General features: G+C 68.7%; 108 protein-coding genes and 5 pseudogenes (2 of these 113 cut by a window edge). 33 read left to right on the forward strand and 80 right to left on the reverse strand.

Features of this window, described 5'->3' with window-relative positions; translation table 11 throughout:
* On the forward strand, positions 1-761 hold the 3' portion of the coding sequence (locus tag ACFPJ1_RS12855) for a hypothetical protein (protein WP_380103814.1). The gene continues 103 nt to the left of window position 1, outside the view; only the last 761 of its 864 coding nucleotides appear in the window; its start codon lies beyond the left edge, outside the window; the stop codon is at positions 759-761.
* 14 nt (positions 762-775) lie between these two features.
* Here ACFPJ1_RS12855 and fxlM read toward each other — a convergent pair whose 3' ends face one another.
* Positions 776-1,990, reverse strand: a complete 1,215-nt coding sequence (gene fxlM / locus ACFPJ1_RS12860) for a methyltransferase, FxLD system (RefSeq protein ID WP_380103815.1) — start codon at positions 1,988-1,990, stop codon at positions 776-778.
* Positions 1,991-1,994: 4 nt separating this feature from the next.
* Complete coding sequence (locus tag ACFPJ1_RS12865) at positions 1,995-2,492, reverse strand: MarR family winged helix-turn-helix transcriptional regulator (RefSeq protein ID WP_380103816.1); 498 nt, start codon at positions 2,490-2,492, stop codon at positions 1,995-1,997.
* A gap of 76 nt (positions 2,493-2,568) precedes the next feature.
* Here ACFPJ1_RS12865 and ACFPJ1_RS12870 point away from each other — a divergent pair, with 76 nt between their 5' ends.
* Positions 2,569-3,597, forward strand: a complete 1,029-nt coding sequence (locus tag ACFPJ1_RS12870; protein ID WP_380103817.1) for a DMT family transporter — start codon at positions 2,569-2,571, stop codon at positions 3,595-3,597.
* Positions 3,598-4,122: 525 nt separating this feature from the next.
* Here the strand turns inward: ACFPJ1_RS12870 and ACFPJ1_RS12875 are convergent.
* The 3 genes from ACFPJ1_RS12875 to ACFPJ1_RS12885 form a co-directional block, all read right to left on the reverse strand.
* Positions 4,123-4,788 (reverse strand): LuxR C-terminal-related transcriptional regulator, encoded by a 666-nt coding sequence (locus tag ACFPJ1_RS12875; protein WP_380103818.1) that lies wholly within the window; start codon positions 4,786-4,788, stop codon positions 4,123-4,125.
* Positions 4,789-4,975: 187 nt separating this feature from the next.
* Positions 4,976-5,416 carry a type II 3-dehydroquinate dehydratase gene (gene aroQ, locus ACFPJ1_RS12880; protein WP_380104021.1) on the reverse strand — a complete coding sequence of 147 codons (441 nt, stop codon included), beginning with the start codon at positions 5,414-5,416 and terminating at the stop codon, positions 4,976-4,978.
* A 5-nt stretch (positions 5,417-5,421) separates the two neighbouring features.
* Positions 5,422-6,030, reverse strand: a complete 609-nt coding sequence (locus ACFPJ1_RS12885) for a TetR family transcriptional regulator (RefSeq protein WP_380103819.1) — start codon at positions 6,028-6,030, stop codon at positions 5,422-5,424.
* A 200-nt stretch (positions 6,031-6,230) separates the two neighbouring features.
* Between ACFPJ1_RS12885 and ACFPJ1_RS12890 the strand changes: the two genes are divergently transcribed.
* On the forward strand, positions 6,231-6,872 hold the full coding sequence (locus ACFPJ1_RS12890; RefSeq protein ID WP_380103820.1) for an RNA polymerase sigma factor: 642 nt from the start codon (positions 6,231-6,233) through the stop codon (positions 6,870-6,872).
* Positions 6,869-7,825 carry a hypothetical protein gene (locus ACFPJ1_RS12895; protein WP_380103821.1) on the forward strand — a complete coding sequence of 319 codons (957 nt, stop codon included), beginning with the start codon at positions 6,869-6,871 and terminating at the stop codon, positions 7,823-7,825. Before ACFPJ1_RS12890 ends, ACFPJ1_RS12895 begins: the two co-directional genes overlap by 4 nt.
* Positions 7,826-7,828: 3 nt before the next feature.
* Here the strand turns inward: ACFPJ1_RS12895 and aroB are convergent, their stop codons facing one another.
* From aroB to aroC, 3 genes are read right to left on the reverse strand one after another with little or no spacing between them, the layout of a single operon-like run.
* The gene (aroB, locus tag ACFPJ1_RS12900) at positions 7,829-8,956 is read right to left on the reverse strand and encodes a 3-dehydroquinate synthase (protein WP_380103822.1); all 1,128 of its coding nucleotides are present in this window, start codon (positions 8,954-8,956) and stop codon (positions 7,829-7,831) included.
* Positions 8,953-9,453: a shikimate kinase gene (locus tag ACFPJ1_RS12905; protein WP_380103823.1), complete on the reverse strand. Its 501-nt coding sequence runs from the start codon at positions 9,451-9,453 to the stop codon at positions 8,953-8,955. Before ACFPJ1_RS12905 ends, aroB begins: the two co-directional genes overlap by 4 nt.
* On the reverse strand, positions 9,450-10,652 hold the full coding sequence (aroC, locus tag ACFPJ1_RS12910) for a chorismate synthase (RefSeq protein ID WP_380103824.1): 1,203 nt from the start codon (positions 10,650-10,652) through the stop codon (positions 9,450-9,452). The genes ACFPJ1_RS12905 and aroC overlap by 4 nt, the downstream gene beginning before the upstream one ends.
* A gap of 127 nt (positions 10,653-10,779) precedes the next feature.
* Here aroC and ACFPJ1_RS12915 point away from each other — a divergent pair, with 127 nt between their 5' ends.
* Together ACFPJ1_RS12915 and ACFPJ1_RS12920 are read left to right on the forward strand one after the other, a co-directional pair.
* Positions 10,780-11,895, forward strand: a complete 1,116-nt coding sequence (locus tag ACFPJ1_RS12915) for an ADP-ribosylglycohydrolase family protein (RefSeq protein WP_380104022.1) — start codon at positions 10,780-10,782, stop codon at positions 11,893-11,895.
* A gap of 45 nt (positions 11,896-11,940) precedes the next feature.
* On the forward strand, positions 11,941-12,111 hold the full coding sequence (locus tag ACFPJ1_RS12920; protein WP_380103825.1) for a hypothetical protein: 171 nt from the start codon (positions 11,941-11,943) through the stop codon (positions 12,109-12,111).
* 71 nt (positions 12,112-12,182) lie between these two features.
* On the opposite strand, the pseudogene ACFPJ1_RS12925 reads toward ACFPJ1_RS12920, so the two are convergent.
* From ACFPJ1_RS12925 to ACFPJ1_RS13000, 16 genes and pseudogenes are all read right to left on the reverse strand, one after another.
* A pseudogene (locus ACFPJ1_RS12925) lies at positions 12,183-12,251 on the reverse strand (BBE domain-containing protein); the annotation flags it as partial.
* Between the two features lie 11 nt (positions 12,252-12,262).
* On the reverse strand, positions 12,263-12,970 hold the full coding sequence (locus ACFPJ1_RS12930; RefSeq protein WP_380103826.1) for a prepilin peptidase: 708 nt from the start codon (positions 12,968-12,970) through the stop codon (positions 12,263-12,265).
* 11 nt (positions 12,971-12,981) lie between these two features.
* Positions 12,982-13,185: a twin-arginine translocation signal domain-containing protein gene (locus ACFPJ1_RS12935; protein WP_380103827.1), complete on the reverse strand. Its 204-nt coding sequence runs from the start codon at positions 13,183-13,185 to the stop codon at positions 12,982-12,984.
* Complete coding sequence (locus ACFPJ1_RS12940) at positions 13,166-14,017, reverse strand: shikimate dehydrogenase (RefSeq protein ID WP_380103828.1); 852 nt, start codon at positions 14,015-14,017, stop codon at positions 13,166-13,168. Before ACFPJ1_RS12940 ends, ACFPJ1_RS12935 begins: the two co-directional genes overlap by 20 nt.
* The gene (gene mltG / locus ACFPJ1_RS12945; RefSeq protein ID WP_380103829.1) at positions 13,990-15,162 is read right to left on the reverse strand and encodes an endolytic transglycosylase MltG; all 1,173 of its coding nucleotides are present in this window, start codon (positions 15,160-15,162) and stop codon (positions 13,990-13,992) included. The genes ACFPJ1_RS12940 and mltG overlap by 28 nt, the downstream gene beginning before the upstream one ends.
* Positions 15,163-15,173: 11 nt before the next feature.
* The gene (gene ruvX, locus ACFPJ1_RS12950) at positions 15,174-15,620 is read right to left on the reverse strand and encodes a Holliday junction resolvase RuvX (protein ID WP_465261070.1); all 447 of its coding nucleotides are present in this window, start codon (positions 15,618-15,620) and stop codon (positions 15,174-15,176) included.
* A 103-nt stretch (positions 15,621-15,723) separates the two neighbouring features.
* Positions 15,724-18,393 (reverse strand): alanine--tRNA ligase, encoded by a 2,670-nt coding sequence (gene alaS / locus ACFPJ1_RS12955; RefSeq protein WP_380103830.1) that lies wholly within the window; start codon positions 18,391-18,393, stop codon positions 15,724-15,726.
* Between the two features lie 4 nt (positions 18,394-18,397).
* On the reverse strand, positions 18,398-18,637 hold the full coding sequence (locus tag ACFPJ1_RS12960) for a DUF6167 family protein (protein WP_380103831.1): 240 nt from the start codon (positions 18,635-18,637) through the stop codon (positions 18,398-18,400).
* Positions 18,634-19,056, reverse strand: a complete 423-nt coding sequence (locus tag ACFPJ1_RS12965) for a DUF948 domain-containing protein (RefSeq protein ID WP_380103832.1) — start codon at positions 19,054-19,056, stop codon at positions 18,634-18,636. The genes ACFPJ1_RS12960 and ACFPJ1_RS12965 overlap by 4 nt, the downstream gene beginning before the upstream one ends.
* A gap of 192 nt (positions 19,057-19,248) precedes the next feature.
* Positions 19,249-20,367: a PD-(D/E)XK nuclease family protein gene (locus ACFPJ1_RS12970; RefSeq protein ID WP_380103833.1), complete on the reverse strand. Its 1,119-nt coding sequence runs from the start codon at positions 20,365-20,367 to the stop codon at positions 19,249-19,251.
* Entirely contained in the window at positions 20,364-20,834 is a 471-nt protein-coding gene (locus tag ACFPJ1_RS12975) for a hypothetical protein (RefSeq protein WP_380103834.1), read from the reverse strand. The genes ACFPJ1_RS12970 and ACFPJ1_RS12975 overlap by 4 nt, the downstream gene beginning before the upstream one ends.
* Positions 20,835-20,936: 102 nt before the next feature.
* Positions 20,937-21,254 (reverse strand): nuclear transport factor 2 family protein, encoded by a 318-nt coding sequence (locus tag ACFPJ1_RS12980; RefSeq protein ID WP_380103835.1) that lies wholly within the window; start codon positions 21,252-21,254, stop codon positions 20,937-20,939.
* Between the two features lie 4 nt (positions 21,255-21,258).
* A complete protein-coding gene (locus tag ACFPJ1_RS12985; protein ID WP_380103836.1) occupies positions 21,259-22,623 on the reverse strand; it encodes a replication-associated recombination protein A in 1,365 nt (454 codons plus the stop codon).
* 96 nt (positions 22,624-22,719) lie between these two features.
* Positions 22,720-25,185 (reverse strand): accessory Sec system translocase SecA2, encoded by a 2,466-nt coding sequence (gene secA2 / locus ACFPJ1_RS12990; RefSeq protein ID WP_380103837.1) that lies wholly within the window; start codon positions 25,183-25,185, stop codon positions 22,720-22,722.
* 60 nt (positions 25,186-25,245) lie between these two features.
* Entirely contained in the window at positions 25,246-25,401 is a 156-nt protein-coding gene (locus ACFPJ1_RS12995; protein WP_380103838.1) for a hypothetical protein, read from the reverse strand.
* A gap of 3 nt (positions 25,402-25,404) precedes the next feature.
* Positions 25,405-26,043, reverse strand: a complete 639-nt coding sequence (locus ACFPJ1_RS13000) for a GNAT family N-acetyltransferase (RefSeq protein ID WP_380103839.1) — start codon at positions 26,041-26,043, stop codon at positions 25,405-25,407.
* A gap of 122 nt (positions 26,044-26,165) precedes the next feature.
* Between ACFPJ1_RS13000 and ACFPJ1_RS13005 the strand changes: the two genes are divergently transcribed.
* The 3 genes from ACFPJ1_RS13005 (at position 26,166) to ACFPJ1_RS13015 (ending at position 28,814) form a co-directional block, all read left to right on the forward strand.
* Complete coding sequence (locus ACFPJ1_RS13005) at positions 26,166-26,924, forward strand: DeoR/GlpR family DNA-binding transcription regulator (RefSeq protein WP_380103840.1); 759 nt, start codon at positions 26,166-26,168, stop codon at positions 26,922-26,924.
* Entirely contained in the window at positions 26,924-28,090 is a 1,167-nt protein-coding gene (locus ACFPJ1_RS13010; protein WP_380103841.1) for an MFS transporter, read from the forward strand. Before ACFPJ1_RS13005 ends, ACFPJ1_RS13010 begins: the two co-directional genes overlap by 1 nt.
* 100 nt (positions 28,091-28,190) lie before the next feature.
* Complete coding sequence (locus ACFPJ1_RS13015; protein WP_380103842.1) at positions 28,191-28,814, forward strand: AMIN-like domain-containing (lipo)protein; 624 nt, start codon at positions 28,191-28,193, stop codon at positions 28,812-28,814.
* A 56-nt stretch (positions 28,815-28,870) separates the two neighbouring features.
* Here the strand turns inward: ACFPJ1_RS13015 and ACFPJ1_RS13020 are convergent, their stop codons facing one another.
* The 12 genes from ACFPJ1_RS13020 to ACFPJ1_RS13075 form a co-directional block, all read right to left on the reverse strand.
* A complete protein-coding gene (locus tag ACFPJ1_RS13020) occupies positions 28,871-30,892 on the reverse strand; it encodes a GxGYxYP domain-containing protein (RefSeq protein ID WP_380103843.1) in 2,022 nt (673 codons plus the stop codon).
* A gap of 139 nt (positions 30,893-31,031) precedes the next feature.
* Positions 31,032-31,385, reverse strand: coding sequence for a GntR family transcriptional regulator (locus ACFPJ1_RS13025; protein ID WP_380103844.1), 354 nt, complete (start codon positions 31,383-31,385; stop codon positions 31,032-31,034).
* Complete coding sequence (locus ACFPJ1_RS13030; RefSeq protein WP_380103845.1) at positions 31,382-32,233, reverse strand: hypothetical protein; 852 nt, start codon at positions 32,231-32,233, stop codon at positions 31,382-31,384. Before ACFPJ1_RS13030 ends, ACFPJ1_RS13025 begins: the two co-directional genes overlap by 4 nt.
* Before the next feature lie 72 nt (positions 32,234-32,305).
* Entirely contained in the window at positions 32,306-32,731 is a 426-nt protein-coding gene (locus ACFPJ1_RS13035; protein ID WP_380103846.1) for a VOC family protein, read from the reverse strand.
* Positions 32,728-33,195, reverse strand: coding sequence for a helix-turn-helix transcriptional regulator (locus tag ACFPJ1_RS13040; RefSeq protein ID WP_380103847.1), 468 nt, complete (start codon positions 33,193-33,195; stop codon positions 32,728-32,730). The genes ACFPJ1_RS13035 and ACFPJ1_RS13040 overlap by 4 nt, the downstream gene beginning before the upstream one ends.
* A gap of 19 nt (positions 33,196-33,214) precedes the next feature.
* Positions 33,215-34,024 (reverse strand): alpha/beta fold hydrolase, encoded by an 810-nt coding sequence (locus ACFPJ1_RS13045; protein ID WP_380103848.1) that lies wholly within the window; start codon positions 34,022-34,024, stop codon positions 33,215-33,217.
* 45 nt (positions 34,025-34,069) lie between these two features.
* Complete coding sequence (locus ACFPJ1_RS13050; protein ID WP_380103849.1) at positions 34,070-35,002, reverse strand: acetamidase/formamidase family protein; 933 nt, start codon at positions 35,000-35,002, stop codon at positions 34,070-34,072.
* Positions 35,003-35,005: 3 nt separating this feature from the next.
* Positions 35,006-37,051, reverse strand: coding sequence for a dipeptide ABC transporter ATP-binding protein (locus tag ACFPJ1_RS13055; RefSeq protein WP_380103850.1), 2,046 nt, complete (start codon positions 37,049-37,051; stop codon positions 35,006-35,008).
* The gene (locus tag ACFPJ1_RS13060; RefSeq protein ID WP_380103851.1) at positions 37,048-37,995 is read right to left on the reverse strand and encodes an ABC transporter permease; all 948 of its coding nucleotides are present in this window, start codon (positions 37,993-37,995) and stop codon (positions 37,048-37,050) included. The genes ACFPJ1_RS13055 and ACFPJ1_RS13060 overlap by 4 nt, the downstream gene beginning before the upstream one ends.
* A complete protein-coding gene (locus ACFPJ1_RS13065; RefSeq protein WP_380103852.1) occupies positions 37,992-38,924 on the reverse strand; it encodes an ABC transporter permease in 933 nt (310 codons plus the stop codon). Before ACFPJ1_RS13065 ends, ACFPJ1_RS13060 begins: the two co-directional genes overlap by 4 nt.
* Entirely contained in the window at positions 38,924-40,612 is a 1,689-nt protein-coding gene (locus ACFPJ1_RS13070; protein WP_380103853.1) for an ABC transporter substrate-binding protein, read from the reverse strand. The genes ACFPJ1_RS13065 and ACFPJ1_RS13070 overlap by 1 nt, the downstream gene beginning before the upstream one ends.
* A gap of 278 nt (positions 40,613-40,890) precedes the next feature.
* Entirely contained in the window at positions 40,891-41,562 is a 672-nt protein-coding gene (locus ACFPJ1_RS13075; protein ID WP_380103854.1) for a GntR family transcriptional regulator, read from the reverse strand.
* Between the two features lie 105 nt (positions 41,563-41,667).
* Here ACFPJ1_RS13075 and ACFPJ1_RS13080 point away from each other — a divergent pair, with 105 nt between their 5' ends.
* The 3 genes from ACFPJ1_RS13080 to ACFPJ1_RS13090 are packed head-to-tail and all read left to right on the forward strand — an operon-like array spanning position 41,668 to position 43,923.
* Positions 41,668-42,363: a class I SAM-dependent methyltransferase gene (locus ACFPJ1_RS13080; protein ID WP_380103855.1), complete on the forward strand. Its 696-nt coding sequence runs from the start codon at positions 41,668-41,670 to the stop codon at positions 42,361-42,363.
* A 25-nt stretch (positions 42,364-42,388) separates the two neighbouring features.
* The gene (locus tag ACFPJ1_RS13085; RefSeq protein ID WP_380103856.1) at positions 42,389-43,021 is read left to right on the forward strand and encodes an RNA polymerase sigma factor; all 633 of its coding nucleotides are present in this window, start codon (positions 42,389-42,391) and stop codon (positions 43,019-43,021) included.
* A complete protein-coding gene (locus tag ACFPJ1_RS13090; protein ID WP_380103857.1) occupies positions 43,018-43,923 on the forward strand; it encodes a hypothetical protein in 906 nt (301 codons plus the stop codon). Before ACFPJ1_RS13085 ends, ACFPJ1_RS13090 begins: the two co-directional genes overlap by 4 nt.
* A 59-nt stretch (positions 43,924-43,982) precedes the next feature.
* Here the strand turns inward: ACFPJ1_RS13090 and aspS are convergent, their stop codons facing one another.
* The 3 genes from aspS to ACFPJ1_RS13105 are packed head-to-tail and all read right to left on the reverse strand — an operon-like array spanning position 43,983 to position 47,827.
* Positions 43,983-45,776 carry an aspartate--tRNA ligase gene (gene aspS, locus ACFPJ1_RS13095; protein ID WP_380103858.1) on the reverse strand — a complete coding sequence of 598 codons (1,794 nt, stop codon included), beginning with the start codon at positions 45,774-45,776 and terminating at the stop codon, positions 43,983-43,985.
* The gene (gene hisS / locus ACFPJ1_RS13100) at positions 45,773-47,116 is read right to left on the reverse strand and encodes a histidine--tRNA ligase (RefSeq protein ID WP_380103860.1); all 1,344 of its coding nucleotides are present in this window, start codon (positions 47,114-47,116) and stop codon (positions 45,773-45,775) included. The genes aspS and hisS overlap by 4 nt, the downstream gene beginning before the upstream one ends.
* A 21-nt stretch (positions 47,117-47,137) precedes the next feature.
* Complete coding sequence (locus ACFPJ1_RS13105) at positions 47,138-47,827, reverse strand: MBL fold metallo-hydrolase (protein WP_380103862.1); 690 nt, start codon at positions 47,825-47,827, stop codon at positions 47,138-47,140.
* A 253-nt stretch (positions 47,828-48,080) separates the two neighbouring features.
* On the opposite strand from ACFPJ1_RS13105, the gene ACFPJ1_RS13110 reads away from it, so the two are divergent.
* Entirely contained in the window at positions 48,081-49,307 is a 1,227-nt protein-coding gene (locus ACFPJ1_RS13110) for a DUF349 domain-containing protein (RefSeq protein ID WP_380103864.1), read from the forward strand.
* Between the two features lie 10 nt (positions 49,308-49,317).
* Complete coding sequence (locus tag ACFPJ1_RS13115; protein WP_380103865.1) at positions 49,318-49,830, forward strand: hypothetical protein; 513 nt, start codon at positions 49,318-49,320, stop codon at positions 49,828-49,830.
* 38 nt (positions 49,831-49,868) lie between these two features.
* Here the strand turns inward: ACFPJ1_RS13115 and ACFPJ1_RS13120 are convergent, their stop codons facing one another.
* The 15 genes from ACFPJ1_RS13120 to ACFPJ1_RS13190 all read right to left on the reverse strand — a co-directional run bounded on the left by ACFPJ1_RS13120 (position 49,869) and on the right by ACFPJ1_RS13190 (position 65,092).
* On the reverse strand, positions 49,869-52,259 hold the full coding sequence (locus ACFPJ1_RS13120) for a RelA/SpoT family protein (RefSeq protein WP_380103867.1): 2,391 nt from the start codon (positions 52,257-52,259) through the stop codon (positions 49,869-49,871).
* Between the two features lie 118 nt (positions 52,260-52,377).
* The gene (locus tag ACFPJ1_RS13125) at positions 52,378-52,917 is read right to left on the reverse strand and encodes an adenine phosphoribosyltransferase (protein WP_380103868.1); all 540 of its coding nucleotides are present in this window, start codon (positions 52,915-52,917) and stop codon (positions 52,378-52,380) included.
* The gene (gene secF, locus ACFPJ1_RS13130; RefSeq protein WP_380103870.1) at positions 52,917-54,125 is read right to left on the reverse strand and encodes a protein translocase subunit SecF; all 1,209 of its coding nucleotides are present in this window, start codon (positions 54,123-54,125) and stop codon (positions 52,917-52,919) included. Before secF ends, ACFPJ1_RS13125 begins: the two co-directional genes overlap by 1 nt.
* Complete coding sequence (gene secD, locus ACFPJ1_RS13135; RefSeq protein ID WP_380104023.1) at positions 54,125-55,819, reverse strand: protein translocase subunit SecD; 1,695 nt, start codon at positions 55,817-55,819, stop codon at positions 54,125-54,127. Before secD ends, secF begins: the two co-directional genes overlap by 1 nt.
* Positions 55,820-55,939: 120 nt before the next feature.
* Positions 55,940-56,404: a preprotein translocase subunit YajC gene (gene yajC, locus ACFPJ1_RS13140; RefSeq protein ID WP_380103871.1), complete on the reverse strand. Its 465-nt coding sequence runs from the start codon at positions 56,402-56,404 to the stop codon at positions 55,940-55,942.
* Positions 56,405-56,648: 244 nt separating this feature from the next.
* Positions 56,649-57,701, reverse strand: coding sequence for a Holliday junction branch migration DNA helicase RuvB (gene ruvB / locus ACFPJ1_RS13145; RefSeq protein ID WP_380103872.1), 1,053 nt, complete (start codon positions 57,699-57,701; stop codon positions 56,649-56,651).
* A 3-nt stretch (positions 57,702-57,704) separates the two neighbouring features.
* Entirely contained in the window at positions 57,705-58,307 is a 603-nt protein-coding gene (ruvA, locus tag ACFPJ1_RS13150; protein WP_380103873.1) for a Holliday junction branch migration protein RuvA, read from the reverse strand.
* Positions 58,308-58,350: 43 nt separating this feature from the next.
* Complete coding sequence (ruvC, locus tag ACFPJ1_RS13155; RefSeq protein ID WP_380103874.1) at positions 58,351-58,947, reverse strand: crossover junction endodeoxyribonuclease RuvC; 597 nt, start codon at positions 58,945-58,947, stop codon at positions 58,351-58,353.
* Positions 58,948-59,077: 130 nt separating this feature from the next.
* Positions 59,078-60,247: a GNAT family N-acetyltransferase gene (locus tag ACFPJ1_RS13160; RefSeq protein WP_380103875.1), complete on the reverse strand. Its 1,170-nt coding sequence runs from the start codon at positions 60,245-60,247 to the stop codon at positions 59,078-59,080.
* A gap of 62 nt (positions 60,248-60,309) precedes the next feature.
* Positions 60,310-60,771, reverse strand: a complete 462-nt coding sequence (locus ACFPJ1_RS13165) for a hotdog fold domain-containing protein (RefSeq protein ID WP_380103876.1) — start codon at positions 60,769-60,771, stop codon at positions 60,310-60,312.
* Between the two features lie 33 nt (positions 60,772-60,804).
* Positions 60,805-61,566, reverse strand: a complete 762-nt coding sequence (locus ACFPJ1_RS13170) for a YebC/PmpR family DNA-binding transcriptional regulator (protein WP_380103877.1) — start codon at positions 61,564-61,566, stop codon at positions 60,805-60,807.
* A gap of 32 nt (positions 61,567-61,598) precedes the next feature.
* The gene (gene pdxT / locus ACFPJ1_RS13175) at positions 61,599-62,192 is read right to left on the reverse strand and encodes a pyridoxal 5'-phosphate synthase glutaminase subunit PdxT (RefSeq protein ID WP_380103878.1); all 594 of its coding nucleotides are present in this window, start codon (positions 62,190-62,192) and stop codon (positions 61,599-61,601) included.
* Positions 62,189-62,746: a DUF6891 domain-containing protein gene (locus ACFPJ1_RS13180; protein ID WP_380103879.1), complete on the reverse strand. Its 558-nt coding sequence runs from the start codon at positions 62,744-62,746 to the stop codon at positions 62,189-62,191. Before ACFPJ1_RS13180 ends, pdxT begins: the two co-directional genes overlap by 4 nt.
* Positions 62,743-63,645, reverse strand: coding sequence for a pyridoxal 5'-phosphate synthase lyase subunit PdxS (pdxS, locus tag ACFPJ1_RS13185; RefSeq protein ID WP_132296102.1), 903 nt, complete (start codon positions 63,643-63,645; stop codon positions 62,743-62,745). Before pdxS ends, ACFPJ1_RS13180 begins: the two co-directional genes overlap by 4 nt.
* A gap of 91 nt (positions 63,646-63,736) precedes the next feature.
* Positions 63,737-65,092, reverse strand: coding sequence for an aminotransferase-like domain-containing protein (locus ACFPJ1_RS13190; protein ID WP_380103880.1), 1,356 nt, complete (start codon positions 65,090-65,092; stop codon positions 63,737-63,739).
* 734 nt (positions 65,093-65,826) lie between these two features.
* Between ACFPJ1_RS13190 and ACFPJ1_RS13195 the strand changes: the two genes are divergently transcribed.
* Positions 65,827-67,479: a bifunctional 3'-5' exonuclease/DNA polymerase gene (locus ACFPJ1_RS13195; protein ID WP_380103881.1), complete on the forward strand. Its 1,653-nt coding sequence runs from the start codon at positions 65,827-65,829 to the stop codon at positions 67,477-67,479.
* On the opposite strand, the gene ACFPJ1_RS13200 is transcribed toward ACFPJ1_RS13195, so the two are convergent.
* Positions 67,461-68,450, reverse strand: coding sequence for a sigma-70 family RNA polymerase sigma factor (locus ACFPJ1_RS13200; protein WP_380103882.1), 990 nt, complete (start codon positions 68,448-68,450; stop codon positions 67,461-67,463). The two genes, ACFPJ1_RS13195 and ACFPJ1_RS13200, sit on opposite strands and share 19 nt — an antisense overlap.
* Positions 68,450-68,935: a hypothetical protein gene (locus ACFPJ1_RS13205; protein WP_380103883.1), complete on the reverse strand. Its 486-nt coding sequence runs from the start codon at positions 68,933-68,935 to the stop codon at positions 68,450-68,452. The genes ACFPJ1_RS13200 and ACFPJ1_RS13205 overlap by 1 nt, the downstream gene beginning before the upstream one ends.
* An 86-nt stretch (positions 68,936-69,021) precedes the next feature.
* On the opposite strand from ACFPJ1_RS13205, the gene ACFPJ1_RS13210 reads away from it, so the two are divergent.
* Positions 69,022-69,831, forward strand: coding sequence for an S-methyl-5'-thioadenosine phosphorylase (locus tag ACFPJ1_RS13210; protein WP_380103884.1), 810 nt, complete (start codon positions 69,022-69,024; stop codon positions 69,829-69,831).
* The gene (locus ACFPJ1_RS13215) at positions 69,828-70,844 is read left to right on the forward strand and encodes an NAD-dependent epimerase/dehydratase family protein (RefSeq protein ID WP_380103885.1); all 1,017 of its coding nucleotides are present in this window, start codon (positions 69,828-69,830) and stop codon (positions 70,842-70,844) included. Before ACFPJ1_RS13210 ends, ACFPJ1_RS13215 begins: the two co-directional genes overlap by 4 nt.
* 3 nt (positions 70,845-70,847) lie before the next feature.
* On the opposite strand, the gene ACFPJ1_RS13220 is transcribed toward ACFPJ1_RS13215, so the two are convergent.
* Positions 70,848-72,014, reverse strand: coding sequence for a sensor histidine kinase (locus ACFPJ1_RS13220; protein WP_380103886.1), 1,167 nt, complete (start codon positions 72,012-72,014; stop codon positions 70,848-70,850).
* Positions 72,011-72,709, reverse strand: a complete 699-nt coding sequence (locus ACFPJ1_RS13225; RefSeq protein ID WP_380103887.1) for a response regulator transcription factor — start codon at positions 72,707-72,709, stop codon at positions 72,011-72,013. Before ACFPJ1_RS13225 ends, ACFPJ1_RS13220 begins: the two co-directional genes overlap by 4 nt.
* 122 nt (positions 72,710-72,831) lie before the next feature.
* On the opposite strand from ACFPJ1_RS13225, the gene ACFPJ1_RS13230 reads away from it, so the two are divergent.
* Genes ACFPJ1_RS13230 through ACFPJ1_RS13245 form a run of 4 tightly spaced genes read left to right on the forward strand, consistent with a single transcriptional unit; the run spans position 72,832 to position 77,024 of the window.
* The gene (locus ACFPJ1_RS13230; RefSeq protein WP_380103888.1) at positions 72,832-73,491 is read left to right on the forward strand and encodes a glycosyltransferase family 2 protein; all 660 of its coding nucleotides are present in this window, start codon (positions 72,832-72,834) and stop codon (positions 73,489-73,491) included.
* Positions 73,488-74,768: a DUF2064 domain-containing protein gene (locus tag ACFPJ1_RS13235; protein ID WP_380103889.1), complete on the forward strand. Its 1,281-nt coding sequence runs from the start codon at positions 73,488-73,490 to the stop codon at positions 74,766-74,768. Before ACFPJ1_RS13230 ends, ACFPJ1_RS13235 begins: the two co-directional genes overlap by 4 nt.
* 23 nt (positions 74,769-74,791) lie before the next feature.
* The gene (locus tag ACFPJ1_RS13240; RefSeq protein ID WP_380103890.1) at positions 74,792-76,201 is read left to right on the forward strand and encodes a glycosyltransferase 87 family protein; all 1,410 of its coding nucleotides are present in this window, start codon (positions 74,792-74,794) and stop codon (positions 76,199-76,201) included.
* Positions 76,167-77,024 (forward strand): ATP-grasp domain-containing protein, encoded by an 858-nt coding sequence (locus ACFPJ1_RS13245; RefSeq protein WP_380103891.1) that lies wholly within the window; start codon positions 76,167-76,169, stop codon positions 77,022-77,024. Before ACFPJ1_RS13240 ends, ACFPJ1_RS13245 begins: the two co-directional genes overlap by 35 nt.
* Here ACFPJ1_RS13245 and ACFPJ1_RS13250 read toward each other — a convergent pair.
* Positions 76,952-77,602 (reverse strand): DUF998 domain-containing protein, encoded by a 651-nt coding sequence (locus tag ACFPJ1_RS13250; protein ID WP_380103892.1) that lies wholly within the window; start codon positions 77,600-77,602, stop codon positions 76,952-76,954. The two genes, ACFPJ1_RS13245 and ACFPJ1_RS13250, sit on opposite strands and share 73 nt — an antisense overlap.
* A gap of 159 nt (positions 77,603-77,761) precedes the next feature.
* Here ACFPJ1_RS13250 and ACFPJ1_RS13255 point away from each other — a divergent pair, with 159 nt between their 5' ends.
* The gene (locus tag ACFPJ1_RS13255) at positions 77,762-78,022 is read left to right on the forward strand and encodes a WhiB family transcriptional regulator (RefSeq protein WP_380103893.1); all 261 of its coding nucleotides are present in this window, start codon (positions 77,762-77,764) and stop codon (positions 78,020-78,022) included.
* Between the two features lie 26 nt (positions 78,023-78,048).
* Here the strand turns inward: ACFPJ1_RS13255 and ACFPJ1_RS13260 are convergent, their stop codons facing one another.
* Positions 78,049-78,498: a hypothetical protein gene (locus ACFPJ1_RS13260; RefSeq protein ID WP_380103894.1), complete on the reverse strand. Its 450-nt coding sequence runs from the start codon at positions 78,496-78,498 to the stop codon at positions 78,049-78,051.
* Positions 78,499-78,628: 130 nt separating this feature from the next.
* On the opposite strand from ACFPJ1_RS13260, the gene ACFPJ1_RS13265 reads away from it, so the two are divergent.
* Positions 78,629-79,558, forward strand: coding sequence for a threonine ammonia-lyase (locus tag ACFPJ1_RS13265; RefSeq protein WP_380103895.1), 930 nt, complete (start codon positions 78,629-78,631; stop codon positions 79,556-79,558).
* A 43-nt stretch (positions 79,559-79,601) separates the two neighbouring features.
* Here ACFPJ1_RS13265 and ACFPJ1_RS13270 read toward each other — a convergent pair whose 3' ends face one another.
* The 4 genes and pseudogenes from ACFPJ1_RS13270 to ACFPJ1_RS13285 all read right to left on the reverse strand — a co-directional run bounded on the left by ACFPJ1_RS13270 (position 79,602) and on the right by ACFPJ1_RS13285 (position 83,926).
* Entirely contained in the window at positions 79,602-81,602 is a 2,001-nt protein-coding gene (locus ACFPJ1_RS13270; RefSeq protein ID WP_380103896.1) for an HNH endonuclease signature motif containing protein, read from the reverse strand.
* An 89-nt stretch (positions 81,603-81,691) separates the two neighbouring features.
* Positions 81,692-81,940, reverse strand: a complete 249-nt coding sequence (locus ACFPJ1_RS13275; protein WP_380104026.1) for a hypothetical protein — start codon at positions 81,938-81,940, stop codon at positions 81,692-81,694.
* Between the two features lie 54 nt (positions 81,941-81,994).
* Positions 81,995-82,935 (reverse strand): annotated as a pseudogene (locus ACFPJ1_RS13280) (integrase core domain-containing protein); the annotation flags it as partial.
* Between the two features lie 88 nt (positions 82,936-83,023).
* Positions 83,024-83,926 carry a LysR family transcriptional regulator gene (locus ACFPJ1_RS13285; RefSeq protein WP_380103897.1) on the reverse strand — a complete coding sequence of 301 codons (903 nt, stop codon included), beginning with the start codon at positions 83,924-83,926 and terminating at the stop codon, positions 83,024-83,026.
* Positions 83,927-84,002: 76 nt separating this feature from the next.
* Here ACFPJ1_RS13285 and ACFPJ1_RS13290 point away from each other — a divergent pair, with 76 nt between their 5' ends.
* From ACFPJ1_RS13290 to ACFPJ1_RS13300, 3 genes and pseudogenes are all read left to right on the forward strand, one after another.
* Positions 84,003-85,079, forward strand: coding sequence for a 1-aminocyclopropane-1-carboxylate deaminase/D-cysteine desulfhydrase (locus tag ACFPJ1_RS13290; RefSeq protein ID WP_380103898.1), 1,077 nt, complete (start codon positions 84,003-84,005; stop codon positions 85,077-85,079).
* 67 nt (positions 85,080-85,146) lie between these two features.
* A complete protein-coding gene (locus tag ACFPJ1_RS13295) occupies positions 85,147-86,295 on the forward strand; it encodes an NADP-dependent oxidoreductase (protein WP_380103899.1) in 1,149 nt (382 codons plus the stop codon).
* 336 nt (positions 86,296-86,631) lie between these two features.
* Positions 86,632-86,954: pseudogene (locus ACFPJ1_RS13300) on the forward strand (leucine zipper domain-containing protein); the annotation flags it as partial.
* A 63-nt stretch (positions 86,955-87,017) separates the two neighbouring features.
* On the opposite strand, the gene ACFPJ1_RS13305 reads toward ACFPJ1_RS13300, so the two are convergent.
* The 8 genes and pseudogenes from ACFPJ1_RS13305 to ACFPJ1_RS13340 form a co-directional block, all read right to left on the reverse strand.
* On the reverse strand, positions 87,018-88,475 hold the full coding sequence (locus ACFPJ1_RS13305; protein WP_380103900.1) for a glycosyltransferase family 87 protein: 1,458 nt from the start codon (positions 88,473-88,475) through the stop codon (positions 87,018-87,020).
* A 118-nt stretch (positions 88,476-88,593) separates the two neighbouring features.
* The gene (locus ACFPJ1_RS13310; RefSeq protein ID WP_380104024.1) at positions 88,594-89,220 is read right to left on the reverse strand and encodes a beta-xylosidase family glycoside hydrolase; all 627 of its coding nucleotides are present in this window, start codon (positions 89,218-89,220) and stop codon (positions 88,594-88,596) included.
* 42 nt (positions 89,221-89,262) lie between these two features.
* A pseudogene (locus ACFPJ1_RS13315) lies at positions 89,263-89,745 on the reverse strand (family 43 glycosylhydrolase); the annotation flags it as partial.
* 67 nt (positions 89,746-89,812) lie between these two features.
* Positions 89,813-90,106 (reverse strand): annotated as a pseudogene (locus ACFPJ1_RS13320) (family 43 glycosylhydrolase); the annotation flags it as partial.
* A complete protein-coding gene (locus ACFPJ1_RS13325; protein WP_380103901.1) occupies positions 90,016-91,701 on the reverse strand; it encodes a type 2 periplasmic-binding domain-containing protein in 1,686 nt (561 codons plus the stop codon). The gene ACFPJ1_RS13325 and the pseudogene ACFPJ1_RS13320, both read right to left, overlap by 91 nt.
* Positions 91,702-91,744: 43 nt before the next feature.
* Positions 91,745-92,659 (reverse strand): carbohydrate ABC transporter permease, encoded by a 915-nt coding sequence (locus tag ACFPJ1_RS13330; RefSeq protein ID WP_380103902.1) that lies wholly within the window; start codon positions 92,657-92,659, stop codon positions 91,745-91,747.
* Entirely contained in the window at positions 92,656-93,636 is a 981-nt protein-coding gene (locus ACFPJ1_RS13335; protein ID WP_380103903.1) for an ABC transporter permease, read from the reverse strand. The genes ACFPJ1_RS13330 and ACFPJ1_RS13335 overlap by 4 nt, the downstream gene beginning before the upstream one ends.
* Positions 93,637-93,690: 54 nt before the next feature.
* On the reverse strand, positions 93,691-96,054 hold the full coding sequence (locus ACFPJ1_RS13340; protein ID WP_380103904.1) for a glycoside hydrolase family 95 protein: 2,364 nt from the start codon (positions 96,052-96,054) through the stop codon (positions 93,691-93,693).
* A 143-nt stretch (positions 96,055-96,197) separates the two neighbouring features.
* On the opposite strand from ACFPJ1_RS13340, the gene ACFPJ1_RS13345 reads away from it, so the two are divergent.
* From ACFPJ1_RS13345 to ACFPJ1_RS13355, 3 genes are read left to right on the forward strand one after another with little or no spacing between them, the layout of a single operon-like run.
* The gene (locus ACFPJ1_RS13345; RefSeq protein WP_380103905.1) at positions 96,198-97,517 is read left to right on the forward strand and encodes an L-fuconate dehydratase; all 1,320 of its coding nucleotides are present in this window, start codon (positions 96,198-96,200) and stop codon (positions 97,515-97,517) included.
* Positions 97,518-97,567: 50 nt separating this feature from the next.
* Positions 97,568-98,302 carry a FadR/GntR family transcriptional regulator gene (locus ACFPJ1_RS13350; protein ID WP_380103906.1) on the forward strand — a complete coding sequence of 245 codons (735 nt, stop codon included), beginning with the start codon at positions 97,568-97,570 and terminating at the stop codon, positions 98,300-98,302.
* 15 nt (positions 98,303-98,317) lie between these two features.
* Complete coding sequence (locus ACFPJ1_RS13355) at positions 98,318-100,327, forward strand: glycoside hydrolase family 36 protein (RefSeq protein ID WP_380103907.1); 2,010 nt, start codon at positions 98,318-98,320, stop codon at positions 100,325-100,327.
* Here ACFPJ1_RS13355 and ACFPJ1_RS13360 read toward each other — a convergent pair.
* The 6 genes from ACFPJ1_RS13360 to ACFPJ1_RS13385 form a co-directional block, all read right to left on the reverse strand.
* Entirely contained in the window at positions 100,317-101,303 is a 987-nt protein-coding gene (locus ACFPJ1_RS13360) for a methyltransferase (protein ID WP_380103908.1), read from the reverse strand. The two genes, ACFPJ1_RS13355 and ACFPJ1_RS13360, sit on opposite strands and share 11 nt — an antisense overlap.
* A 97-nt stretch (positions 101,304-101,400) precedes the next feature.
* Entirely contained in the window at positions 101,401-102,063 is a 663-nt protein-coding gene (locus ACFPJ1_RS13365; RefSeq protein WP_380103909.1) for a fasciclin domain-containing protein, read from the reverse strand.
* A gap of 205 nt (positions 102,064-102,268) precedes the next feature.
* Positions 102,269-102,637: a hypothetical protein gene (locus tag ACFPJ1_RS13370; RefSeq protein ID WP_380103910.1), complete on the reverse strand. Its 369-nt coding sequence runs from the start codon at positions 102,635-102,637 to the stop codon at positions 102,269-102,271.
* Positions 102,634-104,007 carry a DUF4331 domain-containing protein gene (locus ACFPJ1_RS13375; RefSeq protein ID WP_380103911.1) on the reverse strand — a complete coding sequence of 458 codons (1,374 nt, stop codon included), beginning with the start codon at positions 104,005-104,007 and terminating at the stop codon, positions 102,634-102,636. Before ACFPJ1_RS13375 ends, ACFPJ1_RS13370 begins: the two co-directional genes overlap by 4 nt.
* A 43-nt stretch (positions 104,008-104,050) precedes the next feature.
* Positions 104,051-104,329, reverse strand: coding sequence for a hypothetical protein (locus tag ACFPJ1_RS13380; RefSeq protein WP_380103912.1), 279 nt, complete (start codon positions 104,327-104,329; stop codon positions 104,051-104,053).
* A 131-nt stretch (positions 104,330-104,460) separates the two neighbouring features.
* The gene (locus ACFPJ1_RS13385; protein WP_380103913.1) at positions 104,461-105,069 is read right to left on the reverse strand and encodes a TetR/AcrR family transcriptional regulator; all 609 of its coding nucleotides are present in this window, start codon (positions 105,067-105,069) and stop codon (positions 104,461-104,463) included.
* Between the two features lie 97 nt (positions 105,070-105,166).
* Here ACFPJ1_RS13385 and ACFPJ1_RS13390 point away from each other — a divergent pair, with 97 nt between their 5' ends.
* From ACFPJ1_RS13390 to ACFPJ1_RS13400, 3 genes are all read left to right on the forward strand, one after another.
* Positions 105,167-106,579 carry an MFS transporter gene (locus ACFPJ1_RS13390; protein WP_380103914.1) on the forward strand — a complete coding sequence of 471 codons (1,413 nt, stop codon included), beginning with the start codon at positions 105,167-105,169 and terminating at the stop codon, positions 106,577-106,579.
* Positions 106,580-106,682: 103 nt separating this feature from the next.
* Positions 106,683-107,024: a YciI family protein gene (locus ACFPJ1_RS13395; protein WP_380103915.1), complete on the forward strand. Its 342-nt coding sequence runs from the start codon at positions 106,683-106,685 to the stop codon at positions 107,022-107,024.
* Position 107,025: 1 nt separating this feature from the next.
* The gene (locus ACFPJ1_RS13400; RefSeq protein WP_380103916.1) at positions 107,026-108,270 is read left to right on the forward strand and encodes an RNA polymerase sigma factor; all 1,245 of its coding nucleotides are present in this window, start codon (positions 107,026-107,028) and stop codon (positions 108,268-108,270) included.
* A 22-nt stretch (positions 108,271-108,292) separates the two neighbouring features.
* Here the strand turns inward: ACFPJ1_RS13400 and ACFPJ1_RS13405 are convergent, their stop codons facing one another.
* Positions 108,293-109,324, reverse strand: a complete 1,032-nt coding sequence (locus ACFPJ1_RS13405) for a lipoate--protein ligase family protein (protein ID WP_380103917.1) — start codon at positions 109,322-109,324, stop codon at positions 108,293-108,295.
* 369 nt (positions 109,325-109,693) lie between these two features.
* Here ACFPJ1_RS13405 and ACFPJ1_RS13410 point away from each other — a divergent pair, with 369 nt between their 5' ends.
* On the forward strand, positions 109,694-110,350 hold the full coding sequence (locus ACFPJ1_RS13410) for a GPR1/FUN34/YaaH family transporter (protein WP_380103918.1): 657 nt from the start codon (positions 109,694-109,696) through the stop codon (positions 110,348-110,350).
* Positions 110,351-110,384: 34 nt separating this feature from the next.
* On the opposite strand, the gene ACFPJ1_RS13415 is transcribed toward ACFPJ1_RS13410, so the two are convergent.
* A protein-coding gene (locus tag ACFPJ1_RS13415) for a ferritin-like domain-containing protein (protein WP_380103919.1) crosses the window boundary here: on the reverse strand, positions 110,385-111,941 show its 3' portion. Its footprint extends 207 nt past the window's final position; 1,557 of the gene's 1,764 nt are visible here — the last part of the coding sequence; its start codon lies off the right edge, out of view — the gene reads right to left on this strand; the stop codon is at positions 110,385-110,387.

Below are 111,941 nucleotides of genomic sequence, written 5' to 3' on the forward strand. Positions count from 1 at the left end.
AGCGCCTGATCGAGCGGATGCAGGCCCAGCAGTCCGGCGCGCAGCCCACCCAGTTGCAGGGCCAGTACACCCAACCCGCCGGCCAGGGACAGGGCAATACGTTCCCCGCCTCGCAGGGTCAGGGGTCCGGCCGGGCGCAAAGCAGCGCGCAACTGGCCGGAATGCTCCAGCAACTCCTCCAGGCAGGCAAGCAAGCCGCTGGGCCCGGGCAGTACCCAGCGCCCGGCCAGCACTCCTCTCCCGCGCCGACCGCCCAGTCCCAGGCGCCCGGCCAGTACCAGCCGGGGCAGTACCCGCCGCCTCCGCCCGTCGTCTGGCAGCCGGCTGCCCGCGTGCCGTCCCATCGGCCGTCGCAGAACAACCTGCCGACCCCGAAGGGCGAGTTCGAGCAGCGCATCCGTGAATTGATGGCGTCCGGCAACGAGGTCACCGCGGTCCGGCTGATCTGCGAGGAGCGGGACCTGGGCATCATCGAGGCCCAGAAGTACGCCCGCGGCCTGGTCGCTCCCACGGGCCGTCCGAAGGCCGCTCAGAACAATCAGGAGAGCCCCGAGAGCACTCCCCGCCCCGACCCGGCCGAGCAAGAGAACCGGTACCTCGGTTCCGCCGCGTTCGCCGAATCCGTCTTCGACACCGGCCGCGACGAGAACGTCTGGGCCAGCGGCTGGGTCGACAAACCCGAGCCCGACGACCGCACCGACATGGACGAGCTCTGGCAAACAGTCCGCAACGCCGGCCGCCCACCCCAACCGAAAGGCTGACCCACAGCCGACCGTCAGGGCCAGGTGATGGTTGTTCGGGTGTGACGGTTCGGGATGTGGTGGCCGGTGGGGAGTTCGGCGGTCGGGGTTGTGGCGGGGTGGATGGTGACGACGGGCTCGGCGCCGTGGCGGTGGTGGTGATGCCAGAACTGGATCTGGGCTATCAGCCGCGCGACCAGGTCTGACGCGTCCGGTCCGTGTCCGATCGCCCCGAGCTCCACGAAGTCCGGGTCGACGGTGGCCCTCGAGGTCACGTAGGCAAGGGTGCCGTCGGCAACGATCGCGGAGGCTCCCCAGCGCGGCGTCGGTGATACCAGCCCCTTCTTCCGCGCGGACCGCCCGGCCGTCAGCACGCAGTACCCGGGCAGCGTCGACGCCAGCCAGAGATCGAGATCGGACACCGGCTCCTCGCGGTTCATCAGCACTGCCGACCAGGCCCGCGCCCGCGGCTGCCGCAGTACTCCGTCGAGCGCGGCCGCGTCGATCGACTGGTCCTCGTCGATGCTCAACCCGACCTTGTCCCCATGGATCGGGACCACCCGCTCGAAGTTCGCCCCGGCCCCCTGCATGTTCACGAACCCGCACAACGTCATCGACCGGCTCCGCAGGTATCCGTCCTCCAGGTCGAAGGCGATCGACCGGGTCTGCCCTCGCACCCGCAGCGGTACGACGATCCGCCCGTCCGCGCCGAGCTGCTCGATCCAGGCCGGGGCGATGTCCCAGGCCGTCACGGTGACCACGATTCGGTCATAGGGAGCGCTCTCCGCCGATCCGAACTCGCCGTCGGTCCAGACCACCTCGACCTCCGGGTACCCCGCCTCGGCGAGGCTCGCCCGTGCGCGGTCCACGACGTCCGGATCGATGTCGATCGTGGTCACCGAGCCGTCCGGACCGACCAGTTCCTTCAGCAGTGCGGCGTTGTAGCCGCCCGAGCCGATCTCCAGCACTCGATGCCCCGGCCGGATATCCGCCTGCTCGAGCATCATCGCGACCACCGTCGGTTGGGACACCGAACTGATCGCGACCCCGGCCTCATCCCGCTTCATCAGCACCACGTCGTCGGTGTACGCGATCTCCAGTGGCACCAACGGCACGAAGACATGCCGCGGCACCGCCCGGAAGGCCGCCTCGACCCGCTCGTCGTGGATCACGCCCTGCGTCACCAGGAGATCGGTGAGCGCCGAGCGCAACTTCCCGGCGTACAGGGGGTCGTTGCCGGCCGAGGTCATGCCGTCAGTCCGTGTTGTCGCCGAGGGATTCGAGCAAGGTCCGCAGAGTGTCCGCGAGGGCGTCGCGTTCCGGCCCGGAGAGCGCTTCGAGCAGCCGGTCCTCGGTGGCCACGTGGGTCGGCAGGGCGGCGTCGATCAACTCGAGGCCGGCCGGGGTGAGCTTCACCTCGACGCCGCGGCCGTCGGTCTCACTGCGGCTCCGGGTGACCAGGCCGCGGGCCTCGAGCCGGTCCAGCCGCTGGGTGATCGCGCCGGAGGTGACCATCGACGACCGCATCAGACCGGCCGGGGTCAGGCTGTGCTCCGCATTGCTCCGGCGCAGCGTCGCAAGCACGTCGAACGAGGCCGAGTCGAGGTCGTGGGCGGCGAAGTTGCGCCGGAGCTCGCCGTCGACCAGGAGCGCGAGCCGCTTCAGCCGGCCCAGCACCGCCATCGGCGACGCGTCCAGGTCGGGGCGCTGCTCGCCCCACTGTTCGAGCACCAGGTCGACATGATCCGCCATCCGTTCAGCGTAGTGGATCTCTTAGCGGTGAGCTAAAACCTTGGCGGATTGCTTAGCGCTGAGATATATTGTCTTAGTGCTAAGCAATCGACTGACCCTGCTCCTGATCACGGCCATCGCGCCGTCGCTGTGGGGAACCATGTATCTGGTCACCACAGAACTGCTCCCTGCGGGCCGTCCGCTCCTCGCCGCGGTGATCCGCGCCCTCCCGGCCGGGCTGCTGCTCGTCGCGATCACCCGGCGGCTGCCGCAGGGGATCTGGTGGTGGCGCGCCTTCGTGCTCGGCGCACTCAACATCGGGGTGTTCTTCGCCTTGCTGTTCGTCGCGGCGTACCGACTGCCGGGCGGGGTCGCGGCAACCGTCGGCGCATTGCAGCCTCTGCTGGTGGCCGTGCTGTCGACCAGCCTGCTCGCCGAACGCCTGTCCACTCGGAAACTGCTGGCCGCGATCGCAGGCGTGGCCGGCGTCAGTCTCCTCGTACTCCGGGCCGACGCGCGACTCGACGCGTGGGGCGTAGTCGCCGCCCTCGGAGGTGCCGTCGTGATGGCGACCGGGGTCGTGCTCAGCAAGCGCTGGGCGTCACCGGCTCCCCTGCTCGCAACCACAGGCTGGCAACTCGTCGCGGGCGGAATCCTCCTCCTGCCGGTCGCATGGATCGTCGAGGGAGCGCTTCCCGCGTCTCTGACCTTCGCGAACCTGGCCGGCTACACCTACCTGACGATCATCGGGTCCGCGCTGGCCTACGCCCTGTGGTTCCGCGGGCTGCGGGGTCTCTCGCCTACCGACGTCACCTTCCTCGGACTCCTCAGCCCGGTGGTCGCGACCATCCTCGGCTGGCTCGCTCTCGACCAGCGGCTGAGCCCCGCCCAACTCGTCGGCGGCCTCGTCGTCCTGACCGCCTTGGTGGTTGCGCAGACGAAGAAGAAGGAACTCGCGCCACCGGCGCTCGTCCCGTCCTCGAAGGACCTGAAACGCACATCACCGCATTCGGACTACTCCGCCCCGACCGTGCCGGCGCAGTCCATCTCGCGGCGACACCCCCACGGAACCCGACCTTGTGCACCACCCGATCACCTCAGGCCCCGGCCTAACACTTTGCCCTGATCTTGTGAGAGTGGACAGTCATGTCTCGGGGTCGGCCCGGACACTCAACTGGTGCACAAGGCGGGGGGCTGGGACACCAAGTCGGGACCCCGGACACGACACACCCTGTCCGAGGTCCCCGCAGGGTGTCCGAGATCCCCGCACCCTGCAGGGTGTCCGAGGTCCCCACAACCACACGGGCCACCGGCTGTTACGGGCTCCCACCCACCGGCGCGAGACCACCCTCGGGGCCCACTGGCGTACCGAACGACAGGTAGTGGTCGCCGCACACACAACGCCGGAGTGCACCCCACGCCTGGAACCTCGGCGATCCGCCCGGCTCTACCTGTCGCTCGGTACAGGGCCACCCCCGAAACCACCATTCCGACCCGACTCAGACCCCCGACCTGACACTCACGCCGCACACAAGATGGCACCCCGGCGGAGCGGCCGCGGCGGGTCGAGCGCCGGCAGGTCGAGCGCCGGCAGGTCGAGCGCCGGCGGGCGCCCGGCTGGGCGGTTCGGGAGTGGTGAGACGGGGTGGCGTCAGATGAGGCCTTCGCGGAGCGCGTAGGCGACCGCGTGGGAGCGGTTTCTGAGTTGGAGGCGGGTGGTGATGTCGTGGAGGACGTTCTTGACGGTGCGCTCGGAGTACGACATCTCGCGGGCGATCTCCTGGGTGTCCTTGCCGTCGGCAACGAGTCGCAGGACCTGGGTCTCGCGGTCGGACAGGCCGGTGTGGGACAGGCCGCGCGGCGCGAGCACCTGACGCTGCATCCGGGACACCTGACCGAGCAATCGGCCGAGCAGATCCGGTGGCAGATTGCCGTTGCCGGCGGCGGCCGACTGCAGCAGGTGGACGATCCGGTCCGCTGTGGCGTCCGCGCGCCGCAGTACTCCCGAGACGCCGAACTCGACCGCGGTCATCAGCGCGTCGTCGTCGATCGTGCTGCTGATCAGCACGATCCGGCGACACCCGCACTGCGCGGCCGATCGCAGTACCTGTACTGCGATCGTGTCCAGCGAGTCGACGACGACAAGCGCGACCAGCGGCGGGGCGGTGCGCTGGTCTGCCTGTGTCTGCTGGAACTCCGCCAGGTCGGCGTCGCTGATCAGCGCGATCTCCGGCCGCTGCCTCAACGCATGCATCAGCCCGAACCGCGACAACGGATCAAGAGCCTTCACCCACACCGGCACGCGCTGCTGCGCCATAAGCCCCACTCCCCCGGAGCGTCGAACCTCTGTACTCACACCGGACCCCCATTCGACGTACCCATCCTCCCTACCCACCCTTCAGCCAGCCTTAAGACGAAACAACCGAGCTAGCACGGAAGAGCCGCTGGAGAGTGCAACGTGGTCAGGAGGGAGGCTTGGCGCGGCGAGGGCCGGCCGCGTGGAGTTACGGGAGGGTGGTGAGGGCCTGGAGGGCGAGGCGGTAGGAGTTCAGGCCGAAGCCGGCGATGGTGCCGGTGGCTACGGCGGCCACGACGCTGGTGTGGCGGAACTCCTCGCGGGCGGCGGGGTTGCTGATGTGGATCTCGATCAGCGGGGCGGTGCGCTGGGCGCAAGCGTCGCGGAGGGCGTACGAGTAGTGGGTGAAGGCGGCCGGGTTCAGCACCACCGGGGTCTTCGTGTCGGCGGCCTCGTGCAGCCAGCCGACCAGTTCCGCCTCGTCGTCGGTCTGCCGGACCTCCACCTGGAGGCCGAGCTCGGCACCGGTCTTCTCGCAGTCTGCGACGAGATCCGCGAACGTCATCGCGCCATACACATCGGGTTCCCGCGATCCTAGCCGGCCGAGGTTCGGTCCGTTCAGCACCAGTACACGACGCCCACCAGCCACATCAGTCACAGCTCCACCCTAGTGGTGAGCCGCCCGTAGGCGCGGCTCGCCTCGTCGACCGCCTTCGCGTACTGCGCGTCCGCGCTGGTGCCCGTCGAGAGCGCTAGCCAGTTGCGGCGGGACAGAACCTGCCGGGTAGCGATCAGCTGAGCCGCGGTGAGCTCGGCCTCCAAGTCATCGTCCCCGGCCTCTGTCAGCGCCTCCGTGAGAGCGGTCTGATCGGCGGCGATGAACTGGTAGAGCCGGGTCGCGAGAGCGGGTGTCATGAAGATCAGTCGGTAGTAGGCGAGCACCTCGGGATGGTCGTTCAGCCCGGTGACCGGGTCGCGCCGTTCGAGACCGGCCAGGAAGTCATCGCGCAGCGCCTCGACCGGCGGGGCGGCAGCGGCTCGCACGACCCGGGCGGCCTCGTGCGCGTGGTCGGAGATCCGGTGCAGGGCGAGATCCTGCTTGGTCGCGAAGTACTTGAAGAGCGTCGGCTTGGAGACGTCCGCGGCCGCCGCGATATCCGCGACCGACACCTCGTCGAAGCCGCGCTCAAGGAACAGGCCGATCGCCGCCTGGGAGAGCGCGTCGTGCGTCTGCTGCTTCTTGCGGTCCCGCAAACCGGCCATGCGGCAGACGATAGCAAAGTGTTAACCCGGCCAAAGATTTAACCGAGTTAACTGAAACCCGCGGCCTGAACCGTCTCTATGTTGTGCTGACCAGAGCGGTTTCCCGGCTCGACGTCCTGCACCACCGCCCGCTGCCGGACGAACTGGGCTGACTTCGAGCCCGATGGAACCCGCGCCGCGACTGCCGGACTCTCCCCGGTATGAGCACAAGAACAGCAACGATGGGAGTGCGGCGGATGGCGGCGAGCCCCAGGTCCGCTGTCAGCGATGACCGGGAGCTGTGGGAACGACTCCGGGTCGCCGACGAGCAGGCCCTGGCCGATCTGTTCCATCGCCACAGCGACGCGGTCTACAACTTCGCCTTCCGGCGGACGTCGTCGTGGGCGAGCGCCGAGGATGTCGTCCAAGCGACCTTCGTCGCGCTCTGGCGACGGGCTCGCGCCGGCCGGATCGACCGGCTGACACTCCACACCGCCCGGCCGCTGCTGCTGGTGATGGCTGGATATGAGTGCGGCAACGTCCTGCGGTCGTCACGGCGACAGACAGCGTTGACGGACCGGGTCGAGCTGATCGATCACAGCGGCACCGTCCCCGACCATTCGGGAGCGGCGGCCGACCGGGTCGACGACGAACGCGCGATGAGCGAGATCCGCCGGCTGCTCGACCGGATCCCGGCCAAGCAGCGCGAGGCCGTCGAACTCGTCATCTGGTCGGAGTGCTCGATCGCCGAGGCGGCCAGAGCCCTCGGCGTACCGGAAGGCACCGTCAAATCCCGGCTGTCCAGAGCGCGGACGCGCCTGGCCGGCCTCCTCGATCTCGGCACCACGGAGGGGCTCGGATGACCAAGCAGATCCCGGCGGAGCGACCGCTCCCCAACAAGACCACGATCCTGGACCACCTACTGGCCGAGACCGACGAGAAGCGTGGCCGGAGGAGCTGGCTGCTGCCGGTTACGGCCGCCGCGTCGATCGCGGTGGTTGCCGCCGGCGCTCTCACCGTGCCGTCGCTGCTGAAGCATGACGACCCAGGCGCGGCCGGGCAGTCGGTCGGTGCGAGCAAGTCGGCGACGAACAAGCCGACCGAGCAGACCGTTTCGATCGACCGGGGCAAGCTCACCGACGCCCAGGCGAAGGCGTTCGGGACCGAGTGCGCCAAGTGGATCGGTTCCAAGGACATTCCCGGGCAGACCTACGGAACGGCGCCACTGAACTGGCCTGGAGCCGGAGCGAAGGTCGACAAGATTCTGCACGCGACCCAGATCGCCGGACAGGTCGCCGGACCGCCCCCCGGAAGCACGCGCTGGACCGTCGCGGTCAAGTCAGGCGACCGCATCTACGCCTGCGTCGGCCGGATGCCGACGAAAGACGCGCACGGCCACGTGCAACGCGACTACGAATTCGGGACTTTCAGCACCAACTACCCGGACGGCCTCGGCGGTACCGGTGATGGCGTCGGGCTGATCAGTGACCTGAGCGGGCGCAAACCGGCGAAGCTGTCCACGAGCCGGTGGGTCGTTGCCCCCGAGGGGGCCGCCACCGTCCAGCGCCGGATCGTCGTGAAGGGCAAGCCGACGCCGTGGTTCACGAGCGAGGTGACCGACGGCCTCGGCTACGTTCAGGCCCAGGCCGAGGCGAAGCTCGTAGCCGGCGACAAGGTCCAGCTGGAGACCCGGCTGCTGGACAAGGCCGGCAAACCGGTCAGCGCCTCGCTAACCGGGCGTTATGTCGTCGCCCTGACCAACGAGGGTAAGTACTCCGTCATCTCGCTGCAGCCCGACAGCACCAAGCCGCGTTGAACCTCAGCTGATCTCGGCGTAGGCGGCGACGAGAAGACTCGGGTCGGGCGCTTCGAGGATGGTCGGCTTGGCCAACCCATCCAGTACGACGAAGCGCAACCGGTCGGCCCGGGTCTTCTTGTCGAGCTTCATCGCGTCCTGCAGGTGCGACCAGGCGTCGGCCCGGTAGGACGTCGGCAGGCCGAGGGACTCCAGTACTGCGCGGTGCCGGTCGGCTGTGGCGTCGTCCAGCTTGCCCGCGGCGCGCGCGAGTTCCGCGACGAACACCATGCCGATGCTGATCGCGGCACCGTGGCGCCACTTGTACCGCTCGACCCGCTCGATCGCGTGGCCCAGGGTGTGCCCGTAGTTGAGGGCCTCCCGGCCGACCTGGCCGCCGACGGTCGTCGTCCGCTCGTGGAGATCGGCGGCGACCGTGTCGGCCTTCACCTGGATCGCGCGGGCGATGAGTTCCTCGGTGTGCTCGTACGCCGGTGCGGACGCGCCCGCCGGGTCCTTCTCCACCAGGTCGAGGATCACCGGGTCGGCGATGAACCCACACTTCACCACTTCGGCCAGGCCGCTCACGTAATCGTTGCGGGGAAGGGTTTCCAGCGCGGCCAGGTCGCACAACACTCCCGCTGGCTCCCAGAAGGCGCCGACCAGGTTCTTGCCCTCGGCGGTGTTGATGCCGGTCTTGCCACCCACGGCCGCGTCCACCATGGCGAGCAACGTGGTCGGGATGTGGACGACCCGGACGCCGCGCAGCCAGGTCGCGGCGACGAAGCCGGCGAGGTCGGTCGTCGTACCGCCGCCGATCGAGACGATCGCGTCGGACCGGGTGAAGCCGGCCTGGCCGAGCACCGACCAGCAGTAGGCCAGCACCTCGGCGGACTTGGCCTCCTCCGCATCCGGGATCTCGATCGCGTGCGCGGTGAACCCGCCCGCGGTCAGGTCGTCGCGGATGGCGTCGCCGCTGGTACGAAGGGCCCGCGGATGGATCACCGCGACCCGGCGTACGCCGTCGCCGAGCAGAGCAGGCAGCTTATCCAGCAGGTTGTTGCCGATGACAACGTCGTACGGCGACGCCGCCTCGACCCTGATCCTGCGGGTCTTGTCCACCACGCCGTTGGTACCGGATTCGGTGCTCATCCGAGGTGCTCCAGGATCTCGTCGGCGATCTCCTCCGGCGTCCGGCCGTCGGTGGTCACCGTCAGCTTGGCGACCTCGACGTACAAGGGCCGGCGGGCGTCCATCAGGTTCTTCAGCTGGGTTCGGACGTTGCCGAGCAGCAGCGGGCGGGCGACGCCGAGGCCGACTCGCTTGGCCGCCTCGCCGATGGACACGTCCAGGTAGACGACGTTGTGCCCGGCCAGATCGGCACGGGTCTCGGCGTCGAGCACCGCGCCACCGCCGAGAGACACCACCGCGCCATCGTCTTTGAGCGCGGCGACGATCGCGGCCCGCTCGAGTGCACGGAAAGCGGCCTCGCCGGAGTCGACGAAGATGTCCGAGATCGGCTTGCCCGCCTCGTTCTCGACATCCGTGTCGGTGTCGCGGTGCGTCTTGCCGAGCCGCGTCGCCAGCAGCGCGGCGATGGTCGACTTGCCCGAACCGGGCGGACCGACCAGGACGACGAGCGGGCTCACTGGGCCCACTCGCGCGCGGCGATCGTCGACGGCAGGTTCGCCAGGTACGACTTGTGGTTGCGCGAGGTCTCCCCGACGGAGTCCCCGCCGAACTTCTCGATCGACACGTCCGCCAGGACCAGGGCCACCATCGCCTCCGCGACGATGCCCGCAGCCGGTACGGCGCAGACGTCGGAGCGCTGGTGGTGCGCCGAAGCCGCCTCGCCGGTGACCGTGTCGATCGTGCGCAGCGCCCTCGGCACCGTCGCGATCGGCTTCATCGCGGCGCGCACACGCAGGGTCTCCCCCGTGCTCATGCCGCCCTCGGTACCACCCGAGCGCCCGCTGGTACGGCGTACCTCTCCGTCCTCGGCGACGATCTCGTCGTGCGCCTGGGATCCCGGAGTACGGGCCAGCTCGAAGCCGTCGCCGAGTTCGACGCCCTTGATCGCCTGGATGCCCATCAGCGCGCCGGCGAGCTTGGAGTCCAGCCGGCGGTCCCAGTGCACGTAGCTGCCGAGACCAGGCGGGAGGCCGTCCACGACGACCTCGACGACACCGCCGAGGGTGTCGCCGGCCTTCTGCGCCTGATCGATCTCGGCGACCATCTGTTTGCTCGCATCCGGATCCAGGCAGCGCACCGGGTCCGCGTCGAGCCTGGCGACATCGCTGGCCGAGGGAATCACGCCGTACGGCGCCTTCACGGTGCCGAGCTCGACCACGTGGCTGACGATGGTGATCCCGTACGCCTGCTTCAGGAACCGCGCGGCGACCTCACCGAGCGCGACCCGGGCCGCGGTCTCCCGGGCGCTCGCGCGCTCCAGCACCGGACGGGCCTCGTCGAAGCCGTACTTCTGCATCCCGGCGAGGTCGGCGTGCCCAGGGCGCGGGCGGGTCAGCGGGGCGTTGCGGGCGAGGTCGGCCAACACCTCCGGATCGACCGGATCGGCAGCCATCACCTGCTCCCACTTCGGCCACTCGGTGTTCCCGACCTGGATCGCGACCGGGCTGCCGAGCGACACCCCGTGCCGGAACCCGCCGATGAACGTCACCTCGTCCCGCTCGAACTTCATCCGCGCGCCCCGGCCATAACCGAGACGACGACGAGCCAGGGCGTCGGCCACATCATCCGTGGTGACCAGGACGCCTGCGGGAAGACCTTCGAGTACGGCGACGAGCGCTTGTCCGTGCGACTCGCCGGCGGTAAGCCAGCGCAGCATGCCGCAATCCTCCCACGCGCTCCCGCGCCGCCCGCTCCCGCCCACCCCGTGGACAGCACCCCGCGAGGTGGTGCTTCGGCTCGGGTGTACCGAGGGACACTCGGGGGCGTCGTAGGCTCGGCGGGTGATGCGTGTTGAGGATGAGGGACATCGGGCCCGGGTTCGGGGTTGCTTGTTGGGCGGGGCGATCGGGGATGCGCTTGGGGGGCCGGTTGAGTTCTCGCAAGGGCAGGAGATTGTTGCTGCTCATCCGGAGGGGTTGCGGAAGTTTGTTGCCGGGGGCGTCGGGTGGCCGGCGGGGACGGTGACCGATGACACTCAGATGACCTTGTTCACCGTCGAGGGGTTGATCCGCGCGGGAGTGCGGACCGATCGAGGGCTCGGGTTCACGGTGGCGGTGGTGCATCACGCGTATGACCGGTGGCTCGATACGCAGTTGTTGCCGGGGCCGAGTGGGAAGCTCGACGGGTGGTTGCAGGGTCAGCAGTGGTTGTACGCACGCCGCGCTCCCGGCAATACGTGTCTGTCGGCGTTGACCGAGGCCCGCAAGGGCGGCGACCGGATCCAGCAGTTCGGCGGCCAGGCGGTCAACGACTCCAAGGGCTGCGGCGGGGTGATGCGGGCGGCGCCTTTCGGGCTGTTGCCGGCGAAGTGGTTCAGTGCCGAGTGGGCGTTCGACTCGGCGGCGCAGGCAGCGGGGTACACGCATGGGCACGTGACCGGGAAGCTCGCCTCCGGTGCGCTCGCCGCGATCGTCCACGCCATCTGCCAAGGTGCTGACCTCAACTCAGCGCTCGACTCCGCGCAGGCACTACTCGCCCAGAAACCCGGCCACGAAGAAACCAGTACTGCGCTCGCAGCCGCGCGCGAGTTGGCCGCCCACAGCCAGCCAGGCCCGGCGACCGTGGAACGACTCGGTGGCGGCTGGATCGCCGAGGAAGCGCTCGCCATCGGTGTGTACTGCGCTCTGGTGCATCCCGAGCCCGAGCAGTTCCTCGACGCTCTGGCCCTCGCAGTGACGCACTCGGGCGACAGCGACTCGACCGGTGCGATCTGCGGCAACATCCTGGGCGCGCTGCACGGGGAGACCGCGCTGCCGCCGGAGCTCGTATTCGCTGTCGAAGGCCGTGGCGTGATCCTCGAGTTGGCCGACGACCTGGTGTTCGAGTTCACCCAGCAGTCCCGGTTGCACGGCGACTACGGCCCCGAGACCGGCTGGCGGCAGCGCTACCCCGGCTGGTGAGCTCGGGGAGATCCGAAAGCCGGTCATCCGCACTACGATCCGCAGATGGAGCGGCCTGAGGCGGCGAAGACCCGGCAAGAGGCCGCCCAGGAGAAGCTCAACGTCATCGCCGAGGCACTCGCCGAATTGATGAACTCGCAGTCCCGCACCGACCCCGGACTCCGGGAAGCCACCCAGAAACTCCGTGACGCCATCGGCCTCGAAGAGCGTCACTAAGAGGTGGGCCGGGGCGTCCGGCCCGTCCCCCGAGGATCAGGCCCGGCGCCCCGGCCGGTTCAGGTCGGCCGTCAGGCCGGTTCGATCGAAAGCTTGTGCCGGAACAGATTACGCGGGTCCCAGGTCGCCTTGATCCGCTGGAGTCTCGGCCCTAGCCGAGGTAGAGGCGTTCGAGCGGACCACCGACCAGTACGCCGATCAGCGCACCGACCAGCATGAACGGGCCGAACGGGAACAGCTGTCTGCGCTTGAACACCTTCGCCAGCGTGAGCACGATCCCGATCACCGCGCCGAGGAAGAACCCGCCGTACAGACCGGTGACGAGTTCACCCCAGCCGAGCCAGCCGAGCGCCATGCTGAGCAACCCGGACAGCCGCACGTCGCCGAACCCCACCCCGCGCGGGAACACGTACCAGAGCACGTAGAACACCCCGAACCCGATCACCCCCGCGATCGCCGCCCGCCGCAGCGAATCCCACTCCCCCGACACCGCCGAGCCGACCACCAGCGCCAACCCGACCACCAGGTACGACGGCCAGATGATCGCCGACGGCAGGTACCTCGTCCGCGTGTCGATGTAACCGAGCACGGCACCGACAACGGCAAGGATCAGCCACGCGACAAGCGCCGGCGAGTTCCCCAGCGTCCAGCCGAGCAGCCCGCCTGCGACAGCGGCCGACGCCCCGCACCAGTACGCCGCCCGCGGCCCGGCCAGTTCGGCGTACAGGGGTTTGGTCTCGCCTTCCTCCAAGATCGGCTCGGGGATCCGGCGCAATAGCCACGGGCCGAGCAGGTACGCCGCTGGGCCGCAGAGCACCACACCGGCGCTCGCGGCGAGCAACGCGTGATCAGCCGGCACGATCCAGGAGCCTAGACGATCCGGCGCCCACCCGCCGCTCCGCCAATCGCGACCTGTGGATACCTCAGCAAGCGCACCGGCGTACCAGAATCCGGGCGATCACCGCGGCACCAGCGCCGACCAGGAGCAACTTCGGAGCAACTGGTGAGAGCGATCGCGGCGACCGCGCCGCCTGCCCTCAGAAAGGTACGGCGATCAACCTGGCTCACGCTCATCGAGCTCCTCACGCGCAGCGGCTCTCATGGCCGCCAAGGGCGCGGGCGACCTACCTGTCATCATCTCCACCTGGAGAGTCGCCTGATGCACGAGCAGATCAAGGCCGTTCAACAGCTCTGTACCGATCCGGTGCGCCACGATCGCGAGCTGGGTCGGCCACGGGTGGTACGCGACGTCGAAGACGACCGGCGCCACCTGCGCGAAGTGCTCCGCCCACGGATCGACGGCGCCACCCGGCAACGTCGACACACACAGGTCGAACCCGCCGATCTGCTCGACCTGACCGAAGTCCGTGACCGACGTCTTCAGTCCGAGCTCGGCCGCGAGGTCCCGCAGCCGCTCGACCTTCGCGAGGTCGCGTACGACGAGGGTGACCTCGCTGACCTTCAACCCCCGCAGGGCGGCCAGCGTCGAGGCCGCGGTCGCCCCACCACCCAGTACTACGGCGGTGTCCGCGCCGGTGATCCCGCGCTCCGCGAACGCCGCCACCAACCCCGGTACGTCGGTGTTGTGGGCCGAGCGGGATCCGTCGGGCTCGAACAGCATCGTGTTCGCCGCGCCGATCAACTCCGCGACCGGGTCCACCCTGTCCACCAGGTCCAGCGCGACCCGCTTCAGCGGCATCGTCAGAGACAGCCCGCGTACGTCGTCGCCGAGCGAGCTGAGGAATCCGCGCAGCTCGTCCTCGCCGACCTCGTAGGCGTCGTACCGCCAGTCCAGCCCGAGCTCGGCGTACGCCGCCCGGTGCATCGCCGGGGACAGCGAGTGCGCGATCGGCTGACCGAGCACGGCACAACGGGTCATCAGCACCGGCCGGTGTGGGACGCGCACCAGGCCTGCAGCTTCTTCACGTTCGCCTGGTGCTCGTCACCCGTGCTGGCGAACAGGGTCTCGCCGGTGTCGAGGTTGACCAGGGTGAAGTACAGCCAGCTCCCCTGCGCAGGGTTCAGCGCCGCCCGCAGGGTCTCCTTGCTGGGCGAGTTGATCGGCGTCGGCGGCAGCCCGGAGTACATGTAGGTGTTGTAGGCCGAGTCCTTCTGGCGCTGCTCGTCGGTGGTGAAGACCTTGCCGTCCCGGCCGGTCACGTAGTGCACGGTCGAGTCCATCTGCAGCTTCTTGCCGATCTGCAGGCGGTTGTAGATCACCCGGGCGACCTTCGCGTAGTCCTGCGGGCGGTTCGTCTCGGCGCCGATGATGCTGGCCACGATCACCGCCTGGTACGGGTCGAGCTTCTTGCGCTGCGCGACCTGCGGCAACTGCAGCTCGGCCGAGGTCTTCGCGTACTGCGCCGTCAGCAGCCGCAGGATGGTGGTCGCGTTGGCGTTCTTCGGGATGTCATAGGTGCCCGGGTAGAGGAAACCCTCCGCGTTGTTGTTCGCGTACGACGGCAGCTTGAGGTTCTGCCCCTTGGCCATCGCGGCCGCGGCGGCGCCGGCCGGCAGCTTCGCGGTCTTGGACTTCTGCAGCAGCGCGACCACCTCGGCCTTGGTCCGGCCTGGCGGAATGCTGATCCGGGTGACCAGCACGGACTTGGCCGGGTTCAGCAGCAGGTCCAGCGCGGCCTGCGCCGACATCTCCTTCTTCAGCGTGTACGTCGCGGCCTGGATCTGGCGGGATCGGGGATCGTCGCGGGCGACCCGCTCGAACGCCTTGGCGCTCTTGACCACGCCCTTCTTCTCCAGCGTGTCGGCGATCGCCTGGGCGCTCTGGCCCTGGGTGATCTCGACCGTCACCGCGGTGGTGCCGGCGCCCTCGTAGTCCGGTGCGGCGAACATCCGCTCCAGGGCGTCGCGGCCCTTGCCGTAACCGACCACCAGACCGCCGATCAGCGCACCGACGACCAGCAGCGAAACGAGCCCCGCGAAGCACCCGAAACCGCGCCGCGCCCGAGCCTTGCGCCGGTTCGCCCGGCGCTCGGTGCGACTCTCCGGCCGCAGGCCGAGATGGTCGTCCAGGTCCTCACGGTCTTCGTTCACCGATGTTCCGTTCACAGGGGCCTCCCGGGCGGGTTGCCGGTCTCACGCTCGAAGTCGAGCGCGTGTTGCAGGATCACGACCGCCGCGGCCTGGTCGACCACGGCCCGCCGCTTGGAACCCTTCTTCCCCCGGTCCCGGAGCATCCGCTCGGCCGTGACCGTGGTGAACCGCTCGTCCACCATCCGTACTGTCGCCTCCGGGTTCACCTTGTGCACCAGCAACCGCACCTGCTCAGCCGTCTCGCGGATCCGGACCGCGGCCGGTCCCTCACCGCCGGACAACGATCGGGGCAGGCCGATCACGAGCTCGAACGCGTCTAGCTCGGCTACGAGACTAACGATCCGGTCAAGATCCCCGGGTCCACGGCGCACCGTCTCGACCGGTGTGGCGAGAATCCCGTGCGGGTCACTGGTCGCCACGCCGATCCTGGCGTCGCCGATATCGAGCGCGATCCGCACACCCCGGCGCACTAGTGTGCCCCGCCGAGGGGTCGCGCAGCGGCGCCGGGCGGGCACACCCGGTGTGCCCTTCCCCGGCGCCAGGTCGACTGCGGTCTCACGGTCAGCCGGTGACCGACTGGCCGACGGAGTGCTCGACCGCGGCCAGCGCCTTGTCCACACCGGTCGCGTCCGTTCCGCCACCCTGCGCGACGTCATCCTTGCCACCGCCACGACCACCGAGCTGCTCGGCGGCGATCCGGACCAGGTCACCGGCCTTGAGGCCCCACTCGCGCGCGGTCTCGTTCAGGGCGACCACCACGGCGGGCTTGCCGTCGTTCACGCTGAGCACGGTGACCACGGCCGGCCGGTCGGCCGGCATCCGGCCACGGACGTCGAGCGCCAGCTTGCGCAGGTCCCCGCCGTTCACGCCGTCGGGCGCGCGGTGGCCGACGTACGCGACCCCGAAGACGTCCTTCGGGTTCTGCGCCAGGTCGGCACCGGCGGCCAGCACCTGGCCGGCCCGGACCTTCTCCAGCTCCTTCTCGGCGATCCGCAGTCGCTCGGACAGGTCGGCCACCTTCGCGGGCAGCTCCTCCGGCCGGGTCTTCAGCGACTCCGAGAGCAGCCGGATCAGCGCCCGCTCCTTGCCCAGGTAGTGCAGCGCGTCCATGCCGACGAACGCCTCGAGGCGGCGGACGCCCGCACCGACGGACGACTCGCTCGTCACGGTCAGCGCGCCGACCTGCGAGGAGTGCTTGACGTGCGTCCCACCGCAGAGCTCGCGCGACCAGGGGCCACCGATCTCCACGACGCGCACCTCTTCGTCGTACGTCTCGCCGAACAGCGCCAGCGCGCCCCACTCCCGGGCCTCGGGCAGCGACATGTACTGCGCGGAGACCGGCAGGTCCTGGCGGACGGCGAGGTTCGCGACCTCCTCGATCTCGCTGCGGGTGGCCTGGTCCAGCGCCGACGACCAGGCGAAGTCGAGCCGCAGGTAACCGGGCTTGTTGTACGAGCCGCTCTGCAGCGCGTTCGGGCCGAGCACCTGGCGCAGGGCCGCGTGCACGACGTGCGTGCCGGAGTGCGCCTGGCAGGCCGAGACCCGCCACTCGTGGTCGACCTGCGCGTGGACGTCGAGCCCGGGCTGGACGACACCGTCGAGCACCTTCACCCGGTGCACGATCAGGCCCTTGACCGGGCGCTGAACGTCGAGCACCTGGAGCTTGACGCCGTCGGCCACGATCAGGCCCTCGTCGGCGATCTGGCCACCCGACTCCGCGTAGAACGGGGTCTTCTCCAGCACGACCTCGACGGTGTCCCCGGGCTCGGCGGCCTGCGCCACCACGCCGTCGCGCAGTACGCCGCGGACCTGGGAGTCGGTGCTGAGCTCCTGGTACCCGGTGAACTCGGTGGCGCCCTTCTCCCGCAGCTCGCGGTAGCCCGAGGTGTCCGCGTGGCCGGCCTTCTTCGCCCGCGCGTCCGCCTTGGCCCGCTCGCGCTGCTCGGTCATCAGCGACTTGAAGCCCTCGGTGTCCACCTGCAGGCCCTGCTCGGCGGCCATCTCGACGGTCAGGTCGATCGGGAAGCCGTAGGTGTCGTGCAGCTGGAACGCCTGCGCCCCGGCGAGGGTAGCGCCGCTCTCGGACTTGACCGTCTTCACGGCCAGGTCGAAGACACTCGTACCGGCCGTGAGAGTACGGCGGAACGCCTCCTCCTCGGCGTACGCGACCTGGCTGATCCGGCCGAAGTCGGCCTCCAGCTCGGGGTACGACTTCTTCATCTGCACCAGGCTGGTCGGCAGCAGTTCCACCAGGCTGGGGTCCTCGTAGCCGAGCAGGCGCATCGAGCGGACCGCCCGGCGCAGCAGGCGCCGCAGTACGTAACCGCCGCGCTCGTTGCCCGGGGTGACGCCGTCGCCGATCAGCATCAGCGCGCTGCGGACGTGGTCCGCGATCACCCGGAACCGGACGTCGTCGACGTGGTCGGCGCCGTACTTGCGGCCACTCAGCTCCGATGCCTTCTCGATCACCGGGTAGATCTCGTCGATCTCGTACATGTTGTCGACGCCCTGCAGCAGGAACGCGACGCGCTCGAGGCCGAGGCCAGTGTCGATGTTCTTCTTCGGCAGCTCGCCGAGGATCGGGTAGCCCTCCTTGCCGCCACCCTCACCGCGGATGTTCTGCATGAAGACCAGGTTCCAGAACTCCAGGTAGCGGTCGCCCGCCTCCCAGTCCCGGTCGGCGCCGAACTCCGGGCCGCGGTCGATCAGGATCTCCGAGCACGGGCCGCACGGACCCGGGATGCCCATCGACCAGAAGTTGTCCTTCATCCCGAGCCGGACGATCCGGTCGTCGGGCAGCCCGGCGACCCGCTTCCAGACGTCGATCGCCTCGTCGTCCTCGTAGTACACCGAGGCGTACAGAACCGACTCGTCGAAGCCGTAGCCGCCTTCGCTCTGCGGCTTGGTGACCAGTTCCCAGGCGTACTGGACGGCCTGCTCCTTGAAGTAGTCACCGAAGGAGAAGTTGCCGTTCATCTGGAAGAACGTGCCGTGCCGGGTGGTCTTGCCGACCTCCTCGATGTCGAGGGTCCGGACGCACTTCTGCACGCTGGTGGCGCGCGGGTACGGCGGGGTCTGCTGGCCGACGAAGTACGGTACGAACTGCGCCATCCCGGCGACGTTGAACAACAGGTTCGGGTCCGGCGAGGGCAGCGGCGCGCTCGGCACGACCGTGTGGCCCCGGTCCTCGAAGTAGCTCAGGAACCGCCGGCGAATCTCACTGGTTTCCATGGTGTTACCGGTAGTCCTCACGTTCAGTTGGTGCTGTATCGATGCCGAGCGCGTCGCGCAGCTCGGTCTCCCGCTCGGCCATGCCCGCCCGCACCTCGTCGCCGAAGTGCCGGATCGCGCTGGCCACCTTCTCCGCCGACTGCTGCAGGCTCTCCGGCGCGAGCAGCTGGGCCCGCTTCTTCAGCCGGGTCACCGCGTAGACGCCGACAGCCGTGCCGATGATGAACCACAGGATCCGCTTCACCGGACGTCACCGCGCTTCTTCGCCTTGCGCTCGGCCTTCATCTCGTCCTTCACCCGGCGCGAGACGTCCCGGCGCTGGCTCTCGCCCAGCGCGCGGCGGACGCCGTACGTGAACGCGGCGGCCTTGACCAGCGGGCCGCCGGCGGTCGCCGCGAACAGCGACGTGAGCGCGGCCGCGTTGGTGGTCACGGTGGTGGCGTTGTCGGTGATGGTGTCCACCTTCAACAGCTGGGCGTTCGTGGTCGACACGGTAGTCGTCACCTCTCCGAGCAGCGGCACGGTCTCGTCCGAGACCCCCTTGACCAGGATCCGGGTCTCGTCGAACACCTTGCCGAGCTTCAGGATCGGATAGGCCAGCAGGCCCACCAAGATCAGCAGCGCGCAGGCCGCGATCAGCCCCGCGACTTCACCGACGCTCATGGAAACGATCCACCTTCCGTTCGACTGCTCTATTGTCCCGGCACAGCGGCCCAGCCGACATCCCGCTCACCCAACCGAGCGCGGCCCTGTCCCGTTACGCCCGGGTGTGCCCGGACCGCCCGACCTTATCGCGCACACTGCTGACAGCACGCTCAGGGACACCACCGCTTCCTTCACAATGACATCAACGCCTCAGATGGCGGCGGCGCAGCGCCCGCAGCCACATACGGGCAGTACGCCGTTCGTGCTGGCGTATGAATGGGCAGCTGAGGTGAACCACGTCGCCAGATCCATGAACTGGCGCCAGGTGATGTCTGGCTTGAGAGTGGCATATCGGTAGACAAAATCTGGTTCGTAACCGAGCCAGACCTTCTGCCCGCGATAGGGGTTCAGGAGGCCGGCCAGGCCATCCGGCAGATCGAAGTTGAAGTAAGACTCGTGATCCAGATCCATCAGTTGCTCGCGCTGGGATCGTGCCCGCGGATCCTGGTCCGAGGTGATTCCTACCAACCGAAACTGGCGCCCCTGAGCCTGCCAGCCGAAGTGACGTCCGCGCGGTCCCGGTACCAGCCATTCGACCAGGCCTTCACCTCTGCTGAAGTTCGCCACCACCTTGGGTCTCGGTCCGGTGAGCAGGCCGTCGATGCCAGCGTTGAGAACTTCGGCGCATCGGCTCATCTGCATTTTCAGGACGAGGGCCAGGAGGCGTCCCTCGTGAAGGACTTCCTTCTCCCCGGCATCAAGAAACATCGGGCTGTTCAGCTCGGCCAGTGGGTCGATCTTGTCGCGCAGCGTCACCAGCTGCCTCACCAACGACGAGTATCCGGCGACGACATGCCGGGCTGCGCCGTCGAGTTTCGTGCTGGCGGCCTCGATGGCAGGAAGCAGGTCGGCGTAGTTCACAGGTCGCCACGGGGCAGGAAGGCTGAAGGTCGGCGGCAGTAAAGAGAGCAGCCGCCAGGAGGTTCGTTCATCGTCGAACGCGTGATCCCTCAGCAAGGTCACCCGGTAGGCACTCAGTTGTCCCACGGTCGGGATCGCGCCGACCTTGTTCTCAAGGACTAGCTTGCGTTGGCCCGGGCCTGCGTCCACGAAGAGGTCGACATGCTTCCATTCCCGTCTGATCCGGTACTTGGAGCTGTCGGTAGGCGCATCCACAGCGAGCAGATCCCAGATCGCCTCTGAGCCTTCCGCGTGCTGCCTGGCAAGCCAGTACAGCATGTTGGTGTGAAACAGTTCATGTCCGGCTGTGGAGAGCTGGTACCACGGGTTCGCTACAAGGTCCTCGACGACCTTCAGGCGGTCGTTCACGGTCGATAACCGCCTGAAATCGCGCTGCCCTCGAGAATTCGCTGCGGACAGCCGGTCAGCTGGAGGAGAGTCTCCATTTCCGGGCGCCCAAGTTCGCGAAGCATCACCATTCCATTGACAGCATGGGATCCCTCCAACAGCGTTCCGCGCTTGTGCTCGTGGATCGCAAAGGGGCTTGTCAGGCGCTCGACCGGCTTCAGCAGGATGTTCCGTCTGCCTGCCGGCCCCGTCATTCTCGTGACAACACAGAACCCGATCACTGCACGCAGATCTGTCTGGTAGGCCACGACCACGTCACCTCCGGCGACATCGTCGTCGAGTCGCTTCCATACTTCGTGGGCGAGAGTGCTGTAGCTGCCACCCCATTGTTTCTCGGCCGACGTACAGAACACGTCAGCTTCCCAGTCTCCAAAATAGCCAGCGGGACCGCCGGCTTGATTGCACTTGTATAGCCAGTACCTGCGCACTTGCAGACCCCCCCTTGCGCCGAGAAATCTCCCCTCCGGGCGACAATCTCCCACACTTTGCAGGCTCAGTACCTAGTCCGTGCGCGCAAATGACGCCGGGAGCTAGTCGAAGGTGACGGTGAGTTCCCGTACTTCGCCCGTCGGGGCCCACGCGAAGCGCATCGTTCCTCCTGCGCCGGAGGACCAGGTGAAGCGGACGGTGTCGCTGGTGGGGTTGGTGGGTTCGAAGGTGGCGATGGTGTCCGTGGGCGGGTTCGTCTCGTAGGCCTCGGCGATCGCCGGGCGGCCGACGTACGGGCCGGCGGGGACGCCGACGAACGACATCCGGGCGTCAGCGGCGAAGCGCTTGCTGAAGGTCTGCCAGTCGCCGGTGCCGACGGCGTGGTTGAAGGCGTCGATGTGTTGTCCTACTCGGTCCATAGGCTCAGCGGTCCTTCAGGATCTTGCGGATGTTCGCGAGGCGCTCGGCGTACGCCGCCTCGCCGCCGCGGCGGGTGGGTTTGTAGTACTCCGCGTCGTCCACCACGTCGGGCGCGTACTGCTGCGGGACCACGCCGCGCGGGTCGTTGTGGGAGTACTGGTACGACGAGCCGTGGCCGATCTTCTTCGCGCCGGCGTAGTGGGCGTCGCGCAGATGGGGTGGGACCGGGCCGACCTTGCCCGCCTTCACATCGGCGATGGCCGCGTCGATCGCCATGATCACCGCGTTCGACTTCGGCGCCAGCGCGAGCGCGACGACTGCCTGTGCGAGGTTGATCCGGGCCTCGGGCATGCCGATCAGCTGGACCGCCTCGGCCGCCGCCACCGCGACGCCGAGTGCGGTCGGGTCGCCCATGCCGATGTCCTCACTGGCCGAGATCACCAGTCGACGGGCGATGAACCGCGGGTCCTCGCCGGCCTCGATCATCCGGGCCAGGTAATGCATCGCGGCGTCCACGTCGGAACCGCGGATCGACTTGATCAGCGCGGAGGCGACGTCGTAGTGCTGGTCTCCGGCCCGGTCATACCGCACGGCCGCCCGGTCGACCGCGGTCTCCAGGGTCTTCAGGTCGATCGTGGCCGCCTGCTTGGCCCGGGCTCCCCCGGCGGCTGCCTCGAGATACGTGAGCGCACGACGGGCGTCTCCCCCGGCCATCCGCAGCAGGTGTGCGCGGGCATCCTCGTCGAGCTCGAACTCGCCGTTCAGGCCGCGCTCGTCGGTCAGGGCGCGGTCGAGCAGTACTGCGATGTCGTCGTCGGTGAGTGATTCGAGCGTCAGTAGCAGGGAGCGCGAGAGGAGCGGGGAGATGACGGAGAAGAACGGGTTCTCGGTGGTCGCGGCGACGAGAGTGACCCAGCGGTTCTCCACCCCGGGGAGCAGGGCGTCCTGCTGGGCCTTGGTGAAGCGATGCACCTCGTCGATGAACAACACGGTCTCGACAGTGTTGCCTGGTCTGGCGAGGTCGCGCCGAGCGCCGTCGATCACCTGGCGGACGTCCTTCACCCCCGCGGTGACGGCCGACAACTCCACGAACTTCCGGTTGGTCTGGTGCGACACCACCGCTGCGATGGTCGTCTTCCCGGTTCCCGGAGGGCCCCACAGGAGCAACGACATCGGCTGGTCGCCCTCTACGAGCCGCCGCAACGGCGACCCGGGGGCCAGTAGATGCTGCTGGCCAACCAGCTCGTCCAGACTCCGCGGCCGCATCCGGACCGCCAGCGGGGCGGAAGTGTGGTCGACATCAGCCAGGCTGCCACCCCCACGAGCAGGAGCAGGCGCACCCGGCAGATCGAACAACCCATCACTCACGCCACGAGCCTAGCCAACCCCACAGACATTCCAGTCGGCCGCGCCCCCTGGCCCCCGCGTTCACCCACCCGCCGTGCCTGGCCGAGAGCCGAGAGGTCAGCTCTTGTCGCGCGGCTTCTCGTCTTCGTCCTCGTCTTCGTCGGCCTCGCGGAGTTCTTCCGGGAGCTCGTCGTCGTCCAGGTCGCGGAGTTCCTCTGGGAGGTCCTCGAACTCCTCATCCGGGATCTCCTCCGCCTGGGCAGCGGATTCCGGCTTGATGGCGTTGCGGAGGCGGCCGAGGATGCGGTCGGCCTCGGTGCCGAACGGGTTGTCGTTGACCAGGTAGGTCCAGGTCGCCGTCGGCCGCGGTACGCCGGAGGCCGCCTCGTCCAGGCCGTCTTCGGTGATCTCGGCCTCGGTGAACGTCTCCGCCGCGTCCTTCCAGGCGTCCGCGATCAGGTTGTCGAAGGAGGCGATCGCGGACTTGTTGAACTCGTCGATCGGCTTCAAGTGCACGATGCCGCCCGCCAGCGACCGCAGGTGGATCCCCTCGCGCAGATCGGCGAGGTATGCCAGGTGATCGGTCCACTTCCGGTCCAGGTGGTGCAGCGCGATCTTGCGCGCCGCGTCCTTGACCTTGTCCTCGCCGACCTCCTCGACCAGTTCGTCGTACCGCTCCTTGGCGCGCTCGGCGAGCTCATCGGCGGCGAGATCCTCGGTCAGCACCTTCTCCCGGGTGTCGAGCAGGATCGCCCGCTGCTGTCCGGTCAGCCGGTGGTACGACCACGTCGTACGGTGCAGCTCGGCGTTCGCGCCGTCCGCCACGCGCTGGGAGTGCTCGAGCATCCCGATCGCCTTGCGGTCGGTGAGTCGCCCCTTCTCGTCCGGCGACGGCCGCAGCCCAGACGTCACGGAGTACCGGGTGACGAGCTCGTCGGCGAGGCTGGCGAAGAACAGCGAGCCGCCCGGGTCGCCCTGGCGCCCGGCGCGACCGCGCAACTGGTCGTCGAGCCGGCGAGAGGCGTGCAGGCCGGTGCCAATCACATACAGCCCGCCCAGCTCTACGGCCCGTTCCTTGTCGTGCGACTCGTCCCGCCCGCCGAGCCGGATGTCGGTACCGCGGCCGGCCATCTGCGTCGACACGGTCACCGTCTCCGGCACGCCCGCCTCGGCGACGATCGCGGCCTCCTCGGCGTCGTTCTTGGCGTTCAGTACGACGTGCGGTACCTCGGCCGCCTCGAGCAGATCGCTCAGCTGCTCGGACTCCTCGACGCTGTGCGTGCCGATCAGGATCGGGCGGCCGGTCTCGTGCACCTCGGCGATGTGTTCGACCAGCGCCTTGTTCTTCTGCTCGACGGTCAGGTACAGCCGGTCCTGCTCGTCGACGCGAATGTTGGGCTTGTTCGGCGGGACGAGCGCGGTCTCGACCTTGTAGAACTCCTGCAACTGCTCGCCGACGACGACCGCGGTACCGGTCATGCCGCACAGCGTGGGGTAGCTGCTGACCAGCGCCTGCACGGTGATGCTGTCGAGGACCTCGCCGGAGTCGCTGACCGGCACGGCCTCCTTCGCCTCGACCGCGGCCTGCAGACCGTCGGGCCAGCGCTGCAGCTTGGCGATCCGGCCGCGGCTGTTGTTGATCAGGTTGACCTTGCCGTCGCGGACCAGGTAGTCGACGTCCTTGCGCAGCAGCACCTCCGCGTGCAGCGCGACGTTGATCTGGGTCAGCTGCTCGAGGTTCTCGTCCTCGTAGAGGTTGATGCCACCGAGATGCTCCTCGACCTTGTCCGTGCCCTTGTCGGTCAGCGCGACCGTACGGCCGTCGCCGTCGATCTCGTAGTCGATCCGGGCGCGCAGCGTGCGGACCAGAGCGACGACGTTGTCGTCCAGCTCCTCGGTCCGGGTCGCGCCCGCGAGCACCAGCGGCACCCGGGCCTCATCGATCAGTACCGAGTCGGCCTCGTCGACCAGCGCCACGTCCGGCTTGACCGTCACCCGATCGGCGACGTCGTCGACCAGCCGGTCACGCAGTACGTCGAACCCGAGCTCGCTGACGGGGGCGTAGCAGACGTCCGCCTGATAGGCCTCGCGGCGCTCCTCCGGGGTGGACGCCTGGCCGATGTAGCTGACGGAGATCCCGAGCAGCTTGTAGACCGGGCCCATCCACTCGGCGTCGCGGCGGGCCAGGTAGTCGTTCACGGCCATCACCTGGACGCGGTGGCCGCCCATCGCGTACCCGGCGGCGGCGAAGGCACCGGCCAGGGTCTTGCCCTCACCAGTCGCCATCTCGACGATCCGGCCGCGCAGGAGCGCCAGCGCGCCGACGATCTGGCCGTCGAAGGCCCGCTCGCCGATCGCCCGCTTGCCCGCCTCCCGCGCCAGCGCGAGGAACTCGATCAGGTCGTCCTCTTCGAGCGCGTCGGGCTTGCGCATCTCGGTGACGACCTCGGTGAGCTCGTCGTCGGTCAGCTCCTGGAGCGACTCCTCGGCCGCACCGACCAGAGCCGTCAGCTTCTCGTACGGGCCGAGGTCGATCGAGCCGGGGCGCTGCAGAAGCCGGCGGAAGCGCGAGGTCAGTTTCATGGCCATGATCTCCGCAACGTACAACCTCAGCCGCTCGTTCCGCGCACCGGCCCGGCCGTGTCAGACGGAGAACTGGTACGGCGTGGTGGTGGTGACCGCGTGCAGGCCGAGCTTCTGCAGGATCGGGCGGGAGTCCTCGGACGCGTCCACCCGGAGGTACTCGTACCCGCGGTCCTTCGCGATCCGCGCCCGGTGCACCAGGATCGCGCTGTACAACCCCTACCGCCGCCACTCCGGCAACGTCCCGCCACCCCACAAACTCGCGAACCCCGTCCCCGGGTGGAACCGGATCCACGCGGCCGTCAGCGCTGGACCGTCCGGACCCTTCAACGCATCCTCGATGAGCGTGACCACGAGTCGGTCGGGGAACATCTTCGACTCGTTCGCCAGCCGTTCCTCGATCCGCTCCAGCCCGTTGTTCCAGAGCGTGTCCATCAGTACGGCGATCCGGTGGAAGTCGGCCTGCTCCTGCACGTCGCGCAGCCGCACCTTCGACGGCAGCGCGCTCGGCCGCTCCAGGATCCGGTCCACCTCGCCGAGGATGAGCGTCTCCGGCTCCTCCGCCACGAACCCTGCCCGGACCAGCCGCTCCCCCAGCTCCGCCGGTTCGTCGTACGCGTAGGTCTTCCACTCGAAGGACAACCCGCGCTCGCGGAAGAACTCGATCTGGCCGGCGATCACCGCGTCCGGGTCGTCGCCGAGCCCGCGCGGCGTCTCGACGAATCCGCCGCCACCCGGCCCCTCGGCGTACGAGCGGTGCACGAGGCCGTCCAGTTCCTGCTTCCAGCCGGGAATGGTGTCGGCGTCCGGCAAGCGGATGCGTCGGTGGAACACGTCGAGAAGCTCATCAGGTGTCATCAGGCGCCATCCTGTCTCCTGCGACGTCAACCGTCACTCCTATTAGCCAGTGAGCATCAGAAAGTGGCCGCGACCCGCGAAACTGGGTTGCGAGCGAACATCAGGCCTGTTCGAATGGACAGGTGAACAGTGAGGAACGCCTGAGGTTCGTCGTCGAGGAGCTGGCCCGTACCGGCCGGGTCGGGGTCGCCGAACTCGCCCACGACACCGGTACGTCGGAGATGACGATCCGCCGCGACCTGGACCTGCTGCAGAGCCAAGGACTGGTACGCCGGGTCCGGGGCGGCGCGGTCGGTGTCGCACTGCGGGGCGAGGTGATCCCGTTCGCGCTGCGCGACAAGCAGGGCAAGGACGTCAAGCGCCGGCTGGCCGCCGCCGTCGCCGAGCTGATCAGCGACGGTGAGGCGGTCGCCCTGGACAACGGCACCACCTGCCTCGCGGTGGCCCGCGAACTCTCCGGCCGCGCGATCACGGTGATGCCGTTGTCGCTCCACTCGGCCATGGTGCTCGGCGACTCCGCCCGGACGAAGCTGATCATGCCGGGCGGCGAAGTCAGCTCCCCCGAGCTCGCGTCGTACGGCGCGACCGCCGAGGCCGGAGTACGAGGGATTCATTTCGACACGGCGGTGGTCAGCAGTTGTGCGGCGTTGCCGGCGCACGGGCTGACCACGAACACGCTCGCGGACGCGGCGATGAAGCGTGCACTGATCCAGTCGTCGGCGCGGGTAGTGCTCGCGATCGAGTCGGCGAAGCTCGAGCGGACGGCGATGGTGACCGTGGCCGGACCTGACGCAGTCGACGTGCTCGTCACGGACGCTGACGCCGACGCGGAGGCGCTCGAGGTCTATCGATCCGCCGACGTCGAGATTCGGCTCGCCTGATGACGGCGACGGACACGCCGCCGGTGATGTCGACCCGGACCGCGGCTGTCGCGGTCGGGCTGCTGTTCATCACCAATGGCGCTCTGATCGGTGGGGTCGGCGGCACGCTGCCGGCTCTGCGCGAGCGGCTCGACGTCAGCGCCTCCGGCCTTTCCCTGCTGCTGTTCTGTCTGGCTGCCTCCGCTGTCGTCTCCATGCAGATCGGAGGACGGCTGGCGGACCGGATCGGCGCCCGGCCGGTCGCGCTCTGCACACTCACCTTGCTGGCCGCCGGAGTCGGGCTGCTCGCTCTCACCTCATCGTTGCCCTGGGCAATCGTTGCGATGGTGCTGGCCGGGCTCGGCAACGGCGCGATGGATGTGGCGATGAACTCGCTCGGCGTCGAGGTGGAACAGGCCCGGCCGAAACCGATCATGAGCCGGTTCCACGCGTTCTGGAGCCTGGGCAACCTGACCGCGGCCGGCACGATCGTGCTGATCGCGCGCAGCTTCGACCGGACCGGCGGCGCGAACGTCGGACCGGCCCTGGGCACCCTCTGCGTCGCCGGGCTGATCTCGATCGCGGTCTGCGTCCGGATCGTGCCGGTCGGCCGGAAGATCGAGCACAAGTTGGACGGCGTCCGTACGGCGATCCCCCGGCTGGCCTGGGCGCTCGGGCTGATGGCGTTCTGCTTCGGCCTCGCCGAGGGCACGGCCGTCGACTGGTCGTCCGTGCACGTCACCGACGTGGCCAAGATCGACCCGTCGACCGGTGCACTCGGTCTGGTCGCGGTCAGCGGCTTCATGGTGATCATCCGCTTGCTTGGCGACCAGGCTGTCGCACGCGTCGGTCGCCGCGCCGTCGTCCGCGTCGGTGCCGTCACAGCGATCGCCGGCTACCTGGTGACGGTCTTCACCCAGCCGCTGCCCTTGCTGTTGGTCGGCTGGGCACTTGTCGGCCTCGGGGTCGGACTGGTTGCCCCGCAGGTCTATGCGGTCGCCGGCCACGTCGGTGGTGGTCGGATGCTCGCGATCGTGGTGACCTTCGGGTACGCCGCATTCCTCGTCGGGCCGGCCATCATCGGCCAACTGGTCGAGCACTTCGGCGTCCAGGACGCGATGATTCTGCCGCTGGTCCTGTCCGGCTGTCTGGTCGCGGTTTCGGGCGTTCTGCCCCGCGACGACTGATCGCCGTGGGTGCTCACCCAGCCACCTGAAATTACCGCTGGATTATGTCAACTCAGCTCCCCCTGAACGCATCTAACAGTTGTCTCGAAGGGGGGACATCATGAAGCACTTCCACACCATCCGTAATCCGCTCCACCGACCGATCCGCACCGCCTTCGCCGTCCTGGCGATCGCCGCGGTTCCGGCGGCCGCGATCGCTGTGCCGGCCCTCGCCGGCCAGACGACGACCTCCAAGTCGACGGCCACCATGGCTGCCGCCACCACCAAGTGCCCGACCGGCTGGGGCTCGTTGCTCGAGGCAAACAACAAGATGAGCGCCGCCAAGCTGACGAACGTCCGGACCGGCCGGCACGCCTGTTTCGACCGGATCGTCTTCGACCTCGCGGGCAAGCCGACGGGGTACCACGTGTCGTACGTGAAGAACGTCTACACCGACGGTCAAGGTGCTCTCGTCCCGCTCCGCGGTGGCGCCAAGCTCCAACTGGTCGTGCGCGGCGCGGACTACAACGACGCGGGCGTCCCGACCTACAAGCCGGCGAACCGGCGTGAACTGACGAACGTCACCGGCTACCAGACCTTCCGCCAGGTCGCCTACGCCGGCAGCTTCGAAGGCCAGACCACGATCGGGCTGGGAGTCCGCGCGCGCCTCCCGTTCCGCGTTCTCACCCTCACCGGCCCCGGCAACACCAGCCGCGTGGTCGTCGATGTCGCCCATCGCTGGTAGTTAGCCCCCACCCCCAACCTGGGCCTGCCGTCACCCCACGGCAGGTCCAGCTCTGGTCAGAGGGTGCGGTTGAGGAGGTCGAAGAAGGTGTTGCCCAGGAGTAGTTCGTAGGGGGCCTTGAGGAGCTTGGCGAGTTCGGCGATGTCGGTGGGGGTCCAGGACCAGGCGTTGATGCCGCCGGCGATGAACAGGGGTGACTTGCCGTCCCAGTCGGCGATGTGGGCGTCCAGGGCCGCCTTGTACTCCGCGGCCTTGCCGGGCGGGGAGAAGTTGCCGATCACGGGGATACCGCCGCGGCGTACGAGCAGGTCGCCCGCTTCCCAGGACTGGATGATGCCGCGGAGCGGGGTGTGCTCGGCGTACGAGCGGCCGATCTCCTCGGAGAACGGCACCCACTTGTCGTTCTCGCGGTGGTTGTAGGCGTAGACGAGATCCATGCCGGTACTGCGCATGAACCGGCCCGACAGCTTCATGTACTCGTCGACCTCGTCCGCTGGCCAGGCTCCCGGGTAGGTGTAGCCGGCTCCGGACGGCCCGCAGATCAGCAGGTCGTTCTTGGTCGCCGTGCGCTGGTAGTGGCTGAACAGCGCCGGGCCGACCTCCGCGAGCAACGGGCTGACGGTCCAGTTGACCGGTGCCTCACCGCGGTGCGGGTCGTCCCACAGGTCGCGCATGTGCCGCTGGCAGTACTGCACGTTGTCGCCCTCGCCGAAGGTCAGCGTGATGAAGACCTTGTTGCCGGGCTTGACCGGAGTCAGCTTGCGGACCTTGTCGGAGATCGGCGCCGACACCCCGGAGTGCACGGTGCCGTTCATGTAGAAGTCGGCCGGCATCACCTCCACACCGCCCTGCGTGGCGAGATCGACACCACTCCACTCCCCCGCGACGTCGTTGGAGAACCAGCCCGCGTACGGCGTGGTGGGTGCCACCTTGTCGAAGTGCTCCTTGAGCAGGTCGCCGGTCGGGCCGTTCGGCGGCAGCCAGCTGACGAGTGCCTTCGTCGCGACCACGTAGTCCCGGAAGTACGGGAACGGCTCGACGCGGGTGGGCGCGGTGTCGGTGGCGGTGACGAGGTACTGGTTCCACATCTCGACCGTGACGGTCAGGGAGGTGGTCCCGGCCGGTGGCGTGAACTTGTAGATGAAGTAGCCGCCGCCGTCGCTGAAGCGGTTGCCCTCGCCGCCGATCGAGGAGTTCAGCCCGTCGAAGAGGAACGGTGTCTCGGCGTCCGTGCCGGGCAGGAAGTTCGCGATCTCGACGCCGTTCGCCTTGGCCGAGACCGACGCCACCGAGGCGCCCCAGCCGTCGTCGCCGAAGGAGTCCGCGAAGCGTACGTACACGGCCTCCTTGCCGAGCGCGGGCGACACGTCGAGCGTGTAGCTGCCGCGGTTCGACGAGTCGCGGATCTGCCGGGTCTCGCGGGCGATCTCGTGCCAGGTGAGGCTCTCGGCCTGGACCACCATCGTCGGCGGCAACCCGGTGAGCAGTTGGTGCGTGCACCGCGGGAACAGGTTCTCCAGCTGCCACCGGTACGTCTTCACCCGGTCGCCGTCGAACTTCCCGCGCAGGTCCTGGACGATCCGCAGCCCGTGCGCCTTCGCCTGCGCGGCATCCGCGACTACCGCGTTCTCCAGGCCGGCCAGGGTTGTCGCCACGTTGAGCGAGTCGGGCACGTCCGGGTCGTGGATGATCGCGCCCCGCACGCGATGCCGGTACTTCGCGACCAGCTCGAGCGGATCGGCGTACCGGGTGGTCGGGAGCCCAGTGTCCCTGAGCCAGCGGGCGTCCACTCCGTCCGGACCGCCCGGGGAGAAGAGGAAGTACAGCTCTGGGAGGCTGCGGTTCACGACACCCTGCAAGGTGGTGAGCAGGGTCTGGTCGCCGCCGCTGAGCTTACTGACATCGCCGTAGTGCAGGTGTTTCGGCCTGCCGAAGGCCGGCAGCAAGCGGCGGGCCGCGGTAGCGGCATCACCAGTGCCACCGGCTCCGGCCGCCACGGCGGTCTGGCCCGGGATCAACCCGAACCCGCCGGCCGTCAGTGCGCCGGTACCCGCCAGGAACGTTCGTCTCGACACCATCGTGACCACTCCCCTGTCGTTGACATCGCTGTCAAATGACGGGGAGATTAGCTACGTTCACTCCTCGTGTCGAGAGCTCGGACAACGTGGTCCGCAAATGGCCACCAACTTGCTTGGAATCGTTTCCGTCCGGAGCCGGTCACCAGGCTTCGTTGAGGACGCGGGTTGCCTCGGCGATGCTGAGACCCGCTCGGCGCGCGGCCCGGGCGAACACGGTCGCCGCCGCCCGCGTCTCCTCGTCGTCCACCTGACTGCGCGACGCCAGCACGAACGTGCCGTTCCGGCCGCGCGTCTCCACTAGCCGGTCCGCTTCCAGTTCCTTGTACGCCCGCGCGACCGTGTTGACCGCGAGCCCCAGATCGCCGGCCAACTGCCGGACCGTCGGCAACCGCGTCCCCTGCGCCAGTTCCCCCCGCCGGATCAGTTGCTCGATCTGCTGCTTCACCTGCTCGTACGGCGGCTGGGAGGCGGCCGGATCCACCGAGATGATCATCCGATCACCCGCTGCGAACGCCGCAGCCCCCACTTCGTACCCGACATCAGCTTTGCCACTCCCATCGCCACGATTCCCCCGCCGAACAAGACGTACGTGACCGGCTGCACCAACGAGGGCAGTCCGCCGGGCCAGTCGAAAGTGACCGCCACGACACCGCCCATCAGCCAGCAGGTCAACATCATCACGTCGGCCAGATCCCGCAGCGTAGACGCTCGCAGCGCTTCCTCCCAGCGCAGCTCGGCCTCCTCGCTCGCCACCTGGTTCAGCCCGAGCACCCGGCGCTGCAGGATCGTGGCGGCCGCATAGATCAGTAGGGACAGCACTCCGGCGGCCACCAGGAGCCAGCCGCGCCGGGCTTCCTCGTCACCGGTGAGCACCAGTACTCCGAGCGCAACGCTCGCGAGCGGCAGCACGAGGACGCCGTACTGGATCAGGATCTCGGGCCAGACGAGGTAGTCCGAGAGGCGCCGCTGGCGCAGGGAGGCCGTCCTCGGTCCGTCCGTCCTGGCCGACCGGACAGCGCGGAAACGGAGCACAGAGATGGCGACTCCCGCTCCGAACGTCCCGATCAGCCCCCACCAGACCAGACCGGTCACTCCAACCCCGGCATACACGAACGAGATCAGGCCGAGCGCGCAACCGAACCATCCACCGACGGTGAACACCGTATGCCGCTGCTCGAACCGTTGTGCGGCCGCCATCACCCGATCGGTCTCGTTCGGGAGGCCCGCCTCCCGGACCAGGTCGTAGGCCTCGGCGAGTCCGGTCTCCTTGCGCTTTCGCCACGCTTGCCACGACCCGAAGGTCGCGCCGGCCACCACCGCCAGCAGCATGAACAGCTCCACCAGAACCACTCCCCGAGTTGTTTGTGTCAAATGTATTGATACAAAAAACTCGGGTCAATAGCCACTGTGTGGTCAGGCGAAGTCTTCCGGGCTGTAGGGCTTCTCCTCGATCAGGACGAGCCAGTTGCCGGAGTTGTCCCTCAGCACGGCCTCCACGCCGTACGGGCGGTCCGAGGGTTCCTGGATGTACTCGACGCCCTTGGCGACTAGCTCGTCGAAGGTCTTGCGGCAGTTGTCGACGCGGATGCCGAAGCCGTGCATCGACCCCTTCGCCATGATCCGGCGGATCGACTCGGCCGACTCCTCGTCCATCGGCGGGCCCGGCTTCATCAGCGCCAGCCGGAGCTCCGGGTGGTCCGCCTGGTAGACGGTGCACCAGTGAAAGTCCGGCAGCTTGATGTCCTCCTTCAGCACGAAGCCCAGCTTCTCGGTGTAGAAGTCCTTGGACTCGTCGATGTCGTTCACATAGACGGTCACCAGGCTGACGTTGGTGATCACAGTTCCTCCTCGTCGTCGCGGTCGGTACGACGGTAGGACCCCGGGTGCCCGGCGTGCTTCTCCGGAATTGCTGAGTTCAGGCCGAGCATGAACACGAAGCAGCCGGGAATCCTCGGGCCCGCCTGGGTCCGCTGGTACTCCGACGGGCTGACCCCGACCAACTCGGCGAACCGCCGCGAGAACGACCCGAGGCTGGAGTACCCGACCAGTCCGCAGACCTCCGTCACGGTCAGGTTGGTGGCCCGGAGCAGGTCCGCGGCGCGCTCGATCCGGCGGCGGGTGACGTACTGCATCGGGGTCTCGCCGTACTCCGCGGCGAAACAGCGCAGGAAGTGGTACTTCGAGACGCCCGCCGCCGCGGCCAGCCCGGCCAGGTCGAGCGGCTCCGCATAGTTGCGATCAGCAACATCCCGGGCACGGCGCAGGTGCGGCAGCAACCCGATCGGAACCTGGGCGATCGTCACACCCCGACTCTCCCACACCTCAGGAAGCGAGCCAGTCGCGAACGTGCTCGCGGAGGAAGGCGAGATCGGCGGGGATGTCCCGCGGCGACCCGGCCCGGTGGCCCCAGAGGCTCGGGATCTCGACCAGTTCCGCCTTGCGCAGCGAGGCCTGCTCGAGTTCGTTGTCGGCGGTGCGGAAGTACAGATCGGTGGCCGAGGGCAGCAGCAGAACCCGGGCCACGATGGCTCCCAGCGCGGCATTCAGGTCACCCGCGTACGGCGTACTGATGTCGGCCTCGAGCCAGGTGAGCGCTTGCGCGTACTGGTCGGCCGCGCTGCTCTCGGCGAAGCGGTCCACCCAGTCGGTCTGCAGGAAGGTGTCGAGATCCGGAGCGCCCAGCGACTCGAAGAGCCGTTCGCGGTAGAAGTCCTGGCTCAGCCCCCAGCCGGCGTACACGTGCGCGAAGGCCCGCTTGGCGGCGACCGGCTCGGCGCTGAACCGGCCGTTGCCCACGTGCTCCGGAGCCGCCTCGAGAATGCTGAGCAGCCCGGTCAGGAAGACGCAGTTGTGCAGGGAGGTCCGGGCACTTCCGCAGACGACGATCGCCCGCTCGACCATGTCCGGGTAGAGCGACGCCCAGTGGTAGGCCTGCCCCGCGCCCATCGAGAACCCGTACGCCGCGGCCAGCCGGGTGATCCCGAAGTACTCACTGAGCAGCCGGTACTGCGCGTGCACGTTGTCCGCCATCGTCACGAGGGAAGGGAACTCCGGATCGGACGACGCGCTGGACGAGAGTCCGTTGCTGAACATGTCCGGCATCACGATGAACCAGCGCTCGGGATCCAGCACCCCGTCCGGACCGATCAGCCAGTCCGGTCTCCACCAGCCAGGACGTCACGCCAGTACTCCGGCCGGCAGCAGCGCGTGGACGCCCCAGGTCTGGTTGGCGACCTGGGTGATCCTCAGATCGACGGCCGTGCTCGCAAGAGCCAGGGCGGTGCTCTTGTCCACGTCGAGGATCACCTGCATCCAGCCGACCATCGCGTCCAGCGCGTCGCCCATCGCGACATCGAGGTCCGGGTCGAACCCGAAGGTGACCCGCCCCGCCGGCGTCTCGGCGTGGATGGTCCCGATCGCACCCTGCACCAGGTCCACTGTCAGCGTGGTGGTCATCGGGCACTCGATCGCCGTACCGCCGACCTCGCCGTCGCCCTGGGCGGCGTGTCCGTCCCCGAGGCTGAGCATCGCGCCGGGGACGGACACGGGCAGGTAGAGCGTCGAGCCGGCTACCAGTTCCTTGCAGTCGATGTTCCCGCCGCCGACAGCGCGCGGCGGGATCGTCGAGTACTCGCCGGCCGCATCAGGTGCGACGCCGATGACACCGAGGAACGGCGCCAGGTCGCGGGTGAAGCCGCCGTTGCAACTGCCCTTGCCCGCTTCAGGATCCAGCTCCCAGAGCAGCCAGGCAGGCGGCTGGTCGGTGATACCGAGGCGCTCGGTGATCGGGGACTTCTGCGCACCCGCGACGGTCCAGCCCCAGGGATCGGGTGTCAGGGCGACGAGGTGGACTGCGAGCACATCGCCGGGCATGGCGCCCCGGACAGCGATCGGACCGGTAAGGCAGTGCCCTCGCGACTCGGTGAACATCGTCGGCTGCTTCTCGCCCGGGAAGGTCTGCGGCGAGAGGTAGCCGGACGCGTCGAGCGAGTGGACGACGAGAGTGTCCCCGGCCTCTACGGTCAGCACCGGCGGGCGTTCCGCGGTGAACACGTCGACGGTCGTGTCGGGAGTGGCGTCGAGCTTGTGCGTGGTGTCCTGGATGGTCATCCGCTACCTCACCGGCGTCAGTTCGATGGACAGGGGTTCGGCGGTCAGGGGGTGGTGACAGGCGACCGCGTGCACGCCGTCGCCGGCGGTAAGCGTCGGCACTTCTTCGGCGCAGCGATCGGTGGCGAGCGGGCAACGGGTCCGGAAATGGCACCCACTGGGCGGATCGATCGCGGAGGGCAGTTCTCCACCGAGCCCGACCGCTCGCTCGGTGCCCGCCTTCGCCGACCCGGGCAGCGGGATGGCCTTGATCAGTCCGGCCGTGTAGGGATGCCGGGGTGCGCTGTAGACGTCCTCGCTCGCGCCGAGCTCGACGAGCCGGCCGAGGTACATCACCCCGATCCGGTCGGCCAGGTACTTCAGCAAGGACAGGTCGTGGGAGATCACGACGTACGTCTGGCCGTACCGGTCCTGCAGCGAGCGCATCAGGTTGAGGATCTGCGCCTGGACCGAGACGTCCAGAGCCGAGACGGGCTCGTCGGCGACGATCACCTTCGGCCGGAGCGCGAGTGCGCGGGCCATCGCGATGCGTTGCCGCTGACCGCCGGAGAACTCGTGCGGGTACCGCTGCCCGGCGTCCGGCGGCAACCCGACCGCGTCCAGCAGCTCGGCGACGGTCCGGCGCCGCTCGCGCCTGGTACCGACTCCTTGGGCGACCAGCGGTTCCTCGATCAGAGCGGCCACGGTCATCCGTGGATCCAGCGCCGCGGCGGAGTCCTGGAACATCATCTGCAGATCCCGCCGGCGTCGGCGCAGCACGTTCCGGCCCTGCGCGGCGAGATCGCGCCCGTCGAAGGTGACCGATCCGCTGCTCGGGCGCTCGAGGCCGACCAGCATCCGGCCGATGGTGGTCTTGCCGCAGCCGGACTCCCCGACGATGCCGAAGGTCTCCCCGGCCGCGATGGTCAAGGTCACCCCCGACACCGCATGCACGGCCCGCTTCGGCCCGAACGGCCGCCGCGACCTCAGCCCGAACCTCTTGTGTACGTCGAAGAGCTGCACCAGCGAATCGCTACCGCGCGGCTCCTGCCGACGCTCGGTTCCGGCACGATCGGCCACCACGACCTCCTGTGCCTTCACCTCGGTCGGGTGGAAGCAGGCATACAAATGCTCGCTCCCCGGTGCTGCCGGCACCAGAGCTGGATCCGTACTCCGGCAGCCGTCCGTGGCGAAGGCGCACCGCGGAGCGAAGCGGCATTGGGGCGGCAGGTCCAGCAACTTCGGCGGTGCTCCCGGAATGGTCGCGAGATCCGCACTCCGATCCAGCTCGAGCGTCGGCATCGCGGCCAGCAACGCCTCGGTGTAGCGGTGCCTGGGCGCCGCGAACAACTCCTGGACGCCGGCCTGCTCGACCATCCGGCCGCCGTACATGACGGCGACCCGATCCGCGTACTCCGCGATCACGCCCATGTCGTGGGTGACCAGCAGCACACCCATCGACAACTGCGACTTGAGGTCGTCGATCAGGGTCAGGATCTGCGCCTGGATCGAGACGTCGAGCGCGGTGGTCGGCTCATCGGCGATCAGCAGGCCGGGATCGCACATCAGGCCGAGCGCGATCATCACCCGCTGCCGCATCCCGCCGGACAGCTGGTGCGGGTAGTCGTCCAGCCGCTCCCGCGGCCGCGGCATCCCGACCAGGCCGAGGACGTCCGTGGCCCGGGCGGTCGCCGCCGCACGGCTGCCACCCCGATGGATCCGGTACGCCTCGCGAAGCTGGCTGCCGACCGTCCGGACCGGGTTCAGCGACGTCATCGGGTCCTGGAAGATCATCGCCATCCGGTTGCCCCGCAGGCCGCGCATCCGGCCCTCGTCCAGCCCGGTGAGCTCCTGCCCGTCCAGCCGGATCGAGCCGCCGGCGATCTCGCCGCCGGGCGGCAGCAACCGCATGATCGACATCCCGGTCATCGTCTTGCCGGAACCGGACTCCCCCACCACCCCGAGCGTCTCGCCCGCGTCGACGGAGAAGGTGACGTTGTCGACCGGCCGGATCCGGCCTTGCCGGGTGTCGATCTCGGTGCTCAGACCGGTGACCTCGAGCAGGCTCATCTGGTCTCACCTCCAGGACGGGAAAGACGGGTGGCGAGGTGCCGGAAGCCGCGGCCCAGCCGCACTCCGGCGCGCGGGTCGAGGACCCGCATCAGGTGGTCACCGGAGAAGTTGGCGAGCAGGATCGTCGCCATGATCGCCAGCCCGGGGAAGGTCGAGAGCCACCAGGCGTCGGCCAGGTTCGTCGCGCCCGCCGCCAGGTCGCTGCCCCAGTCCGGCGCCGGCAGCCGGACGCCGAGTCCGAGGAAGCTCAGCGTCGTGGCGGTCAGCACGCCCCACCCGATAGCGCTGCTGCCGAGCACCACAACCTCGGTGAGCAGGTTCGGCAGCAGATGGCGCCAGGAGGTCCGCAACGTGCTCGATCCGAACACCCGGGCAGCCTCGACGTACTCGGCCTTGCGCAGCTTGCGGACCGAGGACTCCACCACGCGGGCGAATCCGGGCGTGAAGGCGACGCCGATGGCCAGCACGATGCTGCGTACTCCCGACCCGGCCGTCGCGATCAGGATGAGGGCGATGAGCAGCACGGGCAGTGCCAGGAACACGTCGACCAGACGCATCACCAGGGCATTGACGAGCCGTGGAGCGACGCCGCCGAGTACGCCGATCGCTACGCCTGAAGCGGTGGCGAGTAGTACGCCGAGCAGGCTTGCCAGCAGCACCGGGCGCGCGCCGTACACGGTGCGGCTGAAGACGTCGCGGCCGAGCAGATCGGTGCCGAACAAGTGAGCGCCACTGGGACCTTGGAGGTTGGCGTCGCTGGTCGCGACCGGGCTGACGTGAGCGAGCAAGCCGGGGGCGGCGAGCACGATCAGCACCAGCACTACCGCCGCGGCCAGCGCAGTACGGCCAATCGTTGCTCTGAGCCCCTTTCGGGACCGGCGGACGGGCCTGGAGACGCGGACGCGCAGGGCGCCCACGCTGAGCGGATCGAGCGAGGTCATGCGGTGGCCTCCTGCCTGGTCCGCGGGTCGATGGCGCCGACGACCAGGTCGACGGCGAGGTTGATCACGACGTAGCCGATCCCGATCACCACGACGGCGCCCTGGACGACGGGGATGTTCTTGCTGGTGATCGAGGTGGCCAGGAAGCTGCCCAGACCGGCCCGGCCGAAGATCACCTCGGTGATGGCGGCTCCGGTCAGGATGTTGCCGAACTGCAGGCCGATCGTGGTGACGGCCGGGACCGAGGAGTTGCGCAGCACGTGCCGCAGCAGCACCCTGCTCTCGCCACTCCCCCGGGCCCGGGCCGACTTCACGTAGTCGCTGCGCATCTCGTCGATGACCCGGCCGCGGACCAGCCGGGTGAGGATCGCGGCGTAGCCCCACCCGAGGGACACGGCCGGCAGGATCAGGCTCTTCGCCGTACCGTCGTCGATCGCGGACAGCCAGCCCAGCTTGACGCTGAAGACGAGCACGAGCAGCAGGGCGAGGAAGAAATACGGCACCGCGACGCCGACGAACGAGATCCAGCGGGCGATCGTGTCCAGCACCGAGCCGGGCCGCTGTCCCGCGACCAGGCCCAGCGGGATGCCGACGAGTACCGCGACCAGCATCGACGACGCGGTGAGGATCAGCGTGCTCGGCGCCCGGGACAGGAGTTCGTAGGCCACCGAGTTCTGGGTCAGGAACGACGTCCCCAGGTCGCCATGCAGGAGGTGGACCGCGAAATCGGCGTACTGCTTCCAGATCGGCGCGTCGAGGCCGAGCTGCTGACGGAGCAGGGCGATCTGCTCAGGCGAGGCGTTCGAGCCGTAGAGGATCACCTTGGCCGGGTCGCCCGGCACGATGTGGACGAGCGCGAACGAGATCACGGTGATCCCCACCACGACCGGGATCGCGGCGCCGAGCCGGCGCAGGATGAACAGCGTCATCAGCCGACAGTGGCGCTGTGGAACGCCAGGTAGCCGTTCAGCGTCTGGTGCAGGCTCTTCACCTTCGGTGACATCGTGAAGGCACCCGCGACATCCCACAGCGGCAGGAACATCGAGTCCTGCATCAGCTTGGTGCCGACCTGCTGGTAGAGACCGTCGCGGGCTGCGTCGGCCGCGGTCGCGTTTGCCTTCGCGATCATCTTGTCGACCCCCGGGTTGTCGTAGTGCGACCAGTTGAAGCCGGACTCGATCGCGTTCGAGTTGACCCAGATGTTGAGCAGGTACGGGTCGGCGCCGTAGTACCCGAACGAGCCGAGGTTGTGCGCGCCGGAATTGAAGCTGGCCTGCGCCGTGGCGAACGGCTGGACGTTGGTACTGGCGCTGAACCCGACCTTCTGGAGTTCCGAGACGACGAACTGGGTCGGCAGTTCGAGGCCGCCGCCGCTGAACAGGATGATGTCGAGGTTCAGCTTCTGGCCGTTCTTGGTCCGGGTACCGCCCTCGCCGACGGACCAGCCGGCCTGGTCGAGCAGGGCCGCCGCCTTGTCCGGGTCGTGCGAGTAGAGCTTGCTCGCCGACTCGCTGAACCCGGGCGTGATCGGCGTCAGCACGTTGTGGGCCGGCTTGTACACGTCGTACAGCACGCCCTTGACCATCGCGTCCTGGTCGATGGCGTAGAGGATCGCCTGACGGACCAACGGATCGTCGGTGGGCGGCTTCGCGACGTTGATCGGCATCCCGAGCGGCGTGCCGATCGAGGGCACCAGCAACTGCTGGTACTTGCCGGACTTCTGCGCGGCGGAGATGTTGTTCGGCGGCAGGTTCATGGCGATCTGCAACTGCCCGCTCTGCAATGCGTTGTAGCGGCCGCTGTCGTCCGTGACGATCCGGAAGATCAGCTTGTCGAGCTTGGCCGGACCGTCGCCGAGCGCCTTCGGACCCCAGGTGTACTTCGGGTTCTTCAGCAGCGTGAGCTGGCTGCCGGCCTGGTAGCTGTCGAACGTGAAGGGTCCGGTCCCGACCGGGTTGTTGCCGAAGCCGGTGGGACCGTACTTGGTCAGCGCCGCCGGTGAGGAGATGCCGAAGTTGCCGGCCGCCTGCTGGTGCAGGAACGATGCGTTGGGCGCCGTGAAGACGATCTGAACGGTGTAGTCGTCCAGGATCTTGGTCTCCTTGTAGGGACCGAGGGCGCCGAGGCCGCTCTTGGACTTCGTCTTCGGGTCGACCACGTGGTCGTACGTCGCCTTGACCGCGGCCGCCGTGAACGCCGTTCCGTCGTGGAAGGTGACGCCCTTGCGCAGTTTGAACGTGTAGACCGACGCGTCGGGCGAGATCGTCCAGGACTCCGCCAGGCCGGGATGGAAGGCGCTGCCGCCCTTGCCGTCGGGCAGCCAGTAGACCAGCGGGTCGAACAGCGCGAACGAGATGAGCAGGGTGAGCGCGAGGCCGGTCGCGCCGGGGTCGAGGGTGTCCGGGGTCGCGTTGATGCCCATCGTCAGGGTGCCGCCGCTGCTGCCGATCGACGCCGTCGACGCGGTGTCGTCGGCACCGCAGGCCGAGAGCAGCGGCGCGAGGCCGAGTCCGGCGGCGAGGCCGCCGCCCAGCCCGAGCAGCCGGCGGCGGGACAGCGGCCGGCGGGCGGTGGGGCCGAAAGCCGCTGAGGTGAGGTGGAGGTCTTGCTGGTCCATGGACGTGCTCCTTGGGCAGGCACGGAAGCTCTTCCGTATGTTGTATACGGTTACTGCTACGTGCATGTTTCGCCGCCGCCACGGGCTGGTTTCGTCTCAGCCGGTTCGAAGGCCGCGACTCAGCGCAGCTCCCCGCAAAACAACGCGAATTCGACGTGACCGCACGGAAACGTGAGCGCCGGAGGGGCTTGGAGCAGCAAACCTGGCGGCGCACGACTGTATACGGTGTAGAGCGGGCTCTGCGGCTAGGTCGCACTACCTGCCCAGGTGAGCCCCTGTCAGGCCGATTCGAGGCGTGGGCGCAGGGAGCTTCGGACGCTGAGCACGTGGTGGCGCGCGGCCGCCTCGGCGAGGTCTGGGTCGCCGGCCTCGATGGCGGCGATCAGGCCGTAGTGCTCGGACCACGCCGACGGCGTCTGCAGTTGGGCGTTCTGGCGCAGCAGCCACTGGCCGCGCTTCACCATCGGGATCGCGATCGCGATCAGGTAGTCGTTCCGGGTCATCTCGAAGATCAGCGAGTGCAGTTCGGTGTGCAGGGTCGCCAGCGTGTCGCGGTCCTGGTCCGGGCCGGACTCGTTCACCAGGTCGAGAATCGCCCAGGCCCTCGTAAGTAGGGCGGTTTCAGGCTCCTCGGCGGAGGCCGCCAGCCGGGCCCCGAGGGGCTCCAGCGCCAGCCGGACGTGGAAGAGGTCGTCGGCCTGGCGTGCGGTCAGCTTGGCCACGAAGGCACCCCGGCGGGACACCACGTCGAGGAATCCCTCGGCCTCCAGCACCCGCATCGCCTCGCGGAGCGGGTTGCGCGACACTCCCAGCTGCTGGGCCAGCCGATCCTCGACCAGCCGATCCCCCGGCTTCAGCGAACCGTCCAGGATCAACCGGCGCAGCTCTGCCGCCACCACGTCACGCAGCGGCAGATGGCTGTCCCCCACAAGCACCGAGTTCGAAGTCACCCGGTCTATCGTATACGAAGCCATTTTCCCCGCGGAGCGATAACAACTTTCGCTTCCAGGCGAATATCTGGACAGCTCGGGAGAGGGTCCACCAGGGTCGTGGGCATGGGAATCCCGAACAGAGTGGGCCAGGGCGGCACCGGGCCGGGGGCGATCTCTCCGGACGGGAGCCCGATCGAGCTGTACGAGCGGGCTGAGGCTCGCGGCGAGGACCAGCTGATCAACGCCGTGATCCCACCGCGCAGCAGCATCCTCGAGCTCGGCTGCGGCACCGGCCGGATCACCCGGCCACTGGTCGCGCTCGGCCACCGGGTGCTCGCCGTCGACGAGTCCCCCGACATGATCTCCAGGATCACCGAGACGGAGACCCTGTGCTCGACGATCGAGGACCTGCGGCTGGATCGCCGATTCGATCTGGTGCTGATGATTTCGTACCTGATCAACGTCCCAGACAACGAAGCCCGTCGTGGTCTCCTGGACACCTGTGCCCGGCACGTGAATCCCGACGGCACGGTGTTGCTCCAGCAGCACGACCGCCGCTCCTTCGCGCAGAACGCAGTACTGGAGCGGGAGAACCACCGGCTCGTGATCTCCGACGTGCAGCAGTTGTCCGGCGACCGGCAGTCGGCCACGATGACCCACACCGTCGGCGAGGACACCTGGTCCCAGTACATCCTGGTCCAGAACCTCACCGAGCAACAGCTCACCGCTGAACTGCGCGCCGCGGGACTGGAACTCGTCGACTACCTGACGCCTGACCAGACCTGGATCCGGGCAAGGCCTCGAGCCGCGGCAACCTGATCGAGACCCGCGGACCCTGTTGGGTATGACCATGACCTCGAGCAGGCAGGACAAACCTCCGCCTGCCGCGCCGCCCGCGGGTCCAGCCGGACCAACCGACCACGAGTTGTGGGAAGCACTGCGCCGCCACGAGCCGGAGGCGCTCGGCGACCTGTTCAGCCGGTACGCCGGAGTCGTGCACGCATACGCGGTTCGTCATACCGGCAGTTACGGGTTCGCCGACGACGCGGTACAGGCAACCTTCATCACCGCGTGGCGGCAGTTCGCCCGGTCGGATCCGGGGCCGCTCGTGCACGGCACTGCCAGGGCTTGGTTGCTCACGATCGCCCGCAACGAACTCCGGAACATCACCCGGGCCAGGCGCCGGCTCGCGCAGTTCATCAGCCGCCAGCATCCCGTGCACCATCCGGACCACGCCGAGGCCGTCGCCGCCCGAGTGGACTCGGAGAAGCAGCTCCAGGTGGTCCGGCAGGCCCTGTCGAAGTTGCCCGCCCACGAGCGCGAGACCGTCGAACTCGTGTACTGGGCGGAATTGCCTGTCGCCGAAGCTGCCGTAGTACTGGGTGTCGCCGAAGGAACCGTGAAGTCGCGGCTGTCCCGGGCCCGGCGCCGTCTGCCCGCACTGCTGGACCAGACCGGACCGGAGGAGACCCGATGAACCTCACCACCCCACCCCCGGTAGAAGACCTCGACCCGGACTACGCGGACCGGATCCGCCGCCGGCTCGTGGAGGACGCCCGCAGCAGCGGGCGCCGCCGACCGGTCTGGGTCCCCGCGTTGGCCGCGGCCTGCGGAATCGCGGTGATCACGATCGGCGTCGTGGTCCTGACCCGGACTGGCGGTGGCGGGTCGGGCGGCGACGGATCCGGTGTCGCCTCCGCGCCCGCGACGAGCACGCCAAGCCCCGCACAGGTGCAGAAGGTCCCGGCCGGCAAGTCGCCGCAGGTGTCGCTCGATCTCGGGCCCGCGTCTAGCGCGGAGGCGAAGGCGGCCGCGCGGCAGTGCCTGCAAAAGTCAGCCGCAGCGACAGGGGCGCCGAACCCGGCCACCCCGGCCGATGCCGAGACGGCCACGGTCCACCAGGCTCGCTGGCTGAAGGTCCTCCCGGGTCAGGACGGCGAGCTCCGTCCAGCCAGGGACCGGATGCTGCTGCAGACATTCACCACCCGTAAGAACGTCTGGGTCGAGTGCCTCGACTCGCAACTGGCAGACATCTTCGACCCGGCCCTGGCCGGCACTTCTCGCCAAAAGGCACTGCCGCTCAACGCGGCCGAGCCGATCAACGGAAGCTGGACGATCAGGGACCTGCCCGACGGCCGGTCCACGCTGCTCTTCACCGACTTCACCTTCGTCACCATGCCGGACGTGGCCCGGGTCGAGATCAGGATCCGCTGGACCGGCGGCGCATCACCTTGGTACAGCGTGGCGGTGGTGAACGGCAGCGGGTACGTCGCGGCCTCGCAGCCGGGCGCGATCCACGAGAAACACGCGATGGAGATCGACTACCGGACGCTCGACAAGGCCGGCCGCGTCACCTCCACCGACATCGAGTACGGCTGACAGACGGCCGGCCGGATCCCCTGGGGGTGGGTCCGGCCGGCTTTCGGGGCGGGCAGCCCCTACTGCTTGGCTTCTGCCTTCTCGCCCTTGGGTTCCGGCTTGGCGTCGACGCCGGCCTCCTTGCGCTGCTCCGGGGTGATCGGCGCCGGCGCCGCGGTCAGCGGGTCGAACCCGCCACCCGACTTCGGGAACGCGATCACGTCGCGGATCGACTCGGTGCCCGCCAGCAGCGCCGTGATCCGGTCCCACCCGAACGCGATCCCGCCGTGCGGCGGCGCGCCGAACTTGAACGCGTCGAGCAGGAACCCGAACTTCTCGGTCGCCTCCTCGTCGGTCAGCCCCATCACCTTGAACACGCGCTTCTGCACGTCCTCGCGGTGGATACGGATCGACCCGCCACCGATCTCGTTGCCGTTGCAGACGATGTCGTACGCATACGCCAGCGCGTTGCCCGGATCCGTGTCGAAGGTCTCCATCGAGGCCGGCTTCGGCGAGGTGAACGCGTGGTGCACCGCGGTCCACGCCCCCGAACCCACCGCCACGTCACCGGCGGCCGTCGCGTCGTCGGCCGGCTCGAACAGCGGCGCGTCCACGACCCACACGAACGACCAGGCCGACTCGTCGATCAGACCGCCACGACGCCCGATCTCCAGCCGCGCGGCACCGAGCAGCGCCCGCGAGGTCTTGACCGGGCCGGCCGCGAAGAAGATGCAGTCCCCCGGCTTCGCCCCGACGTGGTCCGCGAGACCCGCGCGCTCGTGCTCCGACAGGTTCTTGGCGACCGGGCCGCCGAGCTCCCCGTCCTGGCCGACGAGCACGTAGGCGAGACCACGAGCGCCCCGCTGCTTAGCCCAGTCCTGCCACGCGTCGAGCTGCTTGCGCGGCTGGTCGGCGCCGCCCGGCATCACCACGGCGCCGACGTACGGCGCCTGGAAGACCCGGAACGGGGTGTCCTTGAAGTAGTCGGTGCACTCGACCAGCTCGAGGCCCATCCGCAGGTCCGGCTTGTCGCTGCCGAAGCGCGCCATCGCCTCGGCGTACGTCATCCGCTGGATCGGCGTCTGCAGCTCGTACCCGGCGAGCTTCCAGAGCTCGGCCAGGACCTCCTCGGACAGCGCGATGATGTCGTCCTGGTCGACGAAGCTCATCTCGATGTCCAGCTGGGTGAACTCGGGCTGCCGGTCGGCGCGGAAGTCCTCGTCGCGGTAGCAGCGCGCGATCTGGAAGTACCGCTCCATGCCGGCCACCATCAGCAGCTGCTTGAACAGCTGCGGCGACTGCGGCAGCGCGTACCACGAACCCGGCTGCAGGCGGGCCGGAACCAGGAAGTCACGCGCGCCCTCGGGGGTGGACTTGGTCAGCGTCGGTGTCTCGATCTCGACGAAGTCGTGCCGGTCGAGCACGTCCCGCGCGGCCTTGTTCACCTTGCTGCGCAGCCGCAGCGCCGACCCCGGACCCTGCCGGCGCAGGTCGAGGTACCGGTACTTGAGCCGGACCTCCTCGTTCACCGGCGTCGCGTGGTGCTCCTCGACCGGGAACGGCAGCGGCGCGGCCTCGTTGAGGATCTCCACCTCTTCGGTGATGATCTCGATCTCACCGGTCGGCAGGTTCGGGTTCGCGTTGCCCTCGGGCCGCGGGGAGACGACGCCGACGACCTTCAGGCAGTACTCCGCGCGCAGGCCGTGCGCGGCGTCCTCGTCCCGGATGACGACCTGGACCGTGCCGCTGGAGTCGCGCAGGTCGATGAAGGCCACGCCGCCGTGATCGCGCCGCCGCGCCACCCAGCCCGCCAGCGTGACGGTCTCGCCGGTGTGCTCGGCTCGCAAGGAGCCTGCGGAATGGGTACGGATCACGAGTTCTCCTGAGGGGTTTCGATGCCTGGTCGTACGTCCTGCGCCGGCGGCGTCCAGGTGGCCGGGTCGGCCGGCACCTGCTCGCCGCTGCGGATGTCCTTGACCTCGGGCCCGGTCTCGGTGGAGAACCACACGAACGGGATCCCGCGGCGGTCCGCGAACTTGATCTGCTTGCCGAACTTCGCCGCCGCCGGGGCCACCTCGACCGGGATCCCCCGCCGCCGCAGCGTGGTCGCCGTACGCAGCGCGTCGCCGCGCTCGTCTTCGTTGTTCAAGGCAACCAGTACTGCGGTCGGCGTACTGCGGGTGCTCTTCACCAGCCCCTGGCTGAACAGCCGGGCGAGCAGGCGGGAGACACCGATCGAGATGCCCACGCCCGGGTAGGTCGTCTTGCCGTCGCTGGCGAGCGAGTCGTACCGGCCGCCGGAGCAGATCGAGCCGTACGACTCGTGGCCGATCAGCTGGGTCTCGTAGACCGTGCCCGTGTAGTAGTCGAGCCCGCGGGCGATCTTCAGGTCGGCGACCAGCAGACCGGGCGCGTGCTCGTTGGCCGCGGTCATGATGGTGGCCAGCCGCTCGAGGCCCTCGTCGAGGATCTCGTGCTGCACGCCGAGCGCCCTGACCTGGTCGACGAACGACGCGTCCGTCGCCGAGATCTCCGCCAGCCGGAGCACCTGCTTGGCGGTCTCCGCCGGCAGCGCCGGGCCATCGGTTGCGGTGAGCAACTGAGTCACCTTGTCCGGGCCGATCTTGTCCAGCTTGTCGACGATCCGCAGTACGGCGGCGACGTCCTCGATGCCCAGGCCGCGGTAGAACCCCTCGGGGATCTGCCGGTTGTTGACCTGGATCCGGAACGGCGGGATGGGCAGCTTGCTGAACGCGTCCGCGATCACCAGCGGCAGTTCCACCTCGTAGTGGAACGGCAGCGTGCCGTCGCCGACGATGTCGATGTCCGCCTGGGTGAACTCGCGGAACCGGCCCTCCTGCGGACGCTCGCCACGCCACACCCGCTGGATCTGGTAGCGCCGGAACGGGAAGGCGAGCTTGCCGGAGTTCTCCAGCACGTAGCGCGCGAAGGGCACCGTCAGGTCGAAGTGCAGCCCGAGACCGGGGCCGTCCTCGTCCGCCGGCGCACCGAGCCGCCGGATTCCGTAGATCTCCTTGTCCGCGTCCTCGCCCTGGTTGGACAGGCGTTCCACCGGCTCGACCGCGCGGGTCTCGATCGACGCGAAGCCATGCAGCTCGAACGTCTCCCGGATCACGTCGAGGAAGTGCTGCTCGACGATCCGGTCCGCTGGGAGGAACTCGGGGAACCCACTGATGGGGCTGATCTTGCTCACCATTCGGCCTTGCTCATCGCTCTATGTCTCCAGGTCCTGCAAGTAAGGGTTGGTCGCCTTCTCCCGGCCGATCGTGGTCTGGCCACCATGACCCGGCAGGACGACGATCTCGTCGCGCATCGGCAGGATCTTGGTGGCCAACGTATGCAGCATGGTCGGATGGTCGCCGCCTGGCAGATCCGTCCGGCCGATCGACCCGGCGAACAACACGTCACCGGAGAAAAGCACCGCGGGCACGGCGCCGTTGTTCTCCGGCCCGTCGTACGGCGTGGTGAAGGTGACCGAGCCCCGGGTGTGCCCGGGGGTGTGGTCCACCGTGAACTGCAGGCCCGCGAGCTCCAGGCTCTGGCCGTCCTTGAGCTCGGCGACGTCGTCCGGCTCGGCGAACTTGTGGTCACCGCCGAGCAGCATCCGGGCACTCTCCGCACTGATCCCGGCCATCGGGTCGCTCAGCAGGTGCCGGTCGTCGGGGTGGATCCAGGCGGTGCTGTCGTAAGCGCCGCAGACGGGCAGGACCGAGAACATGTGGTCGATGTGCCCGTGGGTGAGCAGCACGGCGACCGGCTTCAGCCTGTTCTCCCGGACCACCTCGTCGACCCCCTGGGCGGCGTCCTGCCCGGGGTCGATCACGATGCACTCCGCGCCCTGGCCGGTGGCGACGACGTAGCAGTTCGTGCCCCACGAACCCGCGGGGAACCCGGCGATGAGCACGACAGACCTTCCTGGAACGTTCGGGACCACCCAAGGCTACCGGTCACGCAGTACCGAGATCGAACCGGATAGCGGCCCGTTCGACGGATTGTGACCGCAACCCCGTTGCGTAGCGGCTGGGAGTTTGTGATTGTTCAGTGATACGCGTGGGGACAGCTCCCGACGCGCCCGGAATGGTTCTGTTGACCCGGTTGAACCGGGGACTGACCAGAATGGGCACGAGCGCAGTACATACCGCCGGAAGGGGCGAGTTGTGGCCGAGGAAAGCTGGGGCCGGGTAGCAGAGGACGGAACGGTCTTCGTACGGACCAAGGACGGCGAACGAGCGGTCGGCCAATGGCCGGACGCCAACCCGGAGGAGGCCCTCGCCTTCTACACCCGCCGGTACGACGCTCTCGCCTTCGAGGTGGACCTGCTGGAGAAGCGCGTGCAGGCGGGCACCGTGTCCCCCGACGACGCTCGCGCCGCGGTGAAGAAGGTGACCAGCGCGATCGACGAGGCCCAGGCCGTCGGCGACCTGGACGGCCTGCGGACCCGGCTGGAGGCCCTCACCCCACTGGTCGCGCAGCAGCGCGAGAAGCGCAAGGCCGAACGCGCCGCCAAGGTCGAGGAAGCCCGCGACGCCAAGACCAAGATCGCCACCGAGGCCGAGACGATCGCCGCCGGCACCGACTGGCGGCACGGCGTCACCCGGCTGCGCGAGCTCCTGGACGAGTGGAAGGCCCTCCCCCGGCTCGACAAGTCGAGCGACGACGAGCTGTGGCACCGGTTCTCCTCCGCCCGGACGACGTACACCCGGCACCGCAAGCAGCACTTCGCCGAACTGTCCTCCAAGCGCGACGAGGCCGCTGTGGTGAAGGAACGCCTCGCCGCCGAGGCCGAGGGGCTGTCCTCGTCCACCGACTGGGGTCCGACCTCGGGCCGCTTCCGCGACCTGATGCGCCAGTGGAAGGCCGCCGGCCCCGCTCCCCGCGAGGTGGACGACAAGCTCTGGGCCCGGTTCCGCAGCGCCCAGGACGCCTTCTTCGGCGCCCGCGACGCGGTTCAGGCCGAGGAGAACCAGGAGCAGGTCGCCAACCTCGCCGCCAAGGAAGCCCTGCTGGTCGAGATCGAGGCCATCCTCCCGGTCAACGACGCCAAGGCCGCCCGCGAGCAACTGCGCGACCTCCTCGACCGCTGGGACGCCATCGGCAAGGTCCCCCGCGACTCGATGCGCTCCATCGACGGTCGCCTCCGCGCCGTCGAGCAAGCGGTCAAGTCCGCCGAGGACGAGGTCTGGAACCGCAGCAACCCCGAAGCCCGAGCCCGCGCCGAAGCCACCGTCAAGCAGCTCCAGTCCCTCATCGCCGACCTGGAGAAGCAGGCCGCCAAACACGAGGCCCAAGGCAACACCCGCAAGGCCACCGAAGCCCGCGAGGCCATCGAAGCCCGCCGAGAATGGCTGACCCAAGCCCAGAACGCCCTCAACGACTTCAGCTGACCACCTGGGGGTGAAGCTGATGCGCCTGGCCAGTGAGTCGGAGAACTTTCCGTTCGAGTTGGCGACGGTTTGTTACATCGAGGTGGGGGCTGACGGGGGTGTGACGTCTCCGCCGGAGGAGCACGTGCAGGTCCGGGTGCGACGCGGCGAGAGCCGGCTGTATGCGGTCTGGCCGGGGCACTATCGCAGCGATCTGTTTCTCATCGACGACATTGATGAATACGAGAAGGCGCTCGGGCTGCAGCATGATCCGGTGCGGACAGGTCTGCAGGAGCACAAGCATCAGGTGCGGTGGAGCATCAGCCCGTGCGAGGACCGCCCGACTGGTGCGTATGTGTCGGTCGAGGCTCGCTTGGACTGTGGTTGTGAGGTGAAAGACCTCAAGACCTTCGCCCGCCACATGCGCGACCAACGCGGCTGGGACATCGCAACCACAGCCGCCTGGGAAACGTCCAGCCCCACCTCGGACGCCCACGCACGCCCTACCTACACCTTCAGAATCCGCCGCCGAAGCCTCGCCTGAAGTCCACGACTCGGCGAAACAAGCGGGCTGTCTGCGGGTTACTGGGTTACTCGGTAGACGTCGAAGACGCCTTCTACTGAGCGGACTGCTTTGAGGACGTGGCCCAGGTGGGTGGGGTCGCCCATTTCGAAGGTGAAGCGGGACTTGGCTATGCGGTCTCGGGTGGTGGTGAGGGCGGCCGAGAGGATGTTGACGTGGTAGTCGGAGAGGACCCGGGTGATGTCGGAGAGGAGGCGGGCTCGGTCCAGGGCTTCTACCTGGATGGCTACCAGGAAGACGGACTGGGCGGTGGGGGCCCACTCGACCTCGACGATGCGTTCGGGCTGGGTCTGGAGGTTCTCGACGTTGGCGCAGTCGGCGCGGTGGACCGAGACGCCGGCGCCGCGGGTGACCCAGCCGATGATCTCGTCGCCCGGCACCGGAGTACAGCAGCGGGCGAGCTTCGACAGGACGTCGGTGGCGCCCTTGACGATGACGCCGGCGTCGCCGCGGGCGGTGCGCTTGCGGCGCTCGCGGGTGGCCGGCAGCCGGACACCTTCCGCCAGCTCCTCGGCCGCGCCTTCCTCACCGCCATACGTCTCGATCAGGCGCCGTACTACGGCCTGGGCGCTGACGTGGCTCTCGCCGACGGCGGCATACAGGCCGGTGACGTCCGGGTAGCGCAGGGAGTTCGCGACCGCGGTCAGGGTCTCGTGCGACAGCAGACGCTGCAGCGGCAGGCCCTCCTTGCGGAGTTGCTTGGCGATCGCGTCCTTGCCGTGCTCGATCGCCTCGTCGCGGCGCTCCTTGCTGAACCAGTGCTTGATCTTGTTCCGCGCCCGGGGGCTCTTGACGAAGGTCAGCCAGTCACGTGACGGACCCGCACCCTGCGCCTTCGACGTGAAGACCTCGACCACGTCGCCGTTCTCGAGGGTGCTCTCCAGCGGCACGAGCCGACCGTTCACCCGGGCGCCGATGCAGCGGTGCCCGACCTCGGTGTGGATCGCGTAGGCGAAGTCGACCGGTGACGACCCGGTCGGCAGCGACATCACGTCTCCGCGCGGGGTGAAGACGTAGACCTCGGAGTTGTTGATCTCGAACCGCAGCGAGTCGAGGAACTCCGACGGGTCGGAGGTCTCCCGCTGCCAGTCGACCAGTTGCCGGACCCACGGCATGTCGTTCGGGGCGCCGATCTCGGTGGTCGGCGGCGTGCCGACCTCGGGGGCCGGCGAGTTCGGATCTTCCTTGTACTTCCAGTGCGCGGCGATGCCGTACTCCGCGCGGCGGTGCATCGAGAACGACCGGATCTGCAGCTCCACCGGCTTGCCCTGCGGGCCGATCACGGTGGTGTGCAGCGACTGGTACATGTTGAACTTCGGCATCGCGATGTAGTCCTTGAACCGGCCGGGCACCGGGTTCCACCGGGCGTGCAGCACGCCCAGCGCGGCGTAGCAGTCCCGGACCGACTCGACCAGCACGCGGATGCCGACCAGGTCGTAGATGTCGCCGAACTCGCGACCGCGGACGATCATCTTCTGGTAGATCGAGTAGTAGTGCTTCGGCCGGCCGGTGACGGTGGCCTTCACCTTCGCGGCGCGCAGGTCCTCGTGCACCTGGTCGATCACCGACGCCAGATACTCGTCGCGGGACGGGGCGCGCTCGGCGACCAGCCGGACGATCTCGTCGTACACCTTCGGGTGCAGGGTCGAGAACGACAGGTCCTCGAGCTCCCACTTGATCGTGTTCATACCCAGCCGGTGCGCCAGCGGAGCGTAGATCTCCAGCGTCTCGCGGGCGATCCGCTCCTGCTTCTCCTGCCGGAGGAAGCCCAGGGTGCGCATGTTGTGCAGCCGGTCGGCGAGCTTGATCACCAGCACCCGGATGTCCTTGGCCATCGCGACGACCATCTTGCGGATCGTCTCGGCCTGCGCGGACTCGCCGTACTTGACCTTGTCCAGCTTGGTCACGCCGTCGACCAGCATCGCGATCTCTTCGCTGAAGTCTTTGGTCAGCTGGTCGATCGTGTAGTCGGTGTCCTCGACGGTGTCGTGCAGCAGCGCGGCGCACAGCGTCGGCGCGGTCATACCCAGCTCGGCCAGGATCGTGGCCACCGCGAGCGGGTGGGTGATGTAGGCGTCACCGCTCTTGCGGAGCTGGCCGGTGTGGTACTTCTCGGCCGTCCGGTAGGCGCGCTCGATGATCGCCAGGTCGGCCTTGGGGTGGGTCGCACGGACGACCCGGAACAGCGGCTCCAGCATCGGCGCCCGGTTCGGGTGCCGGGTGCCACCAAGCCGCGCCAGGCGCGCGCGGACCCGGGCCGGCGCTATCCGGGGCGGCTGCGCCGCAGGGGGCTTGGCAGCGGCTGGGGACGGCGAAGGACCAGCCACCGGGCGGCTCGCGGGCGCGCGCGGAGGCTCATGCGGTACCACGTCCGGCACCGCTGAAGTCATCGCCGGGTCTTCGCCCACGTTGTTTCCCTCCGCCGACAGACCACCAGTCTAGGGGGAAGCAACCAACGCGGCTGACACGGCCTGTGGACAACACGCCGACCGGGTGGGTCGACTGACTTCAGACAGTGACGAGAGCGCTCAACTGCTCCCCCGCGAGCCGCTCCCGGCCCGGCAGGAAGGACAGCTCCAGCAGCACCGCCGTGCCGACCACCTCGGCGCCACAGCGGCGTACCAGCCGGAGGCAGGCCTCGACCGTGCCGCCGGTCGCCAGGACGTCGTCGATCACCAGCACCCGGTCACCCGGAGCGAACGCGTCTTGGTGCACCTCGATGGTCGCCTCGCCGTACTCCAGTGCGTATGACTCCTCGTACGTCGCGGCCGGCAGCTTGCCCTTCTTGCGGACCGGGACGAATCCCGCACCCAGGGCGAGCGCGACCGGGGCGGCCAGGATGAAGCCACGGGCCTCGATCCCGACCACCTTGTCGACCACGACGTTGCCGTCCTCGTCCTTGCCCGGCTCGGCCAGCGCCTGGACCACGTCGGCAAAACCGTCGTGGTCCGCCAGCAGCGGGGTGATGTCCTTGAACACCACCCCCGCCTGCGGGTAGTCCGGAATGTCCCGGATGCCGGCCTTCAGGACCTCGTCCAGCGAGCGCATCACTTACCGCGCTTGGACCGCGGCTTGCGCGTCGGCTGCGGGCGACCCGCGCCGCTGGTCGACTTCACCGGGCGGCTCGAGGCCACCGGCGAACTCGCCTTCGGCCGGTCCTGCTTGGCCGATGCACCCGCCTTCGCTGCAGGAGCGGCCGGCTTGTCCGTCACCACGGTCGCGCCACCTCCAGCGGCGGCGACCGCCACCGGCTTGCCGACGGCGGTCGTGCCGGTCGCAGCGCGCTTGGCGAGCACCCGGCGGCGCAGCGCCTGCATGCCCGGCTCACGCTCCTTGAAGGTGGCCAGCAGCGCCGGCGCGATGAAGATCGACGAATACGCGCCGACGGCGATACCGATGAACAGCGCCAGCGACAGGTCCTTCAGCGGCCCCGTCCCGAGTACGACGGTGCCGACCACGAGGATCGACCCGACCGGCATCAGCGCGATCAGGGTGGTGTTGATCGACCGGACGATCGTCTGGTTCACGGCCAGGTTGGTCGCGTCGCTGTAGGTGTAGCGGTTCGACCCGGTGATACCGCGGGTGTTCTCCCGGATCTTGTCGAACACCACGACCGTGTCGTACAGCGAGTAACCGAGGATGGTCAGTACGCCGATCACGGTGGCGGGCGTGACGTCGAAGCCGATCAGCGCGTACACGCCGACGGTGATCAGCACGTCGTGCATCAGTGCGATGATCGCGGCCATCGACGCCTTGGGTTCTCGGAAGTAGATCCAGATCACCGCGAAGACGAGGACCAGGAAGACGATCAGCGCCAGGATCGCCTTGTTGGCGATCTGGGAACCCCAGGAGGCGCCGATCTGGGAGTTGCTCACCTGGTCGGGCGAGACCCCGGCCTCTTTGGCGATGGCGGCCCGGACCTTGGTGATGTCGTCCTGGGCCAGCGGCTTGGTCTGCACCCGGACCTTGTCCTGGCCGATCGTGGTGACGACCGGGTCGCCCAGGTCCTTCGCGTTGGTCGCCTTCACCGCGGCGGTGAAGTCGTCGACGGTGCTGCTGGTGACCTTGACGTTCGCCTGGTACTCGACGCCGCCCTTGAACTCGATACCGAGCGCCAGGCCGCGGGCGAACAGCCCGATCAGCGAGATCGCGATCAGCACCAGCGAGACGGTGAACCACAGTTTCTTGTGGCCGATGAAGTCGTAGGAGACCTCACCGCGGTGCAACCTGGCACCGATGGTTCCGAGCTTCGACATCAGACCTCGCCTCCCACGGGCTTGCGCGTCGTCGGCTTGGCCGGACGGGCCGTCGGTTTCATCTGGCCGGGCAGCCGTTCGACGCCCAGGTGCTCGGGATCGAGCCCGGACAGCTTGTGCCCGTGACCGAAGAAGTCGGTGCGAGCCAGCAGCGTCACGAGCGGCTTGGTGAAGATGAAGACCACGAGCAGGTCGATCAGGGTGGTCAGGCCGAGCGTGAACGCGAAGCCCTTCACGCTGCCGATCGCCAGGACGTACAGCACGACCGCGGCGAGCAGCGAGATCGAGTCGGCCGCGATGATGGTGTGCTTGGCGCGCGCCCAGCCGGTTTCCACCGAGGAGCGCAGGCTGCGGCCCTCCCGGACCTCGTCACGCAATCGTTCGAAGTAGATGACGAACGAGTCGGCGGTGATACCGATCGCCACGATCAGACCCGCGATGCCGGCCAGCGTCAGAGTGAAGCCGATCGCCTTGCCGAGCAGCACCACGGACGCGTAGGTGAGCGCTCCAGCCACCGCCAGTGAGCACACAACGACGAGCCCGAGGCCGCGGTAGTACAGGAACGAGAAGAGGACCACCAGGCCCAGGCCGATGAGGCCGGCCATGATGCCCGCGGCCAGCTGGTCGCCGCCGAGTTGCGGAGAGATCGTCTCGACCGAGGAGACGTCGAACGAGACCGGCAGCGCGCCGTACTTCAGCACGTTCGCCAGGTCGCGGGCCTCGGTCTCGGTGAAGCTGCCGCTGATCTCGGCCTGACCGCCGGGGATCGGGTTGTTGACGCTCGGCGTCGAGATGACCTCGTTGTCCAGCACGATCGCGAACAGGTTCTGGCCCTGCGGCAGCTTCGAGATCGCCGTGGTGGCCTTGAGGAACTTGTCACCGCCGTCGCCGGTGAACTTCAGGTTGACCTGCCACTGGAAGCCGCCCTGCGGGATACCTGCGTTGGCGTCCTCGAGGTCGGTGCCCTGCATGATCGCCGGACCGAGCAGATACTTCGTCGTTCCCTCGCGGTCACAGGTGATCTGCGGTTGCTTCGGGTCCTCCGACGACGGCTTGTCCCCGCAGGTGAAGGCGGCGAACGCGGCCTGGCTCGCGGCGTCCGGCTGCCACTGCAGCGGGTCACCGGTCACCGGCGGGAGCGACGGCGTGGCGGCCGGAGTACTCGGCTTGGCCGACGGGGTCGGGGTCGGGTCGGCGTCCGCGAGCACGCTGCTCCAGGCCCGGCCCTTCGGCGTGGCCGAGGTGGACGGCTTGACCGTCGTACTGGCCTTCGGCGTGGTGCTCGGCTTCGGCGTGGTCGACGGCTTCGGAGTCGGAGTCGGCGACGGCGGCGTGGTCGGCGCCGGCGCGCCGGGCTGACTGCCGTAGACGATCCGGAAGTACAGCAGCGCGGTCTGGCCGACCTGCTTCACCAGGGCGTCCTGGTTGGACCCGGGCACCGCCACGGTGATGTGGTTGGCGCCGGCGGTGGTGATCTCGGCCTCGCCGACACCGGCACCGTTCACGCGCTGCGAGATGATGTTCTTCGCCTCGGACAACTGCTCGGCGGTCACCTGGCCGCCGCCGGCCAGCGACTCGGCCGTCAGCGTGATGGTGGTGCCACCACGCAGGTCCAGCCCCAGCTTGGGACTCCAACTCTTGGTGAGGCCCATGATCCCGAACAACAGGACCAGGATGACTCCCAGGAAGATCAGGAGTCTCCCGGGGCGGGATGTCGTCGTCGATGCCACGTCAAATTCTTCCTTGCGTTACAGGGCACGCGCGAGCATCACAAGGGACCGCTCGCGCGCCGCACGCCGATTAGGAGGGGTGGATCAGTTCTCGGTGTGCGTGGGGGGCAGCTTGGTCTTGTCCTGCACCTTGTTGCCGCCGGCGTCCGGCACCTCGACGGAATCCTTGGCCGGCTCCTCGGCCGCCTCCGCGACGGTCTCGTCCGCGGTGTCGTCGGCGTGGTCGTCGGCGTGATCGTCCGCGTGGTCGTCGGCGTCTTCAGGGACCACCCGGCCGACCGCCGCCTTGACGAACTGCACCAGCACGCCCTCGGAGATCTCGAGCGTGACGTACTCGTCGTCGACCTCCTCGACGATGCCGACCACGCCGCTGGTGGTGACCACCTTGGTGCCCGGCTGGAGCGCGGCGACCGTGTCGGCCTGACGCTGGCGCTGCTTGCGCTGGGTGCGGCTCATGAACCAGATCATCCCGACGATCAGGATCAGCGGGAGTAGGAGCGTGATGCCCGATCCCCCGGAGGAGGCCATCGGTGCGGCGATCAGTTCCATCGGGACTCAGAATCCTTCGTAGCTAGCGGGGCCCGCGCACTTGCGAAACGGCATGCAGGTACGACGAGACGGCCTGGAGCCAGGCCAACGGCGAGTCTAACGTCGGAGGCAACCGCTGCCACCTTGACCGTGGGTCACATTTGCGTCACTGACGACCTGCCTTGGGTGCCAGTCTACGTCCATTCCCGATCTGGTCACCGTGAGCCACAGTCCCACTACGCAGTGGCACTTCGGCGCGGCCGCTCTACTCGTCTTCGGTGTCGAAGAGGGTGTCGGCGAAGGTGGCGCCCTTCGGGACCGAGAGGCCGAGGTGGCGCCAAGCGGCTGGAGTGGCTACGCGGCCGCGCGGGGTGCGGGCCAGGTAGCCGGAACGGACCAGGAAGGGCTCGGCTACCTCTTCCACAGTCTCGCGTTCCTCGCCGACGGCGACAGCCAACGTGGACAGGCCGACGGGTCCGCCGCCGAAGCGGCGGCAGAGGGCGTCCAGGACCGAGCGGTCCAGCCGGTCCAGGCCCATCTTGTCGACCTCGTACAGCTCGAGGGCGGCCTTGGCCAGCGCGAGCGTGACCATGCCGTCGGCCCGCACCTCCGCGAAGTCGCGGACCCGGCGGAGCAGCCGGTTCGCGATCCGGGGTGTGCCCCGCGAGCGGGAGGCGATCTCGGCACCGCCCTCCGGAGTGATGTCGACCTCGAGCAGGTCGGCCGACCGGTTCACGATCTTCTCCAGCTCGGACGCGTCGTAGAACTCCAGGTGACCGGTGAACCCGAACCTGTCCCGCAGCGGCCCCGGCAGCAGACCGGCCCGGGTGGTCGCCCCGACCAGCGTGAACGGCGGGATCTCCAGCGGGATCGCGGTCGCACCCGGTCCCTTGCCGACGATCACGTCGACCCGGAAGTCCTCCATCGCCATGTAGAGCAGTTCCTCGGCCGGCCGCGACATCCGGTGGATCTCGTCGAGGAACAGCACCTCGCCCTCGTTCAATCCCGACAGGATCGCGGCCAGGTCGCCGGCGTGCTGGATCGCCGGGCCGCTCGTCACCCGCAGCGGCGCGGACAGCTCGCTGGCGATGATCATGGCCAGCGTCGTCTTGCCCAGCCCGGGCGGCCCGGACAACAGCACGTGGTCCGGCGTCCGGTTGCGTCCACGGGCGGCGTGCAGCACCAGCTCGAGCTGCTCGCTGACCCGGCGCTGTCCGCCGAACTCGGCGAGCGTACGTGGACGCAGCGCCGACTCGATCTTGCGTTCTTCCAGATCCACCGCGTCCGCGGACACCAGCGGCCTGACGTTGTCTTCCATCCGCTATGCCTTCGACAGCGCGCGAAGGGCCGCACGAAGCAGGTCGGGCACTGACGGTTCGGCGGAGTCCGCGGCGAGCGGCGACACCGCGATCACCGCGTCGTCGGCATCGCGGGCCGACCAGCCGAGCCCGACCAGACCGGCGTGCACCTGCTCGCGCCAGGCCTCGGTCGGCTGCAGCGGCCGTCCGGTAACGGTCTTCGACGGCAGGCCGATCTTGTCCTTGAGCTCGAGCACCAGTCGCTGCGCCACCTTCTTGCCGACACCGGGGATCTTCACCAGCATCACCAGATCCTCCTGCGCCACCGCCTGCCGGAGCTGATCAGGGCTCAACACCGCGAGCGCCGCCTGGGCCAGCTTCGGGCCGACTCCCGAGGCGGTCTGCAGCAGCTCGAACAGTTCCTTCTCGTCGGCGTCCGCGAAGCCGTACAGGGTCAGTGAGTCCTCGCGCACCACCATCGACGTGGCCAGCTTGAACTCCTGGCCAGGTCTGAGGGTCGCCAGCGTCCCCGGGTGGCAGAAGAGCTGCAGCCCTACTCCCCCGACCTCGATCACGCAGCTGTCCAGCCCGATCGCGGCCACCGGCCCGCGCACGAACGCGATCATCCCCAACCTCCCAGCGTTCCGACCCGCTCTACGTCAACAACAGTCATCGCTTGCCCCCCTGGGCTGCCACCGCTGCGCGCAACCGCGCGACCTGGAGGCGGGACTGGGCCTGGGCTTGCGCCTCGAGATTGGCCCGGGTCTCGGTGGCTTCCTGCAGCCGGTTCGTCACGCCGCCTCGCCAGACGTGGCAGATCGCCAGGGCCAGCGCGTCCGCGGCATCGGCCGGGGTCGGTCGCTCGGCCAGCTTCAGGATCCGGGTCACCATCGTGGTCACCTGCTCCTTGCCGGCGCGGCCCGAGCCCGTCACCGCCGCCTTCACCTCACTCGGCGTGTGCAGCGCGACCGGCAGTCCGCGCCGCGCGGCGACCACCATCGCCACGCCGGACGCCTGGGCGGTGCCCATCACGGTCCGCACGTTCTGCTGGGCGAACACCCGCTCCACCGCGACCGCGTCCGGCCGGTGCTCGGCGATCCACTCGTCGATCGCCGTCTCGATCAGGACCAGCCGCTTCGCGACGTCCAGGTCGGCGGGTGTCCGGATCACCCCGACGGCGATCAGCGTCGGAGGCCGTCCGGGCGTGCCCTCGACGATGCCGAGGCCGCACCGGGTCAATCCCGGGTCGACGCCGAGCACTCGCATGAACACCACCTCCGAACGTTTGTTCGACAACCCTAGACGCCCGGTGACAGGCCGCGAAACCGACGCGCCGGGGCCTGTGGACAACGGATTCCCGGCGCCTCGCGGACGCTCCGAAGAACCGCCTGGACGCTCAGAAGAAGTCGAGCATGTACGACGTGGCGCCGCCGAAGGCCGTTTCGATCGGCCCGTCCGCGGTGGCCGAACCACCCGACGCCAGGCCGGATCGGCGAAGCGCAGCGAGCGGCGTACCGGCGTACAGGGCGGCGAGGCCGCGGGAGCCGAGGCGCAGGGTGTCGCCGGCGCCGGTGGACGGCGTCAGTGAACCCGAGCCGTCGGCGACGGACAGGTGCCAGCGGCCGGTGTTTCCGCCGACTTCCAAGTCCTCGAGCTCCAGGTCGACCTCGACCGTCGCACCGGGCGCGAAGCCACGGGCAGCGATGGCCGCTGGAGCGTCGAGCACGCGGAGCATCCACCGTTGGAGCTGGGTTTGCTTGTCGGCCTCGTGGTTGACCAGGAGGTGCACCGGGTCGTTCGGAGCGATGTAGGCCTGGACGTTGGTCGCGATCGACGAACCGGAGCCGACGGTCGCCCACAAAGCGCGGGCGGTCGCTTCGGAACCCGCCACGATCTCGTCGATGCGCAGGTCCGAGTCATGCCAGTTGTAGACGACGAAACCGTCGTCGGCGAGGTAGCCGAAGTTGTCCTCGTCCTCGAGCCACTCGGCCACCTTGGACTCGGCCCACACCAGCGGCCCGTTGACCCGGCCGGCGGCGTGCGACTCGGCCACCAGCTCCAGGAACCGCCCGGCGTCGGCGGGACCTGCCCGCCGGATGCTCACGTCCTTGCCGCCGAGCGACCGCAGATCCGCCGCAGGGAAGGAGAACCGGTAGCGTCCGCCGCCGAACTCGTAGCCGAGGTGCCGGTAGATGACGGTCGTCGCCGGGTAGAGCGCGGTCAGCGGGAAGCCCAGCTCGACGCTGCGAGCGAGCACGCCGCGCATCAGCATGCTGCCGACACCACGACCGCGGTACTCCGGGGAGACGACCACGCTGGCGATACCGGCCATCGGGACCTGCCGACCGCCCCACCACTGCCGGAAGTCCCAGAGCCGGCCGGCGGCGACCACTTCGTCCCCGGCGGCGACCCCGACGTACCGGTTGCCGTCGATGAACTCCTGCGCGTCCTTGATCCAGTCTTCCCGGTTCGCCGCCCCCAGCGGCCCGAACGACCTGGACCGGACGCGAATCACGTCATCGAGATGTTCCGCAGAGATGTCGACCAGTCGCAAAGCATCAGTCACGCCAAGACCCTACGACGAAGTCCTCGGGCCCGGCGACACAGATACCCCCAAACGGGCGACGGCTACTTCTTGTCGGTCACCCAGAGGTTGATGGTGCCTTCGACAACTACCGTGCCGTCGTCGCGGGTCGCCTTGACGCGAACCGGTACGTCGGGGCCCGCGGCCCAGGCGTCCGGGTCGGTCTCGGCCGAGCAGGTGAGGTCGGACGTGGACTTCGCCAGGTAGGCGACCTCCATGCCCTTGGGGAGCCAGCGCTTGCCCTTGGGCACGGTCGCCTCGGCCAAGGCGCCCATGGCAGCCTCGAGGCCGTTGCAGACGGCGATCGCGTGCACGGTGCCGATGTGGTTCTGCACCGCGCGCCGCTTCGGCAGCACCAGGCACGTGTAGTTCGGGCTCACCTGGACGAACCGCGGCCGGATCGACCGGAAGTACGGCGCCTTCCAGGTGAAGGCGAGCGAGAACGCCCGCTGACCGCCGGGCACACCCCGGAACTTCTCCCACATCGCGAGCACCTGAGTCGCCATGCGGAAGATGTTACCTGCAGGTAACAGCGGTTGTCAGCCGACCTGTTCCATGACCTCGTCGGAGACGTCGAAGTTGGCGTAGACGTTCTGGACGTCGTCGCTGTCCTCGAGTGCGTCGATCAGCCGGAAGATCTTGCCGGCCCCCTCGGCGTCCAGCTCGACCGTCATCGACGGCACGAACGACGCGTCGGCCGACTCGTAGTCGATCCCGGCGTCCTGCAGCGCGGTCCGGACCTTGACCAGGTCACTGGCCTCGCTGATCACCTCGAAGGAGTCGCCGAGGTCGTTCACCTCGTCGGCGCCGGCCTCGAGCACGGCCTCCATCACGTCGTCCTCGGAGAAGGTCTTGCCGTCCTGCTCCTTGCCGACCACGATGACGCCCTTGCGGTTGAACAGGTACGCGACGCTGTTCGGGTCCGCGAGCGAGCCGCCGTTGCGGGTCATCGCGGTCCGTACGTCGGCCGCGGCTCGGTTCCGGTTGTCGGTCAGGCACTCGATCAGCATCGCGACGCCGTTCGGCCCGTAGCCCTCGTACGTGATCGACTGCCAGTCCGCGCCACCCGCCTCGGCACCGGAGCCGCGCTTGACAGCGCGGTCGATGTTGTCGTTCGGGACCGAGGACTTCTTCGCCTTCTGGACCGCGTCGTACAGGGTCGGGTTGCCCGCGAGATCGCCGCCGCCGGTGCGGGCGGCCACCTCGATGTTCTTGATCAGCTTCGCGAAGAGCTTGGCGCGCCTCGAGTCGATGACCGCTTTCTTGTGCTTGGTGGTGGCCCATTTGGAGTGGCCTGACATCGCGAACCCAACCCTTCTACCGCCGAACTGACTTAGTGGTCGCGCACCAGATCGGCGAAGTATCCGTGCAGCCTGGCGTCCCCGGTCAGCTCCGGATGGAACGACGTGGCCAGCAACCGATCGTGGCGAACCGCGACGATCCTACCTTCGGCCGGGCCAGAGCTCACGGTCGACAGCACCTCGACCTCCCGGCCGACCCGTTCCACCCAGGGTGCCCGGATGAACACCGCGTGGTACGGCGTGTCGAACGCGGCGAAGGTCAGGTCCGCCTCGAAGGAGTCCACCTGGCGGCCGAAGGCGTTGCGGCGGACGGTCACGTCGAGCCCGCCGAGTGTCTCCTGGCCCTCGATCCCGCCGGTGATCTCGTTCGCCAGCATGATCATCCCGGCGCAGGTGCCGAACACCGGCATGCCGTCCGCGATCCGCTTCTGCAGCGGCTCGAACAGCTCGAAGGACCGGGCCAGCTTGTCCATCGTGGTGGACTCGCCGCCCGGCAGCACCAGGCCGTCGACGTCGGCCAGTTCCGACGGGCGGCGTACCGGCCGGCCCTCGACGCCGACCTTGGCCAGCATCGCCAGGTGCTCGCGAACGTTGCCTTGCAGGGCGAAGACGCCGATGACGGTCAAAGCTGAACCCTCCGTTGCCAGTTCACGGTGATTTCGATCCGGCCTTCGTCGAAGACGGCCGGCAGACCACGCTCGCGCAGCAGGGTGAGCACATCCGCCAGCAACGGCTCCCCCGGCGCCACGTTGGCCGTGTCGGAATGCCACACCTTCAGCTCGAGCATGCCGAAGTCGACGGCGTGCCAGACGTCGGTGTCGGTGAAGAACACCAAGCCCTTCGGAGCAGCGGTTGCCTCGAGCGCCTGGCGGGCCGCGTGGTGGTCGGCGCAGTAGCGCACCACCACGAGCCCGAGCGACTCCAGCTCGGCCAGTACTGCGTCCAGCCGATCCGGGTCGGTCTCGGCCGGCCAGGTGGCCGCTTCGTCGGCCAGCTCCGCCTCGGCGCCGGAGATGAGCTCCGGCACGAGTACTGCGGGGTTGGCCGAGGGGGCGTCCTCCTGGACGGCCTCGGTCAGCGTGGCGCTGACCGCACCACGGTCGGCGTACCCGGAACGGACCAGGACGCGGGCGAGTCCCCGCAGCTCCCTGGCCGTCCGGTCGCTGACAGGAGTCGTCACCAGCCGCGCTCGGCGAGCCGGTGCGGCTGCGGGATCTCGTCGACGTTGATGCCGACCATGGCCTCGCCGAGACCGCGGGACACCTTGGCCAGCACGTCCGGGTCGTCGAAGAAGGTGGTCGCCTTGACGATCGCCTCGGCGCGCTGGGCCGGGTTGCCGGACTTGAAGATGCCGGAGCCGACGAAAACGCCCTCGGCGCCGAGCTGCATCATCATCGCGGCGTCGGCCGGGGTGGCGATCCCGCCGGCGGTGAACAGCACCACCGGGAGCTTGCCGGCCGCGGCGACCTCCTTGACCAGCTCGTACGGCGCCTGCAGCTCCTTGGCCGCGACGTACAGCTCGTCCTCGGGCAGGTTCTGCAGCTTGCGGAGCTCCTGGCGGATCTGGCGCATGTGGGTGGTCGCGTTGGACACGTCACCGGTGCCTGCCTCGCCCTTGGAGCGGATCATCGCCGCACCCTCGGTGATCCGGCGCAGCGCCTCGCCCAGGTTGGTCGCGCCACAGACGAAGGGGACGGTGAAGTTCCACTTGTCGATGTGGTTCGCGTAGTCGGCCGGGGTCAGCACCTCGGACTCGTCGATGTAGTCGACGCCGAGGCTCTGCAGCACCTGCGCCTCGACGAAGTGGCCGATCCGGGCCTTGGCCATCACCGGGATCGAGACGGCGCTGATGATGCTGTCGATCATGTCCGGGTCGCTCATCCGGGAGACGCCGCCCTGGGCGCGGATGTCGGCCGGGACCCGCTCCAGCGCCATCACCGCGACGGCTCCGGCGTCCTCGGCGATCTTGGCCTGCTCGGCGGTGACGACGTCCATGATCACGCCGCCCTTGAGCATCTCGGCCATGCCCCGCTTGACCTTCGCGGTACCGGTCTGCGGGCTGTTCTGGGTCTCGGTCACTACATCCTCCTGGTCGCGGCTTGACACGCCTCCAGCGTAGGACGCTTTCCAGCGCAACCCTCAGTCCACCTCGAATCCACTGGACTGATGGTCAACCGGCCCGTTCCAGGGCTACCTCGAGGCGGGCGACGACCAGCCGCAGCGTCGCCGGTGGCGCGGTGAACGGGATCCTGATGTGCCGCCTGTCCGTGCCGTCCGGCGTGAACAGGTCGCCGGCCCCCAGCAGCAGCCCCTGCTCCCGGGCCGCCTCCAGCACCCGCCGAGCTCGTACTGCGGTCAGCTCCAGCCACAACGTCATGCCACCGGTCGGGGTGGGCCAGGCCACGCCGTCCAAGGTCCTCAGCCCGGTCTCCAGCGCGGCCAGGTTCGCCCGCAGCCGGGTCTTCCGCCGGGAGATCACCCGGTCGAGCCGGCCCAGAATCGCTTGGGCCAGCAAGTCGTCCAGTGCGCTCGGCGAGGTGACACTGAGCTGTGCCGCGGTGTTGATCCGTCTGCGGAGCTGCCGTCCGGTCCGAACCCAGCCGACGCGCAGTCCACCCCACACGGTCTTGCTCAGCGATCCCACGCTCACCGTCCGCGGGTAGCGGCTCAGCGGATCCGCCTGCTCTCCGCCAGCGAGCCAAAGCGGCCGCATGGTCTCGTCGCTGATCAGTGCGGCGTCATACCGCCGCGCGATCTCCACCACAGCCGTACGCCGGTCCGCGGGCAGGCTCAACCCGGTCGGGTTGTGGTTGTCCGCCTGTAGGTAGATCACCTTGGGCTTGTGGCGTCGGCAGAGGTGTGCGAGCTGGTCCGTGTCCCAGACGCCCGCAGGCCAGCCCACTACGTCCAGCCGGTGCTTCCGCAGCAGGTCAAAGGCCGCCGGGTACGTCGGGGACTCGGTGATCGCCACACCTGGTCCTAGGTCCAGCCCGGCTAGCGCCGCATTGAGCCCGGCGGCAGCCCCCACCGTGAGAGTCAGCTGGCCCGGTTCTGTCGGAACGCCCTCGAGCGTGAGGCGCTCCGCGAGCGCAGTACGGAGTTCCAGGGAGCCGCCGGAGGGCGGGCCGTCGCCGCCCATCGCGTGGGGCAGGCCCTCGGCCACGATCTGCGCGGCGACCTCGGCTACATCGTGCGGAGCCGCAGTAGTAGCGAATCGCAGGTCCAGGACGGGCTGATCTCCCGCAGTGACGGTGGAAGCTGGCGCCACAGGGTCCAGCAGCCGGTCGAGCGGCCGCACATGAGTCCCGGACCCTCGCTTGGTCTCGAGCACGCCGTCCGCCCGCAGCTGATCCAAGGCCCGTACTACGGTGACGCGGCTGAGGCCGAGTCGCTCGGAGAGGACCCGTTCGGACGGCAGTCTCGAACCGATCGAGAGGTCCCCGCGCTCGATCCGCCGCAGCACCAGCGCCTCGACCTGCTCGGTCTTGGTGCCATCCGCCGGATCCAGGTCGCTCCCCCGCCACATAAGTCCAGTCTCCCACCATTGGCCTCACGCCCCGACCAGGCGCTCCTCTTCACGCGCCACACCCCCACCGGATGCTCGCCCATCGCGCGAGGGGTCCCCCTACCGGATGCTCCGCTCGCGCCCAACCGCCCGACCGGGTGCTCCCCCGCCGGGTGCGCCCCCTTGCGCTCAGGTCCCCACCGGGTACTCCCGCTTCCCATGGGGTGCCCCCACTCCACGAGGGGTCCCCCCACTGGCAGAACAGTGAGCAGAGCCCCGCCCGAGGGGCGGAGCCCATCCAGGGCGCGGGAGCCGGCCGCTACCCGCCCGAAGGGCGAAGCCTGCTGACCCGAGCGGTGGCCCGACCGGGTGCTCCCCCGCCGAGTGCGCCCCCTTGCGCTCAGGTCCCCACCGGGTACTCCCCCCTTCCCACAAGGGTGCCCCCACTCCACGAGGGGTCCCCCCACTGGCAGAACAGTGAGCAGACCCCCACCCGAGGGGCGAAGCCCATCCAGGGCGCGGGAGCCGGCCGCTACCCGCCCGAAGGGCGAAGCCTGCTGATCCGAGCGGTGGTGGGTGGCGGACGGCGTGGGTCGCGCGTGAGCGGTGGTGGGTGGCGGACGGCGTGGGTGGCGCGTGAGCGGTGGTGGGTGGGAGCGGACGGCATGGGTGGCGTGGGCGTACACCCCCAGTGATCGACGAGATAGCAATGACGTGGGGGCGGGAATGTCGGCGGCGAGTGTGAGGATTCAGTTATGGACGAGCGGTGGGCGATCGCGCCGGCGGAGGGTGGTGGGGCGCTGCTCGTCGCCCTGCATCCGGACGGTCAGCCGGCCGGCGAGATCCTGCGCGAGCCCGATCTCGCGGCCGCGGTGGGATCCCGCCCGCACGTCACCCGCTGGGTGTGGCGGTGGACCCCGGAGATCTACCCGCGCCTGCTCGCGTCCGGCGTACGGGTAGAGCGGTGTTACGACATCGAGTGCGCCGAGGTGCTGCTCCTCGGGCATGAGGGGCGGCTCGGCGAGCCACGGTCGGCCGCGGCGGCTTGGGCCCGGCTGACGAACAAGCCGGTGCCAGCCGATCCACCTCTGCGCGCGACGAACCCGGGCGAGCAGTCGTCGCTGTTCGAGATCCAGGACGAGCCGATCTCCTTCGAGGCGCTGCTCCGGGTCTATGCCGACCAACTGCGAAGGCACCAGGAAGCGGAGTACCCGGACCGCATGCGGTTGCTCACGGCATCGGAATCCTCCGGGATGCTGGTGGCCGCGGAGATGGACCGCGCGGGGCTGCCCTGGAGTGCGGAGACGCATCGAGCGCTGCTGACCGAGTTGCTCGGCGAGCGGTTCGCGGGCAGCGGGGAGCCTCGACGGCTGACCGAGTTGGCCGATCAGGTGTCCGAGGCGTTCGGCCGACGCGTGCGGCCGGACCTGCCGGCCGATGTCCTCAAGGCCTTCAAGCAGGCGGGACATCAGGTCAGCTCGACCAGGAAATGGGAGCTCGAGCACGTCGACCACCCCGCCGTTGCGCCCCTGCTCGAGTACAAGACGCTCTACCGGATCTACACGGCGAACGGCTGGACGTGGCTGAACGACTGGGTCCACGACGGCCGCTTCCGCCCCGGCTTCATCCCTGGTGGCACGGTCTCCGGGCGCTGGGTGACGAACGGTGGCGGCGGTCTGCAGATCCCGAAGGTGATCCGCCGCGCGGTGGTCGCCGATCCGGGCTGGCGCCTGGTGGTCGCCGACGCCTCCCAACTGGAGCCGCGGGTACTCGCGGCGATCTCGCGGGATCCCGGGCTAATGGAGGTCGCGGGTGACGCGGGAGACCTCTATAAGGCGGTTTCGGACAAGGCGTTCTCCGGCGATCGCGCGATGGCCAAGCTCGCAGTACTGGGTGCTGTCTACGGGCAGACGTCAGGTGACGGGCTGAAGAATCTGGCGGCGCTGCGGAAGCGGTTCCCCAAGGCTGTCGCTTATGTCGACGATGCGGCGAGAGCCGGCGAGGAAGGCCGGCTGGTTCGCACCTGGCTCGGCCGGACCTGTCCGCCGTCGGGCTCGCCGATCGACGCCGCGATGCTGGAAGGCCCGTCCGAGGAGCCGAAGACCGACGCGCGGCACGCCAGGGCCCGAGGCCGCTTCACCAGGAACTTCGTCGTCCAGGGCAGCGCCGCCGACTGGGCGCTGCTGATGATGGCCGCGCTGCGTCAGTCGATCACGAACCTGAAGGCCGAGCTCGTGTTCTTCCAGCACGACGAGGTGATCGTGCACTGCCCGGCAGAGGAGGCTGACGAGGTCGCCGCCGCGATCCAGACGGCCGGCGACCTGGCAGGCCGGATCACCTTCGGCGACACCCCGACCCGGTTCCCGTTCACCACCGCGATCGTGGAGTGCTACGCCGACGCCAAGTGATCCGGCAGCCCGTAGAGCGGGAAGTCTGTGATCTCGAAGGCGACCATCTCGGCGACCAGGCCGTCCTCGATCCGGAAGACGTCGAAGCCGAACGGGCGGTAGATCGTGTCGCCGGGCACCCGGAGGTAGGCGGCCAGCGCGGGCTGCCGGTTGACGCCCGCGACCAGGAACTGCCACTCCCCTCGGTACGCCGCGCCGTCGAGGTGCAGGTTCGCCCCGAGGATCTCCTCGGCGGCATCCCGGCCGGAGAACCAGAACGGGTACGGCGGCATGGTGATCCGCACGTCCTCATGCATCAGCGCGGCCAGCCCGGCGGCATCGGCCTGCTCGAACGCCTCCATGTACTTCGCGAGCAACTCCTGCTCGGCCGCGGTCGGATCACCCGACGGGGTCCACTCGGTACGCCGCGGCGGCAGGTGCTCCCGCAGTACCGGCCGGGCTCGTTGCAGGGCGCTGTTGACCGAGGCAACGGTCAGGTCCATCACCGCGGCGGTCTCCTTGGCGGACCAGCCGAGGACGTCGCGGAAGATCAGTACGGCGCGTTGGCGGGCGGGCAGGTGCTGGATCGCGATGAGGAAGGCGAGCTCGATCGTCTCGCGGCGGACCACCTGGGCGTCGGGTTCCTCGGCGCGGTCGAGCAGCACGTCCGGGAAGGGCTGCAGCCACGGCACGTCGTCCCGCGCCGGAATCGCCTCGGTGGGGAACGACGCGGGCTCCAGCTGGTGCGGCAACACCCGCTGCGGTCGGCGGACGTCGTCGATGCAGGCGTTGGTCGCGATCCGGTACAACCAGGCCCGGAAGCTGGACCTGCCCTCGAAGTCCTCCCGTCGGCGCCAGGCCCGCAGGAAGGTCTCCTGCACCAGGTCCTCGGCGTCGTCGTACGAGCCGAGCATCCGGTAGCAGTGCACGCGCAGCTCGTGCCGGTACTTCTCGACCTCGATGGTGAAGGTCGCCTCATCGGTCACGGTCATCAGCTGCCGTCCTCCAGTTCGATCGTCCCCGGCATCGGCGCGTGCCCGGCCAGCCGGAACCAGGTCACCAAACGCCGCCGCCGCAACTCCCGCGTCGACACCACGATGTCGTTGTGGAACCGCCGGGCCAACTGCACCCGCCGTACCGCGAGACCTAGCTCCGCCGTCCACGGTTCCACATCGACCGAGGTCGCACCGATCGCGCGGGTCAGTGCCGACTCGCACTTCTCCCGCTCGTCCAGGGTCGCCGTACGGGCCCGGTGAGCCGCGTCCACCAGCAGCAAAGACGACGCGGGGTCCAGTACGCCGCTGCTCGCGAGCTCGGCCACCAGCGCCGAGCGGCGGGACAGCTCCGTCTCGAGGGACGCCCTGGCGGTCGCGACGCGGTGGTGGAGGCGGTCCAGCCGGCCGGCCGTCCAGCTGCAATAGGCCCCGAGCAGGAGCACCAGCACGGCCACGACGGCCAGCACCCACGGAAGCGTCACGGGGCCATTCGACCACCGATTACGGAGCGCTGACGGTCCGGGCAGATCGGGTAGTCGGCGGCCGGGCCGCTCCTAGGGTCGAGGACATGGCTGATATCGGCGTGATCGGTGGATCCGGCTTCTACTCGTTCCTCTCCGACGCCCGCGTGGTCGAGGTGGAGACCCCCTTCGGCCCGCCGAGCGAACCACCCGTGGTCGGCGAGGTGAGCGGACGCGAGGTCGCCTTCATCCCGCGTCACGGCGCGGACCATCGCCTCCCTCCGCACCGGGTCAACTACCGCGCCAACCTCTGGGCACTGCGTCACCTCGGCGTGCGCCAGGTGCTCGGCCCGTGCGCGGTCGGGTCGCTGATACCCGAGCTGACCCCTGGCACATTCGTCGTCCCCGACCAGTTCGTCGACCGTACCTGGGGCCGCGAGCACACCGTGTACGACGGCGCGCCGGTCGTCCACGTCTCCCCCGCCGACCCGTACTGCGCCGCCGGCCGCGCGACCGTGCTTGCCGCCGGCAACAGCTTCCAAGACGAGCAGGACGGCCAGGTGGTCGACGGGGGAACCATGGTGGTGATCAACGGGCCGCGGTTCTCCACCAGAGCGGAGTCCCGGTGGCATGCGGCTCAGGGCTGGTCGATCGTCGGCATGACAGGTGCACCGGAGGCTTCGATCGCCCGGGAGCTTGCGCTCTGCTTCACCTCCGTTGCCGTCGTCACCGATCACGACGCCGGGGTCGACGCGGGCGAGGGCGTCACCCAGGCCGAGGTGCTCGCAGTCTTCGGCCGCAGCATCGACCGTCTGAAAGGTCTGTTGACCGAGGTGATCGGCCAGCTCCCCAAGCCCGACACCGACTGCACCTGCCGTCACGCATTGGACGGCACTGCCGGAGAGGGCCGCTGGTGAAGATCCTGGTCACCGGTGGAGCCGGTTTCATCGGACGGCACGTGCACGCCCAGTTGCTCGCGGACGGTCACGAGGTCAGGGTTCTCGACTCCCTACGGCCTGATGTCCATCAGACGAAGCCGGCCGTCGACAACCTGATCGTCGCCGACATCCGCGACGGCGAGGCGGTCGATCGGGCGTTGGCCGGCGTCGACTCGGTCGTCCACCTGGCCGCCAAGGTCGGGCTGGGCGTCGACCTCGACGACATGGACGACTACGTCAGCAGCAACAGCCTCGGCACCGCCGTCCTGCTCCGCCACCTGGGCCGACGGAAGGTGCGGCGGCTCCTCTACGCGAGCTCGATGGTGATCTACGGCGAAGGCCACTACGAGTGCGACCGGCACGGTGAGGTCGCGCCCGGCCCGCGCCGGATCGAGGACCTCGAGGCCGGACAGTTCGAGCCACCCTGCCCGATCTGCGGCGAGCCGCTGCGCCCGGGCCTGGTCACCGAGGACGCCCCTGCCGATCCGCGCAACACCTACGCCGCCAGCAAGCTGAACGGCGAACATCTGGCCGCCGCCTGGGCCAGGGAGACCGGCGGCCGGGTCGCGGCGATGCGCTTCCACAACGTCTATGGACCAGGTATGCCCCGCAATACGCCGTACGCGGGAGTGGCGGCGATCTTCCGGTCGGCGCTGGAACGCGGTGAGGCGCCGAAGGTGTTCGAGGACGGGCGACAGCGGCGCGACTTCGTCCACGTGAGCGACGTCGCCGCGGCGGTTTCCACCGCGGCCGTTGCCGACCACCCGCAGTTCGCGGCGTACAACGTGGGCAGCGGGACCGTCCGCACCATCGGCGACCTCGCCGGCGAACTCTCCCGCGCCTACGGCGGCCCGGCCCCAGTCATCACCGGCGACTACCGGCTGGGCGACGTCCGCCACATCACCGCCTCCTCCGACCGTCTCCGCGAAGACCTCGGCTGGAAACCCGACTACGACCTCACCACCGGAATCGCCGACCTCCTCAAGAACTAGAGCTCAGGAACTGGAACCGGTCGGGACGGGTGGGAGGTCGATCTCGAAGGCGCAGCCGCCGTCGATGTTGGTGACGCCGATGGTGCCTTCGTGGGACTCGACCACGCCGCGGGCGATCGCGAGGCCGAGGCCGCCGCCGCTGCTGTTGGAGGAGGAAGCGCTGCTGGGGGTGCGTTGCTCGTCGCCGCGCCAGCCGATGTCGAAGACGCGTTCCAGGTCGTGGTCCGGGATTCCGCCGCAGCCGTCGGTCACGGCCAGGCGGACGCGCCCGTCGGTGTCGCGGTCCACCGTCAGCTTCACCGTGCCGCCGCGCTCGGTATGACGGATCGCGTTGCCGACCAGGTTGGTGACTGCGCGGGTCAGCTCGTCCGCGTCGCCGTGCACCGCGAGCCGGTCGTCGTCCGGCGGCGTCGACACCTTCAGCGAGACACCTTCGGCCCGGGCGTGCTCGCACGTCTCCCCCGCCACGTCCTCGGCGAGCTCCCGCAGGCTGACGGCCGATCGCCGCCGCGGAGGCGGAGCCGCGGACAGCCGCGACAGCTCGAACAGGTCGTCGACGAGCCCGGTCATCCGGTCGACCGTCGTCCGCATCTGCCGCAGCGCCCCGGGGACGTCATCGATCACGCCGTCCTCCAGTCCTTCCGAGACCGCCCGCAGGCCGGCGAGCGGCGTACGGAGGTCGTGGGACATGAAGGCGACCAGTTCGCGCCGGCTGGCTTCGAGCGCACGCTCGCGTTCGTGGGACGCGGCCAGCCGCTTCCGCGTCATCTCCAGCTCGTCGGTAATCGCGGCCAGCTCCGCCGGCACGTTGCTGTTGGTGCCACCCGCCACCGGCTCGTACGACGTACCGAGGTGGCGCAGGCGCCGTCCGACGTCGCGGGAGCTGGTGGTGATCCACTGACCGAGCAGGACCGAGATCGCCAGGCCGAGCAGGCCCGAGAACGCCAGCGTCCACAGCACGACGAGCGAGTCGTGCGCGGAGATGAACATCGCCCGGACGCTCTGGGTCACGGCGGCCAGGGCTGCGAGCATCGGCACCAGGCTCGCCACGATCATCGTGGTCCGCAGCGACCGCCGGCGGAACCGCCACAACACGGCGACGCCGATCGCGACGACCACGAGAGTCCAGACAGCGGTCAGGCCGAGGATCGTGAGCTGGTCGCGGTTCATCCGGCCTCACCCGCGAAGCGGTAGCCGGTCCGCGGCACGGTCAGGACCAGCCGTGGATCGGAGGGATCGACCTCGATCTTCTCCCGCAACCGGCGGACGTGCACGGTCACCGTCGAGGAGTCCCCGAAGTCCCAGCCCCAGACCCGGCGGAGCAGTTCGGCCTTGGTGTAGGCCTTGCCCGGATGCGCGACCAGGAAGGCGAGCAGGTCGAACTCGCGATGCGTGAGCGACAACTCGGCGCCGTCCAGGAAGGCCGTGCGGGCGCCGGTGTCGACGGTGATCGGGCCCGCGGTGAGCTTGGTCGGGGTGAGGTCGAGCCCGGCCAACCGCTCCTCGCGTCGGAGCATCGCCTGCACTCGCAAGGTGAGTTCGCGCGGGCTGAAGGGCTTCACCACGTAGTCGTCCGCGCCGAACTCGAGCCCGACCAGCCGGTCCTCCTCCTCGCCGCGAGCCGACAGCATGATCACCGCGGCGCCGTCGTCGGCCGCGCGCATCCGGCGCAGGACCTCCAGGCCCGACAGGCCGGGCAGCATCACGTCCAGCACCACGACCGAGGGCCTCCACTGCTGCCACACCTCGACCGCCGTCACGCCGTCGGCGACCACCCGGGCGTCGTACCCGGCCTTGGTCAGGTACGCCGAGACGACGTTCGACACGGTCGGGTCGTCGTCGACCACGAGCACACGAGTAGCCACGGGTCGAGCGTAGATCTTCCGGTGACCCCGGACCGCCTTCCGCTGCGGTCCGAGGTGGGACGTAAGCGAGCCGTATCCGCGTTCGGTCCCGCTCGGCACAGGAATCTCCCTACGGTCGAAAGGTGTCCCCTGCCGAAGTCGATCTGGTCCTCCCGTGCCTCAACGAGGCCGCGGCCCTGCCGTGGGTGCTCGGCCGGTTGCCTGTCGGCGTGCGGGCCGTTGTGGTCGACAACGGTTCGACCGACGGCTCCGCCGAGCTCGCTGCCGGTCTCGGCGCTCTGGTGGTTCCTTGCGAGGTTCGCGGGTACGGCGCCGCCTGCCATGCCGGGCTGGAAGCCTCGACGGCGCCGGTGGTCGCCTTCCTCGATGCGGACGCGTCGCTGGATCCGCTGCAGCTCGTGCGAGTCACCGCCCCCGTGCTGGCGGGCGAGGTCGACCTGATGCTCGGCCGGCGGCGCCCGATCTCGCGGCGGGCCTGGCCGTGGCACCTGCGCCTGGCCAATGCGGAACTCTCGCGCCGGATCCGTCGGCGTACCGCGGTTCGGCTGCACGATCTCGGGCCGATGCGTGCCGCCCGACGCGAAGGCCTGCTGGAGTTGGCGTTGGCCGACCGGCGATCGGGCTATCCGTTGGAGACCGTGGTGAAGGCCGCCGACGCCGGCTGGCGGATCGCCGAGGTCGATGTCGACTATCTGCCACGCTCGGGCCGGTCAAAGGTGACCGGTACTCCGCTCGGGGTTGCCCGTGCCGTCAAGGACATGACGAAGGTGCTCTCCGCATGACGACTGCCGAGACTCTCATCGTCATCGCCAAGGAGCCTGTCCCGGGTCGGGTCAAGACGCGGCTGCAGACCGAGTTCGCCCCCGCCGAGGCCGCCGCGCTTGCCCGCGCTTCGCTGACCGACACCCTCGCCGCCGTTCGCTCCACCCCGGTACGCCGGTACGTTCTCGCGCTTGACGGTGAGCCCGGGTCCTGGCTGCCACCAGGATTCGACGTCGTCCCCCAGCGCGGCGACGGCCTCGACGAAAGGCTCGCGGCCGCCTTCGAGGACGCCTACTCCGGTACTCCGATGTTGCTCGTGGGCATGGATACTCCGCAGCTGACGAGTGACCTGCTGGGGGTGGACTGGTCCGGGCACGACGCAGTACTGGGGTTGACCGAGGACGGCGGGTATTGGTGTCTGGGGTTGCATGAGCCGGATCGGCGGGCGGTCATCGGCGTACCGATGTCGACGGATCACACCGGGGTGGATCAGCTGACTCGGCTGCGGTTGCTCGGCTATCGGGTGTTGCTGCTGCCGACCCTGCGGGACCTGGATACCCCTGCGGATGCGGCGGTTCTGGCACAGCAGTTCCCGGCGCTGCGGGTGTCGCGGTTGCACCGACGGTTGCAGTACTCGGCGCATCCGGGACTGCTGTTCGAGAAGGCGCTGAAAGGTGCACGGGTGGTTGCCACGGGCACCGATGGGCGAGTCGTGCCCTCCCTGGCGGAGGTGGATCGCTGGCGGGCGCCGGCGGATGCGGTGGACCGGTTGGCGCTGAGCCGCTGCGAAGGGCCGGTGCTCGACATCGGTTGTGGGCCGGGGAGGATCGTGACGGCGCTGGCGGAGCGGGGCATCCCAGCGCTGGGTGTGGACATCTCCGCGCAGGCGGTCCTGCAGACCACGAAGCGCGGTGCGCCGGCCTTGCGTCGGCCGGTCCAGGAGCCGTTGCCGGGCGAGGGGCGGTGGGGCAGCGTGCTCCTGATGGACGGCAACATCGGCATCGGCGGTGCGCCTGACGTCCTGCTCCGACGGTGCGCGGAACTGGTCCGTCCGGACGGCCTGGTCCTTGTCGAGGTAGACCCCGACGAGGACCTGGACGACTCCGCCCCGATCGTTCTGCACAGCGACGGTGGCCGCCGCTCCCAACCGTTGCCCTGGGCAAGGGTGGGCGCGCGGGCCGTACTCCGTCACGCCCTCGGCACGGAGCTCGTCGCCACCGAAGAATGGCGAGCCGACAGCCGGGCCTTCCTGACCTTCCGCCGCATCGCCACTCCTGCCCGCCTGGCCCGGGCGTGATGTTCGGCCGAGGGCTTCCGGCGGTGGCTGGCGGGGCGATCGCTGCCGCGGCCTGTGGCGGCGTCATCGTGGCTGAGGCGGCTGGTTGGTGGCCGAACCTGACCTTGCTGGGCGCCTGCCTGGTGGTGGCGGGTCTCGGTTGGTTGGTGGTGCGGCGGCCGGCGGGGTCTCGGGCTGGGTGGGCGGTGGTTGGGTGTGCGGTGCTGTGTCAGTTGCCGGGGCTGGTCAGTGCGCCGATCACAAGTACGGATGCCTATCGGTATGTGTGGGACGGGCGGGTGCAGTTGTCCGGGAGTTCGCCGTACTCGCATGTGCCGCTCGATGATGCGCTTGCTCGGTTGCGGGATCCGCTGCTCTTCCCAGGTCTGTCGGCGGAGGATCGCTCGGGAGTTGTCGGGCCGCCGCAGGCGCCTCATGATCCCGCCGCCGTCGCGGCGCTGAGCGCGGACGACCCGCGGACGCTGATCAACCGGCCGCGCGTGCCGACCATCTACCCGCCCGTGGCCCAGGCCTACTTCACCGTGGTCGCCTTCTTCACGCCCTGGTCGGCGGGAACTTTCGGACTCCAGGTAGCCGGGGCTGCACTCGCTGTGGCGTTGACGGGCCTACTCGTGGCTGAACTCCGACGCCGCGGCCGCGATCCACGGTGGGCCTTGTTGTGGGGTTGGTCACCGATTGTGGCTCTGGAGGCTGGCAACGCAGCCCATGTCGACGTACTCGCGGCACTCCTGATCGTCGCTGCCGCAGTCCTCGCCGCGCGCCGCCGACCGGGCTGGGCCGGCGTCCTCCTCGGAGCCGCTGCCTCGGTCAAACTCCTTCCCCTGCTGCTCCTCCCCGTCTTCGTCGCGATCCGCCGCCGGGATCTCCGTATTCCGCTGGTCGCCGTCGCCACCTTCGCCGGGTCCTACCTGCCGCACGTGCTTGCCGCAGGCGCCTTGGTGGTCGGCTTCCTGCCCGGCTACCTGACCCAGGAGGGGTTCTCCGACGGAAGCTCCCGCTCGGCGATTCTCGCGCTGGTGTTGCCTCCTGAGGCCCGGCAAGTCGCCGCCGGCCTCCTCGCGGTCGGGCTCGCGCTGCTAGCGATCCACCTGCACGGACGAGAGCCGATCGCCGTCACCTGCTGCTGGTTGTACGGCGCCGCGCTGCTCGTCACCACCCCGACCTACCCGTGGTACGGGCTCCCGCTGATCGCGCTCGCAGTACTGGCCGGGCGGTTCGAGTGGCTCGCCGTACCGGTCGCCGCCTACCTGGCCTACGCGAGCTTCGGGCACGACGTCCGGCAGGGGCTGATCCACCTTGCCGCCGCTGTCATCGTTGTCATCGCGATCACCGTGCGTCACCGTCCGCTCCTGGGACGCTGTTTGACGAACCTGTCGGGGCGTGCCAACACTGATTCGCGTGTCTCTTCGCATCGCACTGGCAACCTCCGCTGACCACGCGGAACTGCACCCGCACGACCTGCCGCTGGCCGACGCCCTGCGCGCCGCCGGCCTCGACCCGGTGGCCGAGGTCTGGACCGACCCGTCGGTCGACTGGTCCTCGTACGACGCCGTCCTGCTGCGCTCGGTCTGGGACTACCACGTCCGGTACCTCGAGTTCACCGAATGGCTCGGGCAGCTCGACAAGGCCGGGGTGCCGGTCCTCAACGAGACCGACCTGGTCCGCTGGAACGCCGACAAGCAGTACCTGCTGGAACTGCGCGAGCGCGGTGTCGGCATCGTGCCATCCCAGGTGGCGGCCGGGCCCCTCCTGCGGGACGTGCTCAACGGGCTGAACGGCCAGCAGGTCGTGATCAAGCCGACCGTCAGCGCGACCGCCCACTTCACGATCCGCGGGACCGCGGGCTCCGAGGAGTTGAGCCGGGCGATGGACGATCTCCCGGACACCGTGTACCTGGTGCAGCCGTTCCAGCCGGAGATCCAGTCCGAGGGCGAGTGGTCGCTGATCTTCATCGACGGCGAGTTCACCCACGCGGTGCTGAAGCGCCCGGCCGACGGCGACTACCGGGTCCAGGACGACTTCGGCGGTACTGCCGAGCTGCTGGAGGCGCCGGCCGCAGTACTGGAAGGTGCGGCCGCGGCCCTCGCCGCAGCCGACACCCGCCGCTCCCCCGTCTACGCCCGCGTCGACGGCATTCTCGCCAACGGCCGCTTCCTCCTGATGGAGCTCGAACTCATCGAGCCCTACCTCTTCCTCCCCCACTCCCCCGAAGCCACCACCAAACTCGCCGCCGCAGTAGCCGCCCGCCTCGGCTGATTGGTCCCGCACAGGACCGCCACGAAGGCGAACTGGATGGCGGAGGCGATCACCAGGCGGACGCTCAGGCTGTCGAGGTCGGGCCAGGCGGCTACGAGTAGTGCGGCCGCGATCGTGCCGACTGCTGCCCAGCGCGCCCTGCCCTTGAATCGCCGCGCGAAGACGATCGCCGCTGCCGTCCAGGCGATTTGAGCGATACCGAAGCCGACCTCGTGCAGTACCCCGTGCCAGCTCAGCTCGCCCGGCCCCTCGGGCGCGCCCTCCGGGAACCCGGCGCCGGGATCGGTGACGAACACCCCCGCCACGATCAGCCCGACCCCGAAGGCGCCGATGAGCCGCGGTCCCCAAGTACCTTGACCTGCCCGCTTCAGCCCGACCGCGGCCGCGACGTACAGGCTTCCGGTCAGGACGAAGTTCGCGACCTGCACCCATCCCGCGCCGCCCAACGCGAGCAGGCTGATCGGATGCCTGCCCGGGTCGAACCCTTCCCGGGTGAACGCCTGCACCGCCCACACCACCAGGAACAACGGCCCAGCTGCTACTCCACCCGCCACCAGTCGATCAGTGGTCACCTTCATGGTCCCGCTCCTCCCTGCTGATTTGGCCTTCTCAGCAGAGACGTCGCGCCCGTCGGCAAGAACCGGACAGGACGCTTTAAGTGCAGTAGTTGAGTCTACTAACTCTCATATAGCAAGACGCGCCACGATGGGCGTGTGAGGGCACATACCGTCAGCGTTATGAGGCCGACCCTGACAGTGATCGCAGACCCCGCGGACCGCTGGATGAGCAAGGCAGCCTGCATCGGACAGGCACCCGCCTACGACGAGACCGCGACGGCTTGGGAACAACGCAAGGCGCGCGAGCTCTGCCTGACCAGCTGCCCGGTCATCGCCGAGTGCCACGAGTGGGCGCAGCGGGAGAAGTACACCGGTACCGCCGCCGGCCAGCGCCTGCTCTACGGCCGCCGCCGGGGTCATCCCGAGTCCGCCGCCAGCTGACGCACTTCAGCCCAGGTACGGCGGGGTCAAGCGAGGTATGCCGCGTAGTCCGGGGACTCGGGGTTCGACAGGACATGGGTGACCCAGGCCTGCCGTTCTGCGTCGACGACCAGGAGTTCCCAGGCGCAGGCGGTGGGGCCGTCGGGTGGGACGACGGTGAAGGTTGATGTGCCGAGGTCGGCGCGGAGGGTGCGGAGATAGAGGATGTCGAGCTCCCACCAGCCGAGGATTCCCCACAGCGCCTCGGTGCCGGCGTGGACGATCAGGAAGGCCATCCCCTGGCGCCGCTCGGTCGTGGCCGGTTGCGGCAGCTGCTTCACGGCGGCGTCGAGCGCGGCGTCCAGGGCGCTGCCGCCCGGTAGTTCGTCGCCCGCGGTGATGCCGATCAGTTTCACCTTCCAGCCGGCAGCTTCCCGGACACCCAGCGGACGGGTCAACCGAGGTTCGTAGGCGGGCATCGGCAAGGCGTCGGTCATAGCAGGCGTCCTTCCACGGGTCAGCACGTTCGATTCCGATCCTCTCCCAGCCGGCGGCTCATCCGGCCGCCCGGCGGACGGCCGACGTCCGAGCGCAGGTGCGTCCCGACCGGCGACTAGGGTTCGGGGTATGCCGAGCCTCGAGGATGTTCGTACCGCTGCCGCTCAACTCCAGGGACGGATTCACCGGACGCCGATGGTCGAGTCGTCCGCGCTCGAGGGGATCTTCGGCGGGCGGCTGACGTTGAAGGCGGAACTGTTCCAGAAGACCGGGAGCTTCAAGGTCCGCGGGCTGCTGAACAAGACGCTGAAGCTGACCCCGGAGGAACGCGAGCGCGGCGTGATCACCGTCTCGGCGGGCAACGCGGCCGGGGCGCTCGCCTGGGCGGCGCGCGACGCCGGAGTACCGGCGACCGTCGTGATGGCGAAGACCGCCGTACCCGCGAAGATCGAGGCGGCCCGCGCGTACGGCGCTCAGGTGGAACTCGTCGAAGGCGATCTGATGGGCGCCTACGAGTCGATCCGGGACGAGCGGAAGCTGACCGGCGTGCACCCGTTCGACGACCTCGACGTGATCACCGGGCATGCCAGCCTCGGCCTGGAGCTGCTCGAGGACCGCCCCGAGATCGACACCGTACTCGTCCCGGTCGGTGGCGGCGGGCTGATCTCGGGCGTCGCGCTCGCGGTCAAGCTCCTGAAGCCGGCCATCCGCGTGATCGGCATCGAGCCCGAGACCGCGGACGTGGTCAGCCGCAGCCTCGAAGCCGGCGCACCGCAGAAGCTCCCGACCGCCAAGAGCGTCGCCGACGGCCTCGCCGCCCCGGTCTGCGGCACCCACAACTACACCGTCATCACGCAGTACGTCGATGAGGTGGTCCGCGTCAGCGAGGACGCGATCATCGAGGCCACCCGGCTCGTCATGTCCCGCACCAAGCTGGCCCTCGAACCAGCCGCGGCGGCCCCCTTCGCAGCCCTGCTCGAAGGCAAGGTCCAACTCCAGGGCCTCACCGCCAGCGTCGTCAGCGGCGGGAACCTCGACGTAGCGAAACTGGCTCTCTGAGCGCTCGACCGCACACGCCCCGACCACTCGACGGGACGCTTCATCAGGCCGGCGACTCGCGATCTGGGTCCTCACCAGCTCGGCGCTCCCCAGCAGGCCCTTCATCGGGTGGATCGTGGGCCACGTGGAGGTTGGCGCCTGGCCTGACCGCCGGTTTGTTGGCGCCTGGTGGGGCCGCTGGTCTGTACTGGCGGTAGTGGCGGCCGGTGGGACTGATCCAGGTGTAGGTGTTGTCCGCATTGCGCTGGATGGACCAGTTGCCTTCATGCTTGAGGCGATGGTGGTGTCGACACAGGCAGTGCAGGTTGTCGGCGGTGGTCCTGCCACCGGCGGCGAACGCGACCCGGTGATCGAGATCGGCGAATTCGGCCGGCCGGTTGCAACCGGGAAACTGGCACACCCGATCCCGCCAGCGGATATACCTGTCCGCCGCAGCCGACGGCGCATACCGCTCGGGATCACCCGCAGGTAGCTCATCAGTCACCTGCAACTCAACCCGCGAACCGCCCAGCCCGCCGAGCAAGTCTCCCGCCGACTGCGAGTCGGCCTGGTCGATGCCCTGCTGCGGCTCCGGGTTGGTGGACGATTCTGCGGCGGGACCCCGGCCGTCCGAGGTGACCGAGTCGCCGGCGGGATGCGGGTGGTGGTGGAACGCCGGGCGCCGTCGCTTCCCGGTGGGGGTGGTCGGCAGATCGGGGAGCAGGGTGTCGCGGATGGCTTTGATGAGGTGCTTGCGCAAGGAACCTTGCGGGATCGGGCCCTGCCCGTCGATCTCGCCGCCGGTGCCCACCTGTCCGGTGAGCATTGCCCGCAGTTCGGCGCCGGTGGCATGAATGACAACCACCGCATCGGCGCCCGCGGCGGTCTCGCCCAGCTCCCGCCCACCAGCCTCGTCACCACACTCATCGGCGGGGCGGGTGTGATCGCCCGAAGAACGGGTGTGGTCGTCCGAAGAACGGGTGTGGTCGTCCGGAGAATCCGTGGGCTTGGCGGCGGAGGTCTTGTTGCGCGGGAGGAGGCGGGCCAGGGCAATGTCGGCGCGGAGCTGATCCAGGGTGCGCGTGTCGCCGTCGCGGCGGAGGCGGACGGCGGCGCGGGACAGACTGGTCATGACAGCGGCTGCGTCGACAGCGTCCTGGTTGTGGATCAGCTCGGCGGTTCCGAAGTCGGTGCTCACCATGCGCACCGAACGTTCATCGCGAGCCTGCTGATGAGCCTTCTCGGTCGACGCCGGGTTACGCCGGGCAGCCTCGCGCCGGGCGAGCTGGTTGATGCCTTGCAGCGGATGCTTGCGGGCCCAGTCCAGCACCGCCGCCTCCGCCGTACGAACGTCTTCGAGGTCATCGAGGACCGACAACTCGGCGACGATCGTGAAAGCGGCACGTTCGGTCAGGACGCCCTCGACGAGCGCGTGGTGGGTGGCGGGAAAGTTATGGACCAGGTCCCACGACAAGTGGATGCGCCTGGTCGCCGCTGATCGATGCAGATTCAGCGCCAGCCCGATCTCGTCGGACACCGAGCGCAGATCCCCACCGTGCCAACGGCGTTCGCCCGCCGCCGCGACCCGGTCACCGGGCTCAGGATGCCGGTGTCCGAGATCAGCCGACACACCACGGACCGAGTCGTCGAAGGACGCGACCGCCTCAGCCTTCAGCCCGGCAAGCCGCGCCTCGAGCCGGCCGATGGCTTCGACACGATCCAGCCAACCGCCGTCGGTCAATCGCGACGTGTCCTGGAAGACCACAGCCTCATACAGCAACGAGCCCTGGTTGTGGTCGTCTTCCTCGTCGAACCGGGACAATCCACCATGGCGGTCATAAGCCCGCGCCCGGCGCCGCGACATCGCAACCAGTTCCTGGCACCTCGCCTCCACATCCTCAGCCGCCGCCCCAGGTGTACCCCGAGGCGCTGGTGGAGCCGCAGCGAGGGACAACGGCGAGCGCCCGGCCGGCTGCGGCGACGGGCGCAGCACATCGCCTGCCGGCTCACTGATCGGACACTCACTCATAAATCGAGTATATGTTCGAATACTCTCCGCAATCAAGTCAGGCGGTTGTGATGTCTCAGGACATAGGTGACAGTTCTGCGTCAGGACATCGGTGACGCTCGATGTGTCAGGACATCGGTGACGATTCAGGGGTCTAGGCGTGGGCCGCGGGGGCGGCCGTTGCCGACGTAAGTCACTCCGGGCGCGGGCTTGGTGTGCTCGATGAGGATCTCGCCTTCCAGGTCGGTGACGGTGAGCTTGTCTCCGTCGGTGATGACGAGGACCTGCTGGAAGCCTCGTCGCCCGTCGACGATGTACTGGACCTTGTTCAGCATGAAGACGCCGTTGCTGGTCAGCTTTTTGATGACGGTGTCGTCGGGCAGGTCTGTGGGCATCGGTGCCCGGGTGGGTCGGGGCCGGCGGATCGGGTCACGGGTGGGGCGAGGTGCTTCGGTCTTCGCGGTGGCCTCCCAGGCGGTCAGGGGTGTGACGCGGCCGGGCAGTCCTTGGTGGGGGCGCTGGGTGTTGTAGATGTGGTCGAAGGTGTCGACCTGGGCCTGCAGCTGGGCCAGATCGGCGGCCAGTGGCTGCTTGTCGAGAGGTAGCGGAACAGGGTCTGGTGGAAGCGTTCGTTCTTGCCCTGGGTGGTCGGTTTGTAGGGCTTGCCGGTGATCGGCTCCACGCCCAGGGCCATCAGGTGGACGACGAGCTGGCCCAGGAGTCGACGGCGCGACGGGTTCAGCGCGGACCCGTTGTCGGACAGCAGCCGCTGCGGCACGCCATGGGCGGCCACGGCCTTGTCGAAGACGACGATCGCGGCCTCGGCGGTCTCGCTCCATGCGACGTGAGAGGCGACCGCGTAGCGGGAGTGGTCGTCGATGAGCTGGAAGATCACGCACTTGCGCCCGCGGGTGAGCACGTACTCGGTGGCGTCGAGTTGCCAGCAGGCGTTCGGGGCCGGATAGACGAACCGGCGCCACGCCGCTCTGGGTTTCTTCCTCGGTTCCAGCCGCGCCACGCCGGCCTCGCGGAAGATCCGGGCCAGCGACGCGACCGACGGCACCACCTCCAGGCCGATCGCGTGCATCTTGTCGTGCACGCTGATCGGGCCGCAGTCCAGCCCGGACTGCTCGAGTGCAGCCCGGACCCCGATCGCCTGCCGTTTGACCTCATCGGCCAGCTTCGACGGGCTCGACTTCGGCCGCCGCGACCTCGGCTCCAACGCCGCTGCGGGCCCGTCGGTGAGGCTGCGCCGCCGGATCTCGTAGAACGTCTTGCGCGAGATGCCGTGCTCGGCACAGAAGGTCGTCACCGCCCCACGAGGAGCATCGGACGGCCACTGCGTGATCGCGAGACGGACACGAGGATCAACAAGCTCGTTCTTCGACACCCGCGCAGTCGACCGGCCCAGACATCACCGACCCCGCCGACTCACCGAAGTGTCTGCGCCGTCGTGGCCGGCGTTCGGTGTGTCGTTGTCAGAGTTCTGTTGCGGCTTCCCGCAGGTACGCCTCGAGCCGCCTGATCGGCGCGGGCACGCCTCTGGTATCGAGTCGGCAGGTGTAGAGACGACGGACGAGCGTGGGCTGCCGCATCGGGAGAACCACCACGCTCGGAGGAGCGTCCAACAGCAACAACCGCGGCAGCAGGGCGACGCCGAGGTCCGCTGCGACGAGATTGAGTGCGGTGCGGAAGTCCATACCATCGAAGTCCAAACGATGTCCGCTTCCCCGGACGCCGTCGACGGCTGACGCTGCCAAGTCGCGGAAGTCGACCGCAGTGTTGATCCACGCGTCCGACGGCAGGTCGGCTGGGGTGACACTTTCAGCTCCGGCCAGGGGATGACCGACGGGAACGACGACCATGATCGGATCGTCCATCAGGTGCTCTTGCATGAGCCCGGCGGGCACAGGCCTGGGAGCGTGTTCGTAGTCGAAGGTGATGGCCAGGTCGATCTCACCCCGGAACAGCAGCGCATACGTTTCGCGCTGCTCAAGTTCACGGAGTGTGATGTGAACTGCCGGACGGGTCGCTCGCAGGCGTGCCAGAGCAGGAGGCACGATCGAGGCTGCCGCCGAGATGAACGCGCCGAGCCGCACCTCGCCGACGGTTCCGTCCGCGAGCGCTGCGAGCTCGGTGGCAGCGCGACTCATCGACACGCTGATCGCGGTCTCGGTGTCGAGAAGGACCTGCCCGGCCTCGGTTGCACGAACGGGACGTCGGACCACGACTCGCGCACCGACCCGTCGCTCCAGTTCCGCAACCTGCTGCGAGACCGCGGACTGGGTGTAGCCCAGCTCCTCGGCGGCGGCGGCGAACGAACCGAGCCGCACGACGGCCTCAAGGGTCATCAGATGCCGCGGATCGAACAGCCATGACATGAGGTTAAGACTAACTTATCGACCAAGAAGAGAACATCGTTTGTGCTAATACACAGGCGTGGGTGACGCTAGACGCATGGACTTCACGCACTTCGACACCGCCATCGACAAACTCCCCCGGCATCGAGTCGGGTTCTACCCCACTCCGTTCCACCCCTTGCCCAACCTGTCGGCGGCGTACGGGATCAACTTCTTCATGAAACGCGAGGACCTCGCAGGCCCCAGTGCGATCAGCGGAAGCAAGATGCGTCTGGCCGAGTTCATCCTGGGGCAAGCCATCGAGGACGGGGTGACGCACGTGATCACCCAGGGCGTATACCTGACCAACTCAGGTCTACAGTTCGCCGCCGCCTGCCTGAGGGCACGAATCACGCCGATCCTGGTCCTGACGCGGAACGTGCCCCTGCACGGTGAACTCGGCGAATTCCGCGGCAACTACCTGCTCAACAAGACCATGGGGGTCGAAACCCACGTCATCAACGTCAGCGGCAACGAATGGCATTCTCCGGACGAGGCCACGCGGATCACCGACGCCATCGCGGTGCGCAAGGCCGAGCTTGAAGCGCAGGGACACAAGGTCCTCGTCGTCGGAACCGGTGGCGCGCATCCCGACGGCTTCATCGCGCACGCCCTGACCTTCCGGGAGATGCTTGAACAGTCCGATGCCGCAGGGGTCGAGCTCGACTACGTCTACCACACGATCGGTACCGGGACCGCGCTGCCGGGGCTGCTGGCAGCCAAGCTGAGCCTTAGGCACCCAGTGAAGTTCCGGTCGATCTCCATCCAGAGAGTCAACGACGGAGACCGGATGAACCCCGGCGTGATTGTCGAACGGACGAAGGCGGTACTGGCCACCTTGGGTGCGCCCGTACCCGACGACGCGACGATCCGCGCCGAGATCGACATCGACCAGCGTTTCATCGGCGAGGACTACGCCGTCGCGTCTGCCGAAAGCACAGCGGCCATCCGCGAGCTGGCGCGAGCAGAGGGCGTCTTCGTCGGCCCCGTCTACACCGGCAAGGGACTCGCGGGATTGCTCGACCACGCCCGCAGCGGGCGGATCCCCGTCGGCAGCAACGTCGCGTTCCTGCACACCGGAGACACCGGCAACCTGTTCGAAATCCCCCAAGTCGTCGGCCACATCGCCGACTGAGCCCCTCCGCGATGCGCGGAAAGGTCGAGTACCGCGAGGGCCTCGGAGTCGCTCCAGGGGCTATCCCGTGATCGGTGTTTCCGACGGTTCAGTCAGTAGACCGAAATGCGCGGAGATTTCCATTTCAATGGCGCAGCGTGCGTTCCAAGCGTCGGTGTCGAGAGCTGCGGGCGCTGCTGAGGGCAGCGGCCAGGCATTGCCGGTGGTGAGCGTGGGGCGAGCGATGGTGGTCTGGTACGGGCAATGCTTTCGCGGCGGATCGCTGCGAAAGCGAAGACTGGATACAAGGAGGTGCCTGATGAAGGCGATTGTGGTGACTGACCAGGCTGCGGGAACGGCCGGCATGGCGCTGGCCGAGTGTCCTGAGCCCACTGCAGCAATCAACGATGTCATCGTTGAAGTTCATGCGTCGGGGTGGGTCTCGACCGAACTGGAGTGGCCGTCGACCTGGATCGACCGGGCCGGTCGTGGCCGAGCCCCCTCGATCCTCGGGCACGAGCTGGCCGGAGTGGTCAGCGCCCTCGGCTACGGCACGGCGGGCCTGTCGGTGGGACAGCGAGTGTTCGGTCTCGCCGACTGGCACCGCAACGGTTCCCTGGCCGAGTATGTGGCGATCGAAGCCCGCAACGTTGCGCCGCTGCCGGGCGACCTCGACTTCACCGTCGGCGCGAGCCTTCCGATCTCGGGGCTTACCGCATGGCAAGGACTGTTCCAGCACGGCCGTTTGCAGGCGGGACAGAGTGTCCTCGCACACGGCGCAGCCGGCGCAGTCGGAACGATGGTGACACAGCTGGCCCGCGAGGCCGGCGCCTACGTCATCGGTACCGGACGCGCCGCCGACCGCGAGAAGGCACTCGATTTCGGCGCCCACGAGTTCGTCGACCTCGCGACCGACGCCCTGGACGACGTCGGCACGGTTGACCTGGTCTTCGACGTCATCGGCGGCGACATCCAGAAGAGGTCCGCGGCCATGATCAAGGCCGGCGGATCGCTGGTGACGATCGTCGGCTCGGTCGAGGCCAGGCCGGCTGACGGCCTGGCGGTGGACTTCGTCGTCGAGGCTGACCGCGCCCAGTTGGGCGAGATAGCTCGGCGGATGCAGGAGGGAAGACTGCGCACAAACATAGGATCGACGACGACGCTCGACGATGCCGTCGCCGCTTTCAACACAAGCGAGCGCGCCAAGGGTAAGACCGTCATTCGCGTCAAGCCCTGAGAACACCGGCAAGCGGTCGGGCCTCGGGGCAAGTCAGCCACGAGGCCCGGCCCTCCAGACGGTCTCGATCGATCACCGAGATCGTCGCCGTCACCCGTGCGCTCCATCTCGTGCACACGTCGTCGGTGCTCCTCCAGGACCTCAAGGCGTAGCTGGCAGCAGAGAGACCGCCGACTCACCGAAGTGTCACCACCAACACCCCACAAAGCGTCACCGATGTCTCAATGCAGAACCGTCACCGATGTCCTGACACATGACAATCAAGTCAGGCGGTACCACCGTCCTCCCGGCGTGAAGTGGGATGTCTAGTAGCCGCTTCACGGCCAGGAGGCCTTCGTGTCCCACGCCAACGCTGCACTGACCCCTCGCGCTCGCCTACGGCTGGCGCGTCCGATTGTGGATGAGGGCTGGACGGTGTCGACGGCCGCCAAGATGTTCCAGGTGTCCTGGCCGACCGCGAAACGCTGGTCCAGCCGCGACGCCGAATCAGGTCCAGACCCGATGTCTGACCGGTCCTCGCGACCGCATCACTGTCCTGCCAAGACACCGCCGCTGGTGGTACGGCAGGTCGTGCGGCTGCGGTGGCGAATCGGCTCGATCCCGTGCAAATCGCCGGCTGGCTGGCAATGGCGGCTTCGACCGTGCACGCCGTACCGACTCCACACCGCCATCGGAAACCAGCCGCCCATCAGCCGGTTGACCAACCTGCCTGCGCAGTATAGCTAGGCGTGGGCCGGGTCCAGCTTTCGCGGTGGTAGGTCGGAGACGACGCCGTCGCCGGGGTCGTCGATCACGCCACCTTGGCGTACGGGGTCGTGCTCCGGCAGGAGGATGTCGCGGGCGACCACCAGCATCAGCCACAGCGTGCCGGCCATCCTCAGGATCACCGACAGCCAGTAGATGCGGTCCGGCTGGTCCGGCGTTCCGGGCGCGAGGAACTGGGCGAGATGCAGCCAGACCATCATCCAGTAGAAGGTCTCGCAGGCCTGCCAGATCAGCCAGTCCCGCAGCTTCGGCCGGGCCAGCGCGACCAGCGGCAGCAGCCAGAGCACGTACTGCGGCGAGTACACCTTGTTCACCAGCAGGAACGCGGCGACCACCAGGAACGCCAGTTGCGCGAACCGCGGCGGCTTCGGCGCCATCAGTCCGAGAATCGCGATCGACAGGCAGAGCCCGGCGAAGATCACGATGTTGAGCTGGTTGACGTCGGCGACCTCGTGCTTGGCCAGCTTCAGCACGTACCAGATCGAGCCGTAGTCGCTCTCCCGCTCGTCGTTGAAGACCCAGAACGACAGCCACTCGTTCTTGGCCAGCAGGTAGATCGGCGCGTTGACCAGCGCCCAGGTGACGACGCCCGCGAAAGCCGCGACGAACCACTGCCAGAGCTTGCGTCCTCGCAGACAGACGATCAGCAACGGCCCGAGCAGCAGGAACGGGTAGAACTTCGCCGCGGTACCGAGGCCGAGCAGGATTCCGAACCAGACCGGTTTACCCCGGGACCAGGCGTACATGGCGCCGGCTGTGAGCACCACGGCGAACAGGTCCCAGTTGATCGTCGAGGTGAACGCCAGCACCGGCGCGGCCGCGACGTACAGGGCGACGAGGGGCTGACCACGAGCGCCGCCCGGGCGGCGTGCGACGCCCCGCGCGGTGGCTGCCGTCAACCCGACCAGGATGAGCGCGCAGATGAAGAGCATCGCGACGTTCACGACGAAGAAGACCCCGGCGGTGTCCCGCTTCTGCTCGACCGTCAGGTCCTGCTTCGGGTCGCCGGTGATCAGCCAGGTGATCTGCGCCGCGACCTCCATGAAGCCACCGGTCAGCACCGGGTACTCCAGGACCGGGTAGTTGCCGGTGTCCAGGAACGGCCGGTTGCCCTCGGCGAAACCGCGCTCCTGGTAGAGGTAGCCGATGTCGGAGTAGCACAGCGCCTTGAACGGCCGCCAGCTCTGGCGATCCCAGCCCGCCTCCATGCAGGGCGCCTTCTGCAGCACACCGAGCGCGAAGGTGATCGTGCAGACGGCCAGCACGATCCGCAGCGGCGTCCACCAGGACGAACTGATCCGGGCGAACCGCCCGGTCGGACCGCCGAGGCCCACGGTCAGGCCGGCGACGGCCGGATCGACCTCGGCCGGCCGGGCCTGCGAGTCCTGGGCACTTGGTGGCGTCACGGGGGCCATCGTCTCCTATCCGCTCCACCGCCCTGGCAGGCGGCGCCCGCCAGGTTACCCAGGATGTCCACCCGCGTGCCTCATCCCCGCCCTACCGCGTGCCACGAACCACGGAAGGACAAGCGTTTCAGCGCCGCGAGGTCAGGTGGATGCGGTAACGGAACGTGTCGAACCGGGCGGTGCCGGCGTCGTCGGTGGGAGCGGTGCTGAACAGGGCGATCCGGGCGCCTCGGTAGTCCGACCAGGAGGCCGTGTCGGTGTTGCCGAGCGGATCGAAGGTCGTGCAGTCGAGACTGTAGGCGTAGGTGACGTAGTCGCGCTCGTCGATGACCAACTGCAGCCAGAGTGGGCCGCTCTCGACCAAGGGTCCGGTAGCTGAGTGCTCACCCGTGGTGGCCAGGCGAAACAGGTCGCCCTCGCGGGTGACGGTGATCGAGGAGCTCCGGCGGCACAGGACCCCCAGACCGGCAGTCTGCTCGTCAGCGAAGTCGTCGGTGTGCAAGCGGATGCTCGCGGTCGAGCCCGCGGTGCCGAGCAGGCGTCTGGTGAGGGTGGACGGCACAGCTCGGAGGTCGTCGGAACGCAGTGGCCGCGAAGCACGCAGTACGAGGCCGTCGGCGAGGGTCCACGAGCCGATGCGCGGTGCGTGGTTCCACTCCCAGTCCGGGGCCAGTTCGCCGGCGTCGAAGTCGTCATCGAAAGCCAGTGCCGCCTGCGGCGCGGCCGGCACGGGTGACTGTGCGCGCCAGACCATCCTGCCCGGTGCGTCAGCCGCCCCGACCACAGGCCAACCGTCGATCCACCGGACCGGAAGAACGCTGACCGGACGGCCGTCGGCATAGCCGCCCCGGCCGTGGTGGGTGATCAAGGACCACGAACCGTCGGCGTGGTCCACCAGGGCACCCTGGTTCGGCTCCCGTTCGCGATCGGGACCAAGCCCTTGAAGGAGAAGACGTTTCTCCCAGGGACCACTCAGCGAGGCGGCCCGCATGATGACGAGTACCCGGTTGCCCTCACCGCGGACCTCGTTGTGCAGCACGTAGTACCGGCTGCCGAGCTTGTAGATCTTGTTGCCCTCGCTGGTGTGCCAGTCGTCAATGACTGTTCTGTTCCCCAGGTCGATGGACCTGCCGTCCGGACTCATGGGGATCAGCCACGTGATCCAGGCACCGCGACCAGGCGAGCTCGCCACGAGCCACGCGCGGCCGTCGTCGTCCCACAGCGGACACGGGTCGTCCCAGCCGGTCTCGTCGCTCAGCCGGTGCAGAGGCGTCCAGGGGCCGACCGGATGCCCGGTCCGAGCGGTACTCCGGCCCCAGTACGCCGATGTCCGGTACGGCCGCCCCGACGTGTCGCCACGAGACCAAGTCGCGCGAGTGCAGGATCGCCATCCCCGGCGAGTACTGGAAGGTCGAAGTGATCATCCAGTAGTCGTCACCGACCCTGATCACGTCGGGATCGGAGTAGTCACCGGGAAGAACCGGATTGGCGTAGGAGCCGATGCCGACGTGGCGGACCGGCCGGCGAGGTGCCGGCCGGTCCGATCGGGCTACTTGGGAACCTTGTCGTAGGCGGTCTGCTGGATCTCCAGGTAGCGCTTCAGGCCGAGGCCGTCGAGGCCCTTGACGTAGCTGTCCCAGTCCTTCGTGACGTCCTTGGAGCCGGTGATGAACTGCAGGGCGTTCTGCTGGACGTAGTTCTCGATGTTCGTCTGCAGGGTCGCCACCTCGCTGCCGAGGGACGGGTCGATCCACACCTTCCAGTACGGGTAGACCTGCGCCTTGTCCTCCTTGCCGTCGTACAGCTTGGTCGCCTCGAACAACCGGCGCTCGTAGCCCGCCTGGTTGTAGATGTCGGTGTTGATCGACTCGGCGGCCCGGAAGTCCGCGGTGTTGTTGTACTGCGCGATCGCCTGCCACGCGGTGTTCGGCGGCTTGGCGCCAGCCTTCTGCGGGATCTGCCGGTAGAGCGGCTTGACCGACTTGTCGAGCGCCACCTCACCAGCCTGCGGCTTCGCCCAGGTCTTGCCCTCGGTGCCGAACATGCCGTTGATCTCGCCCTCGGGAGTGAACAGGTAGTCGAGCATCTTGATCGACTGGATCTGCACCTCGGGGCTCGCCTTGTTGGTCAGCGCGAAGGTGGCGCCGGGCACGCTCGGGAAGTTGTACGCCGAGAAGTTCGAGCCGTTCGGCCCGGTCAGCGGGGCCACCGCGTCGTACTGCTTGTCCCGGCCGTCGGGCTGTCCGAGGGTGACGAAGATGCCAGGGTGCAGCACTGTCGCCGAGCCCAGGATGACGGTGCCGGTGTTGTCACCCTGCTGCTGCAGCGCGTCCGCGTTCTGGGTGAAGGCGCCCTTGTCGATCAGGCCCTCCTTGTAGAGCGAGTTCAGGTAGGCGAGGCCTTCGCGCCAGCCGTCCTTGTTCGCCTGCAGGTCCACCTTGCCGTCCCGCAGTACCAGCGCCGAGTTGTTGTTGCCGCTGGTGCCCTGCGGGTCGTAGATGAAGGCGTTCATGAAGTACGGGATCAGCGAGTCGCGGACGTCCGCGCTGAGCGGGATCTCGTCCGCCTTGCCGTTGCCGTTCGGGTCCTTCGTCTTGAAGGCCTGCAGCACCGTGCGCATCTCGTCGGGTGTCTTCGGCTGCTGCAGCCCGAGCTTCTTCAGCCAGGTCGAATTCATCCAGAGCTTGCCCTGGTAGGAGCAGTGGTAGCAGTCGACCCACTGCGGCATCCCGTAGATCTTGCCGTCGGGCGCGGTCGCCATCGCCTTGTAGTCGGGGTTGGAGTCCAGCGCCTTCTTGATGTTCGGCGCGTACTGGTCGATCAACTGGTTCAGCGGCAGTACGACGCCCTGGTTGGCCAGCCGGAGCAGGTCCGCCTGGGTGAACTGGTCCACCCACGGGATCAGCAGGTAAAGGTCCGGGTAGTCGCCGCTGGCCAGCGAGATCTGCCGTTTCTCCTTGGCCGGCCCAGCGTCGTACGTGCTGGTCTGCCACTTGAAGGTGATGTTGAACATCTGGGTCATCTTCTGGCTGAACTCGTTCTTCGCCAGGTTGAAATCGGGTCCCTGGGGGGCGAAGACGTTGATCGTGACCGCCGGGTTGCCGGTGATGGTCGGCAGCGGTTTGCCGGCCGCGTCGGACGCGTCCGTGCCGCCGGTACAGGCGGCCAGGGCGAGGGCGGCCAGGCTGAGCCCGGCGACCACCGTGGACCGGGTCACTCTGGAGCGAACAGTCATCTTTGTTTCCTTACTCGGTTGACTGGCACTGCGGCACGCTCGATCAGCCCTTGACGGCGCCGATCATGATGCCCTTGGTGAAGTAGCGGGCGACGAGGGGATAGATCAGCAGGACCGGCACGCTGGACACCACGATCAGCGAGTACTTGAGCAGGTCGGCCATCTGCTGGCGCTGCAGCATCACGGACGCGTCGACCGCGCCGCCGCTGTAGGTGTTGAGGATCAGCACGTTGCGCAGGACGAGCTGCAGCGGGAACAGATCCGGGTTCTTCAGGTAGATCAGCGCGTCGAAGTACGAGTTCCACTGCAGGATCGCGTACATCAGCGCGACCACGGCGATCATCGGTTTGGCCAGCGGGATCACCACCGACCAGAGGAACCGCAGGTCGCTCGCCCCGTCCAGCTGCGCGGCCTCGGCGAGCTCGTCCGGGATCGCCGTCCGGAAGTAGGTCCGGGCGATGATCACCTGCCAGACGCCGATCGCCTGCGGGATGATGAGCGCCCACCGGGTGTCGAGCATGCCGAGCGACTGGACCACCAGGTACGTCGGGATCAGGCCGCCGGAGAACAGCATCGTGAAGAGGATCAGGCTCATCACCAGGTTCCGGCCGACGAAGGTCTTCCGCGACAACGGGTAGGCGATGGCGATGGTGAGGGTGACGCTGATCAGGGTGCCGAACACCGTGTAGAACAAGGAGTTCGCGTAGCCCTGGATCACCTGTGGGTTGCCCAGCGCGGTCTCGTAGCCGCGCAGGGAGAAGTCGACCGGCCAGAGCGTGACCCGCCCGGCCGACACCGCCTCCGGGCTGCTGAACGAGCTGGCCACGATGTACATCAGCGGCAGCAGCACGATGGCCAGGAAGACCAGTAGCAGCAGGTAGACGAAGAACATGAAGACCTTGTCGGTCCGGGGCTCGTGGATCCGGCGCGCCCGCTCCGCCCGCGACGCCGCCCTCATGACCACAGTCCGTTGCCGGTGACCCGTTTGGCGATCACGTTGACGAAGAGCAGCAGGAGCAGGTTGATCACCGAGTTGAACAACCCGACCGCGGTGGCCAGGCTGAAGTCGGCGTTCAGCAGGCCGGTCTTGTAGACGTAGGTGGCGATGATCTCGGACTGGCTGAGATTCAGCGGGTTCTGCAGCAGGAACGCCTTCTCGAAGCCGATCGCCATGATGTTGCCGACGCCGAGCACCAGGATGATCACCGCCGTCGGCAGGATGCCGGGGATGTCGACGTGCATGATGCGTCGCAGCCGGCCGGCGCCGTCGACCTTGGCGGCCTCGTGCAGCGCCGGGTCGATGCCGGCCAGCGCCGCGAGGTAGATCACCGCCGAGTAGCCGGCGGTCTGCCAGATCTCCGACCACACGTAGATGTGCCGGAAGTACGACGGATCCCCGAGGTAGTCGATCGCGTCGACGCCGAAGAACCCCAGCCCGCGGTTGACGATGCCCAGCCGCGGCGCCAGCACCAGGATGGTCATCGAGACGACCACCACGGTGGAGATGAAGTACGGCGCGTAGGTGACGAGCTGGACCGACCGCTTGAAGAATCCCTGGCGGACCTCGTTCAGCGCCAGCGCGAGGATGATCGCGATCGGGAAGCTGGCGATCACCGTGTAGAAGGAGAGCAGGAAGGTGTTCTTCACCAGGTTCCAGAACACCGGGTTGCTGAAGAAGGCGTCGAAGTTCTTCAGCCCGACCCAGTCGCTGCCCCAGATTCCGGCGATCACGTTGTAGTTCTTGAAGGCCAGGACGGCGTTGGACATCGGGATGTACTTGAACACCGCGAAGTACAGCAGCGGCAGGATGAGCAGCAGGTAGAGCTGCCAGTGGTAGCGGAGGCTCTTCTTGAGGGCGCGGATCCGGGCCCCCGGGGGGCGGCGCCCGCGTGGCGGCACCCCCGAGGCCTCCGGCCTCCGCATCGTCAGTGTCATTGGGCCTCCCTTTCGACTGGCAACTCAGTCGGTGGCAACTCAGTCGCTGATGACTCAGCTCCAGCCGAGTCGGCTGGGCACGCCGGCGGTCAGCGCCACCGGTGTGCGGTTGTCCCCGTGACGCACCACGACTTCCCGGTCCCGGTCGGCCGTCAGAACCACTCCGACCCCGGTCGCCGACCACTCGAGGTCGACGGTCACACCGCCGCGCGCTCGCAGGCCGGTCGCCCTTCCGCCCGACCAGTCGGCCGGGATCGCCGGCAGTACCTCGAGCTCGCCGGTGTGGCTCTGCAGCAACATCTCGGCGATGCCCGCAGCCGAACCGAAGTTGCCGTCGATCTGGAACGGCGGGTGAGCGCAGAACAGGTTCGGATACAGGCCTGCCCCACTGCCGACGTAGTCCGTCCCGGTGTCGTGGGCTGGGGTCAGGAGTTCCTGGATCAGGCGGTGTGCGGCCGCGCCGTCGTGCAGGCGGGCGCGCAGGCAGATCTTCCAGGCGAGCGACCAGCCGGTGGCACGGTCACCCCGCAGATCGAGAGTCTGGGCAGCGGCTGCGGCCAGGGTCGCAGTACCGGATGGGGTGATCGCGTCGCCCGGGTAGAGGCCGACCAGGTGGGACACGTGCCGGTGGTGCGGGTCGACCTCGACCAGGTCCTCGGCCCACTCCTGTAGTTGCCCCCCGCTACCAATGGACGGGTCGGGGATGCGCTTGCGAGCGGACGTCAGATCGTCGACCAGCGGATCGGTGAGGCCGAGCAGGTCAGCGCTCTGGGCACACCTGGCGAACAGATCGGAGATCAGCGCCAGGTCCATCGTGGACGACGTCGTCAGCGACGCGGGCTCGCCGTCGCTTGCAACGAAGTCGTTCTCCGGGGAGGTGGAAGGCGAGGTTCCGAGGCTGCCGTCAGGCAGTTCCACCAGCCATCCGAGGCAGAACTCGGCTGCGCCTCTCAGCGTCGGCCAGACTCGGCGGAGGTAGTCCAGATCCTCGGTGAACTCGTAGTGGTCCCATAGGTGCCGGCACAACCACGCGCCGGCCATCGGCCAGTTCGACCACTTGGGGTCGCCGTCCACCGGGATCGTCCAGCACCACGCGTCCGCGTTGTGGTGCGCTGTCCAGCCGTCGAGCCCGTAGCGTTCACTCGCCGTACTGCGGCCCGCCCGCGCCAGGTCCTCGACGTACCGGAGCAGTGGTTCGTGGCACTCGGCCAGACCGGTCGTCTCCGCGGGCCAGTAGTTCATCTCGGTGTTGATGTTCACCGTGTAGTTGGAGCTCCACGGCGGCCGCAGTTCCTCGTTCCAGATCCCCTGCAGGGTGGTGGGCAGTCCGCCGGGACGGGAACTCGCGATCATCAGGTAGCGGCCGTAGTTGAACAGCAGGGCCACCAGGCCCGGGTCCTCGGCAGCGGTCGCCAGTCGGGTGTCGGTGGCCAGTGACTGCCGCTCCGGATCGGCTCCGAGTTCCAGGACAGAGCGACGGAACAAGGCGCGGTGATCCTCGACATGCTCGGTCAGGAGTTCGTCGTACCCCCGAGCAAGAGCGGCAGCCACCCGCGCGTTCGCCGTCTCCCAGCACTCCTCGGCCGTGCGAGTCGGTGGCTCGAACGGCCCGGCATACCCCGTCTCGGTCGACAGCACCAGCGTCACTTCTTCCGCATCGCTGACCGTCAGGCCGTCGGCGTCAGCCCGGCTCGACCCGTCCGAGCGAACCGCCAACGCGATCGCGGCGCTCATCCCCCGGTCGTCCTCGTCGGAGTACCGCACCGGCTCCGCGACCTGCCTGTGCGGCGGCGCCACGTCCGCCGGGCACTCCAGCAACAGCCCTAGTCCGTCCGCCTGCGGCCGAGCCTTCAGCTGCGAGGTCACCCGTACGCCGACCGACAGCGCGCCGACTCGGGAACTCCGCAACCGCAGCACCAGCACCCCGGCCGGCGCGCTCACGAAGACCTCCTGCCGCACGGTGACCCCGGCGAGCTCGTACTCCGCGACGGCAACCGCGGCGTCCAGGTCGAGCACGCGGCGGTACTCCCCCGGCGCGTCCGAGGGATTCCGGCCGTCGACCTTCACGTCGAGTAGCAGATCTCCGAACGGCATATAGGCCTGCGAATGGCCGGCCTGGAATCCCCGGGCCAGGGCCTGGGCCGATCGGATGTCCCCGGCCGCGAGCGCGGTACGGACCCGATCGACGGCGGCGGCTCCGACCTCCCCGAGGGGCGTCGCCAGCAGGCGCGTCGCCTCCGGGCTGCCCGACCAGCACGTCTCGTCGTTGAGGCCGATCCGGTCGACGCCCACACCGCCGAAGCACATCGCCCCGATCCGGCCGTTGCCGAGCGGGAGCGCCTCCAGCCAGGTGGCGGCGGGCCGGTCGTACCGCAGCAGCGTCTCGCTGGTCCGGTCCGCCCCGATCAGGTCATTCATCCGAGGTCTCCTCCGCCACGCCGTGGCAATCATCATATGAATTGCCGGGATCGTAGCGCTGGTCTAGCCTCCGGTCTAGACTCTGGCGCTCTGTTCGTAATAATTCATCTGCTCTATATTCGGCTTATCTTCTGGGAGGTCCCATGGCTCGCATCACCTCGGCCGAGGTCGTCGACGTCCGTTTCCCGACCTCGCTGACCCTTGACGGCTCGGACGCGATGAACAAGGACGGCGACTACTCAGCCGCCTACGTGGTCCTGCACACCGACGATCCGGCCCTCAGCGGGCACGGCTTCACGTTCACCATCGGCCGCGGGAACGACCTGTGCGTCGCCGCCGCCGCGCAGCGGGCCGAGCCCTTGATCGGCCGCGACGTCGATGACCTCGTGGGCGACCTGGGAGGTGCCTACCGCGAGCTTCAGTCCGACACCCAGTTGCGCTGGCTCGGCCCGGACAAGGGCGTCGTCCACCTGGCCCTCGCCGCGGTGATGAACGCGGTGTGGGACCTGGCCGCCCGGCGCGCCGGCAAGCCGTTGTGGCGACTGCTGTCCGAGATGTCCCCTGTGGAACTGGTCGACGCGGCAGACCTGAGCTACCTGTCCGACGTCCTCACCCGCGACGAGGCGATCGCGCTGCTGGCGAAGCAGGCGGACGGCCGGGCCGCCCGGATCTCCGAGCTCGAAGCGACGGGCTACCCCTGCTACACCACGTCGGCCGGGTGGCTCGGCTACTCCGACGACAAGCTGCGCGGACTGTGCGAGGAAGCCGTTGCCGCAGGCTACAAACACGTGAAGCTCAAGGTGGGCGCCGATCTGGCCGACGACATCCGGCGCTGCGGCATCGTCCGCGAGGTGATCGGCCCGAAGGCCGGGCTGATGATCGACGCCAACCAGGTCTGGGACGTGCCGGAGGCGATCGAGTGGGTCCGGGCGCTGGCGGAGTTCGAGCCGTTGTGGATCGAGGAGCCGACCAGTCCGGACGACGTGCTCGGGCACGCCGCGATCCGCCGGGCGGTCGCGCCGACCGGCGTCGCGACCGGTGAGCACGGGATGAACCGGGTGCTGTTCAAGCAGTTCTTCCAGGCCGATGCGATCGACTTCTGCCAGCTCGACGCCGCCCGGCTGGGCAGCATCAACGAGATCCTCGCGGTCTACCTGCTGGCCGCGCGGTTCGGCGTACCGGTCTGTCCGCACGCCGGCGGGGTCGGCCTGTGCGAGCTCGTCCAGCACCTGTCGATCTTCGACTACGTCGCCGTGTCCGCGAGCCTCGAGGGACGCGTCACCGAGTACGTCGACCACCTGCACGAGCACTTCGTCGATCCCTGTGTGGTGCGCGACGGTGCGTATCAGTTGCCCTCCGCCGCCGGATACAGTGCCGAGATGCACAGGCGGTCGTTGGCGGCGTACACCTTTCCGTCCGGCACCTACTGGGCCTCGCGCGGCACCTCGGAGTCGGTCGCGTGAGCGTACGCACCGCCAGCTCCGACCCGCCCGCCGAGAAGGAGGACGTCCGCATGAGCACTACGACGGGTGGGTCCCAGACCGACGTTGTCGTGCAGGGCATCAAGCAGTTGATCGTGGACGGCACTCTCAAGGCCGGCGACCGGCTCCCGGTCGAGAAGGACCTCGGCGAGGCGCTGGGCGTCTCCCGCGGACCGCTGCGCGAGGGAGTCCGCGCGCTCTCGATCATGGGCGTGCTCGAGACCCGGCAGGGTGACGGCACGTATGTGACCGCCCTCGACTCCTCGTTGCTGATGGCCCCGATGGGCTTCGTCGTCGACCTGCAGGATCGCAGCGGCGCTCACTACCTGCACGCCGTACGGCGGATGCTCGAGACCGAGGCGGCCGCGCTGGCGGCGGCCAGAATCAGCGCGGCGGCGATCGCCGCCGCGGACGCGATCCTGCGGCAGACCGAGGCGGAACTGGCCGGCGGCGACCCGAACCACGAGGCCCTGATCGACAACGACATCGCCTTCCACCGGCTGATCGCGCAAGAGACCGGGAACCCTGTGCTGGAAGCGTTGATCGGCGCACTGAGCGGGCGCACGGTCCGCGACCGGTTGTGGCGATCGATCAGCCAGACCGGTGCGGACGAGGCGACCCACGGCGAACACCGGGCCATCCTCACGGCGCTGGCCGAGCACGATCCCGATCGCGCGCGGGTCCGGATGGCGGCACACCTGTTCGCCGTCGAGGACTTCCTGCACGAGCAGCCTCCCGGCGAGACACCACCCGCTGACAGCCACTGACCTCTTGGGAGCTGGATGACCCTGCTCTGGCGTACTGCGAACCTGACCCTCACCTTCTCCCTCGACGACGGACCGGTCCGGCTGGTCTCACTCCGGTCGAATAGCGACACTCCCCCAGCGGCGACCGATCAGCCGTTGGTGGAGGTGTCCGCGATCGGGCACGGCCGGGCGCCGGGGACCCTCCGCCATGTCGGCACGATCCTCGGCAGCCGACTGCGGTACGTGTCGCACGAGAGCACCGACGACTCATTGCGCATCGTCCAGGAGGACGTTGACACCGGCCTCCGGATCACCAGCTTCTTCAGCGCGACCGAGGGCATCCAGACCTGGACCGAGGCCAGGCTCACCGGGCCGGGCTCACTCGAGCTCGACTTCCTCAGCTCGGTGGTGGTCGGGCTCGAGTCGGTCGACCTCGATCTCGTTGCCGGTGACAACGACTGGATGGCGGAGAGCCGGTGGAGCGTCCGGTCGCTGCGGGACATCGGCCTGCCCGGGATCCAGCGCGCGCCGCACCATCCCGTCGCCCGCAGCCGGCACGCGACCACCAGCCGTGGTTCCTGGTCGACGGGTGAACATTTGCCTACCGGCGTACTCCTGGCCGACGGCTACGCGCTCGGCTGGCAGATCGAGCACAACGGGCCGTGGCACTACGAGCTCGGCGAGACCAAGGTCGGCGGGTATCTCCTGCTCAGCGGTCCCACCGATCAGGAACACCAGTGGACGACGACAATCGGGGGTGACCGGGCCTTCACCACCGTGCCGGTCTCGCTCGTCGTCGGTACCGGGCAGGACGACGCCTTCGCCGCGCTCACCCGGCAACGCCGCTCGCTGCGGCGACGCCGCCTGGTCGACGACCGGATGCCCGTGGTCTTCAACGACTACATGAACACGTTGATGGGCGACCCCACCACGGAGAAGTTGCTGCCGTTGATCGATGCCGCGGCCGAGGCCGGTGCGGACTACTTCTGCATCGACGCCGGCTGGTACGCCGAGGGCGACTGGTGGAGCACGGTCGGCGCGTGGCAGCCCTCGACCACCCGCTTCCCGAACGGGTTCGGCGAGGTGATCGACCGGATCCACCAGCGCGGCATGGTGCCCGGGCTCTGGCTGGAGCCCGAGGTGGTCGGCGTCGACTCGCCGCTGGCGCGGGAACTCCCCGACGACGCGTTCATCACCCGGCGCGGGATTCGCGTCGCGGAGCACGGCCGCCACCTGCTGGACCTCCGCAGTGCGGCGGCCCGCAAGCACCTCGACGACACGGTCGACCGGCTGGTCTCGGAGTACGGCATCGGCTTCTTCAAGCTTGACAACAACACGATGACCGGACCCGGCACCGACGCCGGCGGGACATCCCTCGGCCAGGGTTTGCTGGAGCACAACCGGGCTCACCTGACCTGGCTCGACGACGTACAGGCGCGTCATCCTGAGCTGTTGCTGGAGAACTGCGCGTCGGGGGCGATGCGGATGGACTACGCGGTGCTCTCGCGGCTGCACCTCCAGTCGACCTCGGACCAGCAGGACCCGTTGCTCTACGCACCGATCGCGGCAGCCGCGCCTGCCTCCGTGCTACCCGAGCAGGCCGGCAACTGGGCCTATCCCAGGACGGGCATGTCGAAGGAGGAGTTCACCGTCTGCCTGGTGAACGGGATCCTCGGCCGGCTGTACCTGTCCGGCCATCTGAACCAAATGACTGCGGAAGAGCTCGCCCTGGTCCGCGCCGCTGTCGCTGCCCACCGGGTTGTCCTCGAGAACCTCGAGAACCTTGTCCCGTTCTGGCCGCTCGGCCTTCCCGGCTGGACTGACGAGTGGGTCGCGTTGGGGTTGTGCGGCACCACCGCCTCCTACCTCACCCTCTGGCACCGCCAACCCGGCCCAGCAACGATCACCTTCCTGCTGGAAGGCGTGGTCGCCGACTTCTTCCCCGACCACGCGGATGGTTGGACCTACACCCGGACCGACGGCGAACTGACCGTCTCCACCACCGTCGGGGAGCCCTCTGCCCGGGTCATCACTGTCAACCAGTGACCGCTTCCAGGATGGACATGCGGCTGTTGGTGTCGAGGACACGGTTCAGGCGGAGACCTGCTGCGGTGAAGAGAGCGGCGTACTCCGCTTCGGTGCGCTCTCGGCCGCCGGGGAGGACGAGCATGTTGAGGTCGGAGAAGGCCGCGAGGACCTCCTGACCGCGTCTGCCGAGGACGAGTTCGACGACCAGTACTACGCCACCCGGGTTGAGCGACGCGGTACAGGTGCGGAGGATCTCCACGCAGCGGTCGTCGGGCCAGTCGTGCAGGATCGACTTCAGCAGGTACGCATCCGCGGCCGGCACACCCTCGAAGAAACTGCCGGCGACCGATGACCACCGCGACTCCAGCGCCGGGTCCCTCGGCTTGGCTGCGACCACGTGGGGCAGGTCGAAGACCGTGCCACTGAGGTGTTCGCTCTCGGTCAGCACCGCCTCCAGGAGGATGCCCTGGCCCCCGCCGATGTCGACAACACTGCTCAGCCCGGAGAAGTCGTACGCCGTGGCCACCGCGACGGCAACCGACGAGGTGAGCGCGGCCATGTTGTCGTTGAAGATCGCGTTGTGCTGCGGCTGACCCTGCCGATGGGTCCACACGTCATGCCCGTGCAGGGCCTCGAACGCGTTCTCACCCGTCCGCACACTGTGAAGGAGCTGACCCCACGCCGCCCAGAGCGCCGGGTCCTGCAGAGTCCGGGCCAGCGGACGCAGACTCCCCGCTACGTTCGACAGCAGGCCCGCGCCGACAGCTGTGTTGCTGTAGGCACCATCGTGCTCGGCGTAGACACCGACAGCGACGAGTGCTCGCAGCAACCGCCGCAATGTGTCCTCGTCCGCGCCGACCGCCTTCGCCAGGTCGGCAGCGGTGCGTGGCCCGCGGGCCAACTCGTCGGACAGGCCGAGCTCGGCAGCGACGCTGAGCGCCGCGGAGGTACGAAAACCGGTGACCATCGACTGCAGCGTCGCAAGGGAGTCCATGGCCCGATCATCCGCTCAATCGGGAGTTGGCGATAGACACCAGTCGGCCGACCACACCCCCAGTGGGAGTGGCCGGCCGAAGCGTGGCGTCGAAGCGTCAGGCTGCCGGGGGCATCAGGACGGAGTCGATCAGGTAGACCGTCGCGTTCGCGGTCTTCACCCCACCACAGATGACCTTGGCGTTGTTGACCATCAGGTTGTCACCCGAACCGGTCACCGTGACCGCCTGCTTCTCGACCGTGGTCTGGCTCCCCACCACCGCGTCCGGCGCCAACTGACCCGGCACCACGTGATAGGTCAGGATCTTGGTCAGCAACGCATCATCGGTCTTCAACGTGTTCACCGTCGCCGCCGGAATCTTCGCGAACGCCGTGTCCACCGGCGCGAACACCGTGAACTCACCACCGTTCAACGTCGACACCAGGTCGACCTTCGGGTTCAGCTTGCCCGACACCGCCGCCACCAACGTCGTCAGCAACGGATTCCCCGACGCCGCCGTCGCCACCGGCGCCGCCGCCATCCCGTCCACCGAACCAGCACCGGTCGGGTTCGCCTTCGCATAATCGGCACACCCCGGACCGACCAGACCCGCCGCGTTGTCCATCGACGAAGACATACTCGGAGTCGCAGCCGGCGCCGACGACGTACTGGTCGACGGACTACCACTGGAGGCGTCATCACTACCACCACACGCGGCGGTGACGAAGAGCAGGGACAGCGCGGATGCGGCGATGCCTGCGCGAACGAGGTTCTTGGACATGACGAACTCTTTCTCTGGGGGAACGATTCGGTCGATGCCGCGTTGCTCGCGACTGACATCGGTACTTCGATACCGTCGCCCGGCCGGATGGGTACGCATCCGGACTTCCTTGAAAACAAGGAACCGCCGGGGAGTGTGTCGTCTCACTCCCCGGCGGTTCTTCGTTGCCCAGGGCATGCTTGTCCATGGCATGCCCTGTCCCCAGCTACCGAGGCCAGGACGCCTCGGTGACCACTCCCCCGCTGACCTCCACCGTCAGCCGCACCGGTCCGTCGGGCCGGACGTACAGCTCATAGCTCCCCTCGGGGACCTCGAAGAAGACCGCCGAGTGCGCTATCTCGCCGTCCGGCGAGGGCCGCGGCACGACCGCCACATGAGGGAACGCGTGTCCATGCCCGTGACCATGTCCGTGTCCGTGCCCGTGCTCATGCCCGTGCAGGCCCGCCGGGCGCAGCTCGATCTCCTCGCCGTCCAGTTCGGCCGGCATCGCGATGACCAGGGCGCCGATGTCGCCACCGATGTCCAGGAGTACCGATGATCCCTTGCCCGCATGGGGATTCTCCACCGCGTTCATGACGCTGCCGGGATGCCCGGCCTGGACTGGGAGCCACCAGCCGGCGTCCCGAGGTACGGGAACGACGTCAGGTAGTCGGAATTCGTGTTCGACGTACCGTCCTTGATCGCGCCGGCGGCGGCATCCGGCTTGTAGGCCTTGTCGACCAGCGGGATGGTCAGTCCGGCGATCGCACGTAGCTCGACGGTCACGACATCGTCGAAAACCCTGCGCCCGTTGGGGAATCCGGCCGCGTCGCCCGCCACCAGGCCGAGCGGGTTCGGCGACTTGGCCGGCGGTACGGCGACGTTGAGCCGCAGCATGTCCGCCTGCACCGGACCGGTGAAGTTCTGGAACCCCGGTACGACGCCCTTCGGGATCCCGGTCAGCAGGATCGCCGCGAGATCGGCGCGGGGCTTCTTGTAGGCCGCCAGGTTCGGGAAGACGCCCGGGTACAGCACCGGGAGCAGTCCGCCGAGCTCGGGCTTCGTGACGTACTTGGCGAAACGCTTGTCCTCGCCGGGCGCCAGGCTGTTCCACTTGTCCTTCTCGGCCATCGGCACGATGACCTCGTTGAACAGCGGGTTGCCCAGCCGCGAGACCTGCTTGTACGGGCCGTGCCCGATCGGCACGCCGCCGTCGAGAATCCTGGACTGCTGACGACTCGCGGACGCGTAGACCCCGATCACCGACTTCGGGTCGAGCACGTCCTTGGGCCTCCTGCCGTCCCGGGTGAGGTCCGTGATCGGGACCTGCAGCGCGATGGTGTGCACGTTCGACCCCTGCAGGCCGTTCACGCCCATCGCCGCGGCCGACGGGATCAGGTGCGCCATCTGGAACGGTCGCAGCGTGGCGAGGTCGAAGATGCTGCCCAGGTCGGCGAAGAACCCGTCCGCACGCTGGCCCGCGAACACCTTGCGATTGGTGCCGAAGGTGTAGATCGCCTGACGGCCGAGCCTGGCGTAGTTCGGCGTACTGCGGACGCCGACGTTGACAGGTGGCGCCCCCAGGTTGCGGGCGAGCACGCGGGCCCGGCCGTTCTCCACCCGGGTCACCGAGTAGTACTGCGGCCGGTTCCAGCTCTTGTCCTTGATCGAGGTGATCGGTCCGGTGTTGTACAGGAAGCTCTTCTTGTTCCGGATCACGGCGTTGAAGCGGAACTGGTAACTGATGTCCGCCCGGCCGGTCCCTGAGTTGGAGATGTGGATCTGGTAGAGCACGTCGTCGCCGAACTCGTAGAAGTTCGGCCCGCCGTACGGGTTCTGGAACGGGATGAAGTTGGCGATCAGGGTCACCGTGTCCGGTTTGTCAGGGCTGACGAACGCGTAGACATCGGTGTTGTCGGCGACCGGGTCCTTCGAGATCTCCGGCGCTTCGCGGTGCGAAGACATGACAATTCCTCCAGTGCGGGATCGAGTACGAAGTGGTTGACGGTCAGCCGGTCACGCCGGCGAGACGGGCGGCGAGCTCGCGATCGGTCACCAGGACCTCGCGCTCGCCGACCATGATCGCCATCCGTCCGGCCTTGACGTCCTTGACGTGCACGACGAACGACTCCGCGTTCGTCAGGTCCGCCGCCTCCAACTGGGTCCCCGCGCCGGCGGACCGTGCACCGAACACCTGCGGTGCGGCGACCGCGCCAACCGCGCCGACCGCCGCGGCGGTTCCCGCGCCCGCGATCACCAGGAATCCGCGCCGTGTTGCGTCACTCATGACTGTTTCCTTCCCCTGTCTTCCCCGTGGCCCCGACGCCGGCGAGTGCCGTTACGTCCACCCAGCATTCGGCGCCCACCCTTGGAGCGGATGGGTGCGAATTTTCTGGGCGCCGACCGGCCGGGGTTCCGTCAGAGGTCAGACAGGGCGGGGATGCGGTGGCCCGGCGGGGTGAAGGCGGCCAGGACGGTCGCGGTGATGCAGTCGGCGGCCTCATCGGTGGCCAGCCGGCCGGCGTTGATCTCGTCGGCCGCGTTGTGCATCACGCTGTGCATCGTGCCGACCAGCCAACTGGTGGGCAGATCGCTGCGGAACACCCCTTCGGCCTGACCTCGCTCGATCAGGTGCTGCACCCGCTGCATCGGCTCTTCGTGCAGCGCCCGGATCCGGCCGGGCGGCAGCACGCTCTGGGCCGCCAGCAGCAGCGACCGGAACCGGTCCACCAACTGCCAACTGGACTCGATCAGTCGCGCCAGCGCCAGCCGCGGGTCCCCGCTCAGGTCGACCGCCTCGAGCGCGTCATGCCCGTCCTCGATCGCATGGGCGAATGCCGCGTCGACCAGGTCGGCCCGGGACGGGAAGTGGCCGTACAGGGTGACCCGCCCGACGCCGGCGACCTTGGCGATCTCGCTGACGCTGGCGTCCGGGTTCCGGCTCAGGCTCTCGGTGGCCGCATCCAGGATCGCGGCGATGCTGCGCTGCGCGTCCGCCCGCTTGGCCGGCGCCTTGGACTGCGTCACCACGAAACTCCTCTTGTCGAACACCACTGTACGAGTTACGGTACAGGAAATAACTTGAACACCTATGTTCGACTTAATCGATTCGGGAGGGACCGGCATGTCCGGAGAAACCAGCGACGGTCACGTCACGACCGCCGCGGACCCGCGGCGGTGGCGCCTGCTCGCGCTGCTCGGGGTCGCGCAATTCATGCTCATCCTCGATGTCACCGTGGTGGCCATCGCGCTGCCGCACATCGGCGCGGACCTCGGCCTGGCGCGAGACACGCTGACCTGGGTGGTGAGCGCCTACACGCTGATGTTCGGCGGCCTGATGCTGCTCGGCGGCCGGGCGGCGGACCTGTTCGGCTCCCGCCGGGTCGTGCTGACCGGCCTGGTGGTCTTCGTCGCCGCCTCGCTGGTCACCGGGCTCGCCAACAGCGCCGAGGTATTGATCGGCGGCCGGATCGCCCAAGGCATCGGCGCCGCGATCCTTTCCCCCGCCGCGTTGTCGGTAGTCACCAAGACCTTCCAGGGCGAGGAGCGGAACAAGGCGCTCGGCATCTGGTCCGCCCTGGGCGGCGGCGGCTCCGCGATCGGAGTACTGCTCGGTGGTGTCCTCACCGCCGGACCTGGATGGCAGTGGGTCTTCTACATCAATGTGCCGATCGGCGTGGTCGTCCTGATCGCGCTAGGCCGGACGCTGCCCGCCGACCAGCCGGGACCGAGCACCGCCCGCCTCGACCTCCCGGGCGCGCTCCTAGTCACCGCCGGCACCGGGACCGCGATCTACGCGCTGATCAACGCCGGCGACCGCGGCTGGCTCAGCGTCACCACCCTCGGAACGCTGGCCGTGGCCGCCGCCCTGTACGCCGGGTTCGCCATGCTGCAGCGCGCCGTCCGGTCACCGCTGATGGATGTGCGGATCCTGACCAGGCGACCCGTCGCCGCGGGCACCTTCCTGATCCTGGTCGCCACCGCGCTGATGATCGCGGTCTTCTTCCTCGGCTCCTTCTACCTGCAACACCTCAAGGGGTACGGCGCGCTGCGCACCGGCCTGCTCTTCCTGCCGGTGGCGCTCGCCACGATCGTCGGAGCACAGTCGGCCGCCCACGTCATCGGCCGCACCGGTCCCCGGCCGGTCGCGCTGGCCGGAATGACGCTCGCCGCACTCGGCACCGCGCTCCCCGCGTTCTGGGACAGCTCGGTCACGGTCGTGGTCGGGATCAGCGTCGCCGCCGCGGGGATCGGCGCCTCCTTCGTCGCGGCCTCCACGACCGCGTTGTCGCAGGTCGCCCATGACGAGGCCGGGCTGGCATCGGGGATCCTGAGCACCTTCCACGAGTTCGGTGCCGCGCTCGGCGTCGCCGCGGTGTCGAGCATCGCGGCCGCGAGTATCGCCGGCACCAGCAGCACCGGATTCACCCGCGGCTTCACCTTCGCCGCGATCACCGCCGCCGCGTCCGCAGTACTGGCACTGTTCGTCGTACCGGCGGCGAAGCCGGTGGCGAACGCCCTGCGGCACGCGCACTGATCCGCTCCAAGGGGGTGTCGATCTCAGCCGGGTTCGCGCATCGGTGTAGTAACAGTGGAACCTGACGAGCGGGTCCACGGCTGATGATCGAGAGGTGGCAGTGGTGGGGAAATACCTGGTGATGATCTACGACAACGAGGCGAAGTGGGCCGAGGCCGGCCCTCCGGCGGAGGAGGCGAACCACCTGCGGCACCAGGAGTTCGTGCAGGCCAACGGGGCAGCCCTGCGCGGTGGCGCGCAGCTCGGCGGAAGCGACTCGGCGACCTCCATCCGGTCCGACGGGAACGGCGGCTTCGTGGTCACCGACGGCACCTTCGTCGAGACCAAGGAGGTGATGGGCGGGTACTACATCATCGAGGCCGGCGATCTGGACGAGGCACTGGCGATCGCGAAGCAGGTGCCCTCGCCGATGGGCGGGGTCGAAGTACGCCCGATCATCAACTGAGATGAGCGTGACACCGGCGGAGGTCGCCAGCGCGATCGAACAGGCTCACCACCAGGAGTGGGCCTACGTGCTGGCGGCCACCGCACGGGTCGCCGCGGATCTGGATCTCGCCGAGGACTGTGTCCAGGACGCCTACGCCAAGGCGCTCGTGCACTGGCAGGCCGAGGGGATCCCCCGGCGCCCCGGAGCCTGGCTGACCACCGTCGCCACCCGCCGGGCCCTCGAGCAGCGGCGGCGATCGGCGGTGCTCGAACGCAAGCTCCCCCTGCTCGTGCCCGACCCGGTCGACAACGATCCGCAGGACGGCGGCACCGGCGTGTTCCCGGACGACCGGTTGCGACTGGTCTTCACCTGCTGCCACCCGGCGCTCTCGCAGGAGAGCCAGGTCGCTCTCACGCTGAAGCTGGTGTGCGGGCTCTCGTCGGCCGAGATCGCCAAGGCGTTCCTGGTCAAGGAGGCCACCCTGCAGGCGCGGATCACCCGGGCCAAGCACAAGATCGCCAAGACCCGCATTCCGTACCGCGTACCGCGCGTAGGCGAGCTCCCCGAGCGGATCGACGCCGTCCTCGACGTCGTTCATCTGGTGTACTCCGTGGGCAGCACCGCGAAGTTCGGGGATCAGCTGAGCCGGCCGGAGCTCGCCCGGCGGGGTCTCGAGCTGGCGCGGATGGTCCATCTGCTCCTCCCGGACAGCGCCGAGGCCTCGGCGTTGCTCGGTCACCTGCTGCTGGCTCAGTCGCGGGAAGCCGCGCGGGTGGACGACGCCGGCCGGCTGGTGCTGATGCAGGACCAGGATCGCTCACGGTGGGATGGCGAGTTGATTGCCAAGGGCGTCGAATTGGTCGAGGTGGCACTCGGACAGCCGCCGGTCGGCCGGTTCGGGCTGCTGGCCGCGATCGGCGCAGTACATGCCGAGGCTCGACGATGGGAGGACACGGATTGGGACCAGATCCTCGGACTCTATGACCTCCTGCTGGCGCGCTGGCCGTCCCCGGTCGTCGCCCTCAATCGTGCAGTGGCAGTCAGCTATGCCGAGAGTCCCGAGGCTGCCCTTGAAGTGGTGCGAGAGCTGATCGAGGATCCCGCGCTGGCCACGTATCCGTATCTCGCTGCGACTCACGCGGACCTGCTACGTCGCACGGGCCAGCGGCAGGCGGCGCTCACGGCGTACGAGGAGGCTCTGACCTTCACCGACAATGCGGTCGAGGCCGCCTTCCTCAACAAGCGGCTCGACGAACTGCGGTGACGAACATTTCACCGGTGAAGAATCACGGCACCCGGGTGAGCCACTCCTGCGTCCCGAACTTGGACGCGACGCGTCGCCCGGCCTCGTCGAGGGTCTCCTCGTCGATCGTCGACTCGCTCAGCCCGTACCGCCCGGCGAACGATCCGACCAGCCGCTCGATCACCGCGGCCCGCTCGAGACCAGTCTGACTGCGCAGGGGGTCTACCCGCTTGTTCGCGCTGGTGGTGCCCTTGTCCGACAGCTTCTCGCGGCCGATCCGCAGTACCTCGAGCATCTTCGAGGCGTCCATGTCGTAGGCCATCGTGACGTGATGCAGGACCGCGCCGCCGGCGAACCGCTTCTGCGCGGCGCCGGCGATCTTGCCCGCCGGCGAGGTGATGTCGTTGATCGGCTGGTAGGTCGCGGCGATGCCGAGGTCGTTCAGCGCGCCGACCACCCAGTCGTCGAGGAACGCGTAGGACTCGACGAAGGACAGCCCGGACACCAGCGACTCCGGGACGTACAGCGAGTAGGTGATGGTGTTGCCCGGCTCGACGAACATCGCGCCGCCGCCGCTGATCCGGCGGACGACCGTGACGTCGTGCTTCGCGGCGCCGTCCAGGTCGACCTCGTTCGCGAGGGACTGGAAACTGCCGATGATCACCGCGTTCGAGGCCCACTCCCAGATCCGCAGCGTCGGCGGCCGCTCCCCCGAACCGACCTGCTCGGCCAGTACCTCGTCGAGCGCCATCTGCAGCGCGGGCGCCCGCGGTACGTCGTGCACGAACTCCCAGGCGTGGTCCCGCCAGCCGGTCGCACCGGTCAGTGCCCGCCGTACTGCGACCGCCACCGCCTCCGGGGAGAACCCGATCATCTCGACGCCATCGCCCAGCACTGCCCGGACCCGCGCGGCGATCTGCGCCACCGGCAGGGCTATCGGCAGCCCGGCCAGAGCGCCGTTGATCCGCTCCAGCGCGTCATCCGGCTCGAGGAAGAAGTCCCCGCTGATCTGAGCCCGCCGCACCACCTCGTCCACGACATCCAGATCCGCCACTACGAGCTTCCCGCCAGGCACCTTGTATTCACCATGCACGCCTACTGACAACCCGTCGGCGAGCGAGGATGTTCCCGGCCAGAGACGGCTCGACCGGCCGCGGGAATCCTCGCGGCCGGTCCCCTGGTACCGCTCTCGTCCGGATGCCCGATCGTTGCCACTGACAAGTAGTGCCCAGAGCCGTACCTACCGAAGGCATCGAGCGACCGCGAGGTTCCACCTGACTTGGCTCGAGTCAGTGCGCACCGCTGGAGGCCGGGAGCCTTCCTGGAACGCCGTGGCGTGCCGTTCTGCACTGAGTGAGCGCCGGGAAAGCACCCCAACCGAGACTCGATGCGGGCGCGAGCGGCGTAGAATAACACACTTCGGATGCCCCGAAAGGAACACGCCATGACCACCATCGACACCCCTGCCCAACCCGCCCAACGAGTACCCGCCCAACCTGAACCTGCCGCCGAGGCCGCGCCCCAGGCGGTGACTGGAGACCCGTCCCTGATCGGTCTCCCCAGTTTCATCGTGGGATCGGTCGCGCTCGGGCTCGTCCTGGTCGGCTATGTATCAGCGGCGTCGGTCGGGGCATCGCTCGCCATCCTCGTCGCGGCCACCGGCCTGGGCCTGGTGATCGCGGCAGTCTGGGCGGCAGCGGTCGGCCAGAGCGCGGTAGCCGGGGTGTTCGGCATCTTCGCTGGGTTCTGGCTCAGTTACGCAATGCTCGTACTGGGTCTCACACACGACTGGTTCGCCATCCCCGCTGCGGACGCCCTCGACACGCAAGGCCTGTTCCTGATCTCGTGGCTGGTAGTGATCGGGATGCTGACCCTGGCCACACTCCGCCTGCCGATCGCGTACACGGTGCTCTTCGCCCTGATCGAAGCCGCACTGGTGCTGGTCTTGATCGGCACCCTGCAGGAATCGTCGGATGTGCTCCGCGTCGCAGGTGTGGTGGTGTTCCTCTTCGCCGCGGTAGGCGTCTACCTGTTCTTCAGCTCGGCTTCGCAGGCGACAGGCGGAAGAGCGCTTCCGCTCGGACCGCCGCTCGTCCATTGATTGAGCCGCCTCCTCCGGATCAGGCCAGGGGTCCTCAAGGGGTTTCGCCGGCGGCCGACTCGTCGCGGAATCCGATCGTGCGGTGGGTGCCGTCGCACAGTGGCTTGTTGGCGGAGTGTCCGCACCGGCACAGCGTCATCCTGTTACGGGTCTCCAGCGGGCGGCCGTCGGCTCGCAGTACAGGGATGCGCCCGGTGACCCAGAGGGCGCTTGCCTGGCCGTTCTCCTCCTCGAGGACCGAGATCGCCTCGGGAAGGTCGGCTTCGATCGACTCGCCGCCGCGGCTCAGCGCGTAGCTGTAGGAGCCGGAGGGGCAGTGGTCGATCCGGCCCATCACGTCCGAGCGCACGTCGCTGTCGCCCGTGTCGGCGAGCATCTCGGCGATCGGCCTGGTGCGCCCAATGCAGAAGGCGGCGTGGATGCACAGCTCCCCGACCCGCTGCGCCGAGATGCCGATTCCGTCGTGCACGTGCTGCAGTTCGGCGTACGGCCGGACGTCGGCCGACTCGTGGCCGTCGAACCCGACCACCGCGTGGGTTCCGTCGCAGATGGGCTTCGAGCCGGACCGCCCGCACCGGCACAGGGCATACGTATCCTCGGTGTCGATCGCGTCGCCGGTCTGCCAGGTGAGCGAGTCGTTGTTCTCCGACACGATCTTGCGCTTGCGCCTGAGCGGCACCCGCCCGTAGACGACGTACGGCCCGTCACGCAGTACTGCGATCCGCCGGGAGTCGCCCTGGCTCCACCGACGCTCCTCTGGTGCGACGTAGTCGAAGGTGGGCCCTGCCGTCCGGCCTTCTCCGTCGGGCATCCCCATCAGGGCTTCGGCCTGGGCCTTGAGCGCATACATGGTGCCGGTGGCAACGGAGAGCATCCTCGGACTGCCATTGAACGCCAGTTCGAGGAGATGCAGCACAGCGCAGTACGTGTGGTTGAACTCCTCCTGGGCCACGCGGATCGGATGCCCGGGCGGATGGTCGGCCAGCCGCCGGTTGTGCCGCATCGGCCGGACACCGTCGAAGTCCACCGTGACGGCTTCGCCGGTAGGCCCGGACTGCGGCGTATCGCCCCGCTGGTAGCGGCGGCCCAGCTTGAGCTCCTGGAACCGGTAGTAGTGCGCGACCTCTTCGCGTTCGGGGTGGAAGATGTCCTCGTCGCCGTCCCAGACCTCGCCGCGCGCCGTGCCCTCGCCCTGCTCGACGATCTCCTCCAGCGCCGCGAGCGCGGAAGCCAGATCTGTGACCACGGTCAGCCGGCCGCCACTGTGGCGGAAGTGGCCGGCGCTCACCTGACGAGCCGGATCGCCGCTGAAGACCTCCCGCTCCCCCAGCCGGGCGCAAAGCTCGCGCAGCCCACCCTCGATCGCGTCGTAGAACTGCCCGATGGTCTCGTAGCGGTCGGCCTCGGCCGGTGCACTCGGCGGCGCCGGCTGCTCGATCCGGAGGAACATCTCCAGCGCTTCGGGGCCGAAGGGAGCCAGCGAGAGTTCCAGCGACCGGTCGCCGTGTGGCAGCCGCCGAGGATGCGACGGCAACAGCCTCGGGCTGTCCAGCCGAGGTTGTCCACCCACCGCGTTCAGGATGTTGGCGGC

The sequence above is a fragment of the Kribbella qitaiheensis genome, from assembly GCF_042657745.1.
Classification (GTDB): domain Bacteria; phylum Actinomycetota; class Actinomycetes; order Propionibacteriales; family Kribbellaceae; genus Kribbella; species Kribbella qitaiheensis.

What these genes read in the sequence shown, in the direction of transcription:
- ACFPJ1_RS13025 (WP_380103844.1), bottom strand. Translation starts at nt 31,385, where the DNA reads ATGATCATCTCGGTGGATCCGGCCGCCTCCCAGCCGCCGTACGAGCAG.
- ACFPJ1_RS13260 (WP_380103894.1), bottom strand. Translation starts at nt 78,498, where the DNA reads ATGACCGACGCCTTGCCGATGCCCGCCTACGAACCTCGGTTGACCCGT.
- ACFPJ1_RS13310 (WP_380104024.1), bottom strand. Translation starts at nt 89,220, where the DNA reads ATGGTCTGGCGCGCACAGTCACCCGTGCCGGCCGCGCCGCAGGCGGCA.
- ACFPJ1_RS12875 (WP_380103818.1), bottom strand. Translation starts at nt 4,788, where the DNA reads ATGGCGCAGCAGCGCGTGCCGGTGTGGGTGAAGGCTCTTGATCCGTTG.
- ACFPJ1_RS13125 (WP_380103868.1), bottom strand. Translation starts at nt 52,917, where the DNA reads ATGCGCTCGCTGGACGAGGTCCTGAAGGCCGGCATCCGGGACATTCCG.
- ACFPJ1_RS12980 (WP_380103835.1), bottom strand. Translation starts at nt 21,254, where the DNA reads ATGGACCGAGTAGGACAACACATCGACGCCTTCAACCACGCCGTCGGC.
- ACFPJ1_RS12895 (WP_380103821.1), top strand. Translation starts at nt 6,869, where the DNA reads ATGACCAAGCAGATCCCGGCGGAGCGACCGCTCCCCAACAAGACCACG.
- ACFPJ1_RS13090 (WP_380103857.1), top strand. Translation starts at nt 43,018, where the DNA reads ATGAACCTCACCACCCCACCCCCGGTAGAAGACCTCGACCCGGACTAC.
- ACFPJ1_RS13355 (WP_380103907.1), top strand. Translation starts at nt 98,318, where the DNA reads ATGACCCTGCTCTGGCGTACTGCGAACCTGACCCTCACCTTCTCCCTC.
- ACFPJ1_RS13210 (WP_380103884.1), top strand. Translation starts at nt 69,022, where the DNA reads ATGGCTGATATCGGCGTGATCGGTGGATCCGGCTTCTACTCGTTCCTC.
- ACFPJ1_RS13065 (WP_380103852.1), bottom strand. Translation starts at nt 38,924, where the DNA reads ATGACGCTGTTCATCCTGCGCCGGCTCGGCGCCGCGATCCCGGTCGTG.
- ACFPJ1_RS13195 (WP_380103881.1), top strand. Translation starts at nt 65,827, where the DNA reads ATGGACGAGCGGTGGGCGATCGCGCCGGCGGAGGGTGGTGGGGCGCTG.
- ACFPJ1_RS13200 (WP_380103882.1), bottom strand. Translation starts at nt 68,450, where the DNA reads ATGACCGTGACCGATGAGGCGACCTTCACCATCGAGGTCGAGAAGTAC.
- ACFPJ1_RS13085 (WP_380103856.1), top strand. Translation starts at nt 42,389, where the DNA reads ATGACCATGACCTCGAGCAGGCAGGACAAACCTCCGCCTGCCGCGCCG.
- ACFPJ1_RS12890 (WP_380103820.1), top strand. Translation starts at nt 6,231, where the DNA reads ATGAGCACAAGAACAGCAACGATGGGAGTGCGGCGGATGGCGGCGAGC.
- ACFPJ1_RS12915 (WP_380104022.1), top strand. Translation starts at nt 10,780, where the DNA reads ATGCGTGTTGAGGATGAGGGACATCGGGCCCGGGTTCGGGGTTGCTTG.
- ACFPJ1_RS13375 (WP_380103911.1), bottom strand. Translation starts at nt 104,007, where the DNA reads ATGTCTTCGCACCGCGAAGCGCCGGAGATCTCGAAGGACCCGGTCGCC.
- ACFPJ1_RS13020 (WP_380103843.1), bottom strand. Translation starts at nt 30,892, where the DNA reads ATGGTGTCGAGACGAACGTTCCTGGCGGGTACCGGCGCACTGACGGCC.
- ACFPJ1_RS13070 (WP_380103853.1), bottom strand. Translation starts at nt 40,612, where the DNA reads ATGGACCAGCAAGACCTCCACCTCACCTCAGCGGCTTTCGGCCCCACC.
- ACFPJ1_RS13380 (WP_380103912.1), bottom strand. Translation starts at nt 104,329, where the DNA reads ATGAGTGACGCAACACGGCGCGGATTCCTGGTGATCGCGGGCGCGGGA.
- ACFPJ1_RS13165 (WP_380103876.1), bottom strand. Translation starts at nt 60,771, where the DNA reads ATGGCGACTCAGGTGCTCGCGATGTGGGAGAAGTTCCGGGGTGTGCCC.
- ACFPJ1_RS13060 (WP_380103851.1), bottom strand. Translation starts at nt 37,995, where the DNA reads ATGACCTCGCTCGATCCGCTCAGCGTGGGCGCCCTGCGCGTCCGCGTC.
- ACFPJ1_RS13335 (WP_380103903.1), bottom strand. Translation starts at nt 93,636, where the DNA reads ATGACACTGACGATGCGGAGGCCGGAGGCCTCGGGGGTGCCGCCACGC.
- aroB (WP_380103822.1), bottom strand. Translation starts at nt 8,956, where the DNA reads ATGAGCACCGAATCCGGTACCAACGGCGTGGTGGACAAGACCCGCAGG.
- secF (WP_380103870.1), bottom strand. Translation starts at nt 54,125, where the DNA reads ATGTCGAAGCTCGGAACCATCGGTGCCAGGTTGCACCGCGGTGAGGTC.
- fxlM (WP_380103815.1), bottom strand. Translation starts at nt 1,990, where the DNA reads ATGACCTCGGCCGGCAACGACCCCCTGTACGCCGGGAAGTTGCGCTCG.
- ACFPJ1_RS13390 (WP_380103914.1), top strand. Translation starts at nt 105,167, where the DNA reads ATGTCCGGAGAAACCAGCGACGGTCACGTCACGACCGCCGCGGACCCG.
- ACFPJ1_RS12920 (WP_380103825.1), top strand. Translation starts at nt 11,941, where the DNA reads ATGGAGCGGCCTGAGGCGGCGAAGACCCGGCAAGAGGCCGCCCAGGAG.
- ACFPJ1_RS13255 (WP_380103893.1), top strand. Translation starts at nt 77,762, where the DNA reads ATGAGGCCGACCCTGACAGTGATCGCAGACCCCGCGGACCGCTGGATG.
- ACFPJ1_RS13120 (WP_380103867.1), bottom strand. Translation starts at nt 52,259, where the DNA reads ATGACTTCAGCGGTGCCGGACGTGGTACCGCATGAGCCTCCGCGCGCG.
- ACFPJ1_RS13015 (WP_380103842.1), top strand. Translation starts at nt 28,191, where the DNA reads ATGAAGCACTTCCACACCATCCGTAATCCGCTCCACCGACCGATCCGC.
- ACFPJ1_RS12935 (WP_380103827.1), bottom strand. Translation starts at nt 13,185, where the DNA reads ATGAGCGTGAGCCAGGTTGATCGCCGTACCTTTCTGAGGGCAGGCGGC.
- ACFPJ1_RS13190 (WP_380103880.1), bottom strand. Translation starts at nt 65,092, where the DNA reads ATGTGGCGGGGGAGCGACCTGGATCCGGCGGATGGCACCAAGACCGAG.
- ACFPJ1_RS13080 (WP_380103855.1), top strand. Translation starts at nt 41,668, where the DNA reads ATGGGAATCCCGAACAGAGTGGGCCAGGGCGGCACCGGGCCGGGGGCG.
- ACFPJ1_RS13365 (WP_380103909.1), bottom strand. Translation starts at nt 102,063, where the DNA reads ATGTCCAAGAACCTCGTTCGCGCAGGCATCGCCGCATCCGCGCTGTCC.
- alaS (WP_380103830.1), bottom strand. Translation starts at nt 18,393, where the DNA reads ATGGAAACCAGTGAGATTCGCCGGCGGTTCCTGAGCTACTTCGAGGAC.
- ACFPJ1_RS13370 (WP_380103910.1), bottom strand. Translation starts at nt 102,637, where the DNA reads ATGAACGCGGTGGAGAATCCCCATGCGGGCAAGGGATCATCGGTACTC.
- ACFPJ1_RS13265 (WP_380103895.1), top strand. Translation starts at nt 78,629, where the DNA reads ATGCCGAGCCTCGAGGATGTTCGTACCGCTGCCGCTCAACTCCAGGGA.
- ACFPJ1_RS13000 (WP_380103839.1), bottom strand. Translation starts at nt 26,043, where the DNA reads ATGACACCTGATGAGCTTCTCGACGTGTTCCACCGACGCATCCGCTTG.
- ruvA (WP_380103873.1), bottom strand. Translation starts at nt 58,307, where the DNA reads ATGATCGCGTTCGTGCGCGGGCCGGTGGCCGCGATCGGGCTGGACAGC.
- aroC (WP_380103824.1), bottom strand. Translation starts at nt 10,652, where the DNA reads ATGCTGCGCTGGCTTACCGCCGGCGAGTCGCACGGACAAGCGCTCGTC.
- ACFPJ1_RS13170 (WP_380103877.1), bottom strand. Translation starts at nt 61,566, where the DNA reads ATGTCAGGCCACTCCAAATGGGCCACCACCAAGCACAAGAAAGCGGTC.
- ACFPJ1_RS13345 (WP_380103905.1), top strand. Translation starts at nt 96,198, where the DNA reads ATGGCTCGCATCACCTCGGCCGAGGTCGTCGACGTCCGTTTCCCGACC.
- ACFPJ1_RS12965 (WP_380103832.1), bottom strand. Translation starts at nt 19,056, where the DNA reads ATGAGCGTCGGTGAAGTCGCGGGGCTGATCGCGGCCTGCGCGCTGCTG.
- ACFPJ1_RS12865 (WP_380103816.1), bottom strand. Translation starts at nt 2,492, where the DNA reads ATGGCGGATCATGTCGACCTGGTGCTCGAACAGTGGGGCGAGCAGCGC.
- ACFPJ1_RS13250 (WP_380103892.1), bottom strand. Translation starts at nt 77,602, where the DNA reads ATGAAGGTGACCACTGATCGACTGGTGGCGGGTGGAGTAGCAGCTGGG.
- ACFPJ1_RS13290 (WP_380103898.1), top strand. Translation starts at nt 84,003, where the DNA reads ATGGACTTCACGCACTTCGACACCGCCATCGACAAACTCCCCCGGCAT.
- ACFPJ1_RS13330 (WP_380103902.1), bottom strand. Translation starts at nt 92,659, where the DNA reads ATGAGGGCGGCGTCGCGGGCGGAGCGGGCGCGCCGGATCCACGAGCCC.
- ACFPJ1_RS13305 (WP_380103900.1), bottom strand. Translation starts at nt 88,475, where the DNA reads ATGGCCCCCGTGACGCCACCAAGTGCCCAGGACTCGCAGGCCCGGCCG.
- ACFPJ1_RS13400 (WP_380103916.1), top strand. Translation starts at nt 107,026, where the DNA reads ATGAGCGTGACACCGGCGGAGGTCGCCAGCGCGATCGAACAGGCTCAC.
- ACFPJ1_RS13235 (WP_380103889.1), top strand. Translation starts at nt 73,488, where the DNA reads ATGACGACTGCCGAGACTCTCATCGTCATCGCCAAGGAGCCTGTCCCG.
- ACFPJ1_RS13325 (WP_380103901.1), bottom strand. Translation starts at nt 91,701, where the DNA reads ATGACTGTTCGCTCCAGAGTGACCCGGTCCACGGTGGTCGCCGGGCTC.
- ruvC (WP_380103874.1), bottom strand. Translation starts at nt 58,947, where the DNA reads ATGCGAGTGCTCGGCGTCGACCCGGGATTGACCCGGTGCGGCCTCGGC.
- ACFPJ1_RS13050 (WP_380103849.1), bottom strand. Translation starts at nt 35,002, where the DNA reads ATGACCATCCAGGACACCACGCACAAGCTCGACGCCACTCCCGACACG.
- ACFPJ1_RS13275 (WP_380104026.1), bottom strand. Translation starts at nt 81,940, where the DNA reads ATGCCCACAGACCTGCCCGACGACACCGTCATCAAAAAGCTGACCAGC.
- ruvB (WP_380103872.1), bottom strand. Translation starts at nt 57,701, where the DNA reads ATGGAAGACAACGTCAGGCCGCTGGTGTCCGCGGACGCGGTGGATCTG.
- ACFPJ1_RS13410 (WP_380103918.1), top strand. Translation starts at nt 109,694, where the DNA reads ATGACCACCATCGACACCCCTGCCCAACCCGCCCAACGAGTACCCGCC.
- yajC (WP_380103871.1), bottom strand. Translation starts at nt 56,404, where the DNA reads ATGGAACTGATCGCCGCACCGATGGCCTCCTCCGGGGGATCGGGCATC.
- ACFPJ1_RS13340 (WP_380103904.1), bottom strand. Translation starts at nt 96,054, where the DNA reads ATGAATGACCTGATCGGGGCGGACCGGACCAGCGAGACGCTGCTGCGG.
- secA2 (WP_380103837.1), bottom strand. Translation starts at nt 25,185, where the DNA reads ATGAAACTGACCTCGCGCTTCCGCCGGCTTCTGCAGCGCCCCGGCTCG.
- ACFPJ1_RS13010 (WP_380103841.1), top strand. Translation starts at nt 26,924, where the DNA reads ATGACGGCGACGGACACGCCGCCGGTGATGTCGACCCGGACCGCGGCT.
- ACFPJ1_RS13360 (WP_380103908.1), bottom strand. Translation starts at nt 101,303, where the DNA reads ATGGACTCCCTTGCGACGCTGCAGTCGATGGTCACCGGTTTTCGTACC.
- ACFPJ1_RS13055 (WP_380103850.1), bottom strand. Translation starts at nt 37,051, where the DNA reads ATGAGCCTGCTCGAGGTCACCGGTCTGAGCACCGAGATCGACACCCGG.
- ACFPJ1_RS13350 (WP_380103906.1), top strand. Translation starts at nt 97,568, where the DNA reads ATGAGCACTACGACGGGTGGGTCCCAGACCGACGTTGTCGTGCAGGGC.
- ACFPJ1_RS13285 (WP_380103897.1), bottom strand. Translation starts at nt 83,926, where the DNA reads ATGTCATGGCTGTTCGATCCGCGGCATCTGATGACCCTTGAGGCCGTC.
- ACFPJ1_RS13220 (WP_380103886.1), bottom strand. Translation starts at nt 72,014, where the DNA reads ATGAACCGCGACCAGCTCACGATCCTCGGCCTGACCGCTGTCTGGACT.
- ACFPJ1_RS12885 (WP_380103819.1), bottom strand. Translation starts at nt 6,030, where the DNA reads ATGGCCGGTTTGCGGGACCGCAAGAAGCAGCAGACGCACGACGCGCTC.